Origin of the sequence: Actinoplanes sp. NPDC023801, assembly GCF_040639655.1 — a bacterium.
Classification (GTDB): domain Bacteria; phylum Actinomycetota; class Actinomycetes; order Mycobacteriales; family Micromonosporaceae; genus Actinoplanes.
In genome coordinates, this window is sequence record NZ_JBFAAI010000031.1 from 1 (window position 1) to 108,590 (window position 108,590).

General features: G+C 70.0%; 96 protein-coding genes, 1 tRNA gene and 2 pseudogenes. 33 read left to right on the plus strand and 66 right to left on the minus strand.

The window, feature by feature from the left end; genetic code table 11:
• Nucleotides 1-194 precede the first annotated feature (194 nt).
• From AB0G04_RS36305 to AB0G04_RS36385, 17 genes are all read right to left on the minus strand, one after another.
• Nucleotides 195-992, minus strand: coding sequence for a GntR family transcriptional regulator (locus tag AB0G04_RS36305; protein WP_360992537.1), 798 nt, complete (start codon nt 990-992; stop codon nt 195-197).
• Nucleotides 993-1,088: 96 nt separating this feature from the next.
• Nucleotides 1,089-2,075: an enolase C-terminal domain-like protein gene (locus AB0G04_RS36310; RefSeq protein WP_360992540.1), complete on the minus strand. Its 987-nt coding sequence runs from the start codon at nt 2,073-2,075 to the stop codon at nt 1,089-1,091.
• The gene (locus AB0G04_RS36315) at nt 2,075-3,097 is read right to left on the minus strand and encodes a DUF1611 domain-containing protein (RefSeq protein ID WP_360992543.1); all 1,023 of its coding nucleotides are present in this window, start codon (nt 3,095-3,097) and stop codon (nt 2,075-2,077) included. The genes AB0G04_RS36310 and AB0G04_RS36315 overlap by 1 nt, the downstream gene beginning before the upstream one ends.
• A 17-nt stretch (nt 3,098-3,114) precedes the next feature.
• A complete protein-coding gene (locus tag AB0G04_RS36320) occupies nt 3,115-4,725 on the minus strand; it encodes a TrpB-like pyridoxal phosphate-dependent enzyme (RefSeq protein ID WP_360992545.1) in 1,611 nt (536 codons plus the stop codon).
• Nucleotides 4,722-5,006, minus strand: coding sequence for a BMC domain-containing protein (locus AB0G04_RS36325; RefSeq protein WP_360992548.1), 285 nt, complete (start codon nt 5,004-5,006; stop codon nt 4,722-4,724). Before AB0G04_RS36325 ends, AB0G04_RS36320 begins: the two co-directional genes overlap by 4 nt.
• Nucleotides 4,999-5,289 (minus strand): EutN/CcmL family microcompartment protein, encoded by a 291-nt coding sequence (locus AB0G04_RS36330; RefSeq protein WP_360992551.1) that lies wholly within the window; start codon nt 5,287-5,289, stop codon nt 4,999-5,001. Before AB0G04_RS36330 ends, AB0G04_RS36325 begins: the two co-directional genes overlap by 8 nt.
• A gap of 51 nt (nt 5,290-5,340) precedes the next feature.
• Nucleotides 5,341-6,141, minus strand: a complete 801-nt coding sequence (locus AB0G04_RS36335; RefSeq protein ID WP_360992553.1) for a tryptophan 2,3-dioxygenase family protein — start codon at nt 6,139-6,141, stop codon at nt 5,341-5,343.
• The gene (locus AB0G04_RS36340) at nt 6,095-6,958 is read right to left on the minus strand and encodes an HAD-IA family hydrolase (RefSeq protein WP_360992556.1); all 864 of its coding nucleotides are present in this window, start codon (nt 6,956-6,958) and stop codon (nt 6,095-6,097) included. The genes AB0G04_RS36335 and AB0G04_RS36340 overlap by 47 nt, the downstream gene beginning before the upstream one ends.
• On the minus strand, nt 6,936-8,774 hold the full coding sequence (locus AB0G04_RS36345; RefSeq protein WP_360992558.1) for a PEP-utilizing enzyme: 1,839 nt from the start codon (nt 8,772-8,774) through the stop codon (nt 6,936-6,938). The genes AB0G04_RS36340 and AB0G04_RS36345 overlap by 23 nt, the downstream gene beginning before the upstream one ends.
• A gap of 28 nt (nt 8,775-8,802) precedes the next feature.
• Nucleotides 8,803-9,828: a PEP/pyruvate-binding domain-containing protein gene (locus tag AB0G04_RS36350; protein ID WP_360992560.1), complete on the minus strand. Its 1,026-nt coding sequence runs from the start codon at nt 9,826-9,828 to the stop codon at nt 8,803-8,805.
• A 46-nt stretch (nt 9,829-9,874) separates the two neighbouring features.
• Nucleotides 9,875-10,174: a BMC domain-containing protein gene (locus AB0G04_RS36355; protein WP_360992562.1), complete on the minus strand. Its 300-nt coding sequence runs from the start codon at nt 10,172-10,174 to the stop codon at nt 9,875-9,877.
• A 5-nt stretch (nt 10,175-10,179) separates the two neighbouring features.
• On the minus strand, nt 10,180-10,509 hold the full coding sequence (locus tag AB0G04_RS36360) for a BMC domain-containing protein (RefSeq protein WP_360992564.1): 330 nt from the start codon (nt 10,507-10,509) through the stop codon (nt 10,180-10,182).
• Between the two features lie 86 nt (nt 10,510-10,595).
• On the minus strand, nt 10,596-11,438 hold the full coding sequence (locus AB0G04_RS36365) for an alpha/beta hydrolase (protein ID WP_360992567.1): 843 nt from the start codon (nt 11,436-11,438) through the stop codon (nt 10,596-10,598).
• 14 nt (nt 11,439-11,452) lie between these two features.
• Nucleotides 11,453-12,439 (minus strand): ornithine cyclodeaminase family protein, encoded by a 987-nt coding sequence (locus tag AB0G04_RS36370; protein WP_360992570.1) that lies wholly within the window; start codon nt 12,437-12,439, stop codon nt 11,453-11,455.
• A gap of 64 nt (nt 12,440-12,503) precedes the next feature.
• Nucleotides 12,504-13,289, minus strand: a complete 786-nt coding sequence (gene trpA / locus AB0G04_RS36375) for a tryptophan synthase subunit alpha (protein ID WP_360992573.1) — start codon at nt 13,287-13,289, stop codon at nt 12,504-12,506.
• A gap of 8 nt (nt 13,290-13,297) precedes the next feature.
• Nucleotides 13,298-14,473 (minus strand): tryptophan synthase subunit beta, encoded by a 1,176-nt coding sequence (gene trpB, locus AB0G04_RS36380; RefSeq protein ID WP_360992800.1) that lies wholly within the window; start codon nt 14,471-14,473, stop codon nt 13,298-13,300.
• A gap of 129 nt (nt 14,474-14,602) precedes the next feature.
• A complete protein-coding gene (locus AB0G04_RS36385; RefSeq protein ID WP_360992576.1) occupies nt 14,603-15,094 on the minus strand; it encodes a GNAT family N-acetyltransferase in 492 nt (163 codons plus the stop codon).
• 237 nt (nt 15,095-15,331) lie between these two features.
• Between AB0G04_RS36385 and AB0G04_RS36390 the strand changes: the two genes are divergently transcribed.
• From AB0G04_RS36390 to AB0G04_RS36400, 3 genes are all read left to right on the plus strand, one after another.
• Nucleotides 15,332-15,961 (plus strand): LysE family translocator, encoded by a 630-nt coding sequence (locus tag AB0G04_RS36390; protein WP_360992579.1) that lies wholly within the window; start codon nt 15,332-15,334, stop codon nt 15,959-15,961.
• Between the two features lie 4 nt (nt 15,962-15,965).
• Nucleotides 15,966-17,264 carry an LLM class flavin-dependent oxidoreductase gene (locus AB0G04_RS36395; protein WP_360992582.1) on the plus strand — a complete coding sequence of 433 codons (1,299 nt, stop codon included), beginning with the start codon at nt 15,966-15,968 and terminating at the stop codon, nt 17,262-17,264.
• A 70-nt stretch (nt 17,265-17,334) separates the two neighbouring features.
• Nucleotides 17,335-18,459, plus strand: a complete 1,125-nt coding sequence (locus AB0G04_RS36400; protein WP_360992584.1) for a monodechloroaminopyrrolnitrin synthase PrnB family protein — start codon at nt 17,335-17,337, stop codon at nt 18,457-18,459.
• 2 nt (nt 18,460-18,461) lie between these two features.
• On the opposite strand, the gene AB0G04_RS36405 is transcribed toward AB0G04_RS36400, so the two are convergent.
• The 4 genes from AB0G04_RS36405 to AB0G04_RS36420 form a co-directional block, all read right to left on the minus strand.
• A complete protein-coding gene (locus AB0G04_RS36405; RefSeq protein ID WP_360992587.1) occupies nt 18,462-18,974 on the minus strand; it encodes a GNAT family N-acetyltransferase in 513 nt (170 codons plus the stop codon).
• 159 nt (nt 18,975-19,133) lie between these two features.
• Nucleotides 19,134-19,610: a barstar family protein gene (locus tag AB0G04_RS36410; RefSeq protein ID WP_360992590.1), complete on the minus strand. Its 477-nt coding sequence runs from the start codon at nt 19,608-19,610 to the stop codon at nt 19,134-19,136.
• Nucleotides 19,611-19,857: 247 nt separating this feature from the next.
• Nucleotides 19,858-20,292, minus strand: a complete 435-nt coding sequence (locus AB0G04_RS36415; protein ID WP_360992593.1) for a hypothetical protein — start codon at nt 20,290-20,292, stop codon at nt 19,858-19,860.
• A 744-nt stretch (nt 20,293-21,036) separates the two neighbouring features.
• Nucleotides 21,037-21,675 (minus strand): DUF4360 domain-containing protein, encoded by a 639-nt coding sequence (locus AB0G04_RS36420; RefSeq protein ID WP_360992595.1) that lies wholly within the window; start codon nt 21,673-21,675, stop codon nt 21,037-21,039.
• 336 nt (nt 21,676-22,011) lie between these two features.
• Here AB0G04_RS36420 and AB0G04_RS36425 point away from each other — a divergent pair, with 336 nt between their 5' ends.
• The gene (locus tag AB0G04_RS36425; protein WP_360992596.1) at nt 22,012-22,743 is read left to right on the plus strand and encodes a hypothetical protein; all 732 of its coding nucleotides are present in this window, start codon (nt 22,012-22,014) and stop codon (nt 22,741-22,743) included.
• A gap of 506 nt (nt 22,744-23,249) precedes the next feature.
• The gene (locus tag AB0G04_RS36430; protein WP_360992599.1) at nt 23,250-23,561 is read left to right on the plus strand and encodes a hypothetical protein; all 312 of its coding nucleotides are present in this window, start codon (nt 23,250-23,252) and stop codon (nt 23,559-23,561) included.
• 144 nt (nt 23,562-23,705) lie between these two features.
• Here AB0G04_RS36430 and AB0G04_RS36435 read toward each other — a convergent pair whose 3' ends face one another.
• The gene (locus tag AB0G04_RS36435) at nt 23,706-24,650 is read right to left on the minus strand and encodes a TIGR01777 family oxidoreductase (RefSeq protein ID WP_360992602.1); all 945 of its coding nucleotides are present in this window, start codon (nt 24,648-24,650) and stop codon (nt 23,706-23,708) included.
• Between the two features lie 346 nt (nt 24,651-24,996).
• Here AB0G04_RS36435 and AB0G04_RS36440 point away from each other — a divergent pair, with 346 nt between their 5' ends.
• Complete coding sequence (locus AB0G04_RS36440) at nt 24,997-26,637, plus strand: ATP-binding protein (RefSeq protein ID WP_360992605.1); 1,641 nt, start codon at nt 24,997-24,999, stop codon at nt 26,635-26,637.
• 191 nt (nt 26,638-26,828) lie between these two features.
• Here the strand turns inward: AB0G04_RS36440 and AB0G04_RS36445 are convergent, their stop codons facing one another.
• From AB0G04_RS36445 to AB0G04_RS36465, 5 genes and pseudogenes are all read right to left on the minus strand, one after another.
• Complete coding sequence (locus AB0G04_RS36445; RefSeq protein WP_360992608.1) at nt 26,829-27,818, minus strand: cellulose binding domain-containing protein; 990 nt, start codon at nt 27,816-27,818, stop codon at nt 26,829-26,831.
• Nucleotides 27,819-28,317: 499 nt separating this feature from the next.
• On the minus strand, nt 28,318-29,055 hold the full coding sequence (locus tag AB0G04_RS36450; RefSeq protein ID WP_360992610.1) for a hypothetical protein: 738 nt from the start codon (nt 29,053-29,055) through the stop codon (nt 28,318-28,320).
• Nucleotides 29,056-29,222: 167 nt separating this feature from the next.
• Entirely contained in the window at nt 29,223-29,519 is a 297-nt protein-coding gene (locus AB0G04_RS36455) for a hypothetical protein (protein ID WP_360992613.1), read from the minus strand.
• 9 nt (nt 29,520-29,528) lie between these two features.
• A pseudogene (locus AB0G04_RS36460) lies at nt 29,529-29,687 on the minus strand (transposase); the annotation flags it as partial.
• Nucleotides 29,660-29,803, minus strand: a complete 144-nt coding sequence (locus AB0G04_RS36465) for a hypothetical protein (protein ID WP_360992616.1) — start codon at nt 29,801-29,803, stop codon at nt 29,660-29,662. The gene AB0G04_RS36465 and the pseudogene AB0G04_RS36460, both read right to left, overlap by 28 nt.
• Before the next feature lie 587 nt (nt 29,804-30,390).
• Here AB0G04_RS36465 and AB0G04_RS36470 point away from each other — a divergent pair.
• From AB0G04_RS36470 to AB0G04_RS36485, 4 genes are all read left to right on the plus strand, one after another.
• Nucleotides 30,391-36,198 (plus strand): ThuA domain-containing protein, encoded by a 5,808-nt coding sequence (locus AB0G04_RS36470; protein ID WP_360992619.1) that lies wholly within the window; start codon nt 30,391-30,393, stop codon nt 36,196-36,198.
• 65 nt (nt 36,199-36,263) lie between these two features.
• Nucleotides 36,264-36,815 (plus strand): hypothetical protein, encoded by a 552-nt coding sequence (locus AB0G04_RS36475; protein ID WP_360992622.1) that lies wholly within the window; start codon nt 36,264-36,266, stop codon nt 36,813-36,815.
• A 189-nt stretch (nt 36,816-37,004) separates the two neighbouring features.
• Entirely contained in the window at nt 37,005-37,697 is a 693-nt protein-coding gene (locus tag AB0G04_RS36480) for a response regulator transcription factor (RefSeq protein ID WP_360992803.1), read from the plus strand.
• Between the two features lie 68 nt (nt 37,698-37,765).
• Nucleotides 37,766-39,133 carry a HAMP domain-containing sensor histidine kinase gene (locus tag AB0G04_RS36485; protein ID WP_360992625.1) on the plus strand — a complete coding sequence of 456 codons (1,368 nt, stop codon included), beginning with the start codon at nt 37,766-37,768 and terminating at the stop codon, nt 39,131-39,133.
• Between the two features lie 54 nt (nt 39,134-39,187).
• Here AB0G04_RS36485 and AB0G04_RS36490 read toward each other — a convergent pair whose 3' ends face one another.
• Nucleotides 39,188-41,260, minus strand: coding sequence for an MMPL family transporter (locus AB0G04_RS36490; RefSeq protein ID WP_360992628.1), 2,073 nt, complete (start codon nt 41,258-41,260; stop codon nt 39,188-39,190).
• A gap of 495 nt (nt 41,261-41,755) precedes the next feature.
• Here AB0G04_RS36490 and AB0G04_RS36495 point away from each other — a divergent pair, with 495 nt between their 5' ends.
• Entirely contained in the window at nt 41,756-42,949 is a 1,194-nt protein-coding gene (locus tag AB0G04_RS36495; RefSeq protein WP_360992631.1) for a response regulator, read from the plus strand.
• Nucleotides 42,950-43,381: 432 nt separating this feature from the next.
• On the opposite strand, the gene AB0G04_RS36500 is transcribed toward AB0G04_RS36495, so the two are convergent.
• The 9 genes and pseudogenes from AB0G04_RS36500 to AB0G04_RS36540 all read right to left on the minus strand — a co-directional run bounded on the left by AB0G04_RS36500 (nt 43,382) and on the right by AB0G04_RS36540 (nt 57,306).
• A complete protein-coding gene (locus AB0G04_RS36500) occupies nt 43,382-45,559 on the minus strand; it encodes an ATP-binding protein (protein WP_360992634.1) in 2,178 nt (725 codons plus the stop codon).
• A 91-nt stretch (nt 45,560-45,650) separates the two neighbouring features.
• Nucleotides 45,651-45,812 (minus strand): annotated as a pseudogene (locus AB0G04_RS36505) (IS5/IS1182 family transposase); the annotation flags it as partial.
• Nucleotides 45,813-45,955: 143 nt separating this feature from the next.
• Nucleotides 45,956-48,280, minus strand: coding sequence for a PAS domain-containing sensor histidine kinase (locus AB0G04_RS36510; RefSeq protein WP_360992637.1), 2,325 nt, complete (start codon nt 48,278-48,280; stop codon nt 45,956-45,958).
• 207 nt (nt 48,281-48,487) lie between these two features.
• Nucleotides 48,488-48,634, minus strand: coding sequence for a hypothetical protein (locus tag AB0G04_RS36515; RefSeq protein WP_360992640.1), 147 nt, complete (start codon nt 48,632-48,634; stop codon nt 48,488-48,490).
• A 595-nt stretch (nt 48,635-49,229) separates the two neighbouring features.
• Nucleotides 49,230-49,631 carry a hypothetical protein gene (locus AB0G04_RS36520; RefSeq protein ID WP_360992643.1) on the minus strand — a complete coding sequence of 134 codons (402 nt, stop codon included), beginning with the start codon at nt 49,629-49,631 and terminating at the stop codon, nt 49,230-49,232.
• A gap of 91 nt (nt 49,632-49,722) precedes the next feature.
• Nucleotides 49,723-53,067, minus strand: coding sequence for a fibronectin type III domain-containing protein (locus AB0G04_RS36525; RefSeq protein WP_360992646.1), 3,345 nt, complete (start codon nt 53,065-53,067; stop codon nt 49,723-49,725).
• Nucleotides 53,058-54,239, minus strand: a complete 1,182-nt coding sequence (locus AB0G04_RS36530) for a hypothetical protein (protein WP_360992649.1) — start codon at nt 54,237-54,239, stop codon at nt 53,058-53,060. Before AB0G04_RS36530 ends, AB0G04_RS36525 begins: the two co-directional genes overlap by 10 nt.
• A gap of 536 nt (nt 54,240-54,775) precedes the next feature.
• The gene (locus AB0G04_RS36535; protein ID WP_360992652.1) at nt 54,776-55,933 is read right to left on the minus strand and encodes a cellulose binding domain-containing protein; all 1,158 of its coding nucleotides are present in this window, start codon (nt 55,931-55,933) and stop codon (nt 54,776-54,778) included.
• A complete protein-coding gene (locus AB0G04_RS36540; RefSeq protein WP_360992655.1) occupies nt 55,933-57,306 on the minus strand; it encodes a non-reducing end alpha-L-arabinofuranosidase family hydrolase in 1,374 nt (457 codons plus the stop codon). The genes AB0G04_RS36535 and AB0G04_RS36540 overlap by 1 nt, the downstream gene beginning before the upstream one ends.
• 292 nt (nt 57,307-57,598) lie before the next feature.
• Between AB0G04_RS36540 and AB0G04_RS36545 the strand changes: the two genes are divergently transcribed.
• From AB0G04_RS36545 to AB0G04_RS36555, 3 genes are read left to right on the plus strand one after another with little or no spacing between them, the layout of a single operon-like run.
• A complete protein-coding gene (locus tag AB0G04_RS36545; protein ID WP_360992658.1) occupies nt 57,599-58,978 on the plus strand; it encodes a non-reducing end alpha-L-arabinofuranosidase family hydrolase in 1,380 nt (459 codons plus the stop codon).
• A 22-nt stretch (nt 58,979-59,000) separates the two neighbouring features.
• Nucleotides 59,001-60,356, plus strand: coding sequence for an endo-1,4-beta-xylanase (locus AB0G04_RS36550; protein ID WP_360992661.1), 1,356 nt, complete (start codon nt 59,001-59,003; stop codon nt 60,354-60,356).
• Between the two features lie 33 nt (nt 60,357-60,389).
• Complete coding sequence (locus tag AB0G04_RS36555) at nt 60,390-61,727, plus strand: cellulase family glycosylhydrolase (protein WP_360992664.1); 1,338 nt, start codon at nt 60,390-60,392, stop codon at nt 61,725-61,727.
• 620 nt (nt 61,728-62,347) lie between these two features.
• Here the strand turns inward: AB0G04_RS36555 and AB0G04_RS36560 are convergent.
• Both AB0G04_RS36560 and AB0G04_RS36565 read right to left on the minus strand, forming a co-directional pair.
• A tRNA-Val gene (locus tag AB0G04_RS36560) sits at nt 62,348-62,419 on the minus strand.
• 51 nt (nt 62,420-62,470) lie between these two features.
• Complete coding sequence (locus AB0G04_RS36565) at nt 62,471-62,845, minus strand: TIGR02611 family protein (protein ID WP_360992668.1); 375 nt, start codon at nt 62,843-62,845, stop codon at nt 62,471-62,473.
• A 309-nt stretch (nt 62,846-63,154) separates the two neighbouring features.
• Between AB0G04_RS36565 and AB0G04_RS36570 the strand changes: the two genes are divergently transcribed.
• From AB0G04_RS36570 to AB0G04_RS36585, 4 genes are all read left to right on the plus strand, one after another.
• A complete protein-coding gene (locus tag AB0G04_RS36570; RefSeq protein WP_014446635.1) occupies nt 63,155-63,586 on the plus strand; it encodes an SsgA family sporulation/cell division regulator in 432 nt (143 codons plus the stop codon).
• A gap of 205 nt (nt 63,587-63,791) precedes the next feature.
• The gene (locus AB0G04_RS36575; RefSeq protein WP_360992671.1) at nt 63,792-64,670 is read left to right on the plus strand and encodes an AraC family transcriptional regulator; all 879 of its coding nucleotides are present in this window, start codon (nt 63,792-63,794) and stop codon (nt 64,668-64,670) included.
• Nucleotides 64,671-64,695: 25 nt separating this feature from the next.
• Nucleotides 64,696-65,190 carry an Rrf2 family transcriptional regulator gene (locus AB0G04_RS36580; protein ID WP_360992674.1) on the plus strand — a complete coding sequence of 165 codons (495 nt, stop codon included), beginning with the start codon at nt 64,696-64,698 and terminating at the stop codon, nt 65,188-65,190.
• Between the two features lie 63 nt (nt 65,191-65,253).
• The gene (locus AB0G04_RS36585; RefSeq protein WP_360992806.1) at nt 65,254-65,433 is read left to right on the plus strand and encodes a DUF4236 domain-containing protein; all 180 of its coding nucleotides are present in this window, start codon (nt 65,254-65,256) and stop codon (nt 65,431-65,433) included.
• Here the strand turns inward: AB0G04_RS36585 and AB0G04_RS36590 are convergent.
• On the minus strand, nt 65,428-66,327 hold the full coding sequence (locus tag AB0G04_RS36590; protein ID WP_360992677.1) for a hypothetical protein: 900 nt from the start codon (nt 66,325-66,327) through the stop codon (nt 65,428-65,430). The genes AB0G04_RS36585 and AB0G04_RS36590 overlap by 6 nt on opposite strands.
• Nucleotides 66,328-66,402: 75 nt before the next feature.
• Between AB0G04_RS36590 and AB0G04_RS36595 the strand changes: the two genes are divergently transcribed.
• Together AB0G04_RS36595 and AB0G04_RS36600 are read left to right on the plus strand one after the other, a co-directional pair.
• Nucleotides 66,403-67,977, plus strand: coding sequence for a fibronectin type III domain-containing protein (locus AB0G04_RS36595; protein WP_360992680.1), 1,575 nt, complete (start codon nt 66,403-66,405; stop codon nt 67,975-67,977).
• A gap of 127 nt (nt 67,978-68,104) precedes the next feature.
• Nucleotides 68,105-69,679 (plus strand): GGDEF domain-containing protein, encoded by a 1,575-nt coding sequence (locus AB0G04_RS36600; protein ID WP_360992683.1) that lies wholly within the window; start codon nt 68,105-68,107, stop codon nt 69,677-69,679.
• Between the two features lie 30 nt (nt 69,680-69,709).
• Here AB0G04_RS36600 and AB0G04_RS36605 read toward each other — a convergent pair whose 3' ends face one another.
• From AB0G04_RS36605 to AB0G04_RS36625, 5 genes are read right to left on the minus strand one after another with little or no spacing between them, the layout of a single operon-like run.
• On the minus strand, nt 69,710-70,219 hold the full coding sequence (locus AB0G04_RS36605) for a DinB family protein (RefSeq protein ID WP_360992686.1): 510 nt from the start codon (nt 70,217-70,219) through the stop codon (nt 69,710-69,712).
• Between the two features lie 28 nt (nt 70,220-70,247).
• Nucleotides 70,248-71,027, minus strand: a complete 780-nt coding sequence (locus AB0G04_RS36610) for an endonuclease/exonuclease/phosphatase family protein (protein ID WP_360992689.1) — start codon at nt 71,025-71,027, stop codon at nt 70,248-70,250.
• Nucleotides 71,024-72,502, minus strand: coding sequence for a phosphatase PAP2 family protein (locus AB0G04_RS36615; RefSeq protein ID WP_360992692.1), 1,479 nt, complete (start codon nt 72,500-72,502; stop codon nt 71,024-71,026). Before AB0G04_RS36615 ends, AB0G04_RS36610 begins: the two co-directional genes overlap by 4 nt.
• Before the next feature lie 35 nt (nt 72,503-72,537).
• Nucleotides 72,538-73,539 (minus strand): YihY/virulence factor BrkB family protein, encoded by a 1,002-nt coding sequence (locus tag AB0G04_RS36620; protein ID WP_360992695.1) that lies wholly within the window; start codon nt 73,537-73,539, stop codon nt 72,538-72,540.
• Nucleotides 73,536-74,507, minus strand: a complete 972-nt coding sequence (locus tag AB0G04_RS36625; RefSeq protein WP_360992698.1) for a diacylglycerol kinase family protein — start codon at nt 74,505-74,507, stop codon at nt 73,536-73,538. Before AB0G04_RS36625 ends, AB0G04_RS36620 begins: the two co-directional genes overlap by 4 nt.
• 79 nt (nt 74,508-74,586) lie before the next feature.
• Between AB0G04_RS36625 and AB0G04_RS36630 the strand changes: the two genes are divergently transcribed.
• The 5 genes from AB0G04_RS36630 to AB0G04_RS36650 are packed head-to-tail and all read left to right on the plus strand — an operon-like array spanning nt 74,587 to nt 78,993.
• Nucleotides 74,587-75,087, plus strand: coding sequence for a DUF1990 domain-containing protein (locus AB0G04_RS36630; protein ID WP_360992701.1), 501 nt, complete (start codon nt 74,587-74,589; stop codon nt 75,085-75,087).
• Nucleotides 75,084-75,857: an MBL fold metallo-hydrolase gene (locus tag AB0G04_RS36635; protein WP_360992704.1), complete on the plus strand. Its 774-nt coding sequence runs from the start codon at nt 75,084-75,086 to the stop codon at nt 75,855-75,857. Before AB0G04_RS36630 ends, AB0G04_RS36635 begins: the two co-directional genes overlap by 4 nt.
• Nucleotides 75,854-76,426: a VTT domain-containing protein gene (locus tag AB0G04_RS36640; RefSeq protein ID WP_360992707.1), complete on the plus strand. Its 573-nt coding sequence runs from the start codon at nt 75,854-75,856 to the stop codon at nt 76,424-76,426. Before AB0G04_RS36635 ends, AB0G04_RS36640 begins: the two co-directional genes overlap by 4 nt.
• Nucleotides 76,427-76,484: 58 nt before the next feature.
• The gene (locus tag AB0G04_RS36645; RefSeq protein ID WP_360992709.1) at nt 76,485-77,750 is read left to right on the plus strand and encodes a DUF1800 domain-containing protein; all 1,266 of its coding nucleotides are present in this window, start codon (nt 76,485-76,487) and stop codon (nt 77,748-77,750) included.
• A gap of 13 nt (nt 77,751-77,763) precedes the next feature.
• Entirely contained in the window at nt 77,764-78,993 is a 1,230-nt protein-coding gene (locus AB0G04_RS36650; protein WP_360992712.1) for a DUF1501 domain-containing protein, read from the plus strand.
• On the opposite strand, the gene AB0G04_RS36655 is transcribed toward AB0G04_RS36650, so the two are convergent.
• Nucleotides 78,983-79,903 carry a serine hydrolase gene (locus AB0G04_RS36655; RefSeq protein WP_360992715.1) on the minus strand — a complete coding sequence of 307 codons (921 nt, stop codon included), beginning with the start codon at nt 79,901-79,903 and terminating at the stop codon, nt 78,983-78,985. The genes AB0G04_RS36650 and AB0G04_RS36655 overlap by 11 nt on opposite strands.
• A 134-nt stretch (nt 79,904-80,037) precedes the next feature.
• Between AB0G04_RS36655 and AB0G04_RS36660 the strand changes: the two genes are divergently transcribed.
• Nucleotides 80,038-80,754, plus strand: coding sequence for a hypothetical protein (locus tag AB0G04_RS36660; RefSeq protein ID WP_360992718.1), 717 nt, complete (start codon nt 80,038-80,040; stop codon nt 80,752-80,754).
• Here the strand turns inward: AB0G04_RS36660 and AB0G04_RS36665 are convergent, their stop codons facing one another.
• The 3 genes from AB0G04_RS36665 to AB0G04_RS36675 form a co-directional block, all read right to left on the minus strand.
• A complete protein-coding gene (locus AB0G04_RS36665; protein ID WP_360992721.1) occupies nt 80,755-81,903 on the minus strand; it encodes a cytochrome P450 in 1,149 nt (382 codons plus the stop codon).
• 120 nt (nt 81,904-82,023) lie between these two features.
• Nucleotides 82,024-83,055 carry a S1 family peptidase gene (locus AB0G04_RS36670; protein ID WP_360992724.1) on the minus strand — a complete coding sequence of 344 codons (1,032 nt, stop codon included), beginning with the start codon at nt 83,053-83,055 and terminating at the stop codon, nt 82,024-82,026.
• A 266-nt stretch (nt 83,056-83,321) separates the two neighbouring features.
• Nucleotides 83,322-83,870 (minus strand): winged helix-turn-helix domain-containing protein, encoded by a 549-nt coding sequence (locus tag AB0G04_RS36675; RefSeq protein WP_360992727.1) that lies wholly within the window; start codon nt 83,868-83,870, stop codon nt 83,322-83,324.
• 249 nt (nt 83,871-84,119) lie between these two features.
• Here AB0G04_RS36675 and AB0G04_RS36680 point away from each other — a divergent pair, with 249 nt between their 5' ends.
• Nucleotides 84,120-84,602, plus strand: a complete 483-nt coding sequence (locus AB0G04_RS36680) for an NAD(P)H-dependent oxidoreductase (protein WP_360992730.1) — start codon at nt 84,120-84,122, stop codon at nt 84,600-84,602.
• A gap of 24 nt (nt 84,603-84,626) precedes the next feature.
• Here the strand turns inward: AB0G04_RS36680 and AB0G04_RS36685 are convergent, their stop codons facing one another.
• Genes AB0G04_RS36685 through AB0G04_RS36705 form a run of 5 tightly spaced genes read right to left on the minus strand, consistent with a single transcriptional unit; the run spans nt 84,627 to nt 89,407 of the window.
• A complete protein-coding gene (locus tag AB0G04_RS36685; protein WP_360992733.1) occupies nt 84,627-86,249 on the minus strand; it encodes a S8 family peptidase in 1,623 nt (540 codons plus the stop codon).
• 38 nt (nt 86,250-86,287) lie between these two features.
• Nucleotides 86,288-86,914 (minus strand): response regulator transcription factor, encoded by a 627-nt coding sequence (locus AB0G04_RS36690; RefSeq protein WP_360992735.1) that lies wholly within the window; start codon nt 86,912-86,914, stop codon nt 86,288-86,290.
• Nucleotides 86,911-88,059, minus strand: coding sequence for a histidine kinase (locus AB0G04_RS36695; protein WP_360992738.1), 1,149 nt, complete (start codon nt 88,057-88,059; stop codon nt 86,911-86,913). The genes AB0G04_RS36690 and AB0G04_RS36695 overlap by 4 nt, the downstream gene beginning before the upstream one ends.
• 5 nt (nt 88,060-88,064) lie before the next feature.
• The gene (locus AB0G04_RS36700; protein ID WP_360992741.1) at nt 88,065-88,490 is read right to left on the minus strand and encodes an ABA4-like family protein; all 426 of its coding nucleotides are present in this window, start codon (nt 88,488-88,490) and stop codon (nt 88,065-88,067) included.
• On the minus strand, nt 88,487-89,407 hold the full coding sequence (locus AB0G04_RS36705) for a hypothetical protein (RefSeq protein WP_360992744.1): 921 nt from the start codon (nt 89,405-89,407) through the stop codon (nt 88,487-88,489). Before AB0G04_RS36705 ends, AB0G04_RS36700 begins: the two co-directional genes overlap by 4 nt.
• 111 nt (nt 89,408-89,518) lie before the next feature.
• On the opposite strand from AB0G04_RS36705, the gene AB0G04_RS36710 reads away from it, so the two are divergent.
• The 3 genes from AB0G04_RS36710 to AB0G04_RS36720 all read left to right on the plus strand — a co-directional run bounded on the left by AB0G04_RS36710 (nt 89,519) and on the right by AB0G04_RS36720 (nt 92,477).
• Nucleotides 89,519-90,946: a hypothetical protein gene (locus tag AB0G04_RS36710; RefSeq protein ID WP_360992747.1), complete on the plus strand. Its 1,428-nt coding sequence runs from the start codon at nt 89,519-89,521 to the stop codon at nt 90,944-90,946.
• Entirely contained in the window at nt 90,943-91,491 is a 549-nt protein-coding gene (locus AB0G04_RS36715; RefSeq protein ID WP_360992750.1) for a nucleotidyltransferase family protein, read from the plus strand. Before AB0G04_RS36710 ends, AB0G04_RS36715 begins: the two co-directional genes overlap by 4 nt.
• Before the next feature lie 182 nt (nt 91,492-91,673).
• Nucleotides 91,674-92,477, plus strand: a complete 804-nt coding sequence (locus AB0G04_RS36720) for a pectate lyase (protein WP_360992753.1) — start codon at nt 91,674-91,676, stop codon at nt 92,475-92,477.
• Between the two features lie 299 nt (nt 92,478-92,776).
• On the opposite strand, the gene AB0G04_RS36725 is transcribed toward AB0G04_RS36720, so the two are convergent.
• The 3 genes from AB0G04_RS36725 to AB0G04_RS36735 form a co-directional block, all read right to left on the minus strand.
• Entirely contained in the window at nt 92,777-93,655 is an 879-nt protein-coding gene (locus tag AB0G04_RS36725) for a DJ-1/PfpI family protein (RefSeq protein ID WP_360992756.1), read from the minus strand.
• Nucleotides 93,656-93,793: 138 nt separating this feature from the next.
• Nucleotides 93,794-94,375, minus strand: a complete 582-nt coding sequence (locus AB0G04_RS36730; RefSeq protein WP_360992759.1) for an isochorismatase family protein — start codon at nt 94,373-94,375, stop codon at nt 93,794-93,796.
• 69 nt (nt 94,376-94,444) lie between these two features.
• Complete coding sequence (locus AB0G04_RS36735) at nt 94,445-96,034, minus strand: DUF6194 family protein (protein ID WP_360992762.1); 1,590 nt, start codon at nt 96,032-96,034, stop codon at nt 94,445-94,447.
• Between AB0G04_RS36735 and AB0G04_RS36740 the strand changes: the two genes are divergently transcribed.
• Nucleotides 96,033-96,869: a TioE family transcriptional regulator gene (locus tag AB0G04_RS36740; protein ID WP_360992765.1), complete on the plus strand. Its 837-nt coding sequence runs from the start codon at nt 96,033-96,035 to the stop codon at nt 96,867-96,869. The genes AB0G04_RS36735 and AB0G04_RS36740 overlap by 2 nt on opposite strands.
• Here the strand turns inward: AB0G04_RS36740 and AB0G04_RS36745 are convergent.
• The 4 genes from AB0G04_RS36745 to AB0G04_RS36760 form a co-directional block, all read right to left on the minus strand.
• A complete protein-coding gene (locus AB0G04_RS36745) occupies nt 96,848-97,258 on the minus strand; it encodes a PRC-barrel domain-containing protein (RefSeq protein WP_360992768.1) in 411 nt (136 codons plus the stop codon). The genes AB0G04_RS36740 and AB0G04_RS36745 overlap by 22 nt on opposite strands.
• Nucleotides 97,259-97,331: 73 nt before the next feature.
• Nucleotides 97,332-98,255, minus strand: a complete 924-nt coding sequence (locus AB0G04_RS36750) for a sugar kinase (RefSeq protein ID WP_360992771.1) — start codon at nt 98,253-98,255, stop codon at nt 97,332-97,334.
• Entirely contained in the window at nt 98,252-98,890 is a 639-nt protein-coding gene (locus tag AB0G04_RS36755) for a bifunctional 4-hydroxy-2-oxoglutarate aldolase/2-dehydro-3-deoxy-phosphogluconate aldolase (protein ID WP_360992774.1), read from the minus strand. Before AB0G04_RS36755 ends, AB0G04_RS36750 begins: the two co-directional genes overlap by 4 nt.
• A gap of 40 nt (nt 98,891-98,930) precedes the next feature.
• Nucleotides 98,931-99,803, minus strand: coding sequence for a hypothetical protein (locus AB0G04_RS36760; protein WP_360992777.1), 873 nt, complete (start codon nt 99,801-99,803; stop codon nt 98,931-98,933).
• Between the two features lie 52 nt (nt 99,804-99,855).
• Between AB0G04_RS36760 and AB0G04_RS36765 the strand changes: the two genes are divergently transcribed.
• Entirely contained in the window at nt 99,856-100,149 is a 294-nt protein-coding gene (locus AB0G04_RS36765) for a DUF1707 domain-containing protein (RefSeq protein WP_360992780.1), read from the plus strand.
• Here AB0G04_RS36765 and AB0G04_RS36770 read toward each other — a convergent pair.
• The 3 genes from AB0G04_RS36770 to AB0G04_RS36780 all read right to left on the minus strand — a co-directional run bounded on the left by AB0G04_RS36770 (nt 100,105) and on the right by AB0G04_RS36780 (nt 104,625).
• Entirely contained in the window at nt 100,105-100,686 is a 582-nt protein-coding gene (locus AB0G04_RS36770; protein WP_360992783.1) for a hypothetical protein, read from the minus strand. The genes AB0G04_RS36765 and AB0G04_RS36770 overlap by 45 nt on opposite strands.
• 36 nt (nt 100,687-100,722) lie before the next feature.
• The gene (locus AB0G04_RS36775) at nt 100,723-103,521 is read right to left on the minus strand and encodes a winged helix-turn-helix domain-containing protein (RefSeq protein WP_360992786.1); all 2,799 of its coding nucleotides are present in this window, start codon (nt 103,519-103,521) and stop codon (nt 100,723-100,725) included.
• A 63-nt stretch (nt 103,522-103,584) separates the two neighbouring features.
• Complete coding sequence (locus tag AB0G04_RS36780) at nt 103,585-104,625, minus strand: class I SAM-dependent methyltransferase (RefSeq protein ID WP_360992788.1); 1,041 nt, start codon at nt 104,623-104,625, stop codon at nt 103,585-103,587.
• An 83-nt stretch (nt 104,626-104,708) separates the two neighbouring features.
• Between AB0G04_RS36780 and AB0G04_RS36785 the strand changes: the two genes are divergently transcribed.
• Nucleotides 104,709-105,611 carry an NADP-dependent oxidoreductase gene (locus AB0G04_RS36785; RefSeq protein WP_360992791.1) on the plus strand — a complete coding sequence of 301 codons (903 nt, stop codon included), beginning with the start codon at nt 104,709-104,711 and terminating at the stop codon, nt 105,609-105,611.
• Here the strand turns inward: AB0G04_RS36785 and AB0G04_RS36790 are convergent.
• Complete coding sequence (locus AB0G04_RS36790) at nt 105,604-107,766, minus strand: N-acetylmuramoyl-L-alanine amidase (protein WP_360992794.1); 2,163 nt, start codon at nt 107,764-107,766, stop codon at nt 105,604-105,606. The two genes, AB0G04_RS36785 and AB0G04_RS36790, sit on opposite strands and share 8 nt — an antisense overlap.
• 116 nt (nt 107,767-107,882) lie before the next feature.
• Nucleotides 107,883-108,377, minus strand: a complete 495-nt coding sequence (locus AB0G04_RS36795; RefSeq protein WP_360992797.1) for a TspO/MBR family protein — start codon at nt 108,375-108,377, stop codon at nt 107,883-107,885.
• Nucleotides 108,378-108,590: the final 213 nt, after the last annotated feature.

Sequence of the window (108,590 nt, forward strand, 5' to 3'; positions counted from 1 at the left end):
GCCGTCGAACCCCTCCTGACCCGCTACCCGCACGTGCTGCTGATCGTGACGCTCCGTAAGCGGTTCGTCGCCGAGTGCCTGCCCGCCGGGCGGGTGACGCGCTCACCTTCCCGCGAGCCGGCCGGCAAGGGACTCGGCATCGAAGAACCCGGATAACCTTCGCCTCGCGCACCCGGCGAGCCTGACCGGGGCGCTCAGCCGCGCAGGCCCCAGGCGAGCGACACCGAGTTGGCGACCCGGCCGGTGCTGATCTGCATGCGCTGACCGTCGATCGTGGCCTGGTCGAAGACCACCGCCACCCGGTCGATGCCGAAGGTCACCCGCTCACTGACGAACACCGGGGTGCCGGCGCGGCGGCCGAGCACCTCGGCGAGGGCAGCCTGCAGCAGCGCCGGCCGGATCGTCTCGTTGGCGGCCGCGATGGCGACCTGGCACTGCAACGCCAGTGCGGCGTACAGCGGTGTGACGGTGAAATCCGTCTTGGCGATGTGCGGGGCGTACGGCTCCGGCACCCACGACAACTGGTGCACAATCGGGCGCCCGTTGACACACCGGACCCGCTCCAGCCGCAGTCCCCGTGATCCGGGCTCGACGCCCAGCGAGGCCGACACCCGGGCCGGAATGGCGCGCGTCTGAGCCCGCCGGACGCGGGTGGTGACCTCGAGACCCTGGCTACGCAGTTCGTCGGCGAGGCTGCGCAGCGACTCCAGCCGGTAGGCCGCCGGCGGGGGCGTGACGAACGTGCCGCGGCCGGGCTGCTGTTGCACCAGCCCCCGGTCACTGAGCGCACGCAACGCCTGCCGCAAGGTCATCAGCGTGACGCCGAAGGAGGCGCTCAGGTCGCGCTGCGAGGGCAGCATGTCGCCGGGTCCGTACTCCCCGCGCTGGATCCGGGCGGCGAGCTCTTCCTCGACCATGCGGTGCTTCGGCATGAACCGGGCCCGTGCGAAGGGCTCCTCCGGCGTACGGGCCTCACGCACGACGCCGCTCACCTGCCCGGTCCGCGGGTGACCCATTTTGTTGCGCCGTCAATGGCTCTCACGAGCACCAGACTGTACACGATGCCCTTGCACTCGACGGCTTGCCGATCACGGGTGGAAAACGGGCCGGCCGGGCCGCTCGGTGTCCAGCCGGAGCCGGTCCGGCACCGGGTCACCGGTGAGCAACAGGTGCCCGTCCAGGTCGGTCCAGTCGGCCAGACCGGCCACCTGCGCCGCATAGGCGATCGTGTCCGGCGGCTCGACGAAACATCCCAGCATCCGGCGCCCACCGGCGTCGCGGACCCGCGACAGGGCCTCACCCGCGGCCAGCAAACCGCCCATCTTGGCCAGCTTGACGTTCGCACCGTCCGCCCGATCGAGGGCGGCGACGGCCTGAGCCGCGGTCCGGATGCCTTCGTCCAGCAGCACCGGCACACCCGGCAGGGCCGATCGCACCTCGGGCAGCAGACCCGGGTCCGCGACCGGGTCCTCCAGTGCCTGCAACCGCACCCGGCGCAGCGGATCACGTACGGCGGTCCAGTCGGCTCGGCTCCAGCCCCGGTTCACGTCCACGATGACCGGCCGGTCCGGGTCCTGGGCGAGTCGCCGCAGCACCTCCACGTCCCGCGGGCCGCCGAGCTTCACCTTGATCGGCCCGGTGTCCGCCGGGTCCGGCGCCGCGCCGACCGACAGGGTCCGGAAAACCCGGTACGGCTCGGGCTGGGGCAGTCCGAGCAACCGCCACAGCGGCAGTGCCGCCCGGCGCGCCAGGAGGTCCAGCAGCGCCATCTCCACCAGCATGCGCGTGGTGGGACCCCGCCCGGCGAGCGGCTCGCGGGCCAGCATGCCGGCCACGTCGTCCACGGTGGCCGGCGCCGGCGCCGAGCCGGCGACCGCGACCGCTCCCCCGCGCACGGTCTCGGCGGGTTCGGTGGTCCACGGCCCGACCGCGACCTCGCCGGTGCCGTGGACGTCCCCGTGCTCGACTCGCAGCGAGATGACCGCGACCTCGGTGACGACGGTGTGGGACACGGCGAGCGGGACCGCGAGGCGTTGCTGCCGGATGGCACCGGTGGCCCGGACGGGAGCAGTCATCAGAACTCGGCGATCAGATCCGCGAGGCGGCCGAACCCGGCCGTGGTGGCCGGGACCACCGGCAGCCGCAGACTGCGCTCCAGCCGGTCCCGGTCGGCCTCCGCGGTCACCGGGTCGCCGCCGCGGTTCACGCCGACCACAGCCACCACCCGCGCTTTGCGCTGATGTTCGGAAAGCCGTTCCAGCAGCGCGATCTCCTCCGCGACGTCGGCCACCGCCTGATCGAAGTACGCCAGCCGGTCGCGGGACAGGTCGTGGCAGAAGATCAGCAGGTTCGGTGCGCTGCCGTGCAGCAGGGACAGGCTGACCCCGGAGTACGCCGGGTGCAGGATCGAACCCTGTCCCTCGACGAGCACGTACCGGGCTCCGCCCTCCGCGGCATCGGTGACCAGTTGTTCGACGACTCCCGCGGCGAAGTCGGCGCGGACGGCGTCCAGCGGCGCCCCGCCACCGGCGATGTACATGCCGGTCTGCCCGGTGGCGACGAACTCCGCATCGGCTCCTCGCTGCCGCAGCCCCTGCCACACCTCCAGGGCGGTGGTCATCTTGCCGGAGGCGCAGTCCGAGGCGACGGTCAGCACCACGTTGCCGGTGAGCCGGGCCGCTTCGCCGGTGGCCACGCGCTCGGTGACCGGCCGGTGCCGCAGCTCGACGATCCGGTCGCGGTAGCGGCCGAGCTCCGGAACATCGGTGAGCCGGCTGTGCAGGCCGTGCACCACCCACATGCCCAACTCCGCGGCGGCCGCCACCTCGGCGACCATGGCCGGCGCGGCGCCGCCGCCCGGGGGTGACGCGCCGACCACCAGTTCACGGGCGCCACGCTGGTGTGCCTCGGCGACGGTCGCCACCACCGGGATGTCACGCCCGGCGTACGGCAAAAGGTCGTGCAGCCGCTTACCGGCGTGCACCGGATCCACGACCACGTTGACGTGGTCGCAGTAACGCAGGATCCCGTGCGCCATCTTGGCGTCCAGGTCGGTCAGCCGGCCGAAGGTGGCGACCGCCGCGGGCGGGCGTGTCATGAGCAGTCCTCTCGTGGCTACCGGGCGATGTCGCGGACGATGGCGCGGCCGCGGTCGCGGGCCTCGCTCTCGGCCGCAGGAGTGATCACGGCGTTCGCGGCGACGAACAGATCACCCGAAGCGTTCCGGCACGCCTCGCGTACCAGGCGTTCCGACACGACCCGGTACTCCCGGAGGTCGGTCGCGCCACCCCCGCCGACGGGCCGGTCCGGCGTGGCCCGATTACCGAAGTGCCAGCGTTCCCAGGCGTCGAACGGATCGGCGCCGGCCGGGGCCGGGGCGCCGCGGTGGGGCACCTTCGGCAGCTCGCCGAGCGACCGGGCGATCGCCTCGGACGGCGAGTCGGAGTCCTCCATCTGGCCCAGGTTGTAACGCTGGTACGCGGAGAGGTCGAAGAAGCCGTGCCCGGTAAGGCAGAAGACCAGCACCTTCTCCTCGTCGCGGTGCTGACGGGCGATCTCGATGGTGGCGGCGACCGAGTGTGCCGCCTCCGGCGCGGGGATCAGCCCCTCGGTCCGGGCGAACAGGCTCGCGGCCTTGAAGATCTCCAGCTGGGAGTACGCCACCGCGCGCCCCATCCCGAGGTTCAGTGCCTTGCTGACCTGCCCGGACAGCCCGTGGTAGCGCAGCCCGCCGGAATGGATCCCGGGTGCGGCGAACTCGTGGCCGAGCGTGTACATCTCGACCAGAGGGGTCAGCTTGGCGCTGTCGCCGTGGTCGAACGTGAACTTGCCCTGGGTGACCTTCGGGACCGCGTTCGACTCGACGGCGACCAGGTCGAGCGGGGCGCCCTTGCGGTCCAGTTGGTCGAGGAACGGGAAGACCAGTCCTGCGAAGCTGCTGCCGCCGCCGATGCAGGAGATGAGGGCGTCCGGCTTCAGCCCGACGGAGTCGAGCTGCGCCCGAAGCTCCTGCCCGATCACCGTCTGGTGCAGACAGACGAAGTTGAACGCGCTGCCCAGGGCGTACGCGGCGGCCGGGTCGGCGCGGGCGGCCTCGACGGCCTCACCGATCGCGAGGCCGAGACTGCCCTGGGCGTTCTCGTCGGCGGCCCGGGCGGCCCGGCCGACGGCGGTGTGCGGACTGGGGCTGCGGTGCACCGTCGAGCCGAACGTCTCCATCAGGATCCGCCGGGACGGCTTCGCGTCATAGCTGCCGCCGACCATGAAGACCTCGGCGTCGAGGCCCACGAACGACGAACCCATGCTGATCGCGCTGCCCCACTGCCCCGCACCGGTCTCGGCGTAGACCTTCGTCCGGCCGGCCCGCTTGCTGTAGTGGGCCTGGGCCACCCCGGAGTTGGCCTTGTGGCTGCCGATCGGGGAGACACCCTCGTACTTGTAGAAGATCTTGCATTTGGTACCCAGCGCCCGCTCCAGCCCGGTTGCCCGGATCAGCGGTGTGGGCCGCCACAGGGCGTAGCGTTCCATCACCTCGTCCGGGATGGGCCGCAGCCGGGTGGAGCGGTCGAGCTCCTGCTCGACCAGCTCCGGGGCGAACAGTTCGGTCAGTGAGTCGGCGGTCAGCTCACGGCCGGTGGCCGGGTCGATATATGGCCCGTAGAGCTCCGGCAGGTCCGCGGCCGCGTTGTACCAGTGCCGCGGGATGGGCACGGCACTGCCGATCACGCCGCGCCCCGGACCAGCCCGGTCAGCGCCGCCGTAGACGAGTGCGGGCTGGCGATGACGTTCACGCTGATGACCTCGCCGTGCCGAGCCGCGGCCTCCGCGCCCGCGTCGACGGCGGCCTTGACCGATGCGACGTCACCGCGGATCAGAACGGCGACGTACGCCGACCCGATCTGCTCGACCTTGACGATCTCGACCTCGGCGGCCTTGACCATCGCGTCGGTGCCGGAGATGGCGGCGGTCAGGCCTTTGGTCTCCAGCATGCCCAGTGCGTTATCCATTTTCCCGATCCGTTCCTCTTGTGGTTCCGGTGTGGTTGCCGGGCTGCTGAACGATTCCCACGATTACCGCGTCCGTGGGCGCCTGCGGCCTGACGAGGGTGACGGCGTGGCTTCCGGTGGCGATCATGACGCGGTCCCCGACTCCGGCTCCGACGGCGTCGACGGCCAGCACCTCGCGCTCGCCGACGGTGTCGCGAACGACCACCAGCAGCAGTTTCGTCCCGATCAGACCGGGGTGCCTGGTGGGTGCGACCACCGTTTCGCGCACCGTGCCGATATCCATCGGGGTTCCTCTCGAGCGCCAGCCGACTTTAACATCAAGATATTCAAAGATCTAGAACTGTGTCGGCATTCCGCCGCCCATGAGCGCCAGCTCGCTGCGGGCCTGCCACAGGTAGGGGAAGAAGCGCAGATGCGTCGAGCGCTCGAGATAGGACGGTGTGGTCCCGGCCGTGCCACGGATGCTGCCGCCCAGCATCCGCTCGACGAGGATCCGGTGCTCGCTGCGCCATCGGAACCAGGCTTCGTCGTAGTCGATCAGGGCCTCGCAGAGCAGATAGAGCGGCGACCGGCCGCCCTCGTCGGCGTAGAAGTTCGCCCAGTCCACCACCCCGGCCCTCGCGGCGGCCTGCTCCAGCGCGCCGGCGAGACTCGGTTCGGCCAGCGCCTCCGCCACCGAGGGCGGTACCACGCCTCCGTTCACCCGGCGCAGCCCGGCCAGGTAGTGCTCGTCGCGCAGGCCGGAGAGGACCTCCAGTTCGCGGAACTGCAGCGACTGGAAGCCGCTGGACGTACCGAGGAAGTGCCGGAACGCGTGGAACGAGGCGGGCGGCATCTCGGCGAGCGTCGACGTCTGAGCGATCACCACTCCGGTGAAGCGGGTGAGCTGGCGGACCGCCGTGACGGCCGGGATCCACCGGCCGGCCGAGACCTCGTCACGGGCCCGGCGCACGGTCTGAACCATCAGCCGGAACCACAGCTCGATGGCCTGGTGGGTGATGATGAAGTGCATCTCGTCGGCGTGTATCGGCTCGCTCTTCGGGTGTTGCAGCGCGAGCAGCTGATCGGTCAGCAGATAACCGTGGTAGTCAAGATCCAGTGCCTGCGTGCCGGCGTTGCCGTGCCTGCCTTCCATGCTCTTCCCCCGTAGCTGGTTGTCGAAAGATCCGTGGCGGCTCTGCCTCCGGTAGGGCCAGACGGGCCAACAGCGCGGCGACCGTCTGCTGAGGTGTGGTCACGTCGAAGAGCTGGGTGGCCATGCCGACCGCCGCTGCTCCGTCCAGGTTCGCCTGGTGGTCGTCGACGAACAGGCAGTGCTCCGGCTTCTCGCCGATCCTCTCCGCGGCCAGGTGGTAGGCCCGCGGGTCAGGTTTCAGGACGCCGAAGTCGCGGGCCTCCAGTACATCGTCGAGCGCTTGCAGATCGGCGAACCGGCCGGTCAGCCAGTCGTCGCCGAACCAGTACGCCATGTCGTTGGTGAAGGCGACGACCCGCATCCGCGACAGCATCGTCGCGATCGCCGCCATCATGGCCGGGCGCAGGCCGGTGCAGTCGCGCCAGAGCCGGCCGAGGTCCAGATCCGGCCGCTGCTCCGCCACGCCCGCCCAGTAGGCGCGCTCGGATCGGCGGCCCTGCTCCACCTCGCGGTAGGCCGGTTCGGCGGCCAGTGGGCCACGCGGGAAGTCCGGCAGTGCGACCGACTCGAACAGCGAGGGCACGATCACACCCCCGATGTCCAGGATCACCGTGGTGAATCCCTGCCCCGCCAGCGCCGCCCGCCGCCAGATGGCCCGCCGCCGCCGGGTCTGCCAGCCGTCCCGGTCCGGCAGCACCACCGGCGGTCCGGCCGGCTCCACCCGGCAGGCGGGGGCGGGACCCGCCGCCGGGCACGAGCCCCCGGCGGCGGAGTTGCCCGGCGCGACGGACAGGTCAGTCGAGGATCGTGACGACACCGGTGTCCCCGTCCACCCGGATACGCTGACCGTCCCGGATGGACGCGACCGCGTTACCCGCGCCGACCACGGCCGGCAGGCCGTACTCGCGGCAGACGATCGCCGTGTGACTCATGATGCCGCCGACGTCCGAGACGGTGGCGGCGATCCGGCCGAACACGGTGGACCAGGCCGGTGAAGTCGCCGGGCAGACCAGGATGTCGCCCGGCTGGATGTGCTCGAGCTCTCGGACGTGCCGCACCACCCGGGCCGGGCCCTCGGCGACGCCGGGCGAACCCGCCACCCCGCGTAGCACGCTCACCTTCTCGCCCTTGCCGGTCGTCTCCCGCTGTGCCAGCCACTCGTTGACGGCGGCGGTGGTGATGCCCCAGAGCATCACGGTGAAGGGCTCGTTGATCTCTGCCGGCGGGGGGCCGAGGGCGAGCGCCGGCGGCTGTGCGCGCAGCTTCTCGTAGATGCCGCGCCGTTCGTTCACGATGGGGCGCCAGTAACGGGCGCCGCGCGGGGCACTGCCCACCGACCACGCGGCCACCACGTCGTAGATGGCCTCGGCGACCTCGCCCCGGCGCAGGAAGAACATGTCCTCCGGCTCGTCGAAGACACCCATCGCGGTCAGCGCCCGGGACAGTTCCTTGGACTTCGCCCAGAAAGTGGCCCACATCCAGTGCTCGATGTAGAGGACATGCTCCTCGATGTAGGCGAACACCATCCGGGCCAGCTCCACCAGCTGGTCGAACGACTCCCGGCCGTCGTCGTCGAGCAGCGCACGGTACTCCGTGGTGAGGCGGTCGCGTTCGGCGAGCACGCCCGCGGTGTCCCGGTCGATCTCCTCGCCCCCGCGCACCCGCCGGACGTACTCCTTCACCGACGCCAGCGGGATGGCCGGATCATCCAGCCACGTGGGGTGGCTGTGGGAGGCGCCCGGGTGGCCGGGATCCGTGTTGATCAGGAACCACGGGTCCTTGGTCTTGTCCCAGTCGGCCTGCCACTCACGTCCCTCGTCGGAGGCGGCCAGGGCCTCGAACGCCGCGGCGGGGTTCTCCGCGGCGAGCAGGATGTCGCCGACACCGAGCCGTTCGGCCTCCTTGGCCAGGCGCTTGAGTTCGTCGTCCGGGCGGTACAGGTCGACCCGGAGACCACCGACGAGCCGGGAGATCGACTGATCCGAGATGTCCGGGAACCGGTCCCGCATGAACTGGAAGAACGTCAGGTACGCCGCGTAGCCGATGTTGAGCAGCTCGAAGTGGTACTGGTACGTCTCGTACATCGTCTGCACGAGTTCAGAGAAGTCCCGGATCATCGCATACCCCGTGGAGTAGCCGACCCGATCAGTCACCACCGACTCCGGCTCGATGTCCGGCAGCGGCGCGAACCGGATGCGGGTGATCCGGTCCAGGCAGCCCAGCACCTTGGTCTTCCACTCGCCGTAGATGGAGTCCCAGTTGTCGTAGTAGTAACCGGCACGCCGGCCGAACAGCTCCGCCCGGGCGGCGAGTTCCTCCGGCGGCGCCGGCACCGGCGTCACGTAGAGGTAACCGTTGAGCACCCGCTGGTCCACACCGAACGCCGGCGGCATCGCGAAGATCCGGGTGTTGAAGGCGCCGAGCGCCTGCCACCAGCACTCGCACTGGATCTCGTCGTACGGGTGCAGAACCTCGGGGTGGTGGAGCCGGTCCTGGAACCAGAACCGCTGCTCGTCCTGTTTCCGCCGGTCCTCACCGAACAGGTGGTACCAGTTGTACATCCGCTCCCACCCCTCGGCGCCGTCCGGAGCGGGAATATCGAATGGGCTTGGGAAACTGTCCGTGGAAGTCATGTGCTCCGCCGTTCTTGTCGGGTGAAAGTCATTTGGCGGTCAGCGTGGCGAGCACCAGCTGCATCGCGCTGCGTGCGGCAGTCGCGGGACGTGCCGGGGCCGCCCGCGACCACACCGTCTCCGGGCGTACCTGGAGGAGAAAGACCTCATCGCCGACGACGGCGAACTCGACGTCCACCGGATGGCCGAGCCGGTTCTCCAGCTGGCGGCCGAGTTCTCGCAGCCGGGCCATGTGCGTGGAGTTCAGCGAGGCCGCGCCCGGGTCCGGCAACGCCTCCCGGCGAGTGCCGCGTCCCGCCGAGCCGACGAGCTGGAACGGCTGCTCGGCCAGCTCCCGCCGGCGCACCTCACCGGTCACCTTGTCGATGACGAAGCGGTCCGGCGTGACCTCGGCCGACACCAGCGGCTCGCCGAGTCCCCAGACACTCTCCACGACGATCACCGAGCGGTCGCCGCTGACCGGGTTGAGGGTCATCAGCACGCCGGCGGCGTGCGCGTCGACCATGCGCTGAACGACGACGGCCATCGCGTCGCCGGTGATACCGGCCCGGCGCCGGTACCGCACGGCACGCTCGGTGTAGAGGCTGGCCCAGCAGGCACGGACCCGGTCGAGCACCTCGTCGGCGCCGTCGATCCACAGATAGGAGTCGTGCTCGCCGGCAAAACTCGTCAGGCCGGAGTCCTCGGCGGCGGAGCTGGACCGGACCGCTACGCCGGCGCCGCCGCCGCGGTCCAGTTCGCGATAGGCGGCAGCGACCTCGTCGAGTACCGCAGCGCCCTCGGCGGCCCGGTAGATCTCCTCGCGGGCCCGGGCGCACGCCGCCTCGAAGCCGCCGGCGTCCGGATCGAGGGCGGCAAGTTCGGCGTCCAAACGGTCGGCCACGGCACCGACCGCCGATCGGTAGGCCGCCGTCGTTACCACGAAAGCCGGCGGGACCGGCAGGTCTTGAGCGCAGAGGGCGGCCAGGCCGGCGCCCTTGCCGCCGAGCACGGGCGTGCCCACCGGCGGACCGGACGGCTGGCCACCCAGCCGGACGATGTGTGTTTCGGACATGACGATGCACTCCCCCGTGACGATGGTGTTCGGGCCGGTGCTGTGCTCAGCCGGCCGAGCCGCCCTCCAGGCGGCCGGATCCGACCAGCAGGCGTGCGGCTGCCGGCTCGGGCCTCGGATAGATCTGCGTACGGGCGTCCTGGCCGTACTGCCGCACCGCGATGACGGCGGCAGCGACCGCCGCATCCACACTCGCGAGGTCGCCGATGACCACCGCGATCAATATGCCTCCGCTGACCCGGTCCACCCGGGCGCACCGCACGGCGGCCGCCTTGCACATTGCTTCGACGGCCACCATGGTGGCGACCAGGCCGCGGCACTCGACCAGACCGATCGCCTCGGACACGGCCGTCAGCTTCCGACGAGGTCGGGACGGGCCGCGATGGCCGCGACAGCTGGTGATGGGCTGGCGAAGACCACCGACCGGACCTCGACCCGGTGGAACGCCCGAACCGTCTCCTGCCCGACCTCGACCGCCTCCAGCACGTCTGCCAGAGAGCCGATGACCGACACCGAGATCAGGCCCCCGCCCAGTTTGGTCAGGCCACCGAGACGCACCGAGGCCGCCTTGCTCATCGCCTCGGCGGCGTCGAAGGCGGCAATGTATCCCGCTGCTTCGATGAAGGCGACCGCGCCGCCGGACGAGGGTTCAACAGGTGTTTCATTAACGCCGATAGCCACGTGCCCCCCTGAGATCTCCGGGCCGAGCGCCAGTCTTCTAGAAGACCGGCGTATAGGCAAGGGCTACGCGGAGTTATCCCGACTAATCACAGTGGATCCACGGGAGCGACCGTACGCAAAGCCGCATCGATGGCCTCGCGGGTGCCGGCGGGGTCGACGAGCCACGGGAAGTGCCCACCGCCGGGCAACCAGATCAGCTGGGCACCGGGCAGCCAGGACGCCAGAACGCCGGGGGCGACCGGACCGGTGACCCCGTCCCGCTCGCCGGCGATGACGGCCGAGCGCGCCGGCAGGGCAGCCAGCGCCCGCCGGAGAGCATCGGGGTCCAGGCCGGGGTCGTGGAAACCGTCGCGCGCGGCCGGGTTCACGGTGGCGGCACCCCGGGCGGCGTGTGCGGCCAGGGTGGGATCCCAGCGCCCGTACAGCAGCGGCTCCATCCGCTCCTCCAGCCCGGGAGCGGTGTCGCCGGCGTCCAGCGCGGCAGCCGCCCGTACCGCGTCCGGGTACCACGGCTCGCCGGTCATGTAGCGGGCCGCGACCGTCAGGAGATCGTCCGGCGCCCCGGTCAGCCGCCGCGACGGCGTCAGCAGCACCAGGTGGTCGAGCCGGGACGGATAGGCCGCCGCGTACGCCAGCGCCACGTTCGCGCCCGCCGAATGGCCGAGCAGATCGAAGCGTTCCAGGCCCAGATGCAGCCGGAGTGCCTCCAGGTCCTCGGCCAGTCGCGAGCACCGGTACGTGCCGGGATCGACGGGCGTCTGCGAGCCACCGGTACCGCGGGGATCCACCAACACCAGCCGGCGGTCCGCAGCGAGCCCACCGAGATCGCCGAGATAGTCGGCGGAGCGCCCCGGACCACCGGGATGACACACCAGCGGCCGCCCGGTGCCCACGCTGCGATAGGCGATGCGGGTTCCGTCCGCTGCCACGAAGCTGCCCACGATCAGTAGGTCACCCAGGCGCCGACCTGCCGGCGCTGCGCCTCCCGATACAGATGGTCGGCCGCGACCAGGTCCTCCACAGCCACGCCCAGCGACTTGAACAGCGTGATCTCCTTCTCATCGGTACGGCCGGGGGCAGCCCCGATCAGCACGGAGCCCAGCTCGGCGCGGATGTGGTCCGGGCCGATGGCGCCCTCGCGAGCAGCGAACAGATAGTCCCCCGACTCGTTCACAGTGGACTCGCGCCGGTCGACGAACAGACTCGCCGCCGCCATCGTGGCAGTGTCGATCTCGCGCGCCGTCGGGATGCTCGAACCCACCGCGTTGAGGTGCGCCCCGTCGGCGATCCACTCGCGGCGCACCACCGGCTCCGCCGAAGTGGTCACCGTGACGATCAGGTCGGCTTCCCGTACCGCCGACTCCGCGGAGGTGCAGGGCTCCACCGGGACCCCCACCCACTTCTCCGCGTCGGCGGCGAACCGGCGGGTGCGCTCCGGGTCGCGCCCGGCCACCCGGACCCGCCGCAGCGAACGCACACCGGCCAGCGCCATCAGGTGAGCGCGTGCCTGCACCCCGGTGCCCAGCACGGCCAGGTCGCCGGCGTCCGGCCTGGCCAGCAGGTCGGTGGCGATCGCCGAGACCGCCGCCGTCCTGATCTCGGTGATCGCCGACGCGTTCATCAGTGCCTGAAGCTCGCCGGTGGCGGCGCTGAACAACAGCACGGCCCCCTGATGCGCGTCCTTGCCGATCTTCGGGTTGTCGTGGAACACGCACACCGCCTTCAGGCCGTACGCGGCGTTCTCACCGGCCCGGTAGGACGGCATGACGGCCATCAGGCCGGCGGCGGCCGGCGGCCGCACGACCATGCGCAACGGCTGGTGCACCTCGTCACGAGCGAGAGCGGCCAGCGCCTCCCGCATGGCGTGCAAAGCCTCGCCCGGAGTCAGCAACTCGTGCACGTGGGCGGCGTCGAGGACGAGAACGGCCATCGGAGTCTCCTGTCGTCGGGGCCGGCCGTCCGGGCCGGCCCGGTGGCCCGGCCCGGGCGGGTGTTCAGCGGTTGTCGAGAGCGGACCGCAGGGCGGCGACGTCGGCCGCGACCGCGGCCGGCCCAGCCCCGTCGAGCAGCCGGCGCATCAGCGCCGACGCCACCACCACGCCGTCGGCGTGCCCGGCGGCCTCCACCGCGTGCGCGGGGGTGGAGATGCCGAAGCCCAGCAGGACGGGCCGGTCGGTCAGTGCCCGGACCCGGGTGGCGACCCGGGCGGCGGACGCGGCGAGATCGGTCCGCTCCCCGGTGGTGCCCATCACCGTGACGCCGTAGACGAATCCCCGGCTGTGCTGAGCGATCTGCTGCAACCGGGCCGGCTCGGTGGCGGGGGCCGCCAGCAGCACCATCTCCACCCCGGTGGTGCGATGCACGGCGGCGAACTCCTCGAGTTCGTGGAACGGCACGTCGGGAACGATGATCCCGCTGACGCCCACGTCGGCCAGCCGCCGGCCGAAGGCCTCGACCCCGGCGCGCAACACGATGTTCGCGTATGTCATGACGACCAGCGGAACGCTGAGCCGCAGGTCGGCCAGCTCGGCGAGCACCCCGTCCGGGGTAACCCCGCGCTGGAGGGCCCGGTCCGACGCCGCCTGGATGGTCGGCCCGTCGAGCATCGGGTCGGAGAACGGCAGGCCGATCTCGATGGCGTCGGCACCCGCGTCGGCACAGGCCCGGACGCAGTCGAGCCAGTCCTCGGTGACGCCCCCGGTCACGTACGGGACCAGCAGCGACCGCCCGGCAGCGCGCCGCTCACGCAGGTGGGACTCCAGTCGGCCGGTCTCCGTCATCACGGCGGTCATCGCCGCGCCGCCAGCTGCTCGGCGTCCTTGTCGCCACGCCCGGAGAGCGTGACGAGCACAGTCGAACCGGTGGGCAGATCCGGCGTGCCGGCCGCGCGCAGCACCCAGGCGAGCGCGTGCGCCGACTCCAGGGCGCCGAGGATGCCCTCCGCGCGGGCGAGCCGCTCGACCGCCGCGAGGACCTCCTCGTCGGTGGCGGTGACGTACTCGGCCCGGCCGATGTCGGCCAGGTGGGCGTGCTCGGGTCCGATGCCGGGATAGTCCAGGCCCGCCGAGATGGAGTGGGCCTCCTGGATCTGACCGGAGTCGTCCTGAAGCACCTGGGACTGGAAGCCGTGCAGCACACCGGGGGAACCGTTGGTGATCGCGGCGCCACCGGCGGCCTCGACCCCGATCAGCCGGGCATTGGTGTCGACGAAGCCGGCGAAGGTACCGGCCGCGTTGGAGCCACCGCCGATGCAGGCCACGACGGCATCCGGCTGGGCCTTCGGCAGCAGGGTCGCGCACTGGCCGCGCGCCTCCTCGCCGACGACCCGCTGGAATTCGCGGACCATCCAGGGGTACGGGTGCGGGCCCATCACCGAGCCGATGCAGTAATGCGAGTCGGCGACGTTGCTGACCCAGTGGCGCAGCGCCTCGCTGCAGGCGTCCTTGAGTGTCCGGCTACCGCTGGTCACCGGGACCACCGTGGCGCCCAGCAGCTCCATGCGGAACACGTTGAGCTGCTGGCGCTCCATGTCACGCTCACCCATGAACACCGTGGCGCCCATGCCGAACAGGGCGGCAGCGGTCGCCGTGGCGACGCCGTGCTGACCCGCGCCGGTCTCGGCGAGCAGATGCGTCTTGCCCATCCGGCGTGCCAGCAGCGCCTGGCCCAGCACATTATTGATCTTGTGGGACCCGGTGTGTGCCAGGTCCTCGCGCTTGAGCAGCAGCGTGATTCCCAGCTCCGCGGACAGCCGCAACGCCGGCGTGACCGGGGTCGGCCGGCCCGCGTAGAGCTGCAGTGTCTGGGACAGGGTCGCCCGGAACGTCGGGTCGCTCCATGCGTCCCGGAACCCCTCCTCCAGCGCCTCACACGCCGGCACCAGCGCCTCCGGCACGTAACGGCCGCCGAACCGCCCGAAGCGGCCGAGCGCTCCGGGGTCGTCCATCGCCGACCGCTGCGACATCGTGATGGCGCCGCTCTCGGGGCCCCATAACTTCAGCTCCATGACTACTCCGTTCTAGAACTCCTGTCACCGTAGCCATCGGCACCACGGGTGGCAAGCATTGTTCTAGAACTGATGAACCGGCGGCCGTCAGGGCCGGGCCGGCTTCTCCAGGTAGGTGAGCCGGAGCCGGTCGGTCACCTGCTCGTGCTTGAACGGCTGGTATCCACAGGCCTGGTACAGCCCGAGGAACTCGGTGCTGCGGTAGCCGGTGTACACCTCGAAGCGGTCGGCGGCACCGGCCCGCTGCTCCACGGCGGCCAGCAACCGACGCCCCAGACCCCGCCGCTGCACCCGTGGGTGCACCACCAGCCGCCCGATATGAAAAGTGCCTTCGACCAGCTCACCGCGCACCGAACCGACCACCTCACCGTCCAGCCGGATCACCGGCATCGGCTTGACCGCGAGGTCCTCGGCGATCGACGCCATGCTCTGGGTCAGCGCCGGAATCCCCCAGAAGTCGTACCGCTGAGCCTCGGACTGATAGCACAGGTATTGAAGCTTGAGGATCCCCTCCAGATCGGCCGCGGTGGCGTCGGTGACGGCGCTCAACTCCCGGCTCAACGGGTCCACGATAGACATGCGAGTCTCCGATCGGTTGCCTGACACTACGGCGAATTCTAGAACTCTCGTCTTCCGTCGCGGTGACGCGCTGTGCCATATTGGACCGCGCCGACCGTCGGCACCGGAGGGCAGCGGCATCGCGGGAGCATCACCGGGCCGCGCGACAGACCGCGCCCCGCTCCGCCCGCACCGTCCCTCGCCGTACCGCCGGCTGTCCCGCCGGCCCCGGCAAAGACCGTACAAGGGAGCTGTTCGATGAGCCTTGCCCTCCAGATGGCGTCCTATGCGGCGGTGGTGACGCTTGGTGCCGCCTCCCCGGGGCCCGATTTCGCGGTGGTCACCCGCTACGCGGCCCTCTCCGGCCGGATTCCCGGCGTGGCCGCCGCAGCCGGCGTCGCGACCGGCATGGCGGTCAACACCGCCCTGGCGATCGCCGGTGTCGGCGCGCTCGTCGCCGCCTCCCAGACCCTCTACACCGCGGTCAAACTGATCGGCGCGGCCTACCTGGTCTATCTGGCGATCAGGATCCTGCTCTCGCTGCGTCAGCGCGGCAGCGACGAGACCGCCCCCGCCGACGAGGTACTGGATCGCAGGGGTCTCTGGACGGCGTACCGGCACGGACTGTTCGCGAACTTCCTCAACCCCAAGGTCGTCGTCTTCCTGGTGACCCTGATGCCGCAGTTCCTGCCGCAGCGCCCGACACTCACCGAGCAGATCCTGTTCGGCGTGATCAGCGTCGTCGCGGTGCTGAACTGGTTCTCGATCGTCGCGGTCACGGTCGGCACCTTCCGGCGGGCCTTCCGCCGGCGCAAGGTACGCAACATCCTCAACGGCGTGACCGGCGGGGTACTGCTCCTCGTCGCGGCCAGGATCGCGCTGAGCTGATCGCGTGCGCTTCGACATCTTCTGCAGCCTGGCTCAGACCCCCCGCCCCGGCGGCGGGCTTCCCGGCCATGCCTCGCTGCTCCAGGAGTTCCTCGACCAGGCGACCGTCGCCGACGACCTCGGCTACGGCTGCCTGTGGGTGGCCGAGTCGCATTTCAGCACCCGTACCCAGCGCGGCAACGCCGAGCCCGCGGTGCCGCACTGGACCGGTGAGATCGGGCTCAACACCGACACGCTGCAACTGGCCACGCGCGTGTTCGCCCGTACCCGGAGGATCGACGTCGGGTCCGCGATCATGAACATCGTCGCCTGCGGTGGCCCGTTGCCCGCGGCCGAACGGGTAGCGGCGGCGCTGGCCTGGCACGGGCTCGACCCCGCCGAGAGCCGACGGCTGCGGGTGGGTTTCGCCGGCGGCCGTTTCGACTTCATCAACCGCGCCACCGGCATCGTTCCCCGCACCGGCTGGGAAGCCCAGGCGTGGCGACAGGTACGCGGCGCGATCACCGCGGAGGCCGCCGAAATCTTCGTCCGGCTGCTCAGCGGCGAGGAACTGGCCAGCACCGATGTGACACCGCCCGGGCTGACGCCGCAGATGTTCCCCGACCGTGAGACGTACGACCGGACGGCGCTGGCGGCCGGCGCCACGGGTGACCGGATCCCGCTGCCGCCTCGCTGGACCTTCGAGCGGACCCGGGTGCTGCCCGACTTCCGTCCCGACCTGTTACGGCTGGTCGGCGGCACGCACGACCCGGCGCTGCAGATCCACCTCAACGGGTACGCACCGGTGCAGTTGTTCAATCTCAGCATCACCGCCCCCGCCGCGATCGAGGCGACCCACCAGCGGATGGCCACCGCGTTCCACCCGGCCGGCGGTCCCTGGCAGCGGCACTACATGCCCCGTACCGTGTTCGTCTTCCTGGACGCGACGCCGGGCCGCACCGTGGAGGAGCGCCGGAACGGGGCCCGGGAGCGGGCCGAGGCTACGCTCGCGGCGTACTGGCGGGCCATGGACGGAACCGTGGACCCGGCCAAGGTGGCCGGATCGGCCGACAACTCGCTGGTGGGAGCGCCGGCGGACATCGCCGCCCAGATCGCCGACCGGTTCCATCCGCAGGACCGGGTGATGCTGTGGTTCGACTTCTTCGCCACCGACGGCGACGCGGTGATCACCGCCATGACCGACTTCCGCAACCAGGTGGTCCCGCTCCTGCACGACCTGGGCATCCCGGTCGACATCGCCCCGGCCGACATCGCCCCGGCCGGCGCCGGCCGGGCCGGCCTCGCCATCGCCGCCACGCGCTGAGCAGCGGTCATCCGTCCGGACCCGGCCGCCGGCCGCAATTCCACCTTTCTGACCGAGATCGGAGCCACCCATGCATCCCAGTCCCACCATCGACTACGAGCGCCCAGCGCTCACCGCCGAGGTGCAGGCGGCCGATCCGTTGCACGCCGACCCGGTGATCGCGACGGTGCCCGCGCTGAACAACAAGGGCGACGTCGCCGGGCTGATCGCGGCCATGCGGGCCATCGCGCCCATGGCCGGCACGGTGGCCGGCTGGGGCCCCGTCGAGTGTCTCGCCGCCATGCGGGACCTCGGGCTGATCATCGGATCCGTCAAGCGGCACGGCCCGGAGCCGTTGAACCTGGCACCCGAGCTGGTCCCGGTCCTGCAGCTGCTCGGCGAGCGCACCGACATGGTCCCGCGGGACACGATCCTGCACTACACCGTCTGGAACCCGGCCGGGCCGCGGCAGCGGATGTACACCGACGACCAGCAGGAAGGCCACCTCCAGGAATCAGTCCGGATCGTCTTCCCGGACCTGCAGAAGGCGCTGGGCCGGCTGGAAGGGCTGAGTGACCTGGCGCCGGCCGACGCGCTGTTCGCCGTCCATCTCGGCGAGGTGGCCGAGCTGCTCCAGCCGACCGTCGAGTCGATGGCCCTGGTCTCCCGCCACGTCACCCCGGCCTTCTTCGCCCACGGGCTCCGGCCGTACCTCGAAGCGGCCCGCATCGACGGCGTCGACTACTTCGGGCCCGCTGCGGCGCAGTTGCCGATGTGGCTGGTCGACAAGGCACTCTGGGCCAACGACCACAACGACACCGAGTACGAGGAGTTCCTGCTGAACCTTGTTCCGTACAGCCTGCCGCGGTGGCGGCGGATGCACGCGAACCTGGCCGGCGGCCCCTCCCTCGCGGGCCGGGTGGTCGCGGCGTTCGGCCCGGATCCGGAGAGGGCCCCCATCGCCGTCCGCAACAGCGCCGCCGCGCTGGTCCGGGCCCTGCGGGTGGTGGTGATGTTCCGGGGCCGGCACCTCGGTATCGCACGGCAGGTGTACGAGCTGGACGACACCTACACCGAGGGCAGCGGCGGCGGAAGTGTCGACCTGCTGCGCCAGATCCTCAATCTGACCAAGGAGAATGCTCGCCTGAGCGGGCGCCCCACCGAGCCCGGATCAGCCACCCGCCCGCCGGCGCAGCGCAGCGCCGGACAGGGCTGACCTCACCGCGGGAAGCCTCGCCCCCGTAGCAGCCTGCGATAGCGGCCGACCGGCAGTCCGCGCCAGATGTCGCGACCAGTGTCCGGACGGAAGCCGAGGTAGTGGTAGAACCCGCGAGCTTTTATGTTCTGGTCAGCTACCCACAAGACGCACTCGGTGTTTCCGGCGTCGGCGAGACCGGTCAAGGCGTCCTCGACGAGAAGCCGGCCAATGCCCAACCCTTGGGCCGATGGCAAGAGGTATATGGCATCGAGTTCGCCGACGCCGTCCGCTTCCCCGGAAGCCGAACCGCTGAAGGCGTAGCCGACCGTCGTACCGTCGTACTCGGCCAATCGCAGCCGGTGCGTCGCATCGACAGCGGCCTGGGCCCAGTTCTCGCTGGTGCGGTCGAGATCAAGACCCTCGACCATGGCCGGGTTCAGCTGACCGTACGTTGCACGCCAGGAGGCGAGTTGAATGCGGGCGATCACGCCTGCATCGGCAATCTCGGCGGGGCGCAGCATGACCTCGGGCACCGCGCCAGGCTACCGAAGCCGGGGCGACAAGGCGGGCTCGAGCCAGGCGCACGAGTGCAGAGGCGTTGTTCAGTTTCGAAAAGCTGAACGGCTCATGAGCGCTACCGTTCCCGGTTCGGCCACGACGAGAATTCGTCGCTGCTGACAGTCCGTGATGAATCAGGCGGCGATCTCATGCTTGAGCAGGCGGACTTGCTCCTCGTCGTCGCACAGCAGCAACACCTTCAAGCCAGCCGGCGCATCGCCGAGGTACGACGCCCAGTGCCGGACCGCTCGAGACAGGATCTGAAAGAGGATCCGCCGATCCCCGAGATTGCCCGACAGGAGCTGCGACACGTTCTCGACCAGGATCAGATACCCGTCTGCCGCGAGCCAGCTGAGGTCGCGCAGGCAATCGGAGAGCGCGTCCCAGTTCCCACCAAAATAGGCCGGGAAGAGCAGCGAGTCGGAGAACTCGTAGAAAGCATGGTCAGGGTCGGCCATCTTCATGCCGTCGAGGCGAGCCACCCAGAGCCGACCCGACACCGGCAGTATCGACCCGACCTCCACCAGCGCATTCCGCGAGCAGACCTCCAGGCCCTTCGGAAAGCCACCCCACCAGCTTTCCCTTGGGCCCTCACCGCCACTGCTGTCCATGGACGTCAGTCTTCAGGAGCACATCACCGATGCGACAGCTGCTCCCTTGCAGGACGCACTGATCCGCGATTAGCCGCGTCCTTACCCCGACTTGACTTGGCGTCGACTCATGAGATTGCGTCTTGAAGGCCGGTCCCGTCGCGGTGCTCGGCGGGCATGCCGCCGAGCCGGGCTTGCTGTGGCAGAGTTGCCCGGCCCGACTCGGCGGCGTCAGCCGTTCACGCCTCTTGCGGTCGGTTGACCGCGATCAGGCGGCCGCGGGGGTGAAGGCGTCGCAGGACGTGCCGCGCTCGGCCTTCTTGACGGTTGTGCCCTTGCACAGCCGAACCTCGGGCTGGAAACCACCGAACAGCAGGTTCGAGGTGGTGGTGAAGTTGGTCTTGCCCTTGCCACAGAACTTGCCGAAGGTGCGCCATTCGATGCCGTCCGCGGGGCCGTTGTAGGCCACCTGCACGACGCCGCACTGCTTGGCGGAGTTCACCGCCAGCGTGCCCGTGATACGAATCGGCGCGACCGGCTGCTCCGGGATGCTCATCATGCGGTCGTAAGTGCCGTAGGCGGAAACGCTGCCGGTGGCAAGATCGAAGGTGTTGTCGGCAGCGGCGGCGGGACCAGCAGTAACGCCAATGGCGAAGCCCGCCATTGCGACGATGCCGAAAGTGCGTGCCACAAGAGATTTCATGTCGGTCCTTCGGGTAATCCCCGCCGATCGGGCGGAGAGCGGATGATGCGACTCACCGCCGACGGAACGCTGTGAGATATGACTTAGGGCAAGGTCTTCACCAATTGCCCACCACGGCGCTCGCAGTGGGTTGTGCCCACTTGACGGTGCGTGATGATGAAAAGCCATTGCTTTCGTACGGTCAAGTTCAAGCCAGGCGCAACGGGGGGAGTTTTTGATTGGCTCTGAGTCGGAGCCCAGCTCAGGGGCAGGATGCGGCCGAAAGAGTCGCACAGCGTGTGAGATCATTCACCTTCCATTGCCTCGGTGGCGGCAAGTCGCCGTGTGGCCCCATTCTTGAAGGCCTTACATTCGTAATAATTTGGCCAAACTTAAAGACTCCTGGCGTTGCCGAGTGGGCGCTCAGGAACGAGCGTTTCGCTGTCGCTTGAAACGCCGCGCGCCATCCTTGGTCCTTTACTGCATCGAACGGGGGCATGGCAAGCAGACCATCCACAGACTCATTGATGACTCGGAGGGCGGGAAGCGAGCGAATCCGTGTCGTCAGGGTTCGAGGGCGCCGGCTGTACCACCGACCTGAGCGCGAGCAACGCGGAGCCGATGCGACAGGCGCTCGGCCCGTACGTTGCGGCAGGCACCCACCCGGGGCCGGACGGCCAACACGTGGCAAGCCCGAGTCACGGCCTCGTACTCGTCATTGGCCCGAGTCTCTTGCGCGAATGGGCCTGCGGCGGTGGTCGCCTGTCAGCACTTCTTCCAGGCGACGTGGTAGACGGTGTCGAGGTTGCCGTCGGTGGAATCCATGGTGAGGAAGCTGGTGGTCTTCTTCTTGTCGGACCAGCCCGCGTTGACGCGCAGTTCGGTGTTGACGTTGAGGTAGCGCTGCTCCCCGCATGGCAGGAACGACACCGAGGTGATGCCGATGGTGTCGGTGCGCTGCCAGTCACCGTCGGCCGGCCCGGTGAAGTTGTGACGCGACCGGTGAGTATGCCCCTCGCCCTGGAAGTAGTAGAACGACGACTGGGTCGCCGACGCTCCCTTCTCCAAGCGGGCGAAGCCGCGGTAGTCGGTACGAGCGATGGCGTAGGTGAAACCCTGTGGGACGTCGACGTTCAGGGCGAGCTGGCAGTTCTTACGGAAGTCGAGTGGTTTGGCTCCCACACCGACCTGGGCGGTGAATTCGCTGTAAGTGACGGTGAAGGCCTTGTTGTCCGGCGACACGGTTACGTCTGCGGTGCCGAGTGGACAGCCCGAGCCATTGGCGGCGACAACGTCGATGACCATCTTGTCGACCGGCAGCGGCGCGGGGGCCGCGGCTGCCGGCACGACGGTCGCGCCCAAGGAGGCGAACAGGGTGGTTGCGGTAAGGACGGCGTTACGCATGGCGGCCTCATTTTCGAGATGGGTGCGAGTCGGTCTTGGATCCGAGCCGGATCGACCTGTCGACGTAACGTACGTTTCGTCGCTTTAGTCCGCAATGACGCCGCGCCCCACGCTGATCACGTACAGGTGACTTATGAATGCTTTGCGGCCGAGCGGTTGATCGACGGTGGGCCGGTTGGCTCCACGACTCCACCGGACAGCCGATCAGTCCATAGTGGCGCCTTGGGAGTTGGCGAGATAATCGCGCGCTGGCCCGGTGGCGATTCACGGACGAGAGCGTGGCGTTGCCGGCAGTGATGGCTGGCGTTGGCACTGTGGCCGGACGGGGAGGAAAGCGTGGCCAACGTCGTCGTGCGGCGCCCCGTGCATCGAGCCGCAGCGGTCGTAGTGGCGGGGGCGGTTCTCGGCCTGCTGGCGTTCGCGGCCGATGCCGTCGACGGCTCGGCTCGACCGGTCATGGTCGCTTTGGTCAGCAGCGGCCTCGCCTGGGGCTCGGCGGCATTGCTGGCCGGACGTACGGCCCCGGACCGCCGCAGTGCGGTGACGGGTGCGACCGCGCTGCTGGTGTCGGCCACTCTCGTCTACTACTTCCTCATTCTCGTGGCCAGCCGTCGCTGGAGCGGCGGCTACCTGGTGAACGGGTCATCGTCGGATCGGTACGGATTGCGTTCGCTGGCGGTTATGACCATGGCCTGGCTGCTGGTCTCGATGGTCGCGGGCCCGTCACTCGCCCTGTTAGGCCAGATGACGCGCACCGCGCGGCGGCAGAGTGCCGCGCTGGCCGCCGGCGCCGCCTACGGGCTGCTGTCTGGTCAAGGCTGGCAGGAGGTCGGCGCGGCTCCGCCTTGCGCCCTGCTGGTGGCAGCCATCAACGGGGAAGTCGAACCCGGCTTCCTCACAGCAAAGCTGATCCAAGTAATTCTGCCGCTCGCCATCCCCGTCTGGCTGGGGCACGTCCAACGCCTGTGGCGTGCCTGGCCAACACTGCTCATCGCAATGATCTTGACCGCGGCGCTGAGCGCCCTGCTCTGGGAACTACTCTGGGTCGCCGCGAACCGGTTGGGCTGAATACCCGCCCCTTGCGCTATGGACGTCACTGCGGCCAACGCCCGACATCATCCGGTCATGCCGACGAGAGCGCGACCCTCAATCGTCGGCGTTCGTGGTCTTAATAGCACGGGACATATCCGATAGCACGGCTGACATCGGCATGCCGGTGCTCCGCGAAAGGGCAAACGTTAGGCCCGCAGCGAGCTGCGTAAGTCCGATGACGAGATGCTCCACCGCCGCGGGATTTTGCGCAGTGAGGTTTTGGAGGTGTTGCCCGTGCTCGTCCAGAGTGGGCCCTTCTAGTCACGCGTCAACGATGGCGACAGCGCCGTCGATGCCTGCCTCCATGGGGTCCACGCCACCAATACAAGTGACGTCCTCGAGGCTGACCGCCAGATCGATCTCATTGAACCCAGGGCCGACGACACCCACCTCTGGCTGGCGGTCAGCGCGCCACGGACCGTGCCGCTCTGGCGCCTTGGGTCACAGCGCTATGGGCCGAACAGAGCTGGCATCCTGACGCGATGCGCAGGCTTACGGAAGACGAGTTCAAAGCCACCGCCACGTCGGAGAAGGAACGTGTCGGCTTGGACGAAGAACCGCCGTTCGACTTCTGGGAGTACTTCGAGCTAGTTCCTCCGGAGGACTTCGGCGAACATGACTTCTCGGAGGGGCGGGTGTCCTACGCCTGGAACATGCGCGGGACGGTCTACCAGCACGTCCTGGTGGAATGCGAGACGCCCAACGTTTACCTGGTCCTGGTGCTCGATGTGCCTGGTCGCTCGGTTGTCGGCCATCACCTGTTGAACCTGAACCGGATTTACGGCTTGACGTGAGCAAGGCGCGAATCACTCACGGATCGGCCCCAGGGCGACCAGGCGAGTGGTCGACATCCTCTCGTGGCCGAGATGAGTGAGTTCAAGCTGTCACCTCAGTCCTCGGCTGTGGTGGTTCTTTGGTAGATTCCGCGCTGTTCGCTGCTACGTGGAGCTGCGGCGCCGTGTCGCCAAATTCACGGCTGCGTTATGCCATTGCGGGTATTGGAAGGTGAATCCAGCATCAAGGAGACGGCTCGGAACGACACGCCGGCTTTTCAGCAACAGTTCAGTATCCGACCTGAGTACGAATGCGCCGATCTCCGCCATATGGCTGGTGGCGGGGAGGCCGAAAGGCATTCGCCATGCCGAGCGCAGCTTTCGCATGAATTCTCGCTGAGGCAATGGGTGGGGTGCGGCCAGATTCACGGCTCCGGCGAGATCCTCACGCTCGATCAGGAAGCGGATTGCACGGGCAAAGTCGTGGTCGTGTACCCACGAGACATATTGGCCACCTCCCGCCACCGGCCCGCCGAGACCGAGTCGCGCGAGCCAGCTCAGCACATCGAAGACCCCTCCACGGTCCGGGCTCATCACCATGGCCGACCGGAGTGCAACCTTGCGTGTATGGGGAGTCGCTGCTTGTTCCTGCGCAGATTCCCAGTTCTGAGCGATCTTCACGCTGTAGGCCCAGTAGTCGGGAACGCCATGTTCGCTGCCACCGATCAGGCCGTTGTACTCGTCGTTGGCCGCGTCGAAACGGTGCGCATAGATAGTTGCGGTACTCATCTGAAGCCATGCCTTCGGAGGGCGCGCCGCCGCAGCGATGGCGTCACCGACCACGCGCGCCGACGCGACGCGCGAGTTCATCATGGCCGCAAGGTTCTCCTTGCTGTACCTGCAGCTCACACTACGACCCGCCAGATTGACGACTACATCACTGCCGTCTATCTCTGCCGCCCAGGGCCCCAGTGTCGAGCCGTCCCAGTGCACCTGGCGCTCACCCCTCGGCGAGCGCGTCAACACCGTGACGTCGTGGCCGTCTGCAGTCAGCGCCCGGTTCAGGATCGTGCCTACCTGCCCCGTCCCTCCCGGGATCACGACTTTCATGGGTCTTCCTCATCTCAGTGACGGCGGTACCGGCGCCCGGACCCAGGTTCCGATTTGAGCGACCGCTCAAATACGAACATAGACTCGTTTGAGCGTTCGCTCAACCACTAGGGCGGCCGACGCTGGAGATCGATACCCACGTATTGCTGCCCGTCGTCCTCTGCTGACATGTGGGGGCCGGTACGAGATTCGGCCTGGAATCGGAGCGGGAAACCAAACCCAGGTTCGTTCGGAATTCGTCCTCCGGAACACTGGAGCCGGTTGGCCGACATCCACTGTTTGTGCCTGCAGGAGATTCACAATAGCCACTCAGTTGGGGCTCAGGGCAGGGGCTGAAGATGCCTGCATGGCCGCTCAGTCGAAAGACCACAATCCGCAGAGCGAGGCGAAACTGTTCGTCGCCGAGGACGACGCGACTTTCATTGCACGGTGCCGCAACTCGACCCGGAGATACAGTACCTTGCGCAAGATCTCACTGCGTACCAAGCTGGTGGCCTCCGTGCTGGCGTTAGTCTTCGCAGCGGTCGCTTTGATCAGCGCCGCCAGTGCCTACGCATTGCGTGCCTACATGCTGGGCCGCGTGGACGACCAACTCGAGACGATGGCCATGCACGCCGAGTCCAAGCTGACCAACCGGTCGTACCGCCCGGTCTACGCGCCGCCGGACTATTTCATCGGCTTGTCCGCAGTGAGCGGAGGAGCGGCCGTCGATCCCGGCGCGGGTGTAGCCGAAGATGACGTGCCCGACCTGCCGATCGGGCTGGCCGTGCTCGAGTCGAAAGTCGACGTACCGTACGACGCTCGCAGTGCCAACGGCAGGTACATGTGGCGCATGCTGACAGCGAGGCTCTCCGACGACACTGTCCTGCATGTCGGCCAACGGATGACCGGCATCGACGCCGTTATCACCCGCCTGATCTGGGTGGATGTGCTGGTCGGCGTGGGCGTGCTGATCTCCTTGGCCACGATCGGCGCCGCTCTGGTGCGGCGAAGCCTCATCCCGCTCGTGCAGATCGAGCGCACCGCCGCGCGGATCGCGGCCGGCGACCTCACCCAGCGAGTTCCGGATCCCGAGGCCGACGGCGCCCATCCGACCACCGAGTTCGGCCGGCTCTCCACCGCGCTGAATGCGATGCTCACCCAGATTGAGGTGGCCTTTCTGGACCGAGCCCGGTCCGAGCAGGCAGCCTTGCGCTCCGAGGAACAAATGCGGCAATTCGTCGCTGACGCCTCGCACGAGCTGCGGACCCCGCTGACCACCATCCGCGGGTTCGCGGAACTGTACCGCCAGGGTGCCGTCTCCGCACCCGAGGCGGCCGCGCGGCTGGTCCGACGGATCGAGGACGAAGCCACCCGGATGGGCCTACTCGTCGAGGACCTGCTGCTGCTGGCCCGCCTGGACCAAGGGCGCCCGCTCCCGCTGGCTCCGGTCGAGCTGCCGGTACTCGCCATGGAGGCAGTGCACACCGCCCAGGCCCTCGACCCGGGCAGGGACATCACCCTCGAAATGGGAGACGACCCGGAACTGCTGGTGGTGAATGGGGATGACGCTCGGCTGCGCCAAGTCATCGGCAACCTGATGGCCAACGCCGTGGTACACACCCCGCTGAACGTCGCGGTCACCCTGCGGTTGTATGCAGGACCCGGCGACACCGCCGTAGTGGAGGTGTCCGACACCGGCCCAGGGCTCAGCCGCGACCAGGCCCAACGGGTCTTCCAACGCTTCTATAGGACAGACGGAGCACGAACCCGCGACACCACCCGCGACGCCACCGGAACCGGGCTTGGGCTAGCCATCGTCGCTGCCATCGTCCGAGCGCACCATGGAACCGTCGAGGTGGTCACCGAAACCGGTCAAGGCGCTAGCTTTCGCGTCTACTTGCCTGCCCGAACCGAGGCCAATCCTCATATCATCGTCAACGCCGACGACGTGTACAGCGAACTTGATCCTCATACGGCATTCCGGACCGTGGAACCCCCGGGTTGATGTCAGCATCCTCATCCGCCGCCGATCGTGCGCCCGAGCCGATCTCTACAGATGAGCGGCCGCTGTGGTCAGGCCAGATGCCGGGCCGCTCGGGCAGCTTCCGTTCGGCGGGGCGTCCGCAGGTCACGGCCTGAATACCTTGTGTGCCTGAAGAGAGTCGAACGCCTGGCGAACCGGTAGCCGGCAGCGATTCAGAATTGCGATGCGGGCGGGGCTTCCGATGTGGCCGAGGCGCTGGGGCCCGGGTCGATCGAGATCATGACCTGGGTCGGAGTGGAGAGGTTACCTGCGCCGTCGAAGGCGCGAACGCTGACAAAGTGTGTTCCGTAGCCGAGCCGCACCAATGCCGTGGTGCCGCCGACCCGGCTGACGACCGCGCCGTCCAGTGCGACCTCGTATCCGGCGACGAATTGGTCGTCTCGGGGCGCGTCCCACCGGGCGGTGAAGTAGCCGCCGCTCGGGCTGACGAGTCTGAGGTTCGTCGCAGGGCCCGGCGGGGTGACGTCCGGTGAGGTGCCGAGGCCCAGGGTCGCGAACGGGGAACGGTTGCCGGCTGCGTCGACCGCCCGTACTCCGAAGGTCATCACCATCGGCGGTGGGATCGGCATGCTGTGGCTGGTGGTCACCGTGGCGATCGGGCCCGAGCCGGTGCCTGTGTAGATCTCGTATCCGACGACGCCGGTGTCGTCGGTCGACGCGTCCCAGCGCAAGGTGAAGGTGTTGCCCTGCGTGTCACTGCGGAAGTTGGTCGGCGTACTGGGCGGCCGGGCGTCGCGAGCTGCCGGATTGCCGGCGCACGGCCCGCCGTTGAGCAGGCACGACTGCGGCACTCCCGAACCGGAGACGATCCAGCCGAAGGACGTCGACGCGCCCGGGTCGAGACTCGCGTTCCACGAAGCGCCGGTGATGACGTAGTGCGTACCGGTCCGGGTCACCACGGCGTTCCAGCTGTAGTCGAGCGTGGTGCCGTCCAGCAGGTCGAACTCCACCCGCCAGGCCGCCATGCGGTCCACGCCGTCGTTGGTCACCGTCATCCTGCCCAGATAGCCGGTGGGCCAGGAGTTCTCCTTCAGGAACACGGCGGTGGCGGCCTGGGCGGGTCCCGGGATGAGCGTGACCGTGGCCAGTCCGGCGATCAGCGCTGCCAGGATCGTGGACACACGCGACACTGATCGGCTCATGTCGATTGACGTTACGCGCTGGATTCGATCGCGGACGCAGCGTGTCAGGATGTGGAATGCACTGCGGCTGATGTTTCTCCGCGGCCGGCGCGTGGGGCGGCCTGGACCTTCCGGAACGGCGCACCCTGGACAGGTGGCCGCGCGATCCAGAAGCTTGATGGCTCGGCTTTGAAGGATGTCGCTGACATCCGTACATGCATGATCAACCCGTACGTGCTTGCGCTCGGCAGTCAGCGTCGCGGGTCCACGCCATGCGGTAGACATCTTGTGGATGCATGGGCCGCTATCGCGACAACGACCGGACCGTATCTCATGTTCGCTTCCTCAAGATCATCACACTGGAGTGGGGCAACCTACCTGGAAGCATGGCTGGCCGGAAGACGACCTAAGTGCGCTGCTCTGGAACTACTCAAGGTAGCCGCGGACCGGTTGGGCTGAACACGGCCCGTCAGCCGCGCACGGCGCGTTATGAACGGTGCCAGTGCTATCAAAACAAGCCTCAACCAGCCAGCTCGCCGATGTTCACGACCTTACTTTCAGGGGGTGCCGCTAGGTCGGTGATTGTTGCACCGAAGTCAGTGAATGCCAGTTCGGCACCATTCTTACCGGTCAACTGGAGCGGGTACGGCTTGCCGACCGCCGCAACGAACAGCTTCTTCTCAATATCGTCGAAATCCATGAGCCCGACCGCTTCGACGCCCGCGACTTCCTTGACGGCGCCGATGTCGAACCTCTTGGGCCGGAATAACCCGTCAAGGGAACCGATGGCGAACAGGTCCACAAACGCCGGATCCTTGTCGGCTCCCGTGACCCACCGGTCGCCCATCGCCTGGGCCAGCACTGTGCCCTGCTGAGTATTGGTCGACATGATCCAGAACTGCTTGCTAGGTCGGAGATACCGCTTGCCGCCGGTAGAAAGGAGTTCTACCTTGGCCTTGCCAAAGGATACGGAAGCGATGAAGCTCAGCCCGCTGACCTTGAGGTCGATCAAGGTCTTCTCGCCGTCCTGATGCAACGTGCCCTTAGCCCGGAAGGACTTCGCCTCCATGAGCGCCGCCTTGGCCCGCTGCAGGATCTCCGTGGCGCTCAGCGCCTTGATCCCGTTGGATGCCGGTGATGCGGTCGGCGCGACCGAGGGCGGCGTGAGCACCGTCTTATCTTCGCTCTGACAACCGGCCAGTGTCGTGGCCGCAAGGGCCAGAACAATCAACGCGACCTTAATGGGAATTGTGCGCAAATGAGCATCCTGTCCGTGTTGTGGAAATAGAGGAACCCATCGACGAACGGAATCTAAGCGTACCGGGGCCGGCCTGTCCACTCGTTGGCCATCATCCAGCTCCGTCATAGGTATCAAATTTCGTCCCACGGGCGTTGAGCGGCCTACTTTCATGGCACCCCTCTGTGTCAAGAGGCGGTGAGAAGTGGTCCTCTAAGGTAGTTGTCGGCGGGTCCGGGAAGTAACTTCTCCGAAGTGTCGATCATGGGGTTCAGGTCGGCCGCGCTGGATTGCAGAGTCGCCCCCGCTTGTCCTCCCGGGCCCGTCCTGAGCCGCTTGGTATCGGCGACCATCTGTCGGTGGACGACGTCGGACAGGCGTCGTTTCAGTGCCCGCATCGCTTCCAGCGGGGTCTTGCCGTCGGCGAGTTTGCGCCGGTAGTAGCGGCGTCCTTCGCTGTCGTTGCGGAGCTGGACGACGGCCATGATGCGCAGGACCCGGTTGATGCGCCGGTTCCCGGCCCGCGACAGGCGATGGCGGTTCTGGTCGCCGGACGAGGCGTCGATGGGTGCGGTGCCGTTCCAGGACGCGAAGTGGCCGCGGCTGGCGTCGCCGATGTCGCCGATCAGGCGGGCGGCGCCGGACGGGCCGATGCCATGTAAAGCATCGTGTGCCCGCCGACGGAGATCACGCCGACGGACGTCACCCGTGCGCCGGTGGCATCCTTGATCGCCATCGAGCCGAGCATGGCGCCGATCCGGGCAACCATGACTCCGAAAGTTGTAGAAACCCTTGCGCTGGCCCGAAGAAGAGGCGAACGTGCCGCCCCAGACGACGGCCGGCGCTTCGGCCAGCCCGGCCGTCGCCGCCCGCAGATTCCCGGCGGCTATGGCCTCGCCCTGTGCGGATACCGCGACCCGCTCGGCGTCACCCCAGGGTCCGGACTACGAGGCTGACCGCAGTGACCACAGCCGCAAGAGCGATCCCGGCTGCACTGGCGGCCACCAAACGCCGCTTTCCCCTCGCGTTCATGATCGTGAATCGAAAGGGGCGGTCCTGTACGGCTACAGCAAAGCGCCGTAGCTCACATCCAGTCGATCGTTCACCTACGAATTGGCCGCGGCAGATCGCCTACGGCACTTCAACTGGATCACCGAGCTGGCGGGCACGGTCACCGGCACCCCTGACAAGGACCCGGTATTGCCTCATCTCACTCCGGCAGTGTTACCGATCCGTTACACACCGAACTCTTGCCGGACATTCGACGGGCGGCCCTAATTTGTATAGCCAATCAACAAATATCGATGCGTGGGTTGTGGCATGAGTCCGCCGTCCACCCAGGACTAGGAGAGACGCGTGCCCCGTCCACGCCGTGTTCACCCCCGAAGAAGCCTGCTCACCGCTGCCCTGCTCGCGTGCACCCTGCTGGTCACCGTCCTCAGTGGCACCCCGGCCCAGGCCGCCCCCGCGGGCCCGCAGCCCGCGGCGGTCCGGGCCGCGGCCGGCGCGGAACCGTACTCCGTCCTGGTCTTCTCCAAGACCGCCGCCTTCCGGCACGACGCCATCCCGGCCGGCATCGCCGCCATCAAGCAGCTCGGCGCCGACAACGGCTTCACCGTCGACGCCACCGAGGACAGTGCCGCCTTCACCGACGCCAACCTGGCCAAGTACCGCGCGGTGATCTGGCTCTCCACCACCGGCGACGTCCTGGACCCCGGCCAGCAGGCGGCCTTCGAGCGCTACATCCAAGCCGGCGGCGGGTACGCCGGCATCCACGCCGCCTCCGACACCGAGTACAGCTGGCCCTGGTACGGGGAGCTGGTCGGCGCGTATTTCGCCAGCCACCCCGCCAACCAGCAGGCGACCGTGAAGGTGGAGGACCACGCCCACCCGTCCACGGCCGAGTTGCCGGAGCGCTGGTCGCGTTTCGACGAGTGGTACAACTTCCGGTCCAACCCCCGCGGTGACGTGCACGTGCTGGCCAGCCTCGACGAGACCACCTACACCGCGGGTGCCGGCGCGATGGGTGCCGACCACCCGACCGCGTGGTGCCAGGACTACGACGGCGGACGGGCCTGGTACACCGGCGGCGGCCACACGATCGAGTCGTACAGCGATCCGGCGTTCCTCGCCCACCTGCTGGGCGGCATTCAGACCGCGGCCGGGCAGCTGGACGCCGACTGCGGCGCCTCGCTGACCGAGAGCTTCGAGAAGATCACCCTGGACAGCAACACCAGCAACCCGATGGAACTGGACATCGCCGACGACGGCCGGGTGTTCTACGTCGAGCGCGACGGCCGGGTACGGATCATCAAGCCCGGCACCGGCACCACGGTGACCGCGGTCGACCTGGACGTCTTCACCGGTAACGAGGACGGCCTGATCGGCATCCGGCTCGACCCGGACTTCGCCGGCAACGGCTGGGTCTACCTCTACTACGCGCGCAACGACGGCGTGGCCCGCAACCTGCTGTCCCGGTTCACCGTCGTCGGCGACACCATCGACCCGGCCACCGAGAAGGTCGTCCTGCAGGTCGACACACAGCGCAACACCTGCTGCCACGCCGGCGGGAGCATGACCTTCGACAGTGCCGGCAACCTCTACCTGGCCACCGGCGACAACACCAACCCGTTCGAGTCGGACGCTTTCACCCCGATCGACGAGCGTGCCGGCCGGCAGGACTACGACGCCCAGCGCACCGCCGGCAACACCAACGACCTGCGCGGCAAGGTGCTGCGGATCCACCCGGAGGACGACGGGTCGTACACGGTCCCGGCGGGGAACCTCTTCGCGCCGGGCACCGCGCGGACCCGCCCGGAGATCTACGCGATGGGTCTCCGCAACCCGTTCCGCATCGGCGTCGACCCGGCCACGAACACCCTCTACGTCGCCGACTACGGGCCGGACGCCGGTGCGACCAATCCCGACCGCGGTCCGGAGGGGACCGTGGAGTGGAACATCGTCGCCGCCCCGGGCAACTTCGGCTGGCCGTACTGCATCGGCGCGAACTACGCGTACAACGACTACCAGTTCCCGTCCGGCCCGAGCGGGGCGAAGTTCAACTGCGCGGCGCCGGTGAACAACTCGCCCAACAACACCGGTCTCACCACGCTGCCGCCGGCCGTCAGCGCCACCGTCGACTACGACTACAGCGGCAACGCCCGCTTCCCGGAGATCGGCGGTGGCGGCGCCCCGATGGGCGGCCCGGTCTACCGCTACGACGCCGGCCTGAACTCCACGCGCAAGTGGCCCGCCTACTACGACGGCAAAGCGCTGCTGGGCGAATGGAACCAGTCGAAGATGTACACCATGCAGGTGACCGCCGACGGCCGGTCCCTGGTCGACATCAACCAGCTGCTGTCCGGGATGAAGTTCATCCGCCCGATGGACTTCGAGTTCGGCCCGGACGGCGCGATGTACATGATCGAGTGGGGCACCGGCTTCGGCGGCAACAACGACGACTCCGGCATCTACCGGATCGACTACATCGCCGGTGAGCGGGCACCGATCGCCGCGGCCGCCGCCACCCCGACGTCCGGACAGGCGCCGTTGACCGTACGGTTCTCCAGCGCGGGATCCCGCGATCCCGACGGCGGCGCGCTGACCTACGCCTGGACGTTCGGTGACGGCGCGACCTCGACCGAGGCCAACCCCACCCACACCTACGCCACGGCGGGCGACTACACCGCGCAGCTGACCGTCACCAACCCCAAGGGGCGCAGCGCGGTGGCGAACGTCCCGGTGACGGCCGGCAACACCGCCCCGACGGTGAGCATCGAGTTCCCGCCGGACGGCGGCTTCTTCGAGTGGGGTGACCAGGTCCGGTACACGATCAAGGTCACCGACCCGGAGGACGGCGAGATCGACTGCGACCGGGTGCGGTTGCAGGTGCTGCTCGGCCACGACGAGCACGCCCACCCGCTGGAGCAGCACACCGGCTGCACCGGCACCGTGCAGACCACACTCGCCTCGGGGCACGGCGCGGAGGCCAACGTCTTCGCCGTCTTCGAGGCCACCTACACCGACGACGGCGGTACGGGCGGAGCGGGCCCGCTCACCGGGCGGGCGATCGAGCAGCTGCAGCCCAAGCGCAAGCAGGCCGAGTACTTCACCGGCACGGGCCGGGTGCCCGGCGGTGTCGGCGGCGGCGACCCGGGCGTGGGCCGCGAGACCGGCAGCGACCCGGCCGGCGGTGGCCAGAACATCAGCCTCATCGAGGACGGCGACTGGTGGTCGCTGGACCCGGCCAGCCTGACCGGCATCGACTCGATCCGCTTCCGGGTCGCGTCGGGTGCCGCCGGCGGCCGGATCGAGGTACGCGCCGACGCCGCCGACGGCCCGCTGGTCGCCACGGTCGATGTGCCGGGCACCGGTGGCTGGCAGACCTGGGTCGACGTCACCGCGCCGGTCACCGGCACCAACGCCGGCTCCCTGTTCTTCGTCGCCCGGGACCCGGCCGCCGGGACGGGGCCGCTGTTCAACGTGAACTGGCTGGACTTCCTGGGCCGGGGCGTCACCGAGAACGCGCCGCCGAAGGTCAGTGCGGTCGCGACACCGGCCGCCGGCACCGCGCCGGTCACCGTCGCGTTCGACGGCACGGCTACCGACGCCGAGGGCGACACCCCGCTGACGTACGCCTGGGACTTCGGCGACGGCGACACGGCGACCACCCTGGACGCCACTCACACGTACCGGGTGCCCGGCACCTTCACCGCCACCCTGACCGTCACGGACAGCCGCGGCGCAAAGTCGTACGCCAATGTCCCGGTCAAGGTCGAGGCACCGAACACCTCCTGTTTCGGGGCGCGCTCGGACGACTTCCTCGGCAGCGCGCTGGAGCGTGACCGCTGGACGGTGGTCCGGGAGAACCAGCTCCACTCGGTCGCCGACGGGATGCTGCGGCTGCCCACCGGCGCGGGCGACCTCTACGGCACCCGCAACGACGCCACCAACCTCGTCCTGCAGCCCGCGCCCGGCGGCGCCTGGCAGGCCACCACCAAGCTCACCGTGCCGATCACCGCTACCTACCAGCAGGCCGGTCTGATCGTGTACGGCGACGACGACAACTACGCCAAGCTCGACCTGCTCTACAACGGCGCGCGCACGGTGGAGTTCATCCGGGAGACCGCCGCAAGCCCGCGCAACGAGAGCGGCGACAGCACCGCGGCGCCGGTCGGCGACGTGGTGTACCTGCGGCTGACCAGCGACGGGACGAACCTGACCGCGGAGGCTTCCGCCGACGGCCGGACCTTCACCCCGGTCGGCCGGGCCGCCGCGCTGGCCGGCATCGAGAACCCGCGCGTCGGGGTCTTCGCTCTCAACGGCGGCACCACCGCGCCGGTGGTGGACGCGGCGTTCGACTGGTTCCAGTTCACGCCGGACGCCCCGGCGGAACCGGTCGCTCCGTCGGACGAGTTCACCGGCGCCGCCCTGGACAAGTGCCGGTGGAACGCGATCGTCCGGGAGGACCCGGCGACCTACCGGGTCACCGACGGTGCCCTGCGTATCGACGTGCCCAACGGTGACATCTACACCGGCAACAACACCGGGCCGACGAACTTCGTCCTGCAGACCGCGCCGGCCGGCGACTGGACCCTGCAGACCAAGGTCGACGCCAGCCTGCTGGACGAGCAGTACCAGCAGGCCGGGCTGCTCGTGTACGGCGACGACGACAACTACGTCAAGCTCGACTTCGTCGCCGACAACACCGCGGGCCAGCCGGTCAGCCGGCGGATCGAGTTCCGCAGCGAGATCGGCGCCGCGGTGCAGGACCCACAACCGCAGGCCGGCAGTCTGACCTCGGCGGTGTGGCATCTGCGGCTGGCCCGGGCCGGCAACACCTACACGGCCGCGTACTCGGCCGACGGCACGGAATGGACGACGTTCGCGCCGCTGACCAACGCCGCCGTCGGGGCGACCCCGAAGGTGGGGCTGTACAGCCTCGGTGCCGCCCAGACCGCCTCGAAGACCGTCGCGTTCGACTACTTCCGGATCAGCGCCGGGAACGCCGACACGACCGCGCCGGTGACCAGCGCCAAGGTGTCCGGCACCCCGGTCGAGGGCTGGTACACCGCCGGCGTCACGGTCACCCTGACCGCGGACGACGAGACCGGTGGCAGCGGGGTGGCGGGCACCGAGTACCAGCTCGACGACGCCACCGCCTGGACCGCGTACACCGCCGGCGTACCGGTCAGTGGTGACGGCACCCACGAGGTGCGGTTCCGCTCGACCGACTCGGCCGGCAACGTGGAGCAGGCGAAGTCGGTCACGGTCAAGATCGACAGCACGGCTCCGGTCACCTCGGCCCAGTTCGCCCCGGCCAACGACAACGGCTGGCACGACGGCACCGTCCCGGTGGTGCTGAAGTCGGTGGACGGCGGTTCCGGGGTGGGACTGCTGGAGTGGTCGCTGGACGGTGGAACCTGGACGCCGTACACCACACCGGTGGCCGTGACCGGCGACGGCGAGCACGAGCTGCTCTACCGGGCCACGGACAGGGCCGGCAACGCCGAGACGCTCAAGTCGGGGGTCGTACGCATCGACGGCACCAAGCCGACCTTGCTGGTCTCCGGGTTGGCCAACGGCCAGCTGTACGGCGACAGCCAGGACATCCGGACCTCGTGGCAGGCGGTCGACCCGACCTCCGGCATCGAGACCACCACCGGCACGCTCAACGGGCGGCCGTACACCAGCGGTTCCCTCCAAGCGCTGTACGAGCTGCCACTCGGCCTGCACGAGCTGACCGTGACCGCGACCGACAAGGCGGACAACAGCACCTCGACGACGGTCCGGTTCTTCGTCACCACCTCGTTCCGGGACATGCAGAACCTGCTGGACCGGTTCAAGGCGACCGGACGGCTCTCCACCAAGGCACATCGGCAGCTGTCCACCAGACTGGACACGATCCGGGCCTCGGAGGCAGCGGGCGAGGACCAGCGGGCAATACGGCAGCTGGTCACCTTCAGGACGCTCGTCAACGACGCTGCTCTCGTAGCTGACACCGATGTGCGTGACACCCTGCTCCGCGACGCCGACGCGATGATCGAGCGGCTCGGCGGCACCGCGAGCCGGGCCGGGGCGCGGGCGAACGACGGCAAGCCGCTGGCCCGCACCGGCCGGCTCGCCGAGGACCCCACCCGGGTCTCCCCGAACCGCGGGCTCTGACGACATCGGCCCCGTCCCGTCACCCGGGCGGGACGGGGCCTCCCGGTGCAGGAAGGAACAGCGTGATGCGTCGTACCCGTGGAGCAGCCGCCGTCCTGGCCGGCCTGTTGCTGGCGCTCCTGCCGGCGGCCGGCCCCGCGTGGGCGCACATCGGAAAACTCAAACTGGAGGTGGCCGGCGACGGCGCCATCGGCATCACCGTGCAGGCCCGCCATGCCGACGGGCACCAGCTGGAAACGCTGGTCCGGCTGGCCCTCACCGCCACCGCCGCGGACGGACGGGCTGTCGGACCGGTGCAACTCGAACCGACCGGCGAGGGTCAGGGTTTCTACGCCACCGGCCCGATCCTGTCTCCTGGGAAGTGGCAGGTGACGGTCCGCGCGCCGGCGCCGTACACCAGCAAGGTGACCGTCGAGGTGCAGGCCAGAGCGGCCCAGTCGGCTCCGGCGCAGGTGCCGGTGGTCTCCGCCGCGAAGCGGGGCGGGTCGCCGCAGACCACACCCTCGTCGTGGTGGGTGCCGGGCGCGATCGGCGTCCTCGCCGTCCTGGCGATCGTCGCGGTGGTGTGGCCGGCGGTGCGCCGACGCAAAGCCCGGGAGAACACCGGCAACCCGTAGCTCAACGTCGGGAGCACGACGTACCGGCGATCCCAACATTCGGTGCCGTCCCGTCAGTGGTCAAGCCTGCACCCAGGCATCCCGTAGGAGCCCGGCCCGCGGGCACCGCAGAGGTGACGACTCTAATCCTGGCCTCAGGTTGACCGGGGAGAATGAGCGGCGGTGCATCGACTGGAGGGGCGGGCCGACGTGCGGATCCTGATCGCGGATGATGACGCGGCCATCCGCGATTCGCTGGAGCGGGTGCTCCAGGTCGAGGGTTACGACACCAGCACCGTCGCCAACGGTCTCGCCGTGCTCGACGAGGTCACGGGGACCGGCGACGACACGCTGGATCTGCTGATCCTCGACGTGATGATGCCCCGCCTCGGCGGGTTGGAGACCTGCCGGCGGTTGCGGGCCGCGGGCCGGTATCTGCCGGTGCTGATGCTGACCGCCCGTGACCAGGTCTCCGACCGGGTCACAGGGCTGGACGCGGGCGCTGACGACTACCTGCCGAAGCCGTTCGCCACCGAGGAGTTGCTGGCCCGGGTGCGGGCCCTGCTGCGCCGGCGCACGCCGGCCGACGGCGAGTCGCAGATCCTGTCGTTCGCTGATGTCCGGCTCGATCCCGACAGGTTCGAGGCGTGGCGGGGCGGGCGGCCGCTGCGCCTGACCCGGACCGAGTTCTCCCTCTTGCAGGTTCTCGTGCGCAACGCGACCCGGGTCCTGACCCGCGATGCGCTGTTCGAGGCGATCTGGGGCTTCGACATGAGCGCCACCGCCAACAACCTCCAGGTGTACGTGAGCTACCTGCGCCGCAAGATGGAGGCCGAGGGTGAGCCGCGATTGATCTACACGCTGCGCGGCCTGGGATACACGTTGCGGGAGACTCCTCCGTGAGCAGGCACGCCCGGGGGGAGCCGCTTCGGCTGACCCGATGGTGGCGCCGGCGGTCCCTGCGGACCAGGATGACGGTGATCGCGGCGACGGCCATCGCGGTCAGCGTGTTCGCGGCCTTCCAGGTAGCCAGCGAGCTACTGGACCGGGAGCTGCAGGACACCGCCGAGAACCAGCTGCGCGCCGGCTCCCGCGTCCTGGCGATCAACGCGGAGCGCGCCGGTCTGGCGCAGGTTCAGCTACCGCCGTATCCGGGATCCGGCCGGTTGGTGCGGGTCATTCTGCCCGACGGCTCGACCCGGACGCCGGTCGGCCAGCCCGCGCTACCCCCGGTCAGCGAGCACGCCGGGCGCGTGGCGCAGGGCGAGTCAGCCGACCTGATGGAGTCGAAGGACAGCGACGAGGACGGCTACCGCATCTACACGCTGCGGGCGGGCGACGGCGCGGTGCAGGTGGCCCGCGTCGCCGACGACAGCCCGATCAACCGGTTCGGGTTGGGCATGTTGCTGATCGGGCTGTTCTGCGTGGCCGGCGGCACCGTCGTCGGGCGGACCGTGGCGCGGACCGGGCTGGCACCGATGGACCGGCTGACCGCCGCCGCGGTACGTGTCGCGAACACCCAGGATCTCGACGCCGGCATCCCGGATGAGGGCGGTGGGGAGATCCGGCGGCTGATCCAGGCGATCAACGACATGCTCGCCGCGCTCCGGGACTCCAGGCGTGCCCAGCGGCTGCTCGCCGAGGACGCCGCCCACGAACTCAAGACCCCGCTCACGAGCCTGCGCCTCAACATCGAGTTGCTGGTCCGGCTCGACCGGCGCGGCACCCTCGAGACCGCCCTCTCGGCGGAGAGCCGGACCCGGCTGCTCAACGATCTCGGCGCCCAGGTGGCCGAATTGAGCACCCTCGCCGCCGAGCTGACCGACCTGGCACGCGGTGACGTCAGCGACGAGAACACCGAACCGATCGACCTCGCCGACGTGGTGGTGGCCGCCGCGGCCCAGGCGCATTCCCGCGCGCCCCACATCGAGGTCGCGCTCGACGTGACCTCCGTGTGGGTGAGCGGGCGTCCCGCTGCGCTCCAGCGAGCGGTGCTCAACCTCATCAACAACGCCGGCAAGTGGTCCCCCGCGGACCAGCCGGTCCAGGTCCGGCTCCGGGCCGAGGGCGCGTCGGCGGTGCTCGAGGTCGACGACGCCGGGCCGGGCATCGACGCCGCCGACGTACCGCGGGTGTTCGACCGGTTCTACCGTGCCGACAGTGCCCGGGCGTTGCCGGGATCCGGGCTCGGGCTGTCGATCGTGCAGCGGGTCGTTCACGGCCACGGCGGCCGGGCCGCTGTCGCCCGCTCCGCACGCGGTGGCGCGCTGCTTCGGGTCGACCTTCCGACCGCGGCCCCGACCGCCCCGGTCGAAGAGCGGCGAGCGCCAGGCCCGTGACGGGATCCGTACGGGCCTGGGTCCCCGTCCCGGATCTCGTCCGTGCCGCCTCGCTCACCGTTGCAGCGCGAACTCCTCGTCGTCGGTCGGCGAGTTTCGCGCGCCCGGCGCCGCCGTCGGACGGGACAGCCGGCTCGGCCACCAGATCCGCCGGCCGATCAGCAGGGTGAGGGCGGGCACCAGGACCGACCGCACCAGCAGGGCATCGAGCAGCACCCCGAAGGCGACCAGGAACCCGACCTCGATCAACATCACCAGCGGAAGCGAGACGAGGACCGCGAACGTGGCCGCCAGGACCAGGCCGGCCGAGGTGATGACGCCACCGGTGGCGGAGAGGGCTTTGAGCATGCCCTCTGTGGTGCCGAGACGCACGGTCTCCTCACGGGCCCGGCTGGCCAGGAAGATGTTGTAGTCGACGCCGAGCGCCACCAGGAAGAGGAATGCCAGCAGCGGCACCGAATAGTCGACACCTTTGAACCCGAGGATCGTGTCGAAGACGAACACGCTGCCGCCGAAGGCTGCGGCGAACGAGACGATCACGGTGGCCATCAGGACCAGTGGGGCCACGATCGCGCGCAGCAGCAGCCCGAGGACGATCAGTACGACGGCGAGCACCAACGGGATCACCAGCTTCTCGTCGCGGCTGGTGGTCACCTCGGTGTCGAGGTTCTCCGCGCTCGGCCCGCCGACGATCGCCTCCGCCCCGTTCACCGCGTGCACGGCGGTGCGCACCCGTTCGATCGTGTCGTACTCTGCGGCGGTGTCCGGCGCGTCGGCCGGGAACACGGAGATGTCGGCCCAGCCGCCGCTGGTCCGACCCGGGGTGGCCACGGCCACACCGCGAGTGTTCTCGACGACGTCGAGCACCTGCTCCTGGTACGCCGGCCGCGTGTAGATCGTCATCGGCGGGCCCCCGAGCTCCGGGAAGTGCTGGCGGAGAACGTTGAAACCGGTGACCGACTCCGGCGCGGACAGGAACTGGTCCTGCTCCCGCAGGGCGCCGGTGTTACCCGCCAGCCCGACGGCGAGCACGCCGAGGATTCCGAGCGAGCCGAGCGTCGCCACCCACCGGCGGCGGCTGATGGTCGCGCCGAGCCGCCCCCACAGCCCCGGCTTCTCCTCCACGGCCGTACTGAACCGCGGGATGGCCGGCCAGAAGATCCGCCTGCCCAGCACCACCAGCACCGCCGGGAACAGCGTCAGCATGGCCACCAGCGCGCACAGGATGCCGGCCGCACCGATCGGACCCAGCCCGCTGGTGCTGTTCAGGTCCGCGACGAGCAGGCAGAGCAGGCCGGCGATCACGGTGGCCGCGGACGCGACGATGGCCGGCGCCGCGCCGCGTAGCGCGTGCACCATCGCGACCCGGACGTTCTCGTGGTGGTGCAGGGTCTCCCGATATCGAGCGATGAGCAACAGTGCGTAGTCGGTGCCGACGCCGAACACCAGGATCGTCAGCAGCGCCGAGTTCTGGTCGTTGACCACGATGCCGAAGCCCTTGACGAGCAGGTAGACGGTCGCCATCGCGGTCAGTGCGGCCACGCCCACGACCACCAGCGGGACGAACCACAACACCGGGCTGCGGTACGTGAGGACGAGCAGGACCGTGACGACGATGACGGTGGTGAGGAAGACCTGCAGGTCGATGCCGTCGAACACGGCGTCCATGTCGCCGTCGACCGCGGCCGGGCCGGTCACCTCGAGTTCCAGGCCGGCGGGGCGGTCCTTCGCGGCGTCACGCAACGGGCCGACCAGGGCCTCCGCTCCGCCGTAGGTGGTGCTCACGTCGAGGGTGAACATCATCGCCTTGCCGTCGGTGGACAGACTCGCCGGTGGACCGTCGTCGTCCTCGCCGGCCGCCGCCGTCGTCGTCGGGTAACGCTTGGCAAGGGTGTTGTAGTGGCGCTCGACCGTCGCACGGTCGGCGTCGGTCAAGCCGCCGGCGCGGTGGTACACGAAGACGAACGTGTTGTCCTCACCGCCGGGGAGACTGTCCTCCAGCACCGCCACCTTGGTGGACTCGGCGCCGGCCGGCAGGGTGTCCACGGCTCTGTCGGTGGTGACCGAGCTCAACTTTCCGCTCAACGGCACCATGACCGCCGCCAGCGCCAGCCACAAGCCGATCACCAGCCACGGTAACCAACGGCCCGCCAACCGACCGGGCGGCGCTTCCCTGGGCGGCGCTGCGTTGACTGACATCAATAGCCTCCTGACGAGTTGCATCGCTTGTCCGAGGCCGAATTCGTACCGAGCGAATCTGAGACGACCGTTAATCCGCGGCTCAGGCCGGTCGGCAAGGCGCAGGCGGCACAGCCGTCGGACCGGATGAGCAACGCGGCACGGCTCTCGTACGGGTGCCGAACGGCGCTCCGGGAGTAGTACCGCGGTACCGCCAGCCGATCAATCGCGGTGCAGGCCGTCGGTGTCTAACTGCTCGGTCACCTCGCGTCGGCGCAGCCGAATCCGGGGAGCCCGCCTGAAGGAGCGGAACGGCTGGTTTGTGGCGATATAAAATGGGGTATACCAATATCATCCGGACATGACGACGCTCCGTACGGGGTCCTCCGCCGCCCCGGCGTGACGAGAGCCGCCCGGGCGTCTCTTGCGGAGAGGGCGTCCGTCATGGCTGCCACGATTCTGATCGGCGAGGTCGACGCCGACCTACGCCACACATTCACCAGGCTGTTCACCCGCGCCGGCTACACGGTCCTCACCGCGCCTGACGCTCATACCGCCCTGGACACCGCGGTACGGGAAACACCGGACCTGGTGATCCTCAACCTGTTCGGCGATGACGGCCCGGAAGTCTGCCGGGCGCTGCACGCCGATGCCCGCACCGCCGGCACACCCATCATCGTGATGACCGCCGACCTGTACCCCGACGCCGTCGCCGCCGCACGAGCCGGCGCCGAGGACTACCTGACGAAGCCGTTCGACAACGCCAACCTGCTCGACCACGCCCACGCCCTGCTGCAGAACGCTGCAGCGACGCACCGTCGGCCGGTCGGGACGCACACACCCCCGGCAAGGCTCGGCCGTGCCCGGCGACCGCCGGCGGTGCCCGTGCCGACAGCGGCACCGTCGGGCCTGGGCCCTCTCGCGCACAACCTGGCCGCGCTCGCGGAAACCCCCGAAGACGCGGTCACCCTCGACACCCAACTCGCAACGATCGCGCAGCTGGCCGTCGACCGGGTCGCCGCCGTCGACTACGCCTCCATCACCGCGCTGCGCGACGACACCCCCACCACCGTCGCGGCCAACAGCGACCTGGCCCGCGCCGTCGACCACGCCCAGTACACCGCCGGCGGCGGCCCCTGCGTGCAGGCCCTCGCCGACGCCGCACCGGTCGCCGTCGACGCCATCGCCACGACCATGACCTGGCCCGGCTTCCGTGACACCGCCGTGAAACTGGGGCTGCAGGCGTCGGTGTCCATCCCGCTGATCACCGGCAGCGGTGCCACCCTCGCCGTGCTGAACCTGCACGGGCGCGACGCCGCCGCGATGGCCCCGCTGATCATCGGAGTCTGGGCCGTCTACGACCCCGACCGGCCCATGCCCGCCGGAACCAGCGACCCGATGCCGGCGCTCGAGGCCGGTGCAGAGGAACTACTCACCGGCTTTGCCCGGGCCCTGGAAGTACGCGCCACCATCCAATGCGCCATCGCCCTCATCATCAATCGCGCCAACGCCACCGCTGCCAACGCCTACCTCAGGCTGCGAGCCCACGCCGCCGCCACCGGTACCAGCCTGAGCACCGCGGCGAGCACCCTGATCGCCCACCCCACGCTGAACCCACCCGACACGACACGAGCGTGACACGGCCCCATCGCCGGTTGCCGGAGTACTCCGGTCGGCTCCCATCGACACCGGCCGCCAGGACACGATCCGCTCCGCCCGCGCTACTAGACCTCTGCAACGACCCCGTCCTGCGTGATACTCAGGTGGCCGTTCAGCAACAACGACTTGGTCGCCGCCGTGCTACACATGGCCGATGTCGGGCACCACCCGCATCACAGCACCGACAGCTGCTGCCCGTATGCCAGCCGGTGACCGGACCTCCCGCGTCCGGGGGTCCGCACGTTGTGGAGGTGACGGCGGAACCTGTGCGCTCAATCATGACGTGACGCTGCACGACGTCGCTGAACTCGGAACCCGGCGTTTGCACCGGTGCTTGGGCCGTCGATCAGGTTTTCGCAGGGGAAGCGGCAGAAGACCTGATCTTCGGCTTCGCACCCGACTGGTGGGGCGTCAGCGATACCGGGCTGCGGGTGCGGCGCCGGTTGTTGTTGCCGGCAATTGCTCCGACGGTGGTGCGCGCCGCTCGGCGGGTAGCCGGACGGTGATCGTGGTGCCGGGCGGGTTGTCGTCGGTGGTGGCGGTGATCGTTCCACCGTGTTGCTCGATGATGGTCCGGGCCAGTGACAGTCCCAGCCCGGTGCCGGGGACAGCGTTCGTGAGGGCGTCCTGGGTACGGAAGAAGCGCTGGAAGAGCCGTTCGCGTTCAGCCGCGGGAATGATCTGCCCGGTGTTGGACACGGTGAGCAGCGTGGCCGGTCCGTCAGCGATGACGGTCGCCCTTATGTGGCTGGCGTCGTCGGCCCAGTCGACGGCGTTGGCGAGAAGTTCGTCGACGACCTGGGCGAGTCGGCGCGGGTCGCCCCAGAGAACTGCTTCGTCAGGTACGTCGACGTCCACGGTGACATCCTTGTCGGCGAGCCGGGTGCGGGCGGTGTCGGCGGCAGCGCGCAGGACGGCGCTCAGGTCCATGCGTCGGGAATCCAGTGTCACGTGGCCGGACTGCAGGCCGGCGATGTCGAGGAGTTTGTCGACGATGATCTGCAGGCGGCCGGTGTTGCGCTGCATCACCTGCAGCATTTGGGCTCGATCGCCGGCCGGCAGGTCGGGGTCGTCGATCATCAGTGTGGTGTACGACAGGATGCTGGTCAGTGGCGTGCGGATCTCGTGTCCGACCAGGGCGATGTATTCGTCGCGGCTGTGCCCGAGTTCGGTGGTCAGATCCCAGCCGCGGCGACGTTCAAGGAATTGCCCGATGTGGGCGGCGATGCCCGTCATGACGGCAGTGCGGACATCGTCGGGATGTTCGGTGTACGCGCTGTAACAGGTCACAACGCCGCGGGTGACCGATCCGATCGGCACCGGCACGGCCACCGCCGAGCGCAGCAGACCCCAATCGAGAGTCTGTGCGCGTGCGTCGGCGTCGGCGCTCAAGTCCGTGGCCCAGACCGCCTCGGAGGTCTGCCAGGCTCGTCCGGGCATACCCTGACCATGGCCGAGCCGGTCCGGCAATCCTGGCGGCAACATGTCCCGCTCATCGGTCCACCACAGATGCCGCTGCAGGACGTTGCCGACCTCGTCGATGGTCCAAAACTCGGTGGCCGCCCAATCGAGCATCCGCCCGATGGTCGTGATGACCCCGCGCAGGAGCTCGTCGGCAGGGCTGGTGTCGGAGCCGGACAACATGCGCCGGATCGTCAGCTCGCAGTCCTTCAACACGGCCGCAGTGTGCCGTTGGGTCACGTCCTGCAACGTGACCACGGCGCCCAGCGACTCGCCGTCCGCGTCGATGATGGGCTGTGCGTCGGCGAGCAGCGTCGAAGGTCGCTGCTGCTGCCGTTCAACCATGATTTCGGACTCGTGCAGGTGCTCGCCGGCGAGGGCCCGCAGCAGGGGCCCCAATGCGGGGGGCAGCATCGCGGCAGAGGTCTGGGCGGCCTCCTGCCGGGTCCATGTCCTCAGGTCGATGTCGTTGGGCAACTCGCCGTTAAGGTCCTGATTCGCCTTGTTCGAGAAGATCAGCCACCCGGCGGCGTCGCATGCGGCTACACCGGTCTGCAAGCTGTCGAGCAGGGCTATGAGAAGCCTTTGCGCGTCATCCGCCCGCACCGCGGAGCGTTGTTCGCCCACGAGCGCCGTGCACGCCTGCGCCCCTCGGTCCACCGCGGTGAGATGCTCCGGCTGCCATTGCCGCGGCTGGTAGTCCAGCACCGCGCACACTCCCGCGACCGCGCCGTCGCCGTCACGGATCGGATAGCCCAGATAAGCGCGTTCCCCCGCCGCACCCGCCGCCGGTACCCGGTCATCAGCGAGGACGTCGCTGATGACAACGGGGACTCCCTGCGAGATCACCAGCCTGCCCAGCGCCGACGATACGGGTACCGAGGGAGAACGCGCCCAGTGCGATGGCAGACCGTATGCGCCGACCAGCCGTAACTGTTCACCGTCCAGCAGGTGAACCACCGCGGCGGGCGCTTGCGCGGCCTGCGCCACCAGCGTCAGCAGATGATCGGCTGCAGCCTGCGGCAATGCAGGCCCGGACCGCAGATTCATCCGGACCCGCTCCGAGCCGACGCCGTCGGCCGCACGACGTCGGCCCGGCTCGTCCCGTTGCGTATCGGCAAAAGCCACGAAAGAAATATTACCGTCATTAATCGCAGATCGTACGCCGACCACGACCCAGGCCGTATTTCGTAGAGCGCGGAGCCATAGGTTGATGGCGGCGCCCACCTTTCGACCCTTTGGCCTTGCGGTGCGGGTCCTGGTCGGCCTTGCGGGATGCACACCCGGATCCCGCGGATCGCAGGTGGGCCCGGTTGGCCTTGAAGGTGTACGCCTTGTCGGCCAGCAAGAGGTCCGGCCGGGTCCGTGGCCGGCCGCCACCGGTCCCTACACGTTGACCCTGCCCGACCTGAGGGGACGCACCTACCGGGCGCTGCGCGCCTGGTTCGACCCGGCCTGCGCGTCTGTGGGGTCCTGCATGTCGCCGGCGTACTGCGCGCACTGGCCCCCGGGCACCGCCGGAATCTAGCGGAGGCTCGAAAGGCCGGACGCCCTCGGCAGGGTCACGGTGAAGGTGGTGCCGTGGATACCGTCGCTGGTGTAGTCGACGGTGCCGTGGTGGTGATCGATGAGCGCTTTGGTGACCGATAGACCGAGCCCGGTGCCGGGGCTGTCGGAGGCCAGGGCGGTGGTGGCTCGGTAGAACGGGGTGAAGATCCGGCGCTTCTCGGCAGGAGGGATACCGATGCCGGTGTCGGTGATCGCGCAGCTGACGTACTCGTCGTGCACGGCCAGGTGCACGGTTATCCGACCGCCGTTCGGGGTGTACTTCACGGCGTTGCTGAGCAGATTGTCGACGACCTGCCGTAAGCGGCCCGGGTCGCCGTCGACGAGCGCTCGCGCGCTCAGCATGGCGGTGATGGTCTGATCTTTGGCGTCGGCTGCGACACGTATGGCATCGAGGGCTTCATCGACGATGTCGCACAGGTCGAGAATCTCTGGATGTAGCGCGAACTGCCCCGATGACAGTTGCTGGTGGTCGAGCAGGTCGTCTATCAGTGTGGACATCCGTTCGGCGTTGCGGCAGATGCCCTCCACGTCTTCGTGATGATCCGTGTTCAGTCGCTCGTCGCCGCGCATGAGGTTCCCGTAGCCAAGGACCGCGGCCAGCGGGTTTCGTAACTCATGGGTGACCAGGGCGACGAAGTGTTCTTTCGTGCGGGCCAGCTCGACTTCGAGTTCTTCGGCCCGCCGGCGTTCCAGATACTGCCCAACTTGCGCGGCGATGCCGGTCAGCAAAGAAACGAGGATGTCCTTCGGATCTTCGATTTCTTCGCCGAAGAAGGCCAGGACGCCGAGCGTTCGCGCTCCGCTGCGGACGGGCACGAGGAGGGTGACGTGCAGGCCTACCTCGGCCGCTATGGCGCTACGGGGCGTGCGGGCCCAGTTGGCCAGGTCCGAGATCCACAGCGGTTCACCGGTCTCGGCCACCAACCACAGCGACCCCACCCCTTCGGGGTAGCGGTCCACCTGAAAAGCGGTGAAGTCCCGTCCTAGGTCGCTCCATCGGGCCACACAGTGAAACGCCTGCCCATGCTCAGCAGGCATCCACATCTCTGCGTACGGCCATTGCAAGCTGCTGGCAATAGCTTGCAGCACCGCAGCAGCCGCCTGGCCGGTATCCGGCACTTGCGACAGGGCATTACTGACCGCCAGTTCACAGCCCCGGAAACGTTCCGCTCGATACTGATCGGTGATGTCGTGGGCGAAGGCGTAGAACTGCAACCCGTCGTCGGTGTTGACCGGCGCGAAGGTCAACTCGATGTGCAGCCGGTGGCCGTCCCGATGACACGCCGGCAGTCGTAATCGCTGCCCCAGTCGCCGGCCCTCCCCTCCAGTCACCAGCCGGGCCACCCCGCTTCGGTGCGCTTCACGATGAGACGCCGGGATGATCAACTCGGAGACCGGCCGACCTATGGCCTCACGCGCGGTGTAGCCGAACGTGACTTCCGCAGCAGGGTTCCAATAGGTGACACGTTCATCTTGGTCGATGGCGATGAACGCCTCCAGCGCGGTGCCCAGAACCAGGTCAAGACTCAACTGAGCGGATAGGGTCCCCGCACGGCCAGCACGGTGCATGTCGCCCCCTCTACCACCGCATCGCGCCCAGGTCTCGAGTGTGCTCCAGGGAGCAATAACATCAACCTGTATTGTCCGCCTACCGAGCCGGACACGGGGATGATTAGGTCGAGCAGTCACAGTTTGGGCCGTGTGGCGCTGGTCGTGTCGTGGACGATCACCACGACGGCCGCGCCGCGTCCGGACGGCGGGCCCGCGTGGGTCATTGTCAGCGGCCACGAGGCGTAGATGGTCACCGGTGTTGGACAATTGCGCCTCGCGTAGTCCTCCCCCGTGCCGCACCGCGTTGGTGAGCAGCTCCGGGAGCACGAGATCCATGTCTTCGTACAACTCGCGCCGTGGTGGCCGGGTGAGCAGTTCGGGCAGGATGCGCCTGGCCCAGTTGCGGCCTTCCGTACTGACAGTGGCGTCCAGGGAGTGTGGTGGTCGCCAGGTAGCGGTGCGCTGTCCGAGGTCAGGCGGCATGGGTTCAGCGGTGATGGTTGCGATGCGGGAAGCGTCGAGCGCTTCGGCCGCCGACCGGGCGAGCCGCTCGGCAGCTTGCACGTCGCTTGCCGTGAACGGTTCTCGACCGTCGAGTTCACGCAGCAGTGTCATAGCGCCCAGCAGGGCGCCAGCCGAGGTGTAAAGCGGCACCACAATGGAACTGGTGATACCCAGCCCTTCGAATTGAGCCTTCTGCTGCGCGGTCGCCGCCGTGGCATTCAGCATGGCCGGCCCGACGTGCGGCAGATAGCGAGGTGATCCCCGTGGCCGTCACTCGCCCGGCACCGCAGGCGTCGCCCGTGCGTACTGGCATTTCGGCAGCCCACTGCCGGACCACCGGCTCACGCTCGGTATCACGGTGGCGCAACGTCCCCATTTCCAACAGCTCACCGTCAACTGGCTGCGTCAGACCCAGGTCAGTCAGTGAAACTGCTAAACCTGCGCGTAAAGCGTCGACGACGGACGCACGTGCAACGCGCACCAGTCCGCCCACGCGGGCACCAGCGCGTCGCCCAGTAGATCAGCGGTGGTGAACCAGTCGGACGCTGGCTGCAGCCACTGCTCGACAGGCCAGCTCACAGGTGTTTCTGGTGGCACCGGGCCTACCGTTCCAGAGGGGGGTCTTGTGACTCAGCCGCGGTTGTTCGCGCCCGGCCGGCACGATGGCCGGCCGGACACCCACACCGTGACGGACGACGTACTGCTACTTCTTCTTGGACTTGTCTTCCCCCTTGCCCTTCTTGCTTTTCTTCGCCACTGACGGAACCGCCTTCGAATGAGGTGCGAACGGACCAGAGAGCCAGCTCAGGTGCAGTTCGTTCTGCAATCCAGACTGCCGGAGAACGGTTCATGATTCGTCACCCGCCAGGGGTGAAGCCGTCGCGGCATCCGGTCATGAGCTCGGGCCCGAGTTGCGTGACATCATGCGGTCGCGGGTGAAATGCCGGTCGGGACAGACGATGCCGCGCTGAGAGTTTCAGCGCCAGGTGCCGACGCAAACGGACGTTGAGCTGCTCGAATCTGCTCGTCGGCAGGAGCCGCGCTGCTCCCGGCGCCCTAGACGGTCAAGTCCTAACTGAGGTCAGTGGTCGCACGCCGGATCCGAGCGTTTCACCGTGGGCCGAGGACTTACTCGTCCAGGCTTTGGTCCGGTCACCTGACGTGGCAAACGGCGTCAGCGTCGCCGGGTCGACCACGCTCGGAGCGCTCCCACGGCGATCACCGCGATGATCAGCAGTGGGCACAGGAGCAGGGTGTTCAGGCCGGTGGTGCGGGGTTGGACCTCGGTGGCGGTGGTGCTCGTCGCGTCGGCTTGCACCTCGGAACCGGCGGGGTATTCGGTCGTGGATTCGAAGGTCACCTGCCGTACGGGCTGGTCGTCGTCCGGGGTGAAGTCGCCGGCGCAGGTCCACTGGACCCGCTGGGCGCCGGAGGTCGCGGGGTTGCACACGGCGATGACCATCGTGCCGGACTGGCCGAACAGTCGCGCCTGGTAGGTGGACGGTGGCATCCAGACCAGACCGCCGCAGACCAGCACCAGGACGATCACTGCCAGCCAGGAGGCGGGTTTGTTCAACGTGGCCCGGCCGTCGGGAAGGGCAAGGCGGCACCGCCCCGGCCGGCGTGGAAGCCCGGCCGGGGCGAACGGGTGGGTGAGACCCGTTCCGCTAGTTGAAGTACTGGGCCCAAACCCCGCCCCCACAGTCGTCGTCGCAGGCGTATGACGCGCTCCACAGCAGCATACGGCCGTCCGAGGTGAGGTCGAAACTCAAGTCGTAGAAGCCGAAATCATCGGCCGGGCGACCGAGCTTGGCCGACATGCCGAGTGCGGCACTGTAGACATAGCCCACCTCGAGCTCGCTGCCCTGAGAGTAGGACAGCGTCGTGCCATCGGCCGAGAGCTCGTTCGGGGCCACCTGCATTCCGGCCGGTGCAGGCAGGACGATATCGGTCACCCCGACTCGTGCGCTGCCCACCGGCTTGATCACGATTCCGGACTTCTTCGCGGCAGTGGAGCCGGGATCGTTGTAGCTGAAGGTGATCTTCGCACCGTCGCCGGACAGGACCGGGCGCCACGACTCCTCCTTGGCCCGGGGGGTGGGGGTCAGGTCGGTGGTAATCCCGGTGGACGCGTCCCAGAGCAGGGCGTGGCGCTGCGCCACGCCGCTGACCACAGCGGCGTCCTCGTAGGCGATTCGGGTACCCGAGCCGGAGAGTGAGAACCAACCGACCTGGCGAGCACCGGCGGTGCAGGACGACTGCAGGAAGCAGTTGTCGATCTGCTGGGCGGGGCCGCCGGCGACCCGGCGATACAGGTGCGCGGTGATGTCGCCGTACGCGAAGGCCACAACCGTGCCGTCGTCGCTGAGCCGAGGCGCACCTGGGTAGTTGTCGGCGGCCAGGCCGGCAGTGGCGTTCCAGGTGGCCTTGGTATCGATGTTGTGCACGTACAGCGACCCGAATCCGGTGCCGGTCGAGTAGGCCACCACCGAGCCGTCGGCGTTGCTGGCAAAGCCGGGTGGCAGCGCGCTCGTGCTCCCCGGCATCCGGACGAAGCCACCGGCCGTTACCGGGGTGCGGCCGTCCAGCGCCCGGGAGGCCAGCACGATCTCACCGGTGGTGAGGTCCTTGCGCACCAGGTACTGCACCGCGCTACCGGCCGTCGCGATCTCCGGTGGCGCCAGATTGCTCTGTGCCTCCACGAGGAAGAAGGCGAACCGGCCGTTGCCCGAGACGGCGACGCCGTGCACACCGGCCATGCTTCGAGCGTCGGGCTTACCCAGCTCGTCGACCGCCACGTCGGTGCGGTAGCCGATCCGAACCGGGCTCTCGCCCGGCACGACGGCGTTGGACACCGCCGGTGGCCCAGCACCACGATCGTTGGTGGCACGGACATAGATCAGGTACGAGACATCCGGCGCCAGCCCGCGCACCCGCACCGTGGTGGCCGAGCCCTCGACCCGGGTGGTGGCCGTGGGCGGGAACGTGGTGAGCACGTACCCGTTCACCGGGTGACCGCCGTCGTCCCCGGCCGCGGTCCACGTGACGGTGGCGGACAGCGGTCCGGCTGTGGCCGTCACGCCCGCCGGAGCGCCCGGTGGGCCGCCGCCGACGACGACGCTGCCCCGGGCCCGCAGGTCGGGATGGAAGATGTCGGCCGGGCTGAACGCCTCGACGGTGGCCACCCCGTTGCGATCCGAGGTGAACCGGCCGTCACTGTCGATCGTGCCCGGACCCTCGACCACCCGCCATTGAACCTGAGTGTCGAGGGGATAGCCGGTGACCGACACGTCGAAATCCAGGGGGGTGTTGACCTGGACCTTCGATCTGGCCGGTGTCACCTTGAGGCCGATGAAGGGCCCACCCGAGTTCTTCAGCGTGTAGAAGGTGTTGAGCAGGTGATCGTTTCGCCAGTCGATCTCTTTGCCGAAGAAGCGCTTAGACTTGACGAACGCGCCGAGCTCGGCCCCCGCCCGGACCTCCCACCACGGATTCTGGGTGGTGTCGGCTTTGACGTGCAGGTAGGGGCGCGCCACGATGCCCGGACCGGCGGCGCCGTAGAAGTACAGCGTGCACTCGACCGGGAGCAGCAGCTTGGCTTGCGCGTCGCCGTACAGCCGCAGGTCCGACTGGCCCGAGCCACCGTCGTCGATCTTCGTGGCGGTGACGGTGGTGTTCTTCGTGGTGAGCTCGGCGCCGAACTCCCGTTTGTAATCGGCGGCCAAGGTCACGCCGACCGACCCGTCCACCTCGAACCGGATCTTGACGTCGAACTCCAGGCAGATGATCACCGGGACCGGCCCGAGTTGCACGTTGAAGCAGCGGCCCTTGATCTTCCCGATGGTCCACTCCTTGTCGTACTCGCCGAGTGCGCCCATCTTGAACCGGGTCTCGATCCGGGTGGCTGCGGTGAGCCGGAACTTGGTGTTGATGCCGGAACTGGTGATGTCGACGTCGGCTGAGCCCTTCGGGGTCAGCTCGAACTGGGTTTCCGCCTTCCCGCCGCCGCCCTCGACGTTGCTGCCGATGTCGTACGCCAGCTCGACGACCAGCGTGCCGTCCCGCAAACCGACACTCGGCGCGGCGGACGCCGCCGCAGCGCCGGCGCGGAGCGTCTTGCCTTTCAGGGTCGGCTCGCGTAGCCGTACTCCGGGTACGAGCGGCACGAAGCTCTGCACGTCGGAGGTGTCGAGCACCGAGTTGAGCGCGAGCGAGCCGTCGGTGTAGATCTCGTCAAGACCGGCCTCCACGGTGGACAACGCCGTGAGACCGCCGGACGTGCTCACGTCGGTGACCCGGCGCAGCATGCCGCGCTCGGCCACCGGCGTCGGTGGCACCACGATCAGATCACCGGCGTAGGCCGGCGCGTCGTCCCCGTCGAAGATCAGCGTGCCGTCCTGGTGGACGGTGCGGATCTGCGCCGCCTGCTCGGTGGTGAACACCGTGAACGCGTCCTTGAAGGCCAGCTTGGGCAGCACCGGCTGGGTCGCCGTGCTCGCAACGCCGGTGCCGGCGGCGTTGGTGGCCGTCACCGCGAAGGTGTAGTTCGTGGTCGCCGTCAGCCCCGTCAGTACCGCGCTGGTCCCGGTGGTCGTGGCGGTTACCGTGCCCGGCGTCGCCCTCACCGTGTAGCTGGTGACCGTGCTGGTGCCGAAGTCCTGAGGTGGCGTCCAGTCCACCCGCACCTTGCCCTGCTCGGTGACGGCGGCACGGACGTCGGTGGGTGCCGCCGGCGCACGGGTCGCGACCGGGGTGGTCGCCGCGAACGTCGTCGGCTCACTGGTTCCCGCGGCGTTGGTTGCGGTCACGCCGATCGTGTACGCCGTGCCATTGGCCAGCCCGGTGATACTGGTGACCGTCGTGTCGCCGGGCACCGCGATGGTCCGCCCACCGGGCTGAACGGTGACGGTGTACCCGGTGATCACCGAGCCGCCGTCCGCGGGCGCGGTCCACTGGACATCGATGCGGCCGTTGAGCCGCACGATCGGGCCCGGCGAGGGCTTCAGGGGCACCGACGCGGGAACCGGCTGCACCGCTTCGGACGGCGATGAGACCGCGTGGAGGTGTTGTACAGCAGACTGGCGTCGACCGGCGCGGTACCGCTCGGCCAGGTCGTCACCGAGCCGGCGGCCGCGGTGTTGATCGCCGAGATCCGCCCGGCCACCGCGACCACATCGCTCGCCGGGTTCCCGCCGAGGGCCGCGGTCGCCGTTTTGGTGGCGCCGGCGGTATAGGCGGCGCTGTGAACATACGAACGGTACGACTCCTGGAAGGTCGCACCGGCGAGCCGCCCGGTCGGTTTCTGGTAGTAGCCCTGCACGTAGACGGTTACGTTGCTGGCGGCCGAGCTCTTCACGGTTATGCTGCCGTCCGCGCCGACCGGGATGACGTGGGCCTGGGAGCGCTGCTCACCGGTCGCGTAATACAGCGCGGCAGTGGTCTCCGCGACAGTGGTACCGGTCGGGTAGGCCTGCACGTACCCGGCTGCCGCGGCGGACGTCTCGGCCACCACCACGTTGACCGCCGCCACGTCGGCCGCTGCACCCACCCCGTTGGCGCCCGCGATCGGGACGACGGTGGTGGCGCCCGCGGTCAGCCGGACGGCGTTGAGTACCCGCGTCGGTGCCAGCGGCAGGTAGGTGGCGCCCGCGGTGGCCGACAGCGGCTCGTAACCGGAGTACCAGCCCACCACGACGATGCGCAGCTTCACCGCCGTGCTGGCGACGAAGGTCAGCTTGCCGCCGGTCGAGGTCGGCAGCTCGTCCATGGTGGAGGCGTTCTTACCGTTGGCGTAGTTGAGCAGCATCACCGACCCGCTCGTGTCGCCCGGCGGATACACCCGCACGTTGCCTGTGGCGGTGTGCCCGGAGACCCGCACCTGAGCGAGCACACTGAGGTACTCGGTATTCGGCACCTCACCGATGCCGACCAGCTTCACCTCCTTGGGCGTGTTAGCCGTCAGCGCCACGTCGGCCGAGGCGACGACCGGCCGGACGGGATAGAACTGCCCGGAAGCGGGCACCAGTTGCCCGACAGGTGTGGCGGCGGCCGCGATCGCCGCGGCGGCGGGCCGGGGTGGCTCAGGCGCACTCCGGGACGGCGCGGCACCGACCGGAAGCATCGGTATGAGCTGGCCCGCCAGCACCAACGCCAGCAGGGCAGCAAGGCGTGATCGTGTTATCAAGTTATCCCCCGTGATGCGTTATTGCGGATCACATTAGAGGGCGCAGTGAAGTTGGTCTATGCATGGCGAGCATCGAAGATCCGTGATGTCACGGACCGGGCATCCAGGGCGCCGCGCACCGGCCCGGCCGCCGATGCCGATCGATGACCGGCTCCGTTACGGGTTCCGGACCGGAGCAGGGTGGCCGCAAGGCTGGCGACGATGAGGGTGGCCATCTCGACCGGTCACCGACCGGATCTGCGGGGACAATTGCGGCCGGCGCTCTGGCCGGACGTAGCGGTCCCACACCTCGGCGGCCGGGCACGGACCGCACACCGTGGTGACTCTGATCAGCCGTGGCCGGTCGATAATCACGCCGGCAAGTCTTGCGGGCCGGGACCGGATTTCGGCGCTCCTGCGGGATCACCAGCCGATGGCCGGTGTCACAGTCGGCGCTGACGATGCCGATCCGGTGCGGCTCGCCCACAGCAGATCCGTCCGGTCACAGCAGGTCGGGACCCGGGGGCGTCCAGGAGGGACGCCCCCGGGTCCCGGGCTCAGCTCGTGGTGCAGGTGACCGTGGCGCCGCCGCCGGTCCCGGTTCCCTGGAAGCCGAAAGTGGCGCTCTGGCCGGGTGACAGCCGGCCGTTGTAGCTCTGGTTCGTCACGGTGACGGCGCCGCTGGTGCCGGTGGCGACGGCGTTCCAGAGGGAACTGATCGACGCCCCGCCCGGCAGGCCCAGGGCGACCCGCCAGCCGTTCACCGCGGCGGCGCGGGCTGTCACGGTGACCGAGGCGACGAAGCCGCCGTTCCACTGATCCTGCACCGAGTACGCCGCGGAGCAGGCCGACGGTGGTGGGTCCGTCGGTGTGCCGCCGTCGAGGGTCAGGTTCTTCTGCCGGACCTGCCACGATGTGCCACACAGGCCACAGTTCGCGCCGACGAAGTTGCCGCCCGCGGTGGTGTCGCCCTTGAGCCGCCACTTGAGGTAGAGGACCGCCACCCGGGCGAACTCGCCGCCGTTGACCTGGTCGTAGGTGCCACCGTGACCGACGTTCAGGTTGCCCATGAAAGCGGGCAGGGTGGCCGGCAGCTTGCCCCAGTCGTCCATCGCATTCGGGTATGCGATGTCGCTGGGCCCGCCGATGAAGTAGGCGATCGGTCTGGTCAGCCTCCTGAGCTGGTAGTCGTTGGCGTCGTTGAGCAGGCCGCTACTGAAGATGGTGGTCGTGGTGACCCGCGGGTCATTGGCGACGGCGTACGCCTCCAGCCCGCCGCAGGAGAAGCCGCCTGCCGCGATACGGGTCGTGTCGAGCCTGCCGTAGTAATTGCCGCCCGGCCGGGAGTTCTCCGCGACGGCCCAGTCGATGGACTGGGTGAGCTGCTGGGCCGTCGTGGAGCCGGACCCGTTCGGGGCGCCGTTGGCGACCGCCAGGAAGCCGTGTGAGGCGATCTCGCGCAGGAAGTTCTGCTGCGACAGGCCGTTGCCCGAGCAGCCGCCGTCGCCCCAGACGAAGACGGGCAGCCGCTCGGCAGGCAGGTTCTGCGGCCGGTAGATGGTGTGGTTGGGGAGGCTGGACGAGGTCTCGTAGTCGGCCGGGTACGGTCCCGATCCGCCGACGGCAGCCTGGGCCGGCGCCGCGCCGAGCGCCAGGACGGCCGCGGTGACCGAGACGACGGCGGTGATCAGCGAGTTGCGGGCGCGGCGGGTCATCAGCGCTGCTTGGTCAGCAGGGCCGGCCGCCAGGGCAGCTGGTCGTAGGGAACGTTCGCGCTGGGATTCTTGCCTTGGTAGAGCAGCTGCAGGTTGCACGGGTCGACGGTCTTGGTCTGGTCCGGATTACTGCGGACCAGGTCGCCGTGGCTGATGTCGTTGGTCCAGGTGGCGCCGGCGTTGGCCTTGCCGGCGAACGGGTTGCTCTCGGTGGCGGCGTTCGGGGTCCAGGTGCCGCCGAGGCTGGTGGCGGTGAACGAACGGAAGTAGCGTCCCTGGCTGCCGATCGCCTCGACCAGCATCAGGTACTGGTTCTGGCCGGCGACCTTGTAGACCTCGACACCCTCGAACAGGTTCTCCCTGGTGTCACTCATGATCTGGGTGTACGAGGAGCCGAAGCTACCCGGGAAGTTGCCGATCGGCATGCTCTGCCGGTAGATCCGGCCGTTGTCACCGGCGAAGAACAGGTACATGTTCTGGCCGTCACCGATCACCGTCTGGTCGATCACGCCGTACGGGGCGTCGGCGATGGAGGCCGTCGACAGGGTCTGTGCCGAGGACCAGCCGTTGGCGTTGGTGGGGTCGGTCGAGGTCTTGTAGCTGAACGAGGTCGGACCCCACTGGTACGCCAGGATCCAGATGTTCTTCGGCGCGAAGTAGAACAGGGTGGGCGCCACGGTGCCCTGGCTCATCGCATTCTGCCCGGCCGTTGCCATGTCGGACCAGTTGGTGAACGGGGTGAAGTTCATCGAGCCGTACCCGGAGCCCGAGACGTTCGAGGCGTAGACCAGGTGCTTGCCATTGTGGACGACGCTGGTGAAGTCCTTCAGCGACAGCCACCCCGATCGGGGTTCGGCCAGCGGGCCCGTCGACGACCAGCGGTAGCTCGACGGCAGGGTGCAGGTGCCGCCCGGGGCCGAGGGTGAGGTGGATGGGCTGGCTGAGGGAGAGGTGGGACCGGTTTCGCCGGTGCACCTCTCGCCGTTGAGGGCGAAGCTCGCCGGTACGGGGTTACTGCCGTTCCACGAGCCGTTGAAGCCGAACGACACCGTGCCGTTGGTCGCGACGGCGCCGTTGTAACTCACGTTCTTCGCCGTTGCCGCCGCACCGCTCTGCGTCAGGGTGGCGCTCCACGCCTGCGTGACGGTCTGCCCGGCACCGAACGACCAGGTCAGGGTCCAGCTCGACAGGGGATCACCCAGGTTGGTGATGGACACGTCGGCGTTGAAACCGCCCTGCCACTGCGACGAAACGGTGTATTTCACCGTGCAGCCGGTCACCGCGGCATCGGCCGGCATGGCCACGACGACCGCCGATGAGGCCAGCACGGCGGCACCGGCCGACACCAGGCCGGCCCGGGCTCTTCTCGACATCAAGGTTCTCTCCTGAGGGGATGACGGGGGATACGTGCACAGTGATCAATGTCTTTATCGCAAACAGTTGTTTTCCGGCAGGCTACGGGAGCGCTCCCAATGCATCAATGGCAGTGGTGCTGAAGAAACGCGCGTTGGAAAAGTGTTATGGCGGGAGGCGCCGGTCGGTCGCACACAATGATTCCTTGAAATAAATGGGAGCGCTCCCGTAGCCTGCGGTCAGCGGCTGTGCAATCCCCCCAGCGATCTGTCCCCAAGGTCAGCCGGCCGTTGTCCCCGTCAGGAGAAAAGCATGCGCAAATTCAGAGCCGCCGCTGTCAGTGGCGTCCTGCTGGCCGGCTCGGCAGCAGCCGCGGTGACGCTGCCCGCCTCCGCGGCCGCCGGATGCGCGGTGAACTACGCGGTCCCGTCGGAGTGGGGCGGTGGCTTCGGCGCCGCCGTGACCATCACCAACCTCGGCGACGCCATCAACGGGTGGACGCTGACCTGGTCCTACACTGCCGGCCAGCAGGTGACCCAGGCTTGGAACACGACACTCACCCAGTCCGGCGCCGACGTGACGGCCCGCAACGTCAGCTACAACGCGGCGATCGCCACCAACGGCAGCGTCTCGTTCGGGTTCAACGGCTCGCAGACCGGCAGCAACCCGCCGCCGGCCGGGTTCACCCTCAACGGGGTCGCCTGCACCGGCGGCACCACACCGTCGACACCGCCGTCACCGTCCACACCGCCGTCGTCCTCGCCCCCGCCGACGTCGTGCACGCTGCCGTCGTCCTACCGCTGGTCGTCGACCGGCCCGCTGGCGCAGCCGAAGTCCGGCTGGGCTTCCCTCAAGGACTTCACCATCGCTCCCTACCAGGGCAAGCAGCTGGTGTACGCCACCACCCACAGCAGCAGCGCCACCGGTGGCTGGGGTTCGATGAACTTCAGTCTCGTCGACAACCTCAACCAGCTCGGCTCGGCCGGTCAGAACACCATGAGCCAGAACGCCGTCGCGCCGTCGCTGTTCTACTTCGCGCCGAAGAACATCTGGATCCTCGCCCACCAGTGGGGTCCGACGTCGTTCTCGTACCGCACGTCGACCAACCCGGCCAACGTCAACGGCTGGTCGGCCCCGCAGACCCTGTCGACCGCGAAGATCACCGACTCCAGCACCGGCGTGATCGACCAAACGATCATCGGCGACGACCACAACATGTACCTGTTCTTCGCCGGCGACAACGGCAGGATCTACCGCCAGATCATGCCGATCGGGAACTTCCCGGGCAGCTTCGGCTCCAACTACACGACGATCATGAGCGACACCTCGGAGAACCTGTTCGAGGCGCCGCAGGTCTACAAGGTGCAGGGCCGCAACCAGTATCTGATGATCGTCGAAGCCAGGACCAGCTCCTGGGAGCGCTACTTCCGCTCGTTCACGGCGACCAGCTTGAGCGGCACCTGGACGCCTGACGCGGCGACCTATAACAACCCGTTCGCCGGCAAGGCCAACAGCGGCGCCACCTGGACCAACGACATCAGTCACGGCGAACTGCTGCGGACCAGCGCCGACCAGACGATGACCGTCGACCCCTGCAACCTGCAGCTGCTCTACCAGGGACGATCCCCCAGCTCCGGCGGCGACTACGGTCTGCTGCCCTACCGTCCCGGTCTGCTCACCCTCCGCCGATAACCCCGGAAAGGTCCCGTTCACCATGCGCATCCCCAGGAACGGCCGATTCGCCCTGTTCTCCGGAACCCTGGCCACGGTCCTCGTCGCTGCCGGCGTCGCCGTGACCGGCTCCGCCGCGGCAGCCACCACACTCGGTGCCTCGGCCGCACAGACCGGCCGCTACTTCGGCGTCGCCACCAGTGCGTTCCGGCTCTCCGACACGAACTACATGACGATCCTCAACCGTGAGTTCAACTCGATCGTCGCCGAGAACGACATGAAGTGGGACGCCACCGAACCGCAGCAGGGCCGCTTCAATTTCACCAACGGCGACCGGCTCGTCAGCCACGCCCAGAGCCGGGGCATGACCGTACGCGGCCACACCCTGCTCTGGCACGCCCAGCAGCCGTCCTGGGCGCAGGGCATGTCCGGCAGCGCCCTGCGCAACGCCGCGATCAACCACGTCACCCAGGTCGCCACCCACTTCCGCGGAAAGATCCACTCATGGGACGTGGTTAACGAGGCGTTCGCCGACGGCGGCAGCGGCGGCCGCCGCGACTCCAACCTGCAGCGCACCGGCAACGACTGGATCGAAGCCGCCTTCCGCGCCGCAAGGGCCGCCGACCCGGGCGCCAAGCTCTGCTACAACGACTACAACACCGACGGCATCAACGCGAAGTCCACCGGCATCTACAACATGGTCCGCGACTTCAAGTCCCGCGGTGTGCCGATCGACTGCGTCGGCCTGCAGTCCCACCTGGGCACGACACTGGATTCCACCTACCAGCAGAACATCCAGCGCTTCGCCGACCTCGGCGTCGACGTCCAGATCACCGAGCTCGACGTCCAGCAGGGCGGCAACCAGGCGAACATCTACGGTTCAGTGACCCGCGCCTGCATGGCCGTGGCGCGCTGCACCGGCATCACCGTCTGGGGCCTCCGTGACCCCGAGTCCTGGCGTACCGGCGCGAACCCGCTGCTGTTCGACGGCAACGGCAACAAGAAGGCCGCGTACACCTCCGTGCTCAACGCCCTGAACGCGGGCGGCCCGACGACCCCCGGCTCGCCCTCGGTCTCGCCGTCCTCCTCCTCGCAGCCGCCGCTTCCCGGCGGATGCAGCGCGCGGGTGACGCTGAACTCGTGGAGCGGCGGCTACACCGCCACCATCCGGGTGACCGCCGGTTCAGCAGCGCTCAACGGCTGGAGCGTCGGCGTGACCGTGCCGTCCGGTGGTGCGGTGACCAGCACCTGGAACGCCACCAGCACCGGCACCAGTGGCCAGGTCACGTTCCGCAACGTCAGCTACAACGGCCAGGTCCCGGCCGGTGGTTATACCGAGTTCGGCTTCCAGGGCACGGGCACCGGACCCACGGCCACCCCCTCCTGCTCCGCCGCCTGACACTCCCCCATCTCCGACACGAAGCGGAAACCGATGAAGAAGTCGAGACTCGTCGCCGCGCTCGCGGCGGCCGGTGCCCTCGTCGCCACCCTGATCCTCACCGCCCTCCCGGCAAGCGCGTCGACCGCGCAGTTCACCGTCGTCAACAGCTGGGGCGGCGGCTACGAGGGCCGGTACACCGTCACCAACAACAGCGCGGCGACGGTCTCCTCCTGGCGGGTGCAGTTCGACCTGCCGTCCGGATCCACCGTCAGCAGTTCCTGGAACGCCCAGGCGTCCGTCTCGGGCAACCGCCACACCTTCACCAACGTCAGCTGGAACGGCACGCTCGCCGCGGGTGCGTCGACGACCTTCGGGTTCATTGTCAACGGCAGCGGAAGACCGGCCAACTGTACGGTGGACGGCGGCTCCTGCACGGGCGGCGGCACCCCGAGCGGCTCGCCGAGCACGAGCCCGTCGACGCCGTCCGGAACCACCCCGGTGGCCCGGCACGGGCAGCTCAAGGTCTGCGGCACGAACATGTGCGACAAGAACAACACCCGGGTGCAGCTGCGCGGCATCAGCAGCATGTGGCTCAACTGGGAGACCCAGCCGTACGCGGAGAACCTGTCGGCGCTGACCTGGATGCGTGACAACTGGAACCTGCAGGTCATCCGCGCGGCCATGGGCGTCGAACCGGACGGTGCCTACCTGAGCAACCCGTCCAAGGCCCGCGCCCAGGTCGAGACGATCATCAACAACGCGGTCACCGCCGGCGTGTACGTGATCGTCGACTGGCACGACCACGTCGCGGAGAACCACCGGGCCCAATCGGTCGCGTTCTTCACCGACCTGGCCAGGCGGTACGGCCACCTGCCCAACGTCATCTGGGAGCCGTACAACGAACCGCTGCAGGTCAGCTGGACCAACGTCATCAAGCCGTACCACCAGGCCGTCGTGACCGCGATCCGCCAGAACGACCCGGACAACATCATCGTCCTCGGCAACCCGACCTGGTCACAGGACGTCGACGTGGCGGCGAGCAGTCCGCTGTCCGGCACGAACCTGATGTACACACTGCACTTCTACTCGTGCACCCATGGCGCCTCGCTGCGGGCCAAGGGCGACGCCGCCATCCGGGCCGGACTGGCGTTGTTCGTCACCGAGTGGGGTGCCAGCCATGCCGACGGTGGCCTCGACGGCGTCGTCTGCCAGACCGAGGCGCAGGCCTGGATCGACTGGATGAGGTCCAACGGCATCTCCTGGACCGCCTGGAAACTCGATGTCGGTACGGACACCACAAACCTGCTGTCACCGGGCGCCCCGGTGACCGGAGGCTGGAACAACTACCTACGCGGCCACGGCCCGTTCGTCGTCGCGAACATGAGGTAGCGGCCGGCAGAAGGTGATCATCACGCCGTCACGGGCGCCCGCGCATGCGGGCGCCCGATCGGCACCTGCCCGGCCCGATCCCGCAACGGGCTCAGGGGTACGGCCTACGTGGGTCCATCAACGCCTGGAGACCGTGGCCGTCGAGGCCGAGCCGCCCGGCTCGGGTGAGCACCGAGGCCGAGAGGCGGCGGACTCCGGGCAGGCCTACATCGGCATCACCACAATGCCGATGGTCGTGAGTGCTGTGTCAGTGCGTCGCGCCCGTCCTGACAGGCTGCGCGGAGATTCCCAGCGGTAATTCACCGCGGGCGAGTCAAGCCCGCGCAATGCTGTTGACCGCCCGCCGTCGGACTGCTTACGGCGCTACCCGGCACGGCACCTGGCCACTTCGCAAACCAGGTTGTGGTCACGGGAGCAACGACAGGAGTGGGTCACCGCCGCATGACGACCTTGAAAGCCCTTCAGCGCGGTTGAACGCCGTCCGACAACCCGGGTCAGCGAGCTCCCTCGAAGGAAGTCCCTTCGGGAGTCAAGGCACTGCTCCCCATCTGCTCCCGCATGACAAAACGCCCGGCCTTGTGGATCACAAGACCGAGCGTTTTCGCAGCTAAAAATACTTGTGGGCGATACTGGGATCGAACCAGTGACCTCTCCGGTGTGAACGGAGCGCTCTCCCGCTGAGCTAATCGCCCTCAACGAGAAGGAACTCTACTAGACGCCGGCCGGTGGCCGCGAACCAGGGGTCACCACTTGTCGACCAGATCGAGGGCCACCTGGAGCAGGTCGACGTCGAAGCTGACCTTGACGGAAACCCAGACCAGGGCGGTCAGGAAGACCATGCTGAGTACGGCGATCACGCCGCGGACCAGCAGGCTCTGCCGTCCGACCCAGTGGGTCCAGTTGGTGACATGGCGTTTCGCGTAGGTCAGCAGGTGCTTGGCCCAGGCGAATTCGATGGCCCAGATGGCAAGGCCGGCGAAGATGATCGGCCAGCCCGGCCCGGGGAAGACCAGCAGCAGGAGCCCGATCGCGACGACCACGCCACCGAGGATGCCCACGCCGATCTTGAGAGCGACCCTGCCGGTCGAGTTGGACCGGATACGGTCAAGCACACGCACGTCTGAGAACCCCGCCGTCCGTTTTTGGGCCCATTTCATCCCCCAGTGTCCGGGGGCCCCGTCACTACCCGGGAGGAATGGACGTTACCGGAGTAAGTCAACTGCTGGACCACTGACGCCGGGCACAACCGAGTACATGGGCAGAACAGGACAAGATATCGCTTCGCGTCCTGTGCGGAAGGGTTTTCCGAACCCCCTTCCCACTACTGGGTGAGATCAGCGTATGGCGGAGCGTAACTACAAGGATCACCTGAGTATGGGAACCGCGGGGTTCACCAGCCTCGCAGCGGTGCCGGGGGGAGTTCGTCCATGAGTACCATTCGTCCAACGACCGTCGAGGTCGAAACCTCGCTGCGGCTCGTAGCGCCTGACGCGACGGCACTGCCGGTACGCGCCAGTCTCCGTTACGACCCAGCCGACCCGTATGCGGTCCACGTTTTGTTCCACGCAGAATCAGCCGGTGGGGAAGCCGTGAGCTGGTCCTTCGCGCGGGAACTACTCGTGACCGGGCTCGACGAGCCGGCCGGGATCGGCGATGTCCGGGTGTGGCCGTGGGCCACACCGCGCGGGGACTTCGTCGCACTGGCCCTGTCGTCACCTGACGGGAACGCGCTGTTCGAGGTGCCGCGCAGCGTCCTGGTCCGCTTCCTGCGGCGCACCTATGTGGTGGTGCCCCGCGGCCGGGAGTCCGACCATCTGGACGTCGACGCGGCGGTCAACCGGCTGCTGGCCGGTCGATAACCACAGGAGCACATCAGCGAGTGGGGGCGACCCGCGCGGACACTGCCGGTCCGCGCGGGTCGCCCTTTATCCCGAAAAATAATCGATCTCCGAAAAGAAATCGGAATCGGACGTATAGCGAATACCGAGCAGGAATTCGGACATTTACCTCAGTCGGTGCGCTAGTGGATGCGCAGGCGTCAATCGACGACTACCGTCAGGCGCGATGTCAGCACTCATTCAACACACCGAGCCGACACCGACCCGTCTTCCACCGGACTGGTCGGGGATCATCGGCTGCGCCCTGCCGGTGGCCGCGGGAGCCGCCACCGGCCTGCTGAGCGTTCACGCTCTCGTCCTCACCGCCTCCGGACCGCTGTTCGCCGAGGTCGACTTCGACGAACACGTATGCGGGCCGGGCACGCTGCTCTGGATCCGTCCGGGGCAGGCGGTGCGGTTCGGCGAGCCACCGGACGACACCGTCACGGTCGTCTTCCGGCCCGGCCTGTTCGGCCCGGACGATCTGCCCGGCCTGGTGCCGGACGACCCCACCGGACCGGCGAGGGTCCCACTGACCACACCTGATCCACAGGTCTTCCGGGACGCCCTCACCCATCTGGCCGCGGACTCCGAAGCCGAGCCGGGTCCGGTCACCGCGGCCCTGCTGCGGCATCAGCTGGCCGCGGTGCTGCTGCGGATCCGTACGATCGAGCCGCCCGTGGACCCGATCGGTCAGGTCGAGGGGCGGACCTTCGAGCGGTTCCAGCGCCGCCTCGAGGAGGGCTATCCGCACACCCGGCGGGTCGAGGACTACGCGGGCGAACTGGGTTGCTCGGTCCGCACCTTGACCCGGGCCAGCCTCGCGCTGACCGGCCGTACCGCCAAGCAGGTCGTCGACGACCGGGTGGCACTGCAGGCGCGCCGCCTGCTCGCCGCGACGTCGCTGTCGGTGGCCGAGGTGGGGCGGGTGCTGGGATTCGGCGAGCCGACGAACTTCGGCCGCTTCTTCCACCGGGAGACGGGCCTGAGCCCGGGGCAGTTCAGAGCCAGATTCACGACCGGCATTCCGGCCGGCATCCCAGGGCAGCGACACCCGTCGGACTGACCTAATTCCCACAACTCCCTGGGGTATGTGCATCCGGCGTGCGCGGGCGGGGCATGATAGTCAGGTGCAGATCTCCGCGCGCGGCGACTATGCGGTCCGGGCCTCCCTCAGTTTGGCGCAGGCCTACCCCGCACTGATGTCCGCTCAGGCCATTGCCCAAGACCAAGACATGCCTCGGAAGTTCCTCGAGGCGGTGCTCGCCGACCTGCGTCGTGCCGGTGTGGTGCGCGCGCAACGCGGCGCCGAGGGCGGTTACACGCTGTCGCACCCGCCACGAGATGTGACGATCGGTCAGATCCTGCGAGCCGTCGACGGTCCACTGGCCGGTGTGCGCGGTCTCCGTCCGGAGGAGACCCAGTACACGGGTGCGGCGGAGAACCTGCCGAATCTGTGGGTGGCGGTGCGCGCCGCGGTTCGCGAGGTGGTCGACGAGGTGAGCCTCGCCGAGCTGATCTCCGGACGGATGCCGGCCCACGTGCGCAAGCTGACCACCCGCCCGGACGCCTGGCAACCGCGCTGACGTTTGTGAATTGACCCCATCGGGCAATCTCCGATCATCGAAACGTAGATGGGAGAAGTTCCGATGGGCATCGTCTACCGCAGCCGGAAGAAGATCGGGCCGCTGGTCCTGAACTTCACTGAGAACGGCTACTCGTCCTGGAGCCTCAAGATCGGCCGCTGGTCGTGGAACTCCAAGACCCGCGCGCACCGCGTCGACCTGCCCGGCCCGCTGTCCTGGAAGCAGAACAAGTCGCGCTCATGACGAGATGACGACGTCGCCCCCGAGCCGGCCGTGTGCGGGCTCGCGGTGCACGGCTCCGGCGTCGATCAGCGCGTGCAGTACGCGCGTGGCGTCGGCGGCCCGGTAGACGGTCTCGGTGAGTGCGAAGGTGCGCAACTCGGTCACCGTCGCGGAGCCGACCCCGGCCAGATGGGCGAGCAGTTCACGCCGCAGTGGACCGGGGTGCGGGTTCAGCGATATGTCGATCAGGTGCCGTTCGGGATCGGCGGGATCACGCAGGCGTACCCCGGCGAACTCGTCGACCGCCCAGAGCGCCTCCTTGAAGCTCTCCAGACTCTTGGCGGAGGTGGTGGCGAAGGCCACCACCTCGCCGGGCTCCGGCCCGGTGGCCAGCTCCGCTGCCGTGAGCAGCGGAAATCCCAGACCCCGATAGGGGTCGACCGGGCTGCCCGGAGGCAGCGCGAGCAGGACGTCCGCCGGTTTCCCGGCGGCGATCGCGGCGACGGTGGTCACCGCGGGCGGTTTCCCCGCGGTCGTCGCGTCGAGGAAACCCATCAGCGGTACGCGTGACGCGCCGGCCGCCTTCAGCGCGACCGGGAGCCGCTCGTCCGTCCCGCCGCCGACCGGGAGCACCGCGAGCCCGGCCGCCGCTCCGGCGTCCCGTTGTGCCGTGGTGAGCCGCCGTCCCACCTCGGTGACGTCGCCGCCGACCGCCACCATGGACAGTTCCCGCCCGCGGGCGAGGTCGGGCAGGTCGGCCAGGACCCGCAGCGCGGCCTCGGCCCCCTCCCCGCCGTCGCCGTCGGCGTAGCCGTGCACATAGGTGGCACGCCGGGCACGGTGCAGCGCTGCGGCGGCCCAGGCCTGCAGCTGGCGGACCAGGAGTTCACGTTTGACGGTCGCGATCGGGGACACACCGTGTTTCTACACCTGTCCACTTCGCTACCGGAAACTTGTACCCAGGGTGTTGAGTTGAGCACTATGGGATACATGGCCCCGCCCCTCGCCGAAGTGACCGCCCAGGCGCAGATCCTGTCGTCGTCCGGTGACCTCGCGGGTGCCCGGGCCGTCCTCGACGATGTGCTGCGAACCGCCGACGCCGATCCGCGCCGGGCCACCCCCGACCTCGCGGTCGCCGCCGCCCTGCACGCCCGCGTCCTGATCGCCCTCGGCGACCCGGAGTCGGCCCGGCTCTGGGCCGCCTTCGCGCACTCGGCCGAGGAACGCCTGCACGGGCAGCGCGACGCGCGCACCATCGCGGCGGCCGCGATGCACGCCGCGGTGCTGCAGCGCATCGGCCAGCACGGCCGGGCCGCGTCGGTGTACCACGACCTGGTCGGCGAGCTTGCCCTGCTGGAAGGACCGGACTCCCCCCGGGTCCTGGCCGCCGAGGCCGACCTGGCAACCGCCGAGCACGCGGCCGGCCACTGCTCGACCGCCCGGACCCGGCTGGCCCGCGCCTGGCGGCGGCACAGCCGGGTGCACGGCGACGCCGCCCCGGCGGGCATCAAGATGCTGGCCCGGCTGGGAGCGATGGAACGCGAGTGCGGCCAGGAGACCGAGGCACAGGAGCACCTGGCGCTGGCAAGTGAGCTGAGCGCCCGCTACCTGGCGGCCGACCACCCGCTGGCCCGGCAGTCGGCCGCGCTGATGGCCGGCAAGCCGTCCGGGCGGCACACCTGCGGCCGGCGGGAGACCACCGGCGACAAGCCGTTCCGCCCGTTCCCGCGCCGCCCCACCGTCACGGACCGGGCCGGCGCCCGGCCGGCCACGTTCCCGGCCCACGCACCCGGCCAGCCGCCGCCCGACGACCGGCCCACCGACCCGAGCGGCACCGTCTACCCGGTCGGCCCGGACGATCTCTACGACGACCTGCCGCCGCCGGACAACCGGGCCACCGACCCCAACGGCAGCGTCTACCAGCAGCCGCTCTATCTCAGCGACGTGCACCGGCTGCCCGGCGACCCGACCGGCCGGCACGCCCGCGCCGACACGCCGCCGCCGCTGCCCGGCAACCGGGCACCCGACTACGGCGAGGACGGCCGGGCGCTGCCGATCGGCACGGCCCGGGCCGGCACGCTCACCGACCCACCGAACTCGCGGCGGCTGCCGGTGCCCACCGAGCGGCCGGAACGGTCCCGAGCCCTGCATCCTCTGCTCCTGGCGACGGTGCTGGCCGGCGGAGTCGCGACAGCGGCCGCGGTGGTGATCCTGACTCTGCCCGGGGCGGACGGCGCGACGACACCACCGGTGCAGCCGTCGGCGCAGGGCGCCCAGCCGCTGACCGCCACCGCGGATCCGGGGGCACCCGCGGACGTACGGCTGCGTGACGACGGCCCGAGCGTGTCCCTGCAGTGGGTCTACCCGCGTGACGCCCGCGGCAAGGTGCTGATCACCGTTGCGCGTACCGACCGGCCCCCCGTCACCGTCGCCGAACTGCCCGCGGGCGCCACCGACTACGTCGTCTACAGCCTCGGCGAACAGCACAACTACTGCATCACCGTCGCGGTCCGCGCCGACGGAGGGAAAGCCGCCGCCGCTGCTCCGGTCTGCACCCGCCGGTGACCGCCCGTACCGGTGCAACCGTTCAGCAACCCGCCGGGACCCGGACGGCTACCGGGGCACCGCACCGTAGGTCGTCACGGCGGTTGTGAGTCGTGTCGCAGACATGACCCGCAGGAAGGCAGGGACAGTGACGACGGAAACGGCCAGCCGTGCCCTTACCGCACCGCACGGTGAGTTCGGTGCGCTCGAAGCCGCTCTGGCAGAGCTCGAGGGACGGCCACCGTCTCAGTTCCGTACCCTCGGGGAACCCGCCGGTGAGCTGCGCAGGCGTGCCGCCGACCTGGGTGCCGGGGAACTGGTCCAGCGGGCGATGCTGATCGAGGCCGGCGTCCTGCTCCGGCAGGGGCGGACCGGCGAGGGCGGCCAGATGGCACACCGGATCCGCGTCTGGGCCGAACAACACGACAGCCGTTACCTGCTGGCCCGGGCCCACCGGGAACTGTCGGTCTTCTACCGGCACGTGGGTGACTTCTCCGACGCGCTGACCCACGCCGTGCAGAGCGTCTCCTTCCTCACCGAGGAGGTGCCGGCCAACCTGCGGGCGCGGCACCTGGCGTTGCTCGCGATGGTGCTGGACGACACCGGTGCGCACGCCGAGGGCAAGCGTCGCGCTCACGAGGCCCTGGCGCTGTCCGCCGAGGCCGGCGACCACGAGATGACGTCGTCGGTCCTCAACAACATGGCGTACACCGCCGTCGAGATCGGCGACGAGGCCGAGGCCCGCATGCTGGTCGGGCAGATGCGTGAGATCCAGGCCCGGACCGGATACCGGTTCAGCGCCAACGAACTCGACACCATGGCCCAGGTCGAACTGATGGGCGGCCGGTACGACGCTGTCGAGGAGCTGCTGTCGCCGGTACTCGCCGATCTGGTCTCCGCCAACGAGGGTGACGCGGTCGCCGAGTGCCGGCTCACCCTGACCCAGGCCCGGCGGCTGGCCGGCCGGTACGACGCCGCGCAGGAGATCCTCGACGGCACCCGCAAGGTGTGCGCCGAACGCAACCTGGGCCGGATCGGCGCCCGGGTCCGGCAGGAGCAGGCCGCCCTCTTCGCGGCGACCGGGCGGTTCGCGGAGGCGTACGAGGAACATCGTGCCTTTCATGCCGAGGCCACCGCATTGCACTCGGTCCAGCGGGAGGCGCGGGCCAGTGCCCTGCAGGCGGTCTTCGAGGCCAACGAGGCACGCCGGGCCAGCGAGCACTTCCGCGAGATGGCCCACCGGGACGCGCTGACCGGCCTCTACAACCGGCGATACATCAACGAGCGGGTGCCGGCCCTGCTGCTGGACGCGGCCGACCGCCGCCGCCCGGTGTCGCTGGCGATCCTCGATCTGGATCATTTCAAGCGGATCAACGACACGCTGTCGCACGCCACCGGCGACACCGTGCTGCAGCATGTCGCCGAACTGCTTGAGGACGCCGCTCCGGGGTCGGCGATCGCGGCCCGGATGGGTGGCGAGGAGTTCCTGCTGGTCTATCCAAGTGTGGACGCGGAGGAGGCGGCGGCCCGCTGCGAACGGCTGCGGCTGCGGATCCGGGCGCACGGCTGGGAGCCGATCACCGGGACCATCCCGGTGACCACGAGCATCGGGATCACCACGGCGCCGGAGGGGCGCAGCAGCCTGGCCGCGCTGCTCTCCGCTGCCGACCGCAACCTCTACGCCGCCAAGAACTCCGGCCGCGACCGCGTCGTCGCCGGCTGACACCGGCTGTCGCCCATCGCGACAGCAGGGTCACTCTCCGGTGGCGGCTCCGGCCAGTTCGGCGACGATGTCCAGGTGCCCGAGATGGCGGGCGTACTCCTGGACCAGGTGGAAGCAGATCCGTTCCAGGGTGGCCGGGTCGGCGCCTTCCCAGCGGTCACCCGGCCGGCCTGCCTCGTCCAGGTCGTTGGTGGTGATCACCTCGGTGGTGTGCACACCCTGGGCCCGCAACTCCGCCGTGAGCTGCGCCAGGGTCTCCTCGTCGGTGACGTGCCAGCGGTCGTCCCGCTGGTCGGCCCACGGATCACCGACGTCCCGGCCCTGGAAGCCCCATTCGATCCAGCGACGCTCCACATGCCGCAGGTGTTTGACCAGCTCGAGCGGTGTCCAGCCGGATGGCAGGCGGCTCGTGCGGAGCTCGGCCTCGGGAAGGGTGGCGGTCTTCGCCAGCAGACTCTCCCGGAAGAAGTCCAGGTAGCCGGTGAACACGTCGGCCCGGTTCGCGGCCGGAACCGTGGGCGACGGAAAATCGATCGTCATGGCCCGAGCCTAGATCCCCGGCCTCGAGTCAGAGGGACACGTCGGCGCGGACCGGGTAGTGGTCGGAGGCGTGCTCCGTCGTCTCGTCGCGGAGCACCCAGGCGCGCTTCGTACGGTCCGCGAGCGGCGCGCTGGCCAGCAGGTAGTCCAGGCGCATCGTGCCGAACTCGCGTCCGGCGAAACCGGTCGGGACGGTCCGCCCGTCACCCTCGCCCAGGTGCCGCCACAGGTCGGTGAACCCGGCCTGCCCGAACGCGGCGATCGCCCGGGTGTCCGGCTCACCGTCCGGGCCGAGATGGCGTTGCCGATAGAGCGAATGCACGGCGTCCAGGTCCCGGGTGTGGTCGCCGTCCGGGGCGAGGCCGTTCATGTCCCCGGCGATCAGGACCATCCGGCGGGCCGAACCGTACCGGGCCGCCAGCCAGCGGGCCTCACGGTAACGGCGGTACGGGGAGAACGGGTTGAGATGGGCGCTGACCACGGTGAGCTGACCGGCGGTGGTGTCCACCCGCACGACCGCCGCCGCGTGGTGCAGCCGCCAGCTCACCGACGACCGGCCCACGATCCGCAGCGGGGGCCGCACCAGCACGGCGACCGGCTGGGCGAGCGCAGACGGGGCCAGGTGGGCGGTCATCCCGGTTGCCTCGGACAGCTCGCGGAGCCGCCGCCGGCCGTACCGCTGGAAGTGTTGCAGTTCCTGCAGGCAGAGGACGTCGGGCTGCTCACCGCGGATGACCTGGATGATCTCCGGCAGGCGGTCGCCGCCGCCGTTCTTGATGTTCCAGGTCATCAGCCGCAGCGTGGTCATCCGACCACCGCCGGGCGCCGGCCGTGGGTGACCTGGTCGGCCTCGTCGGCGGCCTCGGACACGGTCTCGGCGTGCGCGTTCGGCCGGACCGTGAACCACAGGACGGTCAGCCAGCCGGCGGTCAGCAGCGTCGCGCCGAGGAAGTCGGTCGGATGGTGCATGCCACGGTAGATGCGGGACAGCGCCACGATGAGCGGCATGATCACGGCGAGCGCCGGGAAGATCCAGCGCCACGGCTGGCGGACCCGGGCCATCACGATGATCGCGATGGCCGCCCAGAGGCACATGGTCGCGGCGATGTGCCCGGACGGGAACGACGACGTCGGCATCTGGCCGTCGAGCTGCTCGGCCGACGGCCGCGCACGGCCGACCGAGGCCGCCGCGCAGAGGAAGAGGGTCAGCTCACCGATCATGGTGAGGGCCAGGAACAGGATCGGCCGCCACTGCCGCCACAGGGCCAGCGCCAGCGGGCAGAAGAACAGCGAGATGATCAGGATGGCGTGCGTGTCGCCGGCCTTGCTCGCCAGCCAGCTCAGGTGGTCGAGGCCGGGCGTCCGGAAGGTCTGCAGCCAGCGCGGCACACCGTCGTCGAAGGACGGCTCCCACCGGTTCACCGAGTAACCGACCAGGTACAGCAGGCCGAACACGAACACCCAGCCGACCAGGATCTCGGCCGCCTTGGCCCAGGGGTGCGGCAGGACGGCGCCCTCGGCGGGGGCCGGGCGCAGGTCCGGTCCGGCTTCCGGTTCCAGTCCCGCGCTCAGCGACGGCACCGGGTGACCCGCTTCGCGGCGCCAGATCCGGAAGGCGTACGCCGTGACGCTGATCCAGGCGAGGCCGAGCAGCCATCCGCCGATCACGTCGGAGAGGAAGTGCACGCCGAGCGCGACCCGGGTGAACCCGACCGCCGCGACCACCACGGCCGCCAGACCGATGAACCAGGGCCGCCACCGCCGCCGCATCGCCGGCAGGAACACCAGCACGATCATCCCGTAGACGACCATCGAGCCGAGCGCGTGCCCGCTCGGGAAGCTGTTGCCCGGAGCCGACGCGACGGGCACCTCCACCACCGGCCGCAGCCGGCCGATCAGCGCCTTCAGCGACGGGTCCATGATCAGCGCACCGGCGCCGGTCACCACCAGGTAGAGCGCCGGGCGGGGACGGCGGCGGATCAGCAGCATCACGACGACGAGCGTCACCAGCGGGATCAGGGTGCCCCGCCCGCCGAAGGAGGAGATCTGCCGGAGGACCGCCACCACCGTCTCGGAGTCGGCCGCCCAGCGGTTGAGCCCGTCGGTGACGGACCGGTCCAGGTCGAGCAGCGGCTGCCAGTGGAATCGCACGAGCAGCAGTAGGGTGCCGAAGGTCAGGCCGATCGCGGTCACCACGGCCAGGCCGAGCACGCTGCGTTCGGCGAAGTGTCGCACCGGCGCCCAGCCGGTGCGCTGTTCCACCACTCGGTTGTCCACGCTCACGGCGCACTCCTGAGGTTGTCGGGGGTGCGCCGTTCTTACCCGGACGGCTCCACGGATACACCGGGCTCCCGCTGGGCGGGTACGTCCGGTTCCCAGACGTCCTCCAGCGCCGGCCGCTGCACGCCCACCCGGCGGGCCTCCAGCTGGGCGGCGAAGGCCAGGCCGAGGAAGAGCGCGATCCCGGTCAGGTTCGCCCAGAGCAGCAGCGCCATCATCGCGGTGAGCGAGCCGTACGTGGCGCCGAAACCGTCACTGAATCGGATGTAACCGGCCAGCAGCAGGCTCGCCAGCCACCACAGCACGGTGGATACCACCGCGCCGAACAGCAGCCAGGTCAGCGCGGGCTGGTTGCGGCGTACCGAGTGCCGGAACAGCAGGCCGACCGCGAAGACGATCAGCAGCAGGCTCAGCGGCCACCGGACCACATCCCACGCCACCCGCAGGTCGTGACTCAGCTCGAAGTGGCGCTGCGCCGAGTTACCGGCGGCCCGGCCGGCTACCAGCAGCAGGAACCCGAACAGTGCGGGCAGCCCGGCGATCACCGCCAGCACCGCGGCACGCAGGTACTTGTGCAGAGCCGGGCGGTCGCGCTCGACACCGTAGATGCGGTTGGCGCCCCGCTCGATCTGCGCCATGGCGCTGGTCAGCGCGAACAGGCCGGTGATCAGACCGAGGGCCAGGGCCAGTTCGCCGGCCTCCTCGGTCCGGTCGTTGTCCCTCAACAGCTCGGTGACCAGCGACTCGCTCGCTCCCGGGGTGAGCGCGATGACGGTGTCCGCCACGACCTGGCCGCCGTCCTCCACACCCAGATCGGTGGCGAGACCGGAGAGGGCGATCAGGAAGGGCACGATCGCGAGGCACAGCTGGAAGGCGAACGCCCGCGAGTGACTGAACCCGTCGCCGTAGCGGAACCGGACGAACGCGTCGTGCAGCAGCGGCCAGCGCCCGTAGTGCCGCAACGCCACGAAGGCGTCGTCGGCGGACAGTTTGTCGCCCGGCATCATCCGGGTCTCGGGGACCGGTTCGGTACTGCTCAAGCCTTCTCCTCAGCCGCTTCCCGCACCGGCTCGGCACGGCGGGCCGCCGCGCGGGCGTCGTTCGCCAGGTCCGGGTCGGCGTCCGGCTGCGGCACGCAGAGCAGCAGGGCCTTCGGCCGGACGTGGATTTTCATGACCTTGCCCGGGGCGATGTTGTCGCCGTCGAGCTGACGCGCCTGTGCCCGGTTGCTGTAAATCTCAACCCGCGATGCGGTATAGGTCTCCATCAGCGGCACCCGGTCCCGGCGGCGCACCACGGCCCAGGCCAGGGCCGCCCAGTGGGCCAGGTTGGTGGGGCTGAGGATAGCGACGTTGAGCCGGCCGTCGTCCGGTTCGGCCCGCTTCAGCAGCCGCACCCCGCCCTGCAGGCGGCCCACGTTCCCGACGATCACGGCGGCCGGCCGGCGCGGCATCGGCGGGCCGCCGTCCAGCCGGATCCGGACCCGCATCGGCCGGTCCAGCAGGTGTTTCGCACCGCCGTGGAGGTACGCCAGCCAGCCGATGTGCTTCTTCGCCTTCTCGGAGGTGTCCTCGAGCATCTGCGCGTCGAAGCCCATCCCGGCCATCACCACGAAGCACCGGTCGTCGATCACGCCGACGTCGATGCGCCGGCGGCCACCCTCGAGCGCCACCTCGAGACCGGTGGCCGGGTCGGTGCCGAGCCCCAGGTTCGCGGCGAGCAGGTTGCCGGTGCCGGCGGGCAGCACGGCCAGCGCCACGTCCGAGCCGGCCAGAGCGGTGACGACCGCGGTCACGGTGCCGTCGCCACCGCACGCGAAGACCAGCTCCGCGCCGTCGGCCACGGCCTGCTTGGCCTGACCGCGGCCCGGATCGTCCGGCGTGGTCTCGTACCACTTGGGGTCGGGCCAGCCGGCCCGCGTGAGACCCTCGTGCACGGTACGGCGCAGGTGATCGAGATCGGCCACCTTGGTGGGGTTCACCACGACGGCGGAGTGGGGTCCAGTCACGTGGCTCAGTGTGCCGGAGTCATGTCACGGCGGCGACTCGACCACCACCCGGTACCGGAAGAAGGGCACACTTGTCCGGGTGACCGAAGTTACCTATCCGCATGTCGGTTTCACCCGTACCGGGCGTTTCCCGGACGGCTACCGGCACCTGCGTCACCGGACCGTACTCGGCAGCGGCGAGGACGTGCTCGCCCGCGCCGGTGAGGCGGTTCTCAGCTTCCGGATGCACCGGGCCATCGGCGTCCGGATCACCGCGGACGCCGGGCGGGCCGCACCCGGCGTGCTGCTCACCGTCGGGCTGGGGCCGCTGCGGGCCCCGTGCGAGGTGGTGTGGGCCGTCGAGGAGCCGGATCGGATCGGTTTCGCGTACGGCACCCGCCCCGGCCATCCGGCGACCGGCGAGGAGGCGTTCCTGGTCGAACGCGACGAGCACGACCGGGTGTGGTTCACGGTCACCGCGTTCAGCCGCCCGGCCGGGACGCTGATGCGGGTGACCGGGCCGTTCGCCGTCGCCTTCCAGCACACCTTCGCCCGCGCGTGCGGCTTGGCCCTGCGGCGACTGGGTACCGTGCGAAGGTGAGCGCGACCGAGGTCACGTGGTGGGGTCACAGCACCGTGTGGCTCGCCGACTCCGGCGTCACCCTGCTGACCGATCCGGTGCTCACCGGGCGGCTCGCCCACCTGCGGCGGATGGCCGGCCCGCCACCGCGACTGCCGGGCGCGCCGGACGCGATCCTGCTCTCCCACCTGCACGCCGACCATTTCCACGTGGCATCGCTGCGCACGGTTCCCGGTGAGCCGCTGCTGATCGTGCCGCGCGGCGCCGCGGCCTTCGCCGTACGCGCCATGCCGGAGGCCGCCGGCCGTTGCGTCGAGCTGGGCCCGGGTGACGAGACCGACGTCGGCGGGGTCCGCGTCCACGCCGTCCCGGCCCGGCACGACGGCAGCCGCGGCCCGTGGTCGCGCGACCGGGCCGACGCCATCGGCTTCGTGACCGAGGGTGCCGCCCGGACGTGGTATGCGGGTGACACCGGCCTGTTCGACGGGATGTCCGGCCTGGGCCCGCTGGATCTGGCGCTGATCCCGGTCGGCGGCTGGGGGCCGACGCTCGGGGCGCACGGGCACCTGGACGCCCGGGACGGCGCCGAGGCGCTGCGCCGGGTGAGGGCCTCCTGGGCGGTGCCGGTGCACTACGGCACCCTGTGGCCGATGGGGATGGGCCGGGTGCGGCGGCACATGTTCGACGAGCCGGGCGCCCGCTTCGCCGAGTTCGCGGCCCGGGCCGCACCGGACAGCCGGGTCCGGGTGCTCGCGCACGGGGAGACCCTCGGCCTCGAGCAGGCTGCGTGACCGACACCCTCAGCGCCTGCGGCTGGCTGTTCCTGGTGGTCGCGTTCGGTGCCGTCGTGCCGATCGTCCCTACCGGGGCGGCGGTCAGTGCGGCCGCGGCGTTCGCGTTCCATGAGCACCCGTACACCATCGGGCTGGTGGTGGCGGCCGGAGCGGCCGGAGCTTACGCCGGCGATCTGGTGATGTACGCGATGTGCCGGCTCGGCGGCGAGAAGATGGCCCGCCGGCTGCGCTGGCTGCGCGACGAGCACCATCTCGCCGGCGTGCAGGAGCGGTTGCGGGCGCACCGGGTGCAGGTGCTGCTGGTGTCCCGGCTGATCCCGGGCGGCCGGGTGCCGGTGCTGCTGGCGGCCGCGTTCGCCGGGATCGGATGGCGCACGTTCGTGGTCGCCAACCTGCCCGCCTGTGCCCTGTGGTCGGTGGTGTACGCCACGATCGGCCTGGTGAGTGGTTCGTTCTTCGTCGAGCCGTGGCAGGGCGTGGCCGCTGCCGTGGTGCTGATCCTGCTGGTCAACCAGGCGATCACCTGGTTCTCGAAGAGGCGGGCGGCCGGCGCGACCACGTCGTGAACCTGGTCCGCACCCCGTCCTTACCTCTCCCTTACATCGACGCTCTACGTTCCACGGCATGACCGATCGCCGCCGGACGGCCCACCTGCTCCGCCGGCTCACCTTCGGACCGACCGCCGCAGAGGTGGACGACGCAGCGCGAGCCGGCCACGAGGCCACCCTTGTGTCGCTGCTTCGTCCCGCCGCGCCCGCGCCGCCACCGGATCTGGGCCCGGACCCGCTCAGCCGGCTCGGTCCGGACGCGACCCGCGAGCAGCGGCAGAAGGCCCGGCGGGAGCAGGCCGACCAGGTGGCCGAGCTGACCCGGTGGTGGCTGGGGCGGATGGCCGCGGGCGGCGCCGCCGAGAAACTGACCTTCTTCTGGCACGGCCACTGGGCCACCAGCGCCCGCAAGGTGCGATCCGCCCAGCTGATGTTCACGCAGCAACAGACCTTCCGCCGGTACGGCCATGGCGACACCGGCCCTCTGGTCCGGGCGATGCTGCGTGACCCGGCACTGATCCTCTGGCTGGACGGGCAGAAGAACACCCGCAAGGCACCGAACGAGAACCTGGCCCGCGAGGTCATGGAACTGTTCACCCTCGGGGCGGGCGCCTACACCGAGGACGACGTCAAGGCGGCCGCCCGGGTTCTCACCGGCTGGCAGGTCGATCGGGTGACCGGCAACGTCCGGCTCGCGCCCGGTCGCCATGACGGCCGGGCGGTCACCCTGTTCGGCCGGACCGGGACGCTGGACGTGGACTCGTTCGCCGGCGCCCTGGTCCGGCACGAGGCTCATGTGCCCTTCCTGGCACGACGGCTGTGGGAGCGGTACGCCTCGCCGGACACCGTCCCACCGCCCGGGATCGCCGCGGCCGGCCGGGACACCACCGCCCTGCTGACCGCGCTCTGCCGGGACCCGGCGTTCGACGCCACCGGTGGGACCCTGGTGAAACAGCCGGTCGAATGGCTGGTGGGCGCGGTACGGCAGCTCGGCGTGCCGGTCGCCGGCCTGGCGTCCGCCGACCAGCGGCAGCTGCTGAACATCCTGCGCTCGCTGGGTCAGGTCCCGCTGCGGCCGCCGTCGGTCGGTGGCTGGCCGATCGGCGTGTCCTGGCTGACCACGTCGTCGGCGCTGACCCGGCTGCGCGCCGGGCAGCGGCTCGCGGCGCTGGCCCCGGCCGCCGCCGACCGGCTGACCGGTGACGACCGGCTCGACGCACTGGCCGGGATGCTCGTCATCGACGGCTGGTCCAACCGGACCGCGGCCGCGCTGCGGGCGATCAGGAACCCGCGGCAACTGCTGGCAGCCGGTCTGGCCAGCCCCGAGTACGCCATCCAGTGAGGACGACGAAGCAATGGACACCATCACCCGGCGCCGTTTCCTGGTCGCCGGCGGCGTCACCGGAGCAGCGCTTGCCGGCGGCACCGCCTACGGCCTGCGCGACATCCTGGGCACCGCCGCGGACCGTGACCCGGCGGCACGGATCCTCGTGCTGGTCACCCTCTACGGCGGCAACGACGGGCTGAACACCGTGGTGCCGTACGCGGATGCGGCGTACCGATCGGCCCGCCCGGACCTGGCCTACGCACCGGAGGAGGTCCTCGACCTGGGAAACGGCATCGGACTGAACCCCGGCCTGGCCGGGCTGCACCGGCGGTACCGGGACGGTGGGCTGGCCGTCGTCCGTGGGGCGGGCTATCCGAAGCCGAACCGCAGCCACTTCCAGTCGATGGACATCTGGCAGACCGCGCAGCCCGGACGGCCCGGCGTCACCGGCTGGCTCGGCCGCTGGCTCGACACCGTGGGCGGCGACCCGCGGCTCGCGGTGTCGTTCGAGCCGGTCCTGCCGCCGCTGCTGGCCGGGGCCACGAGCGCCGGGGCCACGGTTCCCGGCGGTGTGGTGTCGCTGCCCGGCGGTGTCTCCCCGGAACTGGTAGCCGGGCTCGGTACGCCGGTCCCCGGCGAGCCGCCCGCCCTGGCCCGCGCCGCGGCCTGCTTCGCCGACCTGATGCGCGTCCAGGACCTGATGAGACAGGTCGCCGAGGGCGCGGCCGAGGACGAGGAGACCGACGAGGGCGACACTCCAGGGGCGACCGCGACCGGTGGCGCCGCCCCGCCGCTGGATCAGCAGCTCGCCCTCGTCGCCAGATGCGTCGAGGCAGGCGCGGCGACCCGGGTCTACTCGGTGTCGCTGGGCGGGTTCGATCTGCACGCCGACGGCAAGGAGCAGCAGCGCTCGCTGCTGGCCAGGCTGGACAAGCCGCTGACCGCCTTCGCCGACCGGATGGCCGGCCGGGGTGTGGTGATCGCGGTGTACTCGGAGTTCGGCCGCCGGGTGCGGGCCAACGCCTCGGACGGCACCGATCACGGCACGGCGTCGGACATGTTCCTGCTCGGCGACGGGGTACGGGGCGGCATGCACGGCGAGCCGCCGAGCCTGACCGATCTCGACGACGGCGATCTGAAGTTCACCGTCGACTTCCGCGACATCTACGCGACGCTGCTGGACGGGGTGCTCTCCGCCGATCCGGAACGGATCCTGGACGGCTGGCGTGGCCGGATGCCGGGCCTGCTCAGTACTTGAGGTGCGTCCGGGTGAGCTTCGCGGCCTTCTCCACCAGGGAGATCCCGTTCGGCATCGTCTTGTTGGTGTGCGACAGGACCGCGATCGAGACGTCGGTGTCGTCGTCGGTGATCTGACCGACCGTGTTGATGATCCACAGATTGCTCTCGGTGGAGCGCTGGAGCCAGCCGTTCTTGACGGTGGCGTCCTCACCCTCCTTGGCCACGGCCGGGACGCCCCAGTCCTGGTCGGGGGCGACGGTGCTCATCAGCTTGTGGGCGTACGCCCGGGAGGCCTCGGTCAGTTCGCTCTTGTCGTCGACCAGCTGGGAGAGCAGCTTGACCTGATCCTTCACGGTCGTCCGCGTCAGGCCCCAGGAGCTGCTGACCTTGGTCTGGGTGAGACCCAGCCGCTTGTTGCAGGCGGTCAGCCCGCCGATCCGGCCCACCTTGCCGTACAGCGACGTGGTCGCGGCGTTGTCGCTGTACCGGATCATCTTGTCGGCCAGCGACTTCTCGCCGCCGGTCAGCTTGCGACCGTCGTCCTGGGCGGTGAGCAGCAGGCAGGCGAGCACCTGCACCTTGACCACGCTGGCGGTCTCGTACTTCTCGTCGCCTCGGTAGGACCAGGTCTCACCGGTCGTCCGGTCGAGGACGGCCACGGAGAACTCGGGTTTGCCGGCCGCGTACTTCTTGATCGCCGCGTCCAGCGCCTTGACCCGCTTGGCCCGTTCGATGGCAGCCAGTTCCTCGGGGGTCGGCCCGGTCGGTGTGGGTGAGGCGGTGGGAGTGTCCCGGAAGGCTCCGGCCAGGGCGCCGCCGCCGGTCCCGCCGGAGTCTCCGTCGGCCAGGAGGCCCTTGGCCACCAGGACCGAGCCGCCCAGGATGCCGAGCGCGGCCACCGTCACGATGAGGTTCCGGGTACGAAGCACCCATGCATACTGCCGTGTCCGGCCGCCGGATGGCTCATCGGAATCCCGTGTATTCCCGACTTTCGACGTTCCGCTCCGTCACCGGTACGGTCCGTCACCGGGTGGCGGGTGCGGTAACAGCGCACAATGGGCACATGTTCTCTTTCGTGTCCGGCGTCATCCAGCTGACCGCGTCGGCAGCGGGCCGGGTGATCGAGACGGCGGCCACCGCGGCGACCGTCCCGGTCCGTGCGGTCGCCCTGATCGGCCAGACGGAGTTGCTGCTCAACCGGATCACTCTGGCCGTCGCACAGGTCGAGGAGCTGATCAAGCGGGTGACGCTGGTGGCCACCTCGGCCGAGGCGGCGGTCGCCGACATCCGGGCGACCGCGACCACCGCCACTCTCGCCGTCGAGGAGGCCGCCACCGTCGCGACGGCCGCCGGTGACCTGATCCGCCGGGTGTCGCTCACGGCGGAGGCCGCCGGCGTGGTCGTCGGTGACGCGGCCACCGCGGTGGGTGACGTCACCGCCATCACGACGCGGGCCGCCAAGGTCGCCGACGAGGTCGACGTCATGGTCGGGGACTTCTCCCCCACCCTGCGCAGCGCCGCCCCGCTCGCCGCCCGCTTCGTGTCCGAGCTCACCCCCGCCGAGGTGACCGCGGCGATCCGGATGATCGACGAGTTGCCCGCCCTGCAGCGGCACCTCGTGCACGACGTGATGCCGCTGCTCGGCAAGCTCGACCAGGTCGGCCCGGATCTGCACAAGCTGCTCGAGGTGACCGAGGATCTGCACCTGGCCATCGCCGGGCTGCCGGGCCTGAAGATGCTGCGCCGCCGCGGCGAGGAGCGGGTGCACGACCAGCCCTGATCAGACGGCCAGGATCATGCCCTTCAGTTCGTAGGAGGCGATGTCCGGGCGGATCGTCACCCTCGGTTCCTGGATCATCCGCAGTCCGGGCATGGCGAACAGTTTGCTGAGGAAGATGTCGGTCTCCTGGATCGCGATGTGGGCGCCGGGACACCGGTGCGCGCCGTCGCCGAAGGAGAGGCCGGGCCCGACCGGCCGGCCGGGGCACACCGCGCCCGGCTGGTCGCCGGTCTCGCTGCGGTCCAGATTGGCCGCGGCCACGGCGACGTCCACCCGGGCACCGCTGGGGATGGTCACGTCGCCGACCTCGACGTCGGCGGTGGTGTGCCGGAGCAGGTCGCCGACGACCGGTTCGAGGCGCAGGATCTCGTGCAGGATCGCCACGCGTTCCGGCGGGGCGCCGGCGGCGTACCGCTCGCGCAGTGTCTCGTCGGTGAGCAGATGCCAGGCGGCGACCGTGATGAACTCGCGGGTGGTGACCATCCCGGCGGCCGCGAACGTGACGCACTCGCCGAGGATCTCGGCGGTGGTGCAGCCCTCGTCGATGAGGTGCGAGATCAGGTCGTCGCGCCGCTGCCGCCGCCGGGCCGCGACGGCCGGGCGCACGTCACGCCAGAGGAACGACAGCAGGACGTAGTTGTTGAAGGCCTTCTGCCGGGCCGCCGCCAGTCCACGGGCGTCCGGATCGGGGATGCGGAAGAACCGGTCGAGCCGGTGCGGCATGCCGGGCGGGCTCTCGGTGAGGCCGACGACCTCGGCGGCGACCGCGACCGCCAGCTGGAAGGAGAGTGCCGAGAGATCGGCCGCGCCGCGCCTGCGCAGCACCTCGCACTGTTTGTCGGCGAGCCGGTGCATCAGGTCCTGGTATGCGGACTCGACCCGTTTCGGGGTGAAGTACCGTGCCGTCTGCCGTCGCTGCTCACGGTGTTCGGGCCCGTCCCGGTACAGCATCGGCAGTCGCATCCGGCCCTGGTGGCGAAGTGCGTTCTCGATACCGAGCCCGGCCTGGCGGGTGTCGGTGTGCCGCAGGAACAGCCGCGCGGTGGCGTAGTCCTGAATCCGCCAGACCCCGTCGTCCCCGTGCGCTACCGGGCAGCCCGGCGTTCCGGCGCCGCGGTGCACCTTGCGGCTGTTGTTCACTGTGGTCATCCATGAATTGTGATACAGCGCACCCGCCCCCGATCAAGTGACCGGGGGCGGGTGTCCGTGCCGGGCCGGTCCGGTCAGCCGGAGCACACGCGGTGTGCCCCGGCCACCGGGCCGAGGGGATCAGAAGACCGAGACGCCGTACGCGCTGAGGGCCTCGACGACCGGCTGGAAGTAGGTCACGCCGCCGCTCGTGCAGTTGCCGCTACCGCCCGAGGTCAGGCCGTGCGCGGTGGTGCCCGAGTAGAGCGAGCCGCCGCTGTCGCCCGGCTGGGCGCAGACGGTGGTGCGGATGAGGCCGGAGACCGAGCCCTCGGCGTAGTTCACCGTGCTGTTGAGCGCGGTGACCCGGCCGGAGCGGGTGCCGGTGGTGGAGCCACGACGGGTGACGGTCGCGTTGACTGCCGGGGTGGCGGCCCGGGTGATGTCGACCGAGGTACCGACGCCACCGGTCTTGGTGATCGTCGTGTTGGTGTAGCGGACGATGCCGTAGTCGTTGCCGGGGAAGCTGGTGCCGGCGGTGGTGCCGAGGGTCACCGAGCCGTTGTTCCAGGACGAGGTGCCCCGGGTGCAGTGGCCGGCGGTGAGGAAGAAGTTGGTGCCGGCGCTGTTGCGCACGTTGAAGCCGAGCGAGCAGCGGCCGCCGCCGGAGTAGATGGCGTCGCCACCGGAGATCCGCAGGCTGAGCTTGCCGGGGATGCTCTCCACGCGGGCGGTGTCGCCGAGCTTGGCGACGGTGGCCTTGACGGCGGCGAGCTTGGCGCCGGTGACGCTCTCGTCGACGGAGACGATGACCTGGTTGGTGACCGGGTCGACGGCGAACGCGGTGCCCGGGGTCTTCAGGTTGACCTTCAGGCTCTCGTCGGCCGCGGCCAGCGTGGCACCGCTGCGCGTCACGTAGCGCGGGGTGGCGCCGGCGGCCTTCACCTCGGCGGCGGTCGCGGCGTCGGTCACGTTGACGACGAGCTTGCCGGCGGAGTCGAGATAGGAGCCGGCATCACGGACACCCAGACGGGTATCGAGGCTGGCGGCGAGGGTGGTCAGGTCGGCGGGCGCGATCGGGGCGGCCGCCGCGGGGGTGGCGGCGAGTCCGCTTCCGACGAGCAGGCCCATGGCCAGGCCGACGATCGGTCGGCGAAGCTTCGGGTTGAGCACGTTTCCTCCCAGGGGGAACGGGTAGGTGGTGGTACGCCCGCTTCGACGCACCGCGTGCTCGCAAGTATTTAAATTCCTCAATCCCCTGGCAAGATGTGTGAACGATCACCATCTATTGATCAACAGAGGGATGACCAGGAAGAACACCGTAGCCATATCGTGAACCTATTACCCGTTCGGGATGAATCCAAATAAAACGCAACCGGCCGGTGACCTCGGGTCACCGGCCGGCGCGGCGGCTACATCGACACACGGGGACCGCTCACCTACCGCTCGTCGATGACGATCACGGCATCATCGGCGAGCCGGTAACCGAGGCCGTACACCGTGGTGATCAGCTCCGGGTCGCCGAGTTTGGTCCGCAGACGGCTCACGTGCACGTCGACCGTGCGGTTGGTGGTGTGCCGGTGACCCCATACGTGGGTGAGCAGCTGCGATCGGCTGAACACCTGACGCGGGTGGCGGGCCAGGAAGAGCAGCAGGTCGTACTCCAGCCGGCTGAGCTCGAGCAGCCCGCCGCCCCGGAACGCGGTCCGGGCGCGCGGGTCGAGACGGATCTCCCCGGCGTTCTCCGTGGACCCCGCCGCCGCTGCGCCGTCCAGCTCCACCGCGGCCGATGCGCCGGCGGCGTCCACCAGTTCGCGCAGCGCGGCGAGCACACGCTCCCGGCCACCGGCACCGCCCGCGATGCTGATCGTCACGGTGACCGGCTGGTCATCCTCCACATGATGCTCCGGCGGCGGGTCGGGCACCGGCCGTAGCAGGACCGGGCGGGGGTACGTGGAGTGCGGATGGGCGACGGCGAGAGCGGACATGTGCGACTCCTTCACGATGAGTGAGGCAAGGATACTATTCCTATCTGCTTGATAGGCAGTGGCAGGCATCATATCCACCCTGGTGACAATTCCCTATCGAGTAACTAGGATTTCCTGCCATGGCCGGTCCCCAGCAGCCTCGCTCCGGCCTCGCCCGAGACCGGTGTCCTCCACGACGACCACGCGGCGGCTCCACCGGCCGCCCGGATCACTCCGGCGCTCTCACCGACGTAGAAAGGTCACATCACAATGACGGGAATCGTGGTGGTCTCCGGCAACCCGCGGGCCGGATCACGGACGTCGACGCTGGCCGTAGCGGTCGGTGAGGCGATCGCCGGGCAGCTCGGGTCACCGCAACCGCACGTCGTCGAGGCCGGGTCACTCGGCCCCGGCCTGCTCACGCCCGGCGACGAGGCGACCAAGGCCGCCGTCGCGGTCCTCACCGAGGCCAACCTGCTGGTCGTGGCCACGCCCACCTACAAGGGCAGTTACACCGGCGTGCTCAAGGTGCTGCTCGACCAGCTGCCGGCCAACGCACTGGCCGGCAAACTCGCCGTCCCGGTGGTGACCGCCGGTGTCGCACCGCAGGCCGCGGCTGCCGAGGCCCTGCTGCGTCAGCTGCTGGTCGAGCTCGGCGCCATCGTGGTCCGGCCGGGCCTGCCGGTGCTGGAGTCCGACCTGCCCGACTCCGGCGCGATCGCGCAGAAGTACGCGGCCGCGCTCGACTGGTGACGAGCGCGGCCGCGGACCGTCACGTCAGCTGACGGTCAGGGTGTAGCTCCTGGTCGCCGACTGGCCCCAGGCATCGGTGAAACGCACCGTGAAGGTGAACTCGCCGGCCGTGGCCGCAATGCCGGAGATCAGGCCGGACCCGCCGAGCTCCAGTCCGTCCGGAAGTGCCCCGGCGACCAGCGACCAGGACCCGTCCCGCCCGTCGGCGACCGTGAGCTGCTGCTCGTACGCCTCCTCGACGGCCGTGCCGGGCAGCGACCCGGTCTCGATCACCGGGGTGGAGGCCACCACCGGGATCACCACCCGCTTGGTGACCACCTGCGGCACGTAGTCGGTGAAGCGCACCGTCACCGTGTAGCGGCCCGGCTTCGCCGCGGTGCCGGAGAGCACACCGGACGAGGACAGCGACAGCCCGGCCGGCAGGGTCCCGGCGTCGATCCGCCAGGAGCCGCGACGCCCCGTGGTCAGCGCCAGGCGTGCCGAGTACGGCCGGCCCACCTCGGCGGTCGCCGTCTGGGAGGTCGCGATCACCGGGGCCTTGGGCGGCGCCGGGACGAACAGCAGCCGGTTCGGGGAGCCGGCCCGGTCGGTCACCCTGTCCTTGGTGGAGTCCGCGATCAGCCTCGCCTGCACCTGCGCCGGGGTCCAGGCCGGGTAGGCGTCCAGGATCAGCGCGGCCGCACCCGCCACGTGCGGCGCCGCCATCGACGTGCCGCTGTACCGGGCGGTGGCCGTGTTGCTCGCCGCGGTGGCCGATGTGATGTCCACGCCCGGCGCGAACAGGTCCACGCCCTTGCCGTAGTTGGAGAACGACGCGCGCCGGTCCCGGCTGTCGGTCGCTGCCACGGTGACCGCCGCCGGCACATCCGCCGGGCTGCTCAGCGAGACGTTCGAGTTCTCGTTGCCGCCCGCGACCACGTAGGTGATCCCGCTGGCGATCGAGTCCCGCACTGCGGCGTCGAGCGCCGGGCTGTACCCGCCGCCCAGGCTCATGTTGGCCACCGCCGGGTGGACCGCGTTCCCGGTCACCCAGTCGATGCCGTCGATGATGTCGGACACCCAGCCCTCGCCCGCGCAGTCCAGCACCCGGACCGCGACCAGCTTCACCTTCTTGGCCACGCCGTACGCCGACCCGCCGATGGTGCCGGCCACGTGCGTACCGTGCCCGTTGCAGTCGCTCGCGTCCGTGTCCCCGCCGACGAAGTCGTAGCCGTGCCGGGCCCGGCCGGCGAACTGCTGGTGACCGGTACGGATCCCGGTGTCGATCACATAGGCGTGCACCGCGTCGCCGTCAGCGGACGGCCGGTAACTCTTGGAGAGCGTCTTTCCGCGCTGATCCACCCGGTCCAGGCCCCACACCGGGTTCTTCTGCGTGGCGGTGAGCGCGACCTTCCGGTCCGGTTCGACGTACCGCACGGACGGGTCGGCGGCGAGCCGGTGAGCCTGAGCGGCGGTCAGCTCCGCGACGAAGCCGGGGAAGCCGCGGAAGTCACGCAGCAGGCGGCCGGAGCCGAGACCGTGCGCCGAGAAACCCGGGGCACCGTCCTTCAGCGTGACGATGTAGCGGCCCTGCGGCTCGGCGGCGTACGCCGGAACCGGGGTCGTGAGGGCGGAGGCGACCACAGCCGCGGCGATCCACTTGCGCATGCCCCCGGTGATCGGCCGCGACACACCCCGGTTGAGGGTTAGAGACGGTGGGCCAGCAGGGCCAGACGGACCCGGTTCGGACTCCCGGTCTTGGTCATCAGCGCGGCGATGTGGCTCTTCACCGTCGTCACCCCGATGTGCATCCGCTCGGCGATCTCGTTGTTGCTCAGCCCCTCCCCGACCAGGCCCAGCACCTCCTGCTCGCGGCCGGTCAGGCCGTCGACCGGTCCGCGCCGTTCCGGGCGTGCGTCGACCGCGCGGCGGACCAGCCGACGCAGCACCTCCTGGCTGAACGGGCTCTCCCCGGACGAGGCCTGCCGGATGCCGCCGAGCAGCTCCTCCGGCGGCGCGTCCTTGAGCAGGAAACCGCAGGCGCCGGCCTGCAACGCCGGATAGAGGTGGTCGTCGTCGCCGAACGTGGTCAGCACCAGGACCCGGGCCGACGGGCGGGCCGCCACGATCCGGCTGGTCGCGGTGATCCCGTCGACCCCCGGCATCCGCAGGTCCATCACGATCACGTCGGGCAGCAGGCGGGCGGCCGACTCGATCGCGGCCCGCCCGTCCCCGGCCTCGCCGACGACCTCCATGCCCGGTTCGGCGTCGCAGAGCATCCGCAACCCGGCCCGGATCAGCTGCTGATCGTCCACGAGCAGGACCCGGATCATCCCGGCAGCACGGTGCTCACACGCCATCCCTTCCCGTCCGGCCCGGCGGTGAGAACCCCGCCCAGCACCTCGACCCGCTCCCGCATGCCGGTCAGTCCGTGCCCGCCGCCGACCGGGACGTCCCGGGGGCCGCTCAGCGGGTGCCCACCATCGTCCGTCACGCCCCAGGTGAGATCGGAACCGGTCATGGCAACCGTCAGCGAGGCCGTGGCGGCGGGGCCGGCGTGTTTTGCCACGTTCGTCAGCGCCTCCTGGGTGAGGCGGAGCACCGCCAGGCCACGGACGGCGTCCAGGCCTCCGACCGCCGGGTCGATCTCCGCCTCCACGATCACCCCGGCCAGGCGGGCCTTCTCCACGGCGCCGGCCAGCGCGGCGGGCAGGGCCGAGGGCTCGATCGCGGTGAGGGACGCGTCACCCCGTACGCCATCGGGGTCCCGGAGCACCGCGACCAGCCGCCGCAGATCCGTCAACGCCTCCGTCCCGGTCCGATGGACGTCGTCGAAGACGTCGGTCACCTTCGGGTCGAGGCCGGGCAGCACGTGCCGGGCCACGCCGACCCGCAGCACCACCGAGGCGATGTGGTGGGCGACCACGTCGTGCAGTTCACGGGCGATGGCCGCCCGTTCGTCGGCACGCGCGGCGCGCTGCTCCGACTCGGCCCGGCGGGCCGCCTGCAGACCGAGTTCGTGGGTGGTGCGACCGACCGTGCCGATCAGGACCGGCAGGCCCAGGCTGGTGGCCAGGCCGACGAGCTGTTCGGTGAGACTCACGTCCGAGCCGGGCAGCCCGAACGCCAGGTAGACGGCGGCGACCAGGCCGGTCCCGGCTCCGACCCAGGCCTGCCGCGGCGCCCAGAACGCCAGCTCACCGAGCGCCCAGGCGGTGCCCACCTGACTGATCGTCGGGTCGTCGAGAACGATCAGGCTGATGGCGAACAGCACGGTCTGCACCAGCAGGTTGATCGGCTGACGCCGGTGCAGCAGCAGGCCGGACCCGAACGCGAGACCGGCGAGCACCCACTGCGGCCCGGTCGGCGGCTGCTGCGTCCCGCAGATGACGAGCAGGTACCCGACTCCGCTGGCGATCAGCAGCATCATCCGCGGAAGCGTCTTCCGTGCGTCGAACAGACGACCCGCCCAGCTCATGGCGGTCAGCCTAGGCGCTCGCGCCAGCGGGGACGCACTGCCAGGTAGGCGGCCAGCCCGAGGGGCCCCAGCATGATCGTGAGCAGCAGGATCGGCGCCATCACCAGCACCGGCACACCACGCTCCCGGCTGTCCAGGTAGGACCATCGGCCGACGAACAGGTCGAAGGCGATCATGTGCGCCCATCCGGCCGCCGCGCCGGCCGGGGAGCCGAGCAGTCCGGCCACCCCGTCCAGGGTCGGGTTCGACACCGCCGACCACACGCCGCCGAAGTCCGGCACGATCAGCGCCGCGTAGATCGCCACGATCGGCAGGACGATCAGCGGACTCTTCATGATCCGCTCGGTCCAGGACCACTTCGGCAGCACGATCATCAGCGCCCAGAACGGCACGGCCAGCAGGAACGTCAGGTCGAAGAGGATCCCGGTCATGACCGGCTCCACACCGCGGCGACACTCGCGGCGGCGGTCACCGTCGCGAGCGCTGCGAACGCGGCGAGGGTGATCGCGTCCGGTTCCAGCAGCGGTTGCGCACGCAGCGCCTGCCAAGTCAGAAGAAGCACGAGTACGGCGTACGCGCTCCCGCCGATCAGCACAAGACGTGCCCGTACCCGATCCGCCAGCCGGGTCCACCGGCCGAGAGCGAACGCGAGGAGCGGGATGGCCTGCAGCGCGTGCAGCCCGACGAAGTGGCTGATCCGCAGATCGCCGCCGGTGGTGCTCCACCCGGTGACCGGCATGCCCGGCCCGCCGTCCGGCACGCCGACCGAGTGCGCCCCGATCATCCCGGTGTCGGTGACCTGCGAGGTCATCAGGAACGCGAGCGCCATGCCGAGCAACGAGACACCCAGCCCCAGCCGGATCGCGAACGCCGCCGGCCGGTCCGGGATCCGCTGCCGCAGCGTCACGACACCGATCACCACCTGGGCGAGGAACAGCACCATGATCGATGTGCCCATGACCGACCAGAGCAGCGCGTCGAGCGGGGTCTCCATGTTGTAGTGGCTGGTCCGGCCGCGCAGTACCTGCGCCACGATGATGGCCAGCTCGGCGACCGCCACGCCGACGATGATGATGCCGGACCATTCGGCGGGACGGCTGCGGCGCGGCAGGATCGCCAGCATCCAGGCCAGCGTCCAGGCGTAGAAGACGAAAGAGACGGCGAACTTGAAAGGCTTGAGCCAGATCGGTACGCCCGTGAGTATCCGGTCGTCGAGGAAGACACCGGCGGCCGAGATGACGGCCAGCACCGCCGCGGCGGCGGTCAGCCAGAGCAGCGGCCGGTTCCAGCGGACCGGCGTGCGCAGAACGGGCAGGCTGCCCGCGGTAAGCGAATCGATGGTGGTCATGAGGACACGTTCCCGCTCGTGCGGCCCCGGATCGCCCGCCCGGCGGCCGCATTCACGGCCGGTCGAAGGAGGGCTTCTCCTCCCTTGGTAGGAGAAGCCCATACTGGCGCGGTGGATCATTCCGTCCCCCTGATTGACTTCCCCGCCGACGAGACCGGCCGGCGTTCCAGCACCGCTTTCGGGCGGGCCGTCGTCGCCGACGCGCTCCGTCACGTCGACCCGTCCGCCGCGGCAGCCGCCGAGCGTGAGACGGACTGGCGGCGCGGCTATCTGCGCCACTTCCGGGCCCTGGTGGAGACCGGACTGGCCGCCGACGGCACAGCCGGCTACGAGATCGCCGAAGCCGGGCTGGCGTCGGTGCAGGCCCGCGTCCGGTACCGGCGCGACGACGGCGAGTTCACCCTGGCCCAGGCGCTGATGGCGGCGCCCGGACGGTCCTTCGACACGATCGAGGTGAAGGGGCCGGAGCGGCCGGAGACCGAGGTCGTCCTGCCGTACCGGGGGGAACTGCTGCGCGGTGACGCCCTGCAACGCCGCCTGGACGCCTGGGTCGCCGCCGGCGTCGTCGAGGAGTCGTGCGCCGAGGCGGTTCGCGAGGTCGCCGATTCGCCGGACTGGCTCGACCTGAGCGACCAGACGCTGGTCGCGGCCGGAGCCGGCACCGAGATGGGCCCGGTCGGCGCGGTCCTCGGCTGGGGCGGCACCGTCCTGGCACTCGACCTGCCCCGCGAACGCGTGTGGCAGCGCGTCGAATCCATCGCGGCCGGCAGTGCGGGGCGGCTGCTCGCCCCGATCAGTGGTGACGTGCCCGGCGCCGACCTGCTCAGCGACCTCAGCGCGGCCGCCCAGTGGGTGCTCGGTTTCGAGGGCCGGCTGATTCTCGGCAACTACGTGTACGCCCCCGGCGGGGACTACCCGCTGCTCGCCGCGGCCGTCGACGCGCTCGGCACCCACCTGCGGCACCACCGGCACGACACGGCACTCGCCTTCCTCGCCACCCCGACCGACGTCTACGCCGCCCCGGCCGCCGCCGTCCATCACGCCCGGGAGCGGTACGCCGCCCGCAGCGCCCGGGCGAGGATGACCGCCGCCGTCTCGGCGGGCCGGCTGATGCGCCCCAACTACCCGTGCGACGAGGTGCCGGGGCTCAACGACAGTCTCGTACCGCAGCAGGGACCCAACTACGCCCTGGCCAAGCGGGTGCACCGGTGGCGGGCCACGCTCACCCGGCGCGACGGGGTGGTCAGTTTCGCGGTGGCGCCGCCGACCCGTACCCGGTCGGTGCTCAACAACCGCCTGCTCGCCGCCGCCTACGCCGGTGCGCACCTGTTCGACGTGGAGATCTTCGAACCGGCGACCGCCAGCAAACTGATGGCACTGCTGCTCGTGCACCAGATCCGTAAACCGCGGGCGGCGTCCCCCGCTGCCTGGGCCGACGAGGCCGTCGCCGCCGCGCACGGCGGTCTGTGGCACACCGCGTACCACCCGCGGACGGCGCTGCCGCTGGCCGCGGTCCGGGGCCTGGTACTGCCGCGATGACGGCGGCGGGGCTGGTGCTGGCGGCCGGGGCGGGACGGCGTTACGGCATGCCGAAGGCGCTGGTCCCGTACCAGGGGCGACTGCTGGTGCAACGTGCCGCGGACACGTTGCGCGAGGCCGGGTGCGCGCACGTCACGGTGGTGCTCGGGGCGGCGGCCGAGGAGGTCCGGGCCGCCGCCCCGGACCTCCCGGCGACCGTGTTCAACCCGGACTGGGCGACCGGGATGGGCTCGTCGCTGCGCGCCGGGCTGGCCGCTCTCGAGCCGACCGCCGCGACCGCCGCGCTGGTCCTGCTCGTCGACATGCCGGGGGTCAGCGCCGAGGCGGTCCGCCGGATCCTCGCCCACACCGGTCCCGGGGCACTCGTGACGGGTGGTTATGGCGACCGGCGCGGGCATCCGGTGCTGCTCGGGAGGGACCACTGGGCCGGGGTGGCGGCGGGCGCCACCGGTGATCGGGGTGCCCGCGACTACCTGCGGGCCAACGCCGTCCGGGTGGTGCCGGTGGGCGATGTCGCCGACGACACCGATATCGACGTTCCGTGACCACCCGGTAGCACAAAATTACAGGCAACCTTTTCGCGCGGCGTACACACTTAATCAGTGGAATGCATTTCTCTGTGCAATTCCATTGGCCGGTTAATTTACTGATTAAGTGAGTTGACAGGGATTATCGAACGGGGCCAGCATTGGCCCCGTTCCCCCATTGATCCCCGGAAAGGCTTCACGTGTTCAACAATCTGCGGAAACGGTGGCGCGCCGGTGTCGTGGCGCTCGCCGCCCTCGGACTCGGACTCGGAGCGGTCGTCCACACACAGGGCGCCTCCGCCGCGACATGGCCGACCGCCACCGGCTCCGTGAAGCTCACCGCCAGCAAGTCCGTCTCCGGCACCCTCGACGGCGGGTTGAAACGTTACGTCGGCAGCGGTGCCCTCGGCGGCTCCGGCCAGGAGGAGGGCCAGGACCCGCTCTTCGTCCTCGCCGACGGCGCCACCCTGAAGAACGTCATCATCGGCTCCCCCGCCGCCGACGGCGTCCACTGCCTGGGCTCCTGCACCATTTCCAACGTGTGGTGGGAGAACGTCGGCGAGGACGCGGCCACCTTCAAGGGCGGATCGAGCGCCAAGTACACCGTCACCGGCGGCGCCGCCAAGGGGGCCGACGACAAGGTGTTCCAGCACAACGGCGGAGGCACCCTGACCGTCAGCAACTTCGCGGTCAGCGACTTCGGCAAGCTCTACCGCTCCTGCGGCAACTGCTCCACCCAGCACAAGCGGGCCGTCGTCCTGAAGAACGTCGCCGTCACCGCCCCCGGCTCGAGCCTCGTCGGCATCAACGCGAACTTCGGCGACACCGCCACGTTCTCCGGCATCACCATCGCCGGTGACAGCAGCAAGAAGATCTCCATCTGCGTCACCTACAAGGGCAACAAGACCGGCGCCGAACCCACCAAACTCGCCACCTACAAAGCGAGCACCGGCGGCGACGGAACCAGCTGCAAATTCACCAGCTCCAACGTGACCTACAAATAATCGGTTTGCTGCTCCACCGTGCGTTCCCCCGACGCTTTCCCCCGGTGTGAGCGCGAACCACCAGAGAAACGGCCGGGCCCGGTGCCAGACGGGTCCGGCCTTTCTCGTACGTATGCCGGCCGGGCGTGGCCGCCGTCTCGTGCACCCGCGACGGCGCACCACACCCGGCCAGAACCCAGCGCTGTAACAGCCACCCGGAAACAGCGCTGCATCCTGGCCGCCGAACCCCGGCCAGAACCCAGCGCTGCAACAGCCACCCGGAAACAGCGCCGCGTTCTGGCCGGGGTTCGCGGCTTCGGTCAGCGGGAGCGGAGACGGCGGAGCATCCGGGCATCGGTGAAGCCGACGGCCCGGGCCGCGGCCTCGAGCGTCGAGCCGTGGCCGATCAGGTACTCGGCGCGCTCCACCCGCAGAACCTGCTGATAGCGGAGCGGCGTACGGCCGGTCGCGGCGGTGAACAGGCGGGTCAGGGTGCGTTCACTGACACCGGCACCGGCGGCCAGGTCGGCAAGTGGCAGCACGCCGGCGAATTCGGCGTCGATCCGGTCCTGCACCCGGTGCACCACGTCGCTGAGATGTGCACGGTGCCGCAGCATGGCGCTGTGCTGCTGTTCGTCGCCGTTGCGGCGGGCGTAGACGACCATCTCGCGGGCCACCCGGGCGGCGGCCGCCGGCCCCTGCCGCTGGGCGACCAGGTGCAGGGCCAGGTCGATACCGCTGGCGATGCCGGCCGAGGTGACCACCCGGTCGTCGCAGACGTAGAGCACGTCACGGGCGACGGTCGCTTTCGGGAACCGGCGGGCCAACCCGTCCTGCAGATCGTGGTGGGTGGTGCAGCGGCGCCCGTCGAGCAGTCCGGCACGGCCGAGGGCGTCGGCTCCGGCGCAGACGCTCGCGACCGTGCCGCCCGCCCGATGGTGTGCGGCGATCCGATCAAGCGTGGCGGCGGTGAAGAAGCCGTAACCGTTGCGCCAGCCCGGCACCAGGAGCAGGTCGTCGGCGGTGAGCTCGGGCCAGTCCAGCGAGGCGCAGAGCGGCACGCCCTGCCAGGTGGGCACCGGTGAGGCCTCGGCCACGTAGACGAGTTCGTAGCCCGGCGCGGTGGAGAACACCTGGGCGGGACCGGCGAGATCGAGCAGGTGCACCTGCGGGGTCAGCACGAACAGCACCCGGCTCACGATCCGGTCACCCCTTCCGGCGGACGGACGCAACGATACGGCCGCCCGGCAGGCACCGCGACGCGGCGGTCGGCAGACGCCGCGTCGCGACGGTCGGAGACGCCGTGGCGGTCGGCAGGCGCCGCGACGTGGCGGTCGTCAGCCCACGATCTCGGCGACGGTCCGGACCGTGGCGAAACGGCCGGAGAGGGCGTAGACGGTGCGGGCCGCCACGTCGGCGGCGGAGAGGGTACGCGGGTCGGCGAGCAGTTCCTCGACGGTCTGGCCGGCGGGGGCGTCCGGGTGCGGGATCGGGTTGGTGGCGGTGGCGTCGATCGCGAAGGTGACCTGGTAGCCGAGGTCGGAGGCGACACGGGCGGTGGTCTCGACGCACTGTTCGGTACGCAGGCCGCACACCGTGATCGTGCGGACTCCCGCCGTGGTGAGCAGGTGCTGCAGGTTGGTGGTGGTGAACGCGTTGTGGACGGTCTTGGTCAGCAGCGGTTCGCCGGGGGCCGGGGACAGCTCGTCCATCACCCGGACGTGGCCGCTCGCCGGGTCGAAGGTGTTGCCGGTGCCGGGTTCGGCGTGGAGCACCCAGATCACCTGGTCGCCGGCGGCGCGGGCGGCGTCGACGAGCTGCCCGACCTTCTTGGCCACATCGGGGTTGTCGGTGGTGGCCCAAAGCGGGCGGGCACGGAAGGACTCCTGGACGTCGATCACGACGAGCGCGTTTGTCATACCTGCAATCCAACCGTTCCGCAGGCCGGGCCAGAAGGCACCATCAGGCCCGGCCCCGGAACGATCCGGTCAGGCTCCGGTGCGGCGGCGTTCCCGTGCGGCGGACCGGGTGCGGGCCTTGTCGAGCAGGCGGGCGACGTCGTCGGCGGTGGCCGGGCCGGGGTTGACGACGCTCACCCAGCCCTGCACCGCATAGGCGGGGTGCGGGATCAGCGTGTCCGGCTCCGCGAAGTCGATCTTGTCGCGGTGTTCCGCGAACTCCTCCGGGCCATAGCCGAACAGTTCGCGGAACCCGTCGCGTCCCACCTCGATGTTGAGCCGGTAACGTCCCGCGCCGGAGAGCTGGGAGCGCTCGTCGAAGTCGGGTACGTCGTGGCCGACGATCGTGGCAAAGGGGCGCATCCGGTCCTCGCCGGCGAAGAAGAAACGATCACCCCAGGTGTACGGCGGCATCTCGGAGCCCGCCTCGATCCGGGTCTCCGTCACGCCCGGCATGCCGCTGATCCGGGCGGCGTCGGCGGCACCGGGACCGTGTCCGATGTGCAGGATCGCGTCGCTCGTCCCGACGATCCCGGCGGTCAGCGGGAAGTGGCCGAGCAGGTCGGTCGCCCGTTCCCGCAGGCCGTCGCCGGCGGGTGGCGGCAGGAGCGCGGTGTCGGGGCCGAGCCGTTCCTCATAGGTGCCGGGTTCCGGCCGGTCGAGTCCGGCGGGCGCGCTGGCGCCGAGGCTGCCGGCGACGAACACGTAGCGGTCGCCGAGCAGCACGGACACGATCGATCCGGCGCCGGCCCACTCGGCGGCGTAGTCGACGCCCTCCCAGTGGGTCTCCCACCGGCTCGGGCCGCGCTGCAGGTGGGTGTTGTGGGCGGCGACCAGGACCGGGCCGCGGTCCCGCTCGGTGGCCAGGATGTCGAGCAGGTTCTGCGCCATGATCGAGTCACGGGTGGCGAGCAGGCGGCCGATCCGCTCCGACTGGCTGCCGGGTGCGGCGAGCGCCGCGTGGTAACCGAGCAGGCCGATGACGGTGGTGGCGAGCACCTTCGCCCGATACCAGGCAGCCGTGGAGGTCTCGGCGACGAGGCGGGGCGCGTGGCCGTACAACATCGTTCTGAGATCCTCGGCAAAGCCGCGAAGCGCGGCAGCCTCCGGTGACCGGCCGGGCGATCGCGTCGCGTCATACATGATCTCCGGCGCGCTCCAGGCGGCGTCGTCACCGATCAGAAGATCAAGATCCGGATTCTGTACGCCTACGTAAGAGCACAGTTCACGAAGGTATTTCCCGGGGCCGGGGGCGGCCTCGATCTCGGTGGGAGCGTCGAAGCCGTGGAAGGCGATGCGCTCGTGCGGTGGCAGGTCCGCGTTGTGGGCGCGCAGCCAGTCGACCAGTTCGCGGGTGGCCGGGTGCTCGCCCCAGCCGTGACTGATGCCGGTGGTCAGGTCGAGGTCGTCGCTGCGGTGCCGCACGTAGTCGTCGACCGTGAGCCCGGCGGCGCGGTCCGACTCGATCGCGACGGCGCGGAATCCGTGCCCGGCGAGCGTCTCGAGAATCCGGTTGCGGAGGCGGGGGAACGCCGGTTCGCCGTGGTACGGCTCGCCCAGCGCGAGCAGGTGCGGCCGGCGCTCGGAGATCAGGGACTGCAGCTCGGTGTCGAAAGCCATGACCTCAACCGTATCGTTGAACCAGCGGTTGAAGCTTTTGCCGATTCGACCTGGAGAAGTCGCTCTGAAGTCTCAAAACGGAGTTCACCGGCCGGTGGATCTGGCGCGGGTGCACGGGCTGTCCGCGCAGGCGATCCGCAACTACGAGCAGGCCGGAGTGATCCCGCCGGCCGGGCGCACGGCGAGCGGCTACCGGATCTACACCGACGAGCACGCGAGAGCGCTGGCGGCCTATCTCGCACTGATCCCGGGGTACGGCCACGCCGCGGCCGGGGAGATCATGCGAGCGGTGCTCCGGGACGACCTCGACGCCGCCCTGGCCGTGATCGATGCCGCACACGTGCAGCTGCGCCGTGACCGGGACACGGTGACCAGCGTCGCGGCGGCCCTGACCGAGGCACCGGCCGGGCCGGCGTCGGATCGGCCGCTCTCCGTCGGCGCACTCGCCCACCGGCTCGGCATCACCCCGGCGACGCTGCGCAAATGGGAGCGGGCCGGGATCCTCGCGCCGGCCCGGTCGAAGGGCGCCCGGGTCTACTCCTCCGACGACGTCCGCGACGCCGAACTGGCGCACCTGCTACGCCGCGGCGGATACCTGCTCGATCACATCTCGGCCGTGATCGAGCAGGTCCGCGCCGCCGGTGGGCCCGGACCGCTTGCCGCATCGATCGAGCAGTGGCGGGCCCGGCTCACCGCCCGCGGGCGGGCCATGCTCACCGGCGCGGCCCGGCTGTCGGACCATCTGGACGGCATACGGACATACGCCGCCCCGCCCGTGGGGGTGACGGGCGGGGCGGCGGGTTCAGGTGACGATCAGCGGGGGAAGTCGCGGTAACTACCGGTGTAGTAGTCGCCGACCTGCTCCCGGTACTCCGCCGTCTCGAAGGTGTCCTTGTCGTACTCGGGAGAGTTCTTGATCTGCTCCTTCGTACGGTCGACGTACACCTTGCGCTCGTTGTGGTCGAACGTCTGCACCGTGCCGGCCGGGAGGAGAACCTTCCGTCCGAAGATCCACGGTCCGGTGTCGACCACCAGGAAAGCACTGCCGACGTCGTGGCTGGCCTTGTCGACCGCGCCGATGTGACCATCGGTCGCCTCGACCTTGTAGCCGACCAGGTCCACGCCGGACGTACCGGACTCGTCGGCGGCCTCCACGGTCACCGGGTCGTTGCCCAGTGCCGACGGCTCCCGCCAGGTCCACGGAGTGAACGGTGTCGGTTGCATAACGGCCTCCTCAAATCGATGAATTCGCCGTTGTCGAATCGGTACCCGTTCGCTCCGCGCCCTAACCAGGTTTTCAGCGGACGATGTCGCCGCCGCCGAGTGCGCCCAGCTCAGAGCGGGTGGGCAGGCCCTCGCAGTCGCCCGGGACGGTGACCGCGAACGCGCCCGCGGCGATCGCCGTCCGCAGCCGCTGCCCGGCATCGGCCCCGGCGAGCCGGTCGGCGAGATAGCCGGCCACGAAGGCGTCCCCGGCACCGACCGTGTCGACGGCCCGGACCCGCAGGGCCGGCACCTCGAACCGCTCGCCGCCGATCAGGGCGGCGCAACCACGGGCACCGTCCTTCACCACGACCTCGGCCGGACCCAGCTTCGCCAGCCCGTCCACCGGGTCGCCGTCCACGAACAGCGCCGCCTCCTCCGGGCCCGCGAACACCACGTCGGCACGGCTGACCAGGTCGCGCAGCACCGGGGCCGCGTCGAACCGGGACCACAGCTTGCCGCGGTAGTTGACGTCCACCGACACCGGGACGCCGGCCGCGCGGGCCTCCTCGACGGCGTGGAAGACCGCGGCCCGGCACGTGTCGCTCAGGGCCGGGGTGATGCCGGTGACGTGCACGATCCCGGCCGCGGCGATCTCCGCGCGGGGCACGTCGGCGGGCACCAGGCGCGAGCCGGCACTACCGGCGCGGTGGTAGTCGGCCTGGATGAACTCGCTGGACCGCTGGTAGCGGATCATCAGGCCGGTGTGGGCGTCGTCGGGGACGGCCAGGACCCGTACGCCCGAGGCCCGCAACCGGGCCGCGATGATCGCACCCGTCGCGTCCGGGCCGAGACGACCCAGCCAGGTCGCGTCGCCTCCGAGCCGGGCGACTCCGATCGCCACGTTGCTCTCGGCACCGGCCACGCCGAGGGTGAAGCCGCGGGCGTGCTCCAGCGGGCCGATGCCGTCGGCGACGAAGATGCCCATCGACTCGCCGAAGGTGAAGAGGCCGCTCATGATCGTGCGAGGGTGACGGCGTCTACCGCCTGGCGGGCACGGGCGGCCAGAGCGGTCAGGCTGCCACCGGTCGCGGCGTCGCCGATCAGCGGCCCGCCGAGGCCGACCGCGACCGCACCCGCGGCGAGCCACTCGGCGATGCTGTCCAGGCCGATGCCGCCGGTCGGCATGACCCGCACGCCGGGCAGCGGGCCGCGGAGGTCCTTGAGATAACCGGGGCCGAGGCCGCCGGCCGGGAACAGTTTGACGATCGGCGCGCCGGACCGCTGCGCCGCGTGAACCTCGGTGGGGGTGAACGCTCCGGGATAGAACGGCACCGGCTGCGGGCCGAGGCCACCGACCGGCGCAACCAGGAAGGTGGCGCCGGCGTCGACGGCCGCCTTCGCGTCGTCCTCGGTCAGGATGGTGCCGGCGCCGACCGCCACGGTGTCGGGCAGCCTGCGGCGCAGGCCGGCGATCGAGTCCAGCGCGCCCCCCGAGGTGAGGGTGACCTCGAGAGCGGTGACACCGGCGGCGACGAGGACGTCGGCGACCGCGGCGAAACCGTCGGCGGTGGGGGCTCGGAGGACGGCGACGAGCCCGCAGTCGGCGATGGCTGCGGAGACAGGATCGAGGGGTGCGTTCTGATCGGTCACGGCCTCGATCCTGCCCGATGCAAACGTTTGCAGAAAGTTGTCAGCCGACCAGGCGGCCGATCGTCTCGAAGACGTCGGCGTAGAACGTGCCACCGATGCTGCGGAACAGCTGGAAGTCCTTGCCGGGGCTGCCGAAGAACGGCCGCAGGGTCCACGCCAGCTGGGTGCCGACGAAGCCGAACAGCAGGATCCAGATGTAGAGCAGCGTCATGCTTGCCGAGCCCTCGGGCCGGGCGGCCGGGACCTCGCGCTGATGCGGGTGCGCGACCGGCCAGGCCGGCGCGACCGGAGGAGCGGCCACCGCGACGGCGCCGTCCCCGTTCACCGGTGCGGCCTGGGCCGGAACCGGAGCGGGGGCCGGTGCCACCGCCGGGGCAGGGGCCGGGGCCGGGGCGGCGGCGAGAGCGGTCTTCTCCTGGTGGTCGTTGATCGCGCGCATGCCGGCGGTCAGGAAGCGAAGCCCGACCAGGGCGGTCAGCATCAGGATCGCCACGTTCAGCAACTTGAAGAACGCGTAGCTCTGCGCGGTGATCAGGAAGAACAGACTGATCGGGGCGAATGCCAGGGTCAGCACCGCGGTCACGGTGATGGTCACCATGATCAGTGTGAGCGCCTGGAGCACCGACAGTTTTGCTCCGAAGACCAGGTTGAACAGGTAGAGCGTCGGCAGGCAGATCGCCAGCGTGGCCAGGAACAGCAGCGGCAGTTTCACGAAGGACGCCGCGGCCTGCAGGGCGCTGTTGGAGAAGCCCAGCACCGCACCGTAGAGGGCGAGGCTCAGCGCCGAGCTGATCAGCATCTGCCCGGTGAGTTGTTTGAGGTCGCGTTCCTCGATTATCTGCCGCCAGATTCCGTCACGGTCACGCAGTAACCGCTCGATCACGAGGAGGCTGTTCCCGGCAGAGCTGGCCATCTTTGACTCCCGAGGGTGTGGGGGAACGGTCGCGGAGGCTTACCCTGTCGCCGTGAACGAACCGACCACGAGGGCCTCCGACGCAGAACGGTACCGTGTCGTCGCAATGCTTGAGAAGCACGCGGCCGCAGGTAGGCTGACCCTGGACGAATACACCGAACGCGTCGACCGGGCCCTGGCCTGCCGGACGCACGGCGATCTGGCGCAGGTCACCGCGGACCTTCCTGAACCGGAACCGGAGGAACCGCCCGCCGAGGACGACGACAACCGTCACCTGTTGTGGGCGTTCCTCGCAGCAGCGTTAGTCCTGGTGCTCCTCGGTGTGGTGCTCGGGCTCGCCCGCTGACACCGGGGCACGGCGCGGCCGGGCCCGGCCGTTGACGGGGACCGGTGGCTTGGGCGGGGTGTCCACGATGCCCAGCTCGTCGCGGATCGCCGCCTCCAGCTGCTGCACCACCAGCGGCACCTGCGCCAGCAACTCACGGAAATGGGTCTGCGGCTGCACCCCGACCACCCCGGCCGGGTTCATCTCCCCGTGCAGGCGCTCCAGCTGCATGTGCACAGCCAGCGCCGCGCTGCGCACCGGGCCGGACGCCAGCAGGCGGACCGGCATCAGCGCTGGGCCGACCTGGTCCACGTACACGATCGGGGCCGGAGGCTTCTCCCCCGCGTCGAAACTCGTCCGCAAACGGTGCGTCGCGTGCTCGAACGCGGCCAGCAGACGGCAGTAGGCGTCCTTACGTTCCTCATACCACCGCCGGTCCCGCCGGCCACGGTCGAGCAGGTGGTTGTTGCGGGCGACGACCAGGTGCGCCGCCGCGGCACCGGCCAGTGCGAACACGACCGCCACCAGGGGCAGTCCCCACCACGGGATCTGAGACACCCGCTTACCGTATCGAGCCGGGCGGCGAGCGGTCTGTCAACCACTCCCGCGGGCGAGCGCCGCGTCGATGGCTCGCGCCACCTCGGCGGTCACCCCGGACGGTCCCAGCAGCTCCCCGCGCCGCCGCAGCGCCGCCACCCGGTCCGGGCCGAGCCGCTCGGCGGCCGCCGCCCGGGCGCGCCGCAACCGGGCCGCCTCGGCCGGATAGACCTCGGCCGGTGGCAGTGCCCCGTCGAGCAGCACCGCCGTCTCGTCGGCACCGATCCGGACCAGCAGCACGATCAGATTGCGCAGGGCCGCCGCGTGCAGGGTGTCGTTGCCGGCCAGCCGCCACAGACGCAGCACCTCCCGGAACTCGGCGAGCGCCGGAACGGGGTCGCCGTGCCGGCTGCGCACTGCCACCGCCGCGGTGCCGGCCGCCGCCCGGAACAGGCGGTCGTCCACCGGCACGGCCAGCGCCACGGCCTCGTCGAACAGGGCGAGTGCCCGCTGCGGGTCGGTGTCACCGAGGGCCTCGCCCAGGCCGTACCGCGCCTCGGCCCGGGCGCTCGGATTACCTGTCGCGTCGGCAAGCGCCACCGCCTCGCCGGCCCGTGCCGTCGCCTCCGCCACCCGCCCCGACCAGGCCAGCACCAGTGCCTCACCGACCAGGCCGGACACCCGGTGGACCGGTTCGCCGTCCATCGCCCGGTAGTGCGCCAGGGCCGTCTCCGCCTCACAGGCGACGAGAGCCACGTCACCAAGCACCTCGTGCGCCGCGGCGCCCGGCGGGTCGGCGCGCCCCGCCAGGTCACGGGCCTCGGCCAGGTCGCCGCGGCCCCAGGCGTGGGTGGCCGCGGCGGCGAACGCGTCCGGGAGGGGCGGGCCGTCCATGGCGGCACGGCCCCAGGCGAGCACCTCGTACTGCTGGCAGCGGTAGCCGTAGCGGTACATGGCGGCGGCCAGCCGCAGGTCCGGCAGGAGTGCGTCGATCTCGCGGACCGCGGCGGCCTGCTCCGGGCCACGCATCCGGCGGTCCAGGTCCCCGGCCGCGGCGGCCATCACCGACGCGTGCCGCACCTCGGTGCGCGCCCGGTCGTCGCCGGCGTTCCCCGGGTCCGCGGTACGCCCGTGATCGTCGCCGATGTTCTCCGAGGCGTACGCCCGGACGGTCTCCAGCAACCGGAAACGCCCGGGCCCGTGCCGGGACACCAGTGACCGGTCCACCAGGCCCGCCAGCAGGGCAGCGATCCGGGCCCGCGGCAACTGCTCGTCGGCGGCGACCGCCTCGGCCACGGCCACCGTGAACGCCCCGGCGAAGACCGCCAGTCTGTGCAGCAGCAGTGCCGACGGCCCGTCGAGCAGCCCGAACGACCACGCCACCACGGCACGCAGGGTCCGGTGCCGGGCGTCGCCGCCGCGGCTGCCCCGGTCGAGCAGGTCCAGCCGGTCGTCGAGGCGGGCGTGCAGCTCGCCGACGCCGAGGACCGCCGCCTGGGTGGCCGCCAGCTCGATCGCGAGCGGCAGCAGGTCGAGACGTTCGACGATGTCGCCGACCAGCGGCGAATCCTCGACCCGGGCCCGCTCCCGGAACAGCCGGCGGCCCGCCCCGGCGTCCAGCGGGCCGAGCCGCAGCACCCGCTCACCGTCGACGCGCAGGCTTTCCTGGCTGGTCACCACGAGGCTGGTCGCGGTCGGCGCGGAGCCGATCCGGGGGCGATGGGTGCCGCTCAGGGCCCCGGCCACCCGGGCCGCCGCGCCGAGCACGTGCTCGCAGTTGTCGAGCACCACGACCCGGTGCGTGGCGGCAGCCGCGGCGATCACGGTGAGCGGATCGTCGTTCGGCGTGAGCCGGGCGCCGACCCCCACAGCCACCGCCTCGAACAGGTCCTCCTCGCGCACCGCGGCGGCATCGACCCAGGCGACCCCTGCGGCGGCCCGCACGGTCTCGGCAACCAGGCGGGTCTTGCCGACGCCACCCGGTCCGACGACGCTGACGAGACCCGGCCCGGCCAGGAGAGCGGCGAGTTCGCGCTGCTCACTGTCACGACCGACGAAGGACGAGAACCTGAGCGGTACGGACCCCACGCCTCCGCGCCGGGCCGCGCCACTTTCCGCGGGTGGCGTCGCGAACGACGAATCGGACGACGACGACGCCGCCGCCGGCTGGCGGAGCGGCACGGGAGTGTCGCCTCGCAGGAGGGCGAGCTGCGTACGGCGTACGAGATCGGAGGGGCCCAGCCCCAGACGGTCGGCGACCGCGTCGCCATGCCGGCGCAGCGCCTCGAGTGCGTCGCCCCGCCATCCGGCCGCCGCCAGCGCACGGGCCAGCGCGAGGGTGCCCTCCTCCCAGCACGGGTCCGCGTCGGCGAACGCCCGCAGTGCGGCAGCGGCCTCAGCGGGTGGCAGGAAGGCGGCATGCCGAACCAGCGCCGCCCGGTGGAGCATGCCGAGCCGGGCCGCGGCACCCCGGAACGGCTCCCCCGGGAACTCCGGCAACGGCGTGCCGCGCCAGAGCGCCACCGCCTCGCCGGCCCGGGTGGCCGCCAGGTCCTCGAAGAGCAGGGCGTCGACCCGGGAGCGGTCGAGGTTGAGCCGGTAACCGGCCGGTTCGAGGGTGATCAGGCCGAACACCCCGAGGGCGGCCCGCAGCCGGGTCACGTGGGACTGCAGGCTGTTGCGGGCCGACGGCGGCGGATCGTCCGGCCACAGGGTGTCGACCAGCTCGTTCACCCCGACCGGCTGCCCGGCCCGCAGGGCGAGCGCGGCCAGCACGGTGCGCTGCGCCGCCCCGGCCAGGACGACCGGCCCCGCACCGCCGTCGACCTCGAACGGCCCCAGCACCCGCACCCGCACGGGAGAGACGTTAGGGCCGGCCCCCGGGGCGGCCGCAACCGAGAATCGGGGACCGGACAGATGTCAGCGCAGCCGGTAGAAGCGCCAGAAGTCGTTCTCGACGCCGAGCACCTCGGATTCGGCGTACCCGGCCTCCCGAGCCCAGGCGAGCAGGGTGGGCGCCCGCAGCACGGTGCCGTTGGCGACGACCGGGTCCTCGGCGCGGGTGGCGGGCAGGCAGTGCAGGACGCTGAACGCATACTGCAGCCGTTCCACCTCGCCGGCCGGGGCGGTGAACTCGTCGGACACCCGCTCGTCGGCGATCAGGACACTGCCGCCGGCTGTGAGCAGGCCGCGGGCGTTGCGCAGCACCCCGACCGGGTCCCCCATGTCGTGCAGGGCCTCGAAGACCGTGATCAGGTCGTAGGAGCCGCCGGTCTCGGCCGCGTCGCCGGTCATGAAGCTCACCCGGTCGGCGACACCGGCCTCGGCGGCGATCCGGCGGGCCTCGGCGATCGAGTGCTCGTCGAGGTCGACGCCGCGTACGGTGATCGACGGATAGGCGCGGGCCATCGCCACCGAGGAGTAGCCCATGCCGCAGCCGAGGTCGAGAACGCTCGCTCCGGGCTGGGCCCGCAGCCGGGCGTCGATCTCCGGGACGGCGGGTAGCCACTCCCCGGTCAGCAGGTACGTGAACATCGGCCGGTTGAACCCGGCGATGCCGTGCCGCACGTGGCCGTAGTCCGAGTAGGGCACCCCGGCCCCGGTCCGGAACGCCTCGATGACCCGTGGCGTGAGCAGGGCGACGCCGAGCGCGAACGCGCCCGCCGCACCCGCGTAGGCCGGGCCGTCCTCGTCGAGCAGCACCTCGGCGACACCGTCGGCGAGACCGAACGAGCCGTCGGCCACGACCAGGAACCCGGCCGCGGCCTGCTGTTCCAGCCACTCGCGGGCGTAGCGTTCGTCGATTCCAGCAGCTTTGGCGAGCGTGCCGGGAGTCTGCGGGCCGTCCCGCAGAACGGTGTAGAGGCCGAGTTCCCGGCCGAGTTCGACGGTGCACAGTTCGGCGGCGCCGACGAGGGCACCGAAAATCCGTTCGCTGAGGGCATCGATCGCGTTTGTCATGCCACCGAGCGTGCGCCGGGCCGCGTGCAGAATGCGTGCGGAACGCTTGACATCAACCTTGCTTGAGCTTGCAGTCTGCGCTCATGAGAGCAGTCGTGTTCGACCGTTACGGTCCGCCCGGAGTTCTGCGTGTCACCGAACTGCCCGATCCGTCGCCGGGTGAGGGCGAGGTGCTGGTCCGGGTACGGGCGGCCGGACTCCAGCCGTTCGACGTGGCGGTCCGGCAGGGGCAGATGCCGTGGGTACGGGCGAACTTCCCGCAGCAGATCGGTCAGGAGTACGCCGGTGTGGTCGAGCGGACCGGCCCCGGCGTGGACAACGTACGGCCCGGTGACGCCGTCCTCGGCTCGACCATGCTCAACGGCGCCGCCGAACTGCTGACCGTTCCGGCCGCCACCGTGGTCGCCAAACCGGACAGCCTCGACTTCGCGACCGCCGCGGGCCTCGTGGCGGCTTCCCAGACGGCGTCCGGCGCGCTGCTCGAACTGGCCGTGACCAAGGACGACGTGCTGCTGGTGCACGCCGGGGCGGGCAGCGTCGGCACGGTCGCCACCCAGCTGGCCCGGCTCGCCGGCGCCACGGTGATAGGTACGGCCAGTCCCGGCAACCACGACCGGTTGCGGGCGATGGGCGCCACGCCCGTGGCGTACGGCGAGCACCTGATCGACGCGGTCCGGGCCACCGGGCTGCAACCGACGGTGGCCCTCGACGCCGCCGGAGGGGAGGCGATCGCCCAGTCGATCGCCCTGGGAGTCGAACCGGACCGGGTCGGCACGATCGTGGACGACAAGGCAGCCGCCGAGCTGGGTGCCCGGGTGGTCCGTGCGGGCCGGTCGCCGGAGCGGCTGGCCGGGGTGATCACACTTGCCGCCGAGGGCAGGGTGGTGATGCCGGTGCTGACGTTTCCGTTCGAGGCGGCCGCCGAGGCGCTGGCCGCGGTCGAGTCCCGGCATGCCCGCGGCAAGGTGGTCCTGACATTCACCTGAGGTGCACGAGCCCGTCGATCGCCACCGAGGGCCGGCCGGTGGTGCCTTCGGCCTGCACCCGGACGGTGTGGCTGCCGCTGTTGCGCCACGCCCGCGTCCACACCGCCTGCCGGTGCTTCGCGCTCGCCGACCGCAGGTCGACGATGCCATGGAACTGGCCGTCGACGTAGATCCGGACCCGGCCGGATCCGGACGTCCGGGCGGCCACCAGCGCGGCCGAACTCCCGGTGAAGGTCCAGCTGAGCGAGGCTCCGGCGGACGAGGACACGACGGCTTCGCCGCCGAGGTATTTCTGGTCCCGCGCCGACCGCCAGGTTCCGGTCCGGGTGGCCTCGGCCTCGGTCAGCAACACGGGCGTACGGGTGACCGAGTCGCTCGCCGAGTTGCCGGCACGGTCGATGGCCGTGACCGCCCAGGTGGCCGGGTCACCGAGCCGTGCCGTGGCGGCGAGCGACCGGGCGCTGCCGGACAGGTCGGCGGTGTCGGCGCCACGCACCCGTACCGCCTTCACACCGGACGTGTCCGAGGCCGTCCAGCCGAGACGGACCGGGGCGGTCGTGCCGACCGTGCCGGCCGCCAGCGACACCGACGGGGTCTGGCTGAAGTCCGGTGCGTTCGGGTCGACGATGACCTCGGTGGCGGTCTCAGCGGTCTTCCCGGACAGGTGCACGGCCCGCACGCTGACCCGGTGGGTGCCGGGTTCGAGCCGTACCGCGACCTGCCGGTGCCCTCTCGGTGCCGCCGCCGACAGCCGCCCGTCGACCCGTACCTCGAAGCGGTCCATCATCCGGGTCGGGGTGGTGAGGTCCCACGCCGGTCCGGCCGGGCCGCGCGTGTAGTACTTCCCGTCGTACTCGGTGGCGCCGTTCACCCCGCGGTAACGCAGCCCGGCCGGTGCCGACCCGGCAGTTCTGCGGATGGCGGACAGCTGGCTGTAGAGCGCGTTGCCGGGGCATTCGGTACGGCCGGTGTCGCGGTGCCCGGAGATCCGGTGGAGCACGGCGGTCTGCCCGGCCGGGTATCGGTCGCTGCCGCCGGAGACCAGTCCGGCCTTGCCGAGCGGCGGATTGTTCCAGGCTCCCAGCTTGTACGCGGCAAGCTGCGCCACCGAGGCCCGGGCCTCGGCCGGGATCGCGGCGGACCGGTGGTCGCCGATCACCGCGACGGCACTGGCGTTGGCGTTGAAGCCGAGGGTGTGCGCGCCGAGGACGGACCGGTGCACCCCGCCGGCGCGGCCCTCGAAGATCCGCCCGCACCGGTCGACCAGGAAGTTGTAGCCGATGTCGTTCCAGCCCTTGCTCCGGACGTGGAACCGTTCGATCCCGCGCACGATGCTCGCCGATTCGTCGCAGGCGTAGTCGTTGCCGCTGGCGGTGTGGTGCACGAAGACGACGTGGACGGCCCCGGTGTACTCGGGCGGCTCCTTCACGATCGACTCGTCGGCACCCCATCCGGACCGGGTCGTCAGCCTCGGCACCGGCCGTACCGGCAGCACGACCGGCGCGGCGGGGTCGCTCCTCTGCAGCCGCCCTTGTGCCGCGACCGTCCGCAGGGCGGGCCCGGCCTCCGGTACGTCCGGGTCGCTCACCTGCTCCTGCCGAGGCCCCGCAACCGTCCGGAAGGCATGCCCGGAGTCCGGTGTGTCCGGATTGATCAGGTCGACCCGGAGCCCGTCCGGCAGTTCACCGCCGAGGGTCATGATCCGGGCCTGGACCCCGTCGGACGGGCCGACCCACAGCGGGTCGCTGGAGCCACGTACGCCGGGACCGCCGGACGAGGCGTCCGGGTTGTCGGTCTCGAGGAGCTGCCAGGATGACCATGTTCCGGTGCCGCGCTGCCGGGTCCGTACCTCGATGGCACCCCGCGGCGCGGTTCGCGGATCGGTCCAGGTGACGCCGACCAGGCTGAACGGCTCGGTGGCCCGCTTGGCCAGTTCCGCGGTCCGCGGCCGGGCCACCCGCCCGGTGGCGGCCAGCCGCATGCCGGGCCGCTCGGTCAGTCCGAACGTCTGCAGGACCGGCTGCGTCCGCGCCGTCCCGGCCGGGGTGACGGACGTGTGGACGGCGACGCCCGCCCCGGCGATCGCGACGGCCACTGCCGGGGTGGCGGCGGCCAGAGCGGCGAAGAGACGGGCGGTAAGCCGGTTGCGGCGCATGAGAGCTCCCCCGGCCACCGGCATGAAGGGGTCATTTCGGGATGCACCGGCGACCAAGAGCCACCCTGCCCGTTACTGGCGTGACGGGTGGGACGTTCTGTGAAAAAACCTCAGATTTATCGGTTGGCCAGCCAGATCGACGCATTGAGAGCGGTGGCGAAGGTGACCCATGCCCAGTACGGCAGCAGTAGTCCGGCCGCGACCCGGGAGATCGGCCGGAACTTCCACACCGTGACACCGATCAGCATCCAGAGAACCACGATGTCGATCAGCGCGAGCCCGTATTGCCCGAACCCGAAGAAGATCGGCGTCCAGATCGCGTTCAGGACGAGCTGGGCCGCGTACCAGTTGAGCGCCGGAGACCACCCGGTGCGCCGCCAGACCAGCCAGCCACTTACCGCGATCATCGCGTAGAGCACCGTCCAGACCGGCCCGAAGACCGAGGAGGGCGGCGCCCAGTCCGGTTGCTCGAGACTCCGGTACTCGTCCGCGGTGCCCGCCACCCCCAGCCCGCCGAGCAGGGCGGCCACCGCCACCGCCGCCCCGAACCCGGCCAGCGCCCACCACGGCGACATCGACCCGTGCCTGCCGCGCATCACATGACTCGTCATGCTCTCGCCTTACCCCCAAACCCCAGCCGGCTCCCACCGTTGTCTCAGCTCCGCTGAGACAACGACAGCGCACAGCCCGTTTCTCGCGGCTGGCGCCCACCGCTGTTTCAGCGGAGCTGAGACAGCCATCCGTGTCTTTCTGACGCCCGTGCCGTGCGTGAAAATCGGGGGTGGTCACCCGCTCACGTCGTCTCCGCTTGGTGCTTCGAGCCC

Excerpts from the sequence above, each read along its gene's own strand:
- AB0G04_RS36310 (WP_360992540.1), bottom strand. The coding sequence starts at position 2,075 with ATGACTGCTCCCGTCCGGGCCACCGGTGCCATCCGGCAGCAACGCCTC.
- AB0G04_RS36315 (WP_360992543.1), bottom strand. The coding sequence starts at position 3,097 with ATGACACGCCCGCCCGCGGCGGTCGCCACCTTCGGCCGGCTGACCGAC.
- AB0G04_RS36325 (WP_360992548.1), bottom strand. The coding sequence starts at position 5,006 with ATGGATAACGCACTGGGCATGCTGGAGACCAAAGGCCTGACCGCCGCC.
- AB0G04_RS36330 (WP_360992551.1), bottom strand. The coding sequence starts at position 5,289 with ATGGATATCGGCACGGTGCGCGAAACGGTGGTCGCACCCACCAGGCAC.
- AB0G04_RS36335 (WP_360992553.1), bottom strand. The coding sequence starts at position 6,141 with ATGGAAGGCAGGCACGGCAACGCCGGCACGCAGGCACTGGATCTTGAC.
- AB0G04_RS36345 (WP_360992558.1), bottom strand. The coding sequence starts at position 8,774 with ATGACTTCCACGGACAGTTTCCCAAGCCCATTCGATATTCCCGCTCCG.
- AB0G04_RS36350 (WP_360992560.1), bottom strand. The coding sequence starts at position 9,828 with ATGTCCGAAACACACATCGTCCGGCTGGGTGGCCAGCCGTCCGGTCCG.
- AB0G04_RS36370 (WP_360992570.1), bottom strand. The coding sequence starts at position 12,439 with ATGGCCGTTCTCGTCCTCGACGCCGCCCACGTGCACGAGTTGCTGACT.
- trpA (WP_360992573.1), bottom strand. The coding sequence starts at position 13,289 with ATGACGGAGACCGGCCGACTGGAGTCCCACCTGCGTGAGCGGCGCGCT.
- trpB (WP_360992800.1), bottom strand. The coding sequence starts at position 14,473 with ATGTCGCAGCGGTCGGCGATGGACGACCCCGGAGCGCTCGGCCGCTTC.
- AB0G04_RS36385 (WP_360992576.1), bottom strand. The coding sequence starts at position 15,094 with ATGTCTATCGTGGACCCGTTGAGCCGGGAGTTGAGCGCCGTCACCGAC.
- AB0G04_RS36390 (WP_360992579.1), top strand. The coding sequence starts at position 15,332 with ATGAGCCTTGCCCTCCAGATGGCGTCCTATGCGGCGGTGGTGACGCTT.
- AB0G04_RS36400 (WP_360992584.1), top strand. The coding sequence starts at position 17,335 with ATGCATCCCAGTCCCACCATCGACTACGAGCGCCCAGCGCTCACCGCC.
- AB0G04_RS36410 (WP_360992590.1), bottom strand. The coding sequence starts at position 19,610 with ATGGACAGCAGTGGCGGTGAGGGCCCAAGGGAAAGCTGGTGGGGTGGC.
- AB0G04_RS36415 (WP_360992593.1), bottom strand. The coding sequence starts at position 20,292 with ATGAAATCTCTTGTGGCACGCACTTTCGGCATCGTCGCAATGGCGGGC.
- AB0G04_RS36420 (WP_360992595.1), bottom strand. The coding sequence starts at position 21,675 with ATGCGTAACGCCGTCCTTACCGCAACCACCCTGTTCGCCTCCTTGGGC.
- AB0G04_RS36430 (WP_360992599.1), top strand. The coding sequence starts at position 23,250 with ATGCGCAGGCTTACGGAAGACGAGTTCAAAGCCACCGCCACGTCGGAG.
- AB0G04_RS36435 (WP_360992602.1), bottom strand. The coding sequence starts at position 24,650 with ATGAAAGTCGTGATCCCGGGAGGGACGGGGCAGGTAGGCACGATCCTG.
- AB0G04_RS36440 (WP_360992605.1), top strand. The coding sequence starts at position 24,997 with ATGGCCGCTCAGTCGAAAGACCACAATCCGCAGAGCGAGGCGAAACTG.
- AB0G04_RS36445 (WP_360992608.1), bottom strand. The coding sequence starts at position 27,818 with ATGAGCCGATCAGTGTCGCGTGTGTCCACGATCCTGGCAGCGCTGATC.
- AB0G04_RS36455 (WP_360992613.1), bottom strand. The coding sequence starts at position 29,519 with ATGGCCGTCGTCCAGCTCCGCAACGACAGCGAAGGACGCCGCTACTAC.
- AB0G04_RS36465 (WP_360992616.1), bottom strand. The coding sequence starts at position 29,803 with ATGGTTGCCCGGATCGGCGCCATGCTCGGCTCGATGGCGATCAAGGAT.
- AB0G04_RS36475 (WP_360992622.1), top strand. The coding sequence starts at position 36,264 with ATGCGTCGTACCCGTGGAGCAGCCGCCGTCCTGGCCGGCCTGTTGCTG.
- AB0G04_RS36485 (WP_360992625.1), top strand. The coding sequence starts at position 37,766 with ATGACGGTGATCGCGGCGACGGCCATCGCGGTCAGCGTGTTCGCGGCC.
- AB0G04_RS36495 (WP_360992631.1), top strand. The coding sequence starts at position 41,756 with ATGGCTGCCACGATTCTGATCGGCGAGGTCGACGCCGACCTACGCCAC.
- AB0G04_RS36510 (WP_360992637.1), bottom strand. The coding sequence starts at position 48,280 with ATGCTGAATGCCACGGCGGCGACCGCGCAGCAGAAGGCTCAATTCGAA.
- AB0G04_RS36535 (WP_360992652.1), bottom strand. The coding sequence starts at position 55,933 with ATGACCCGCCGCGCCCGCAACTCGCTGATCACCGCCGTCGTCTCGGTC.
- AB0G04_RS36540 (WP_360992655.1), bottom strand. The coding sequence starts at position 57,306 with ATGTCGAGAAGAGCCCGGGCCGGCCTGGTGTCGGCCGGTGCCGCCGTG.
- AB0G04_RS36545 (WP_360992658.1), top strand. The coding sequence starts at position 57,599 with ATGCGCAAATTCAGAGCCGCCGCTGTCAGTGGCGTCCTGCTGGCCGGC.
- AB0G04_RS36550 (WP_360992661.1), top strand. The coding sequence starts at position 59,001 with ATGCGCATCCCCAGGAACGGCCGATTCGCCCTGTTCTCCGGAACCCTG.
- AB0G04_RS36555 (WP_360992664.1), top strand. The coding sequence starts at position 60,390 with ATGAAGAAGTCGAGACTCGTCGCCGCGCTCGCGGCGGCCGGTGCCCTC.
- AB0G04_RS36570 (WP_014446635.1), top strand. The coding sequence starts at position 63,155 with ATGAGTACCATTCGTCCAACGACCGTCGAGGTCGAAACCTCGCTGCGG.
- AB0G04_RS36575 (WP_360992671.1), top strand. The coding sequence starts at position 63,792 with ATGTCAGCACTCATTCAACACACCGAGCCGACACCGACCCGTCTTCCA.
- AB0G04_RS36580 (WP_360992674.1), top strand. The coding sequence starts at position 64,696 with ATGTGCATCCGGCGTGCGCGGGCGGGGCATGATAGTCAGGTGCAGATC.
- AB0G04_RS36585 (WP_360992806.1), top strand. The coding sequence starts at position 65,254 with ATGGGCATCGTCTACCGCAGCCGGAAGAAGATCGGGCCGCTGGTCCTG.
- AB0G04_RS36595 (WP_360992680.1), top strand. The coding sequence starts at position 66,403 with ATGGCCCCGCCCCTCGCCGAAGTGACCGCCCAGGCGCAGATCCTGTCG.
- AB0G04_RS36605 (WP_360992686.1), bottom strand. The coding sequence starts at position 70,219 with ATGACGATCGATTTTCCGTCGCCCACGGTTCCGGCCGCGAACCGGGCC.
- AB0G04_RS36610 (WP_360992689.1), bottom strand. The coding sequence starts at position 71,027 with ATGACCACGCTGCGGCTGATGACCTGGAACATCAAGAACGGCGGCGGC.
- AB0G04_RS36645 (WP_360992709.1), top strand. The coding sequence starts at position 76,485 with ATGACCGATCGCCGCCGGACGGCCCACCTGCTCCGCCGGCTCACCTTC.
- AB0G04_RS36650 (WP_360992712.1), top strand. The coding sequence starts at position 77,764 with ATGGACACCATCACCCGGCGCCGTTTCCTGGTCGCCGGCGGCGTCACC.
- AB0G04_RS36660 (WP_360992718.1), top strand. The coding sequence starts at position 80,038 with ATGTTCTCTTTCGTGTCCGGCGTCATCCAGCTGACCGCGTCGGCAGCG.
- AB0G04_RS36665 (WP_360992721.1), bottom strand. The coding sequence starts at position 81,903 with ATGACCACAGTGAACAACAGCCGCAAGGTGCACCGCGGCGCCGGAACG.
- AB0G04_RS36675 (WP_360992727.1), bottom strand. The coding sequence starts at position 83,870 with ATGTCCGCTCTCGCCGTCGCCCATCCGCACTCCACGTACCCCCGCCCG.
- AB0G04_RS36680 (WP_360992730.1), top strand. The coding sequence starts at position 84,120 with ATGACGGGAATCGTGGTGGTCTCCGGCAACCCGCGGGCCGGATCACGG.
- AB0G04_RS36685 (WP_360992733.1), bottom strand. The coding sequence starts at position 86,249 with ATGCGCAAGTGGATCGCCGCGGCTGTGGTCGCCTCCGCCCTCACGACC.
- AB0G04_RS36690 (WP_360992735.1), bottom strand. The coding sequence starts at position 86,914 with ATGATCCGGGTCCTGCTCGTGGACGATCAGCAGCTGATCCGGGCCGGG.
- AB0G04_RS36695 (WP_360992738.1), bottom strand. The coding sequence starts at position 88,059 with ATGAGCTGGGCGGGTCGTCTGTTCGACGCACGGAAGACGCTTCCGCGG.
- AB0G04_RS36700 (WP_360992741.1), bottom strand. The coding sequence starts at position 88,490 with ATGACCGGGATCCTCTTCGACCTGACGTTCCTGCTGGCCGTGCCGTTC.
- AB0G04_RS36705 (WP_360992744.1), bottom strand. The coding sequence starts at position 89,407 with ATGACCACCATCGATTCGCTTACCGCGGGCAGCCTGCCCGTTCTGCGC.
- AB0G04_RS36715 (WP_360992750.1), top strand. The coding sequence starts at position 90,943 with ATGACGGCGGCGGGGCTGGTGCTGGCGGCCGGGGCGGGACGGCGTTAC.
- AB0G04_RS36730 (WP_360992759.1), bottom strand. The coding sequence starts at position 94,375 with ATGACAAACGCGCTCGTCGTGATCGACGTCCAGGAGTCCTTCCGTGCC.
- AB0G04_RS36740 (WP_360992765.1), top strand. The coding sequence starts at position 96,033 with ATGACCTCAACCGTATCGTTGAACCAGCGGTTGAAGCTTTTGCCGATT.
- AB0G04_RS36735 (WP_360992762.1), bottom strand. The coding sequence starts at position 96,034 with ATGGCTTTCGACACCGAGCTGCAGTCCCTGATCTCCGAGCGCCGGCCG.
- AB0G04_RS36745 (WP_360992768.1), bottom strand. The coding sequence starts at position 97,258 with ATGCAACCGACACCGTTCACTCCGTGGACCTGGCGGGAGCCGTCGGCA.
- AB0G04_RS36750 (WP_360992771.1), bottom strand. The coding sequence starts at position 98,255 with ATGAGCGGCCTCTTCACCTTCGGCGAGTCGATGGGCATCTTCGTCGCC.
- AB0G04_RS36760 (WP_360992777.1), bottom strand. The coding sequence starts at position 99,803 with ATGGCCAGCTCTGCCGGGAACAGCCTCCTCGTGATCGAGCGGTTACTG.
- AB0G04_RS36780 (WP_360992788.1), bottom strand. The coding sequence starts at position 104,625 with ATGACAAACGCGATCGATGCCCTCAGCGAACGGATTTTCGGTGCCCTC.
- AB0G04_RS36785 (WP_360992791.1), top strand. The coding sequence starts at position 104,709 with ATGAGAGCAGTCGTGTTCGACCGTTACGGTCCGCCCGGAGTTCTGCGT.
- AB0G04_RS36790 (WP_360992794.1), bottom strand. The coding sequence starts at position 107,766 with ATGCGCCGCAACCGGCTTACCGCCCGTCTCTTCGCCGCTCTGGCCGCC.
- AB0G04_RS36795 (WP_360992797.1), bottom strand. The coding sequence starts at position 108,377 with ATGACGAGTCATGTGATGCGCGGCAGGCACGGGTCGATGTCGCCGTGG.